Origin of the sequence: Acidovorax sp. Root219 (genome assembly GCF_001428665.1) — a bacterium.
Taxonomy (GTDB): domain Bacteria; phylum Pseudomonadota; class Gammaproteobacteria; order Burkholderiales; family Burkholderiaceae_C; genus Acidovorax.
Genome location: NZ_LMIJ01000010.1, coordinates 280,215 through 390,621, shown reverse-complemented (window position 1 = coordinate 390,621; position 110,407 = coordinate 280,215). Strand labels below are relative to the sequence as shown.

General features: G+C 67.9%; 107 protein-coding genes and 2 tRNA genes (2 of these 109 only partly in view). 43 read left to right on the top strand and 66 right to left on the bottom strand.

Translation table 11 applies throughout. The features are described 5' to 3' along the window. The 3 genes from ASE28_RS10140 to ASE28_RS10130 all read left to right on the top strand — a co-directional run. A protein-coding gene (locus tag ASE28_RS10140; RefSeq protein WP_082603992.1) for a pseudouridine synthase crosses the window boundary here: on the top strand, window positions 1-580 show its 3' portion. The gene continues 215 nt to the left of window position 1, outside the view; 580 of the gene's 795 nt are visible here — the last part of the coding sequence; its start codon lies off the left edge, out of view; it ends in the stop codon at window positions 578-580. A 204-nt stretch (window positions 581-784) separates the two neighbouring features. Continuing rightward, window positions 785-2,029, top strand: a complete 1,245-nt coding sequence (locus ASE28_RS10135; RefSeq protein ID WP_057266479.1) for a triacylglycerol lipase — start codon at window positions 785-787, stop codon at window positions 2,027-2,029. Between the two features lie 104 nt (window positions 2,030-2,133). Further along, window positions 2,134-3,069 carry a hypothetical protein gene (locus ASE28_RS10130; RefSeq protein ID WP_057199900.1) on the top strand — a complete coding sequence of 312 codons (936 nt, stop codon included), beginning with the start codon at window positions 2,134-2,136 and terminating at the stop codon, window positions 3,067-3,069. A gap of 52 nt (window positions 3,070-3,121) precedes the next feature. On the opposite strand, the gene aqpZ is transcribed toward ASE28_RS10130, so the two are convergent. Beyond that, window positions 3,122-3,817 carry an aquaporin Z gene (aqpZ, locus tag ASE28_RS10125; protein ID WP_057266478.1) on the bottom strand — a complete coding sequence of 232 codons (696 nt, stop codon included), beginning with the start codon at window positions 3,815-3,817 and terminating at the stop codon, window positions 3,122-3,124. Between the two features lie 278 nt (window positions 3,818-4,095). Between aqpZ and htpG the strand changes: the two genes are divergently transcribed. Further along, window positions 4,096-6,075 (top strand): molecular chaperone HtpG, encoded by a 1,980-nt coding sequence (gene htpG, locus ASE28_RS10120; protein WP_057266477.1) that lies wholly within the window; start codon window positions 4,096-4,098, stop codon window positions 6,073-6,075. A 73-nt stretch (window positions 6,076-6,148) separates the two neighbouring features. Here the strand turns inward: htpG and ASE28_RS10115 are convergent, their stop codons facing one another. The 8 genes from ASE28_RS10115 to ASE28_RS10080 form a co-directional block, all read right to left on the bottom strand. After that, on the bottom strand, window positions 6,149-6,454 hold the full coding sequence (locus ASE28_RS10115) for a hypothetical protein (protein ID WP_057199903.1): 306 nt from the start codon (window positions 6,452-6,454) through the stop codon (window positions 6,149-6,151). Between the two features lie 160 nt (window positions 6,455-6,614). Next, window positions 6,615-7,646: a serine/threonine protein kinase gene (locus tag ASE28_RS10110; protein WP_057266476.1), complete on the bottom strand. Its 1,032-nt coding sequence runs from the start codon at window positions 7,644-7,646 to the stop codon at window positions 6,615-6,617. A gap of 34 nt (window positions 7,647-7,680) precedes the next feature. Further along, a complete protein-coding gene (locus ASE28_RS10105) occupies window positions 7,681-8,775 on the bottom strand; it encodes a DUF2855 family protein (RefSeq protein WP_057266475.1) in 1,095 nt (364 codons plus the stop codon). A 148-nt stretch (window positions 8,776-8,923) separates the two neighbouring features. After that, the gene (locus ASE28_RS10100) at window positions 8,924-9,304 is read right to left on the bottom strand and encodes a DUF1304 domain-containing protein (RefSeq protein ID WP_082608008.1); all 381 of its coding nucleotides are present in this window, start codon (window positions 9,302-9,304) and stop codon (window positions 8,924-8,926) included. 3 nt (window positions 9,305-9,307) lie between these two features. Beyond that, on the bottom strand, window positions 9,308-9,724 hold the full coding sequence (locus ASE28_RS10095; protein ID WP_057199906.1) for an organic hydroperoxide resistance protein: 417 nt from the start codon (window positions 9,722-9,724) through the stop codon (window positions 9,308-9,310). Between the two features lie 61 nt (window positions 9,725-9,785). Further along, window positions 9,786-10,253, bottom strand: coding sequence for a MarR family winged helix-turn-helix transcriptional regulator (locus ASE28_RS10090; protein ID WP_057266474.1), 468 nt, complete (start codon window positions 10,251-10,253; stop codon window positions 9,786-9,788). Window positions 10,254-10,436: 183 nt separating this feature from the next. Then, window positions 10,437-11,255: a crotonase/enoyl-CoA hydratase family protein gene (locus tag ASE28_RS10085; protein ID WP_057266473.1), complete on the bottom strand. Its 819-nt coding sequence runs from the start codon at window positions 11,253-11,255 to the stop codon at window positions 10,437-10,439. Between the two features lie 83 nt (window positions 11,256-11,338). Continuing rightward, complete coding sequence (locus tag ASE28_RS10080) at window positions 11,339-12,187, bottom strand: 3-hydroxybutyryl-CoA dehydrogenase (protein ID WP_057266472.1); 849 nt, start codon at window positions 12,185-12,187, stop codon at window positions 11,339-11,341. Window positions 12,188-12,316: 129 nt separating this feature from the next. Between ASE28_RS10080 and ASE28_RS10075 the strand changes: the two genes are divergently transcribed. Both ASE28_RS10075 and ASE28_RS10070 read left to right on the top strand, forming a co-directional pair. Next, window positions 12,317-13,906, top strand: a complete 1,590-nt coding sequence (locus ASE28_RS10075) for a GMC family oxidoreductase (protein WP_057266581.1) — start codon at window positions 12,317-12,319, stop codon at window positions 13,904-13,906. Window positions 13,907-14,095: 189 nt separating this feature from the next. Next, window positions 14,096-14,851 (top strand): hypothetical protein, encoded by a 756-nt coding sequence (locus tag ASE28_RS10070; protein WP_057266471.1) that lies wholly within the window; start codon window positions 14,096-14,098, stop codon window positions 14,849-14,851. 19 nt (window positions 14,852-14,870) lie between these two features. On the opposite strand, the gene ASE28_RS10065 is transcribed toward ASE28_RS10070, so the two are convergent. Further along, window positions 14,871-15,626 carry a GGDEF domain-containing protein gene (locus tag ASE28_RS10065; protein WP_057266470.1) on the bottom strand — a complete coding sequence of 252 codons (756 nt, stop codon included), beginning with the start codon at window positions 15,624-15,626 and terminating at the stop codon, window positions 14,871-14,873. A 195-nt stretch (window positions 15,627-15,821) separates the two neighbouring features. Then, window positions 15,822-16,268 carry an ATP-binding protein gene (locus ASE28_RS10060; protein ID WP_057266469.1) on the bottom strand — a complete coding sequence of 149 codons (447 nt, stop codon included), beginning with the start codon at window positions 16,266-16,268 and terminating at the stop codon, window positions 15,822-15,824. A gap of 95 nt (window positions 16,269-16,363) precedes the next feature. Between ASE28_RS10060 and ASE28_RS10055 the strand changes: the two genes are divergently transcribed. The 3 genes from ASE28_RS10055 to ASE28_RS10045 are packed head-to-tail and all read left to right on the top strand — an operon-like array spanning window position 16,364 to window position 21,196. After that, window positions 16,364-17,158: a hypothetical protein gene (locus tag ASE28_RS10055; RefSeq protein ID WP_057266468.1), complete on the top strand. Its 795-nt coding sequence runs from the start codon at window positions 16,364-16,366 to the stop codon at window positions 17,156-17,158. Next, the gene (locus ASE28_RS10050; RefSeq protein WP_057266467.1) at window positions 17,155-19,122 is read left to right on the top strand and encodes a hypothetical protein; all 1,968 of its coding nucleotides are present in this window, start codon (window positions 17,155-17,157) and stop codon (window positions 19,120-19,122) included. Before ASE28_RS10055 ends, ASE28_RS10050 begins: the two co-directional genes overlap by 4 nt. Next, complete coding sequence (locus ASE28_RS10045) at window positions 19,112-21,196, top strand: PP2C family protein-serine/threonine phosphatase (RefSeq protein WP_157421926.1); 2,085 nt, start codon at window positions 19,112-19,114, stop codon at window positions 21,194-21,196. The genes ASE28_RS10050 and ASE28_RS10045 overlap by 11 nt, the downstream gene beginning before the upstream one ends. Here the strand turns inward: ASE28_RS10045 and ASE28_RS10040 are convergent. After that, window positions 21,175-21,924, bottom strand: coding sequence for a GNAT family N-acetyltransferase (locus ASE28_RS10040; protein ID WP_057199916.1), 750 nt, complete (start codon window positions 21,922-21,924; stop codon window positions 21,175-21,177). The genes ASE28_RS10045 and ASE28_RS10040 overlap by 22 nt on opposite strands. A 125-nt stretch (window positions 21,925-22,049) precedes the next feature. On the opposite strand from ASE28_RS10040, the gene ASE28_RS10035 reads away from it, so the two are divergent. The 3 genes from ASE28_RS10035 to ASE28_RS10025 all read left to right on the top strand — a co-directional run bounded on the left by ASE28_RS10035 (window position 22,050) and on the right by ASE28_RS10025 (window position 26,184). Next, window positions 22,050-24,668 (top strand): MFS transporter, encoded by a 2,619-nt coding sequence (locus tag ASE28_RS10035; protein WP_057199917.1) that lies wholly within the window; start codon window positions 22,050-22,052, stop codon window positions 24,666-24,668. A gap of 20 nt (window positions 24,669-24,688) precedes the next feature. Next, on the top strand, window positions 24,689-25,756 hold the full coding sequence (locus ASE28_RS10030) for an ABC transporter substrate-binding protein (RefSeq protein ID WP_057199918.1): 1,068 nt from the start codon (window positions 24,689-24,691) through the stop codon (window positions 25,754-25,756). Window positions 25,757-25,851: 95 nt separating this feature from the next. Next, complete coding sequence (locus tag ASE28_RS10025; RefSeq protein WP_057266465.1) at window positions 25,852-26,184, top strand: STAS domain-containing protein; 333 nt, start codon at window positions 25,852-25,854, stop codon at window positions 26,182-26,184. A gap of 19 nt (window positions 26,185-26,203) precedes the next feature. On the opposite strand, the gene ASE28_RS10020 is transcribed toward ASE28_RS10025, so the two are convergent. Then, a complete protein-coding gene (locus ASE28_RS10020; protein ID WP_057266464.1) occupies window positions 26,204-27,049 on the bottom strand; it encodes an ABC transporter permease in 846 nt (281 codons plus the stop codon). Window positions 27,050-27,103: 54 nt separating this feature from the next. On the opposite strand from ASE28_RS10020, the gene ASE28_RS10015 reads away from it, so the two are divergent. From ASE28_RS10015 to cynS, 6 genes are all read left to right on the top strand, one after another. Then, window positions 27,104-28,315 (top strand): PAS domain-containing sensor histidine kinase, encoded by a 1,212-nt coding sequence (locus ASE28_RS10015; protein WP_057266463.1) that lies wholly within the window; start codon window positions 27,104-27,106, stop codon window positions 28,313-28,315. Then, on the top strand, window positions 28,312-28,998 hold the full coding sequence (locus ASE28_RS10010; RefSeq protein ID WP_057266462.1) for a response regulator transcription factor: 687 nt from the start codon (window positions 28,312-28,314) through the stop codon (window positions 28,996-28,998). The genes ASE28_RS10015 and ASE28_RS10010 overlap by 4 nt, the downstream gene beginning before the upstream one ends. A 146-nt stretch (window positions 28,999-29,144) precedes the next feature. Further along, entirely contained in the window at window positions 29,145-30,548 is a 1,404-nt protein-coding gene (locus ASE28_RS10005) for a CmpA/NrtA family ABC transporter substrate-binding protein (RefSeq protein WP_057266461.1), read from the top strand. 191 nt (window positions 30,549-30,739) lie between these two features. Beyond that, window positions 30,740-31,609, top strand: a complete 870-nt coding sequence (gene ntrB / locus ASE28_RS10000; protein WP_057199924.1) for a nitrate ABC transporter permease — start codon at window positions 30,740-30,742, stop codon at window positions 31,607-31,609. Further along, window positions 31,599-32,474 carry an ABC transporter ATP-binding protein gene (locus ASE28_RS09995; protein ID WP_057266460.1) on the top strand — a complete coding sequence of 292 codons (876 nt, stop codon included), beginning with the start codon at window positions 31,599-31,601 and terminating at the stop codon, window positions 32,472-32,474. The genes ntrB and ASE28_RS09995 overlap by 11 nt, the downstream gene beginning before the upstream one ends. A gap of 105 nt (window positions 32,475-32,579) precedes the next feature. Further along, window positions 32,580-33,023, top strand: a complete 444-nt coding sequence (cynS, locus tag ASE28_RS09990) for a cyanase (protein ID WP_057199926.1) — start codon at window positions 32,580-32,582, stop codon at window positions 33,021-33,023. A gap of 27 nt (window positions 33,024-33,050) precedes the next feature. On the opposite strand, the gene ASE28_RS09985 is transcribed toward cynS, so the two are convergent. The 8 genes from ASE28_RS09985 to ASE28_RS09950 all read right to left on the bottom strand — a co-directional run bounded on the left by ASE28_RS09985 (window position 33,051) and on the right by ASE28_RS09950 (window position 41,125). Beyond that, complete coding sequence (locus tag ASE28_RS09985; protein WP_057266459.1) at window positions 33,051-33,803, bottom strand: anti-sigma factor domain-containing protein; 753 nt, start codon at window positions 33,801-33,803, stop codon at window positions 33,051-33,053. Then, a complete protein-coding gene (locus ASE28_RS09980; protein WP_057266458.1) occupies window positions 33,800-34,366 on the bottom strand; it encodes a sigma-70 family RNA polymerase sigma factor in 567 nt (188 codons plus the stop codon). The genes ASE28_RS09985 and ASE28_RS09980 overlap by 4 nt, the downstream gene beginning before the upstream one ends. Before the next feature lie 159 nt (window positions 34,367-34,525). Next, window positions 34,526-35,104 (bottom strand): DUF3455 domain-containing protein, encoded by a 579-nt coding sequence (locus ASE28_RS09975; protein ID WP_057266457.1) that lies wholly within the window; start codon window positions 35,102-35,104, stop codon window positions 34,526-34,528. 141 nt (window positions 35,105-35,245) lie between these two features. Then, complete coding sequence (locus ASE28_RS09970) at window positions 35,246-36,526, bottom strand: FAD-dependent oxidoreductase (protein ID WP_057266456.1); 1,281 nt, start codon at window positions 36,524-36,526, stop codon at window positions 35,246-35,248. Continuing rightward, window positions 36,523-37,677, bottom strand: a complete 1,155-nt coding sequence (locus ASE28_RS09965) for an acyl-CoA dehydrogenase family protein (RefSeq protein WP_057266455.1) — start codon at window positions 37,675-37,677, stop codon at window positions 36,523-36,525. Before ASE28_RS09965 ends, ASE28_RS09970 begins: the two co-directional genes overlap by 4 nt. A 56-nt stretch (window positions 37,678-37,733) precedes the next feature. Continuing rightward, entirely contained in the window at window positions 37,734-38,303 is a 570-nt protein-coding gene (locus ASE28_RS09960) for an OsmC family protein (protein WP_057199931.1), read from the bottom strand. 73 nt (window positions 38,304-38,376) lie between these two features. Then, the gene (locus tag ASE28_RS09955) at window positions 38,377-39,276 is read right to left on the bottom strand and encodes a sulfurtransferase (protein ID WP_057266454.1); all 900 of its coding nucleotides are present in this window, start codon (window positions 39,274-39,276) and stop codon (window positions 38,377-38,379) included. Window positions 39,277-39,511: 235 nt separating this feature from the next. Continuing rightward, window positions 39,512-41,125: a sigma 54-interacting transcriptional regulator gene (locus tag ASE28_RS09950; RefSeq protein ID WP_057266453.1), complete on the bottom strand. Its 1,614-nt coding sequence runs from the start codon at window positions 41,123-41,125 to the stop codon at window positions 39,512-39,514. A 138-nt stretch (window positions 41,126-41,263) separates the two neighbouring features. Between ASE28_RS09950 and purT the strand changes: the two genes are divergently transcribed. Beyond that, window positions 41,264-42,466: a formate-dependent phosphoribosylglycinamide formyltransferase gene (gene purT / locus ASE28_RS09945; protein ID WP_057266452.1), complete on the top strand. Its 1,203-nt coding sequence runs from the start codon at window positions 41,264-41,266 to the stop codon at window positions 42,464-42,466. A gap of 6 nt (window positions 42,467-42,472) precedes the next feature. Here the strand turns inward: purT and ASE28_RS09940 are convergent, their stop codons facing one another. The 4 genes from ASE28_RS09940 to ASE28_RS09925 all read right to left on the bottom strand — a co-directional run bounded on the left by ASE28_RS09940 (window position 42,473) and on the right by ASE28_RS09925 (window position 48,456). Continuing rightward, complete coding sequence (locus tag ASE28_RS09940; RefSeq protein WP_057266451.1) at window positions 42,473-43,414, bottom strand: ATP-binding cassette domain-containing protein; 942 nt, start codon at window positions 43,412-43,414, stop codon at window positions 42,473-42,475. Between the two features lie 200 nt (window positions 43,415-43,614). Beyond that, a complete protein-coding gene (locus ASE28_RS09935; RefSeq protein ID WP_057266450.1) occupies window positions 43,615-44,748 on the bottom strand; it encodes a GGDEF domain-containing protein in 1,134 nt (377 codons plus the stop codon). Between the two features lie 33 nt (window positions 44,749-44,781). Continuing rightward, window positions 44,782-46,263: an AMP nucleosidase gene (locus ASE28_RS09930; RefSeq protein ID WP_057266449.1), complete on the bottom strand. Its 1,482-nt coding sequence runs from the start codon at window positions 46,261-46,263 to the stop codon at window positions 44,782-44,784. 111 nt (window positions 46,264-46,374) lie between these two features. Then, entirely contained in the window at window positions 46,375-48,456 is a 2,082-nt protein-coding gene (locus tag ASE28_RS09925; protein ID WP_057266448.1) for a bifunctional diguanylate cyclase/phosphodiesterase, read from the bottom strand. A 127-nt stretch (window positions 48,457-48,583) separates the two neighbouring features. Here ASE28_RS09925 and dbpA point away from each other — a divergent pair, with 127 nt between their 5' ends. Then, complete coding sequence (dbpA, locus tag ASE28_RS09920; protein ID WP_057266447.1) at window positions 48,584-49,987, top strand: ATP-dependent RNA helicase DbpA; 1,404 nt, start codon at window positions 48,584-48,586, stop codon at window positions 49,985-49,987. On the opposite strand, the gene ASE28_RS09915 is transcribed toward dbpA, so the two are convergent. The 4 genes from ASE28_RS09915 to ASE28_RS09900 form a co-directional block, all read right to left on the bottom strand. Further along, window positions 49,977-50,699: an ankyrin repeat domain-containing protein gene (locus ASE28_RS09915; protein WP_157421925.1), complete on the bottom strand. Its 723-nt coding sequence runs from the start codon at window positions 50,697-50,699 to the stop codon at window positions 49,977-49,979. The genes dbpA and ASE28_RS09915 overlap by 11 nt on opposite strands. 28 nt (window positions 50,700-50,727) lie before the next feature. Next, entirely contained in the window at window positions 50,728-51,219 is a 492-nt protein-coding gene (locus tag ASE28_RS09910) for a heme-binding protein (protein WP_057266446.1), read from the bottom strand. 117 nt (window positions 51,220-51,336) lie between these two features. Further along, complete coding sequence (locus tag ASE28_RS09905) at window positions 51,337-51,969, bottom strand: response regulator transcription factor (protein WP_057266445.1); 633 nt, start codon at window positions 51,967-51,969, stop codon at window positions 51,337-51,339. Further along, window positions 51,966-53,510: a sensor histidine kinase gene (locus ASE28_RS09900; RefSeq protein WP_057266444.1), complete on the bottom strand. Its 1,545-nt coding sequence runs from the start codon at window positions 53,508-53,510 to the stop codon at window positions 51,966-51,968. Before ASE28_RS09900 ends, ASE28_RS09905 begins: the two co-directional genes overlap by 4 nt. A 60-nt stretch (window positions 53,511-53,570) precedes the next feature. Here ASE28_RS09900 and ASE28_RS09895 point away from each other — a divergent pair, with 60 nt between their 5' ends. Beyond that, window positions 53,571-54,506 carry a cation diffusion facilitator family transporter gene (locus tag ASE28_RS09895; protein ID WP_057266443.1) on the top strand — a complete coding sequence of 312 codons (936 nt, stop codon included), beginning with the start codon at window positions 53,571-53,573 and terminating at the stop codon, window positions 54,504-54,506. Then, complete coding sequence (gene dtd, locus ASE28_RS09890; RefSeq protein ID WP_057266442.1) at window positions 54,503-54,961, top strand: D-aminoacyl-tRNA deacylase; 459 nt, start codon at window positions 54,503-54,505, stop codon at window positions 54,959-54,961. Before ASE28_RS09895 ends, dtd begins: the two co-directional genes overlap by 4 nt. Window positions 54,962-54,970: 9 nt before the next feature. Here the strand turns inward: dtd and ASE28_RS09885 are convergent, their stop codons facing one another. The 6 genes from ASE28_RS09885 to ASE28_RS09860 all read right to left on the bottom strand — a co-directional run bounded on the left by ASE28_RS09885 (window position 54,971) and on the right by ASE28_RS09860 (window position 62,675). Further along, on the bottom strand, window positions 54,971-55,339 hold the full coding sequence (locus ASE28_RS09885; RefSeq protein WP_057266441.1) for a response regulator: 369 nt from the start codon (window positions 55,337-55,339) through the stop codon (window positions 54,971-54,973). A 22-nt stretch (window positions 55,340-55,361) separates the two neighbouring features. Beyond that, window positions 55,362-55,916, bottom strand: a complete 555-nt coding sequence (locus ASE28_RS09880) for a hypothetical protein (protein ID WP_057266440.1) — start codon at window positions 55,914-55,916, stop codon at window positions 55,362-55,364. A 10-nt stretch (window positions 55,917-55,926) separates the two neighbouring features. Next, entirely contained in the window at window positions 55,927-56,652 is a 726-nt protein-coding gene (locus tag ASE28_RS09875) for a methyl-accepting chemotaxis protein (protein WP_057266439.1), read from the bottom strand. After that, the gene (locus tag ASE28_RS09870; protein WP_057266438.1) at window positions 56,649-59,018 is read right to left on the bottom strand and encodes an ATP-binding protein; all 2,370 of its coding nucleotides are present in this window, start codon (window positions 59,016-59,018) and stop codon (window positions 56,649-56,651) included. The genes ASE28_RS09875 and ASE28_RS09870 overlap by 4 nt, the downstream gene beginning before the upstream one ends. Window positions 59,019-59,168: 150 nt before the next feature. Beyond that, the gene (locus ASE28_RS09865) at window positions 59,169-60,044 is read right to left on the bottom strand and encodes an AEC family transporter (RefSeq protein ID WP_057266437.1); all 876 of its coding nucleotides are present in this window, start codon (window positions 60,042-60,044) and stop codon (window positions 59,169-59,171) included. A gap of 78 nt (window positions 60,045-60,122) precedes the next feature. Beyond that, window positions 60,123-62,675 (bottom strand): hypothetical protein, encoded by a 2,553-nt coding sequence (locus ASE28_RS09860; RefSeq protein WP_057266436.1) that lies wholly within the window; start codon window positions 62,673-62,675, stop codon window positions 60,123-60,125. Window positions 62,676-62,886: 211 nt separating this feature from the next. On the opposite strand from ASE28_RS09860, the gene ASE28_RS09855 reads away from it, so the two are divergent. Beyond that, entirely contained in the window at window positions 62,887-63,483 is a 597-nt protein-coding gene (locus ASE28_RS09855; RefSeq protein WP_057199951.1) for a histidine phosphatase family protein, read from the top strand. Here ASE28_RS09855 and ybeY read toward each other — a convergent pair. After that, window positions 63,480-63,977 (bottom strand): rRNA maturation RNase YbeY, encoded by a 498-nt coding sequence (gene ybeY, locus ASE28_RS09850; protein WP_057199952.1) that lies wholly within the window; start codon window positions 63,975-63,977, stop codon window positions 63,480-63,482. The genes ASE28_RS09855 and ybeY overlap by 4 nt on opposite strands. A 31-nt stretch (window positions 63,978-64,008) precedes the next feature. Continuing rightward, window positions 64,009-64,965 carry a PhoH family protein gene (locus tag ASE28_RS09845; RefSeq protein WP_057266435.1) on the bottom strand — a complete coding sequence of 319 codons (957 nt, stop codon included), beginning with the start codon at window positions 64,963-64,965 and terminating at the stop codon, window positions 64,009-64,011. 82 nt (window positions 64,966-65,047) lie between these two features. On the opposite strand from ASE28_RS09845, the gene ruvA reads away from it, so the two are divergent. Next, entirely contained in the window at window positions 65,048-65,623 is a 576-nt protein-coding gene (gene ruvA, locus ASE28_RS09840; protein WP_057266434.1) for a Holliday junction branch migration protein RuvA, read from the top strand. A gap of 14 nt (window positions 65,624-65,637) precedes the next feature. Here the strand turns inward: ruvA and ASE28_RS09835 are convergent, their stop codons facing one another. Further along, on the bottom strand, window positions 65,638-66,777 hold the full coding sequence (locus ASE28_RS09835) for a carbonic anhydrase family protein (protein ID WP_057199955.1): 1,140 nt from the start codon (window positions 66,775-66,777) through the stop codon (window positions 65,638-65,640). Between the two features lie 116 nt (window positions 66,778-66,893). Here ASE28_RS09835 and ruvB point away from each other — a divergent pair, with 116 nt between their 5' ends. Beyond that, a complete protein-coding gene (ruvB, locus tag ASE28_RS09830; RefSeq protein ID WP_057266432.1) occupies window positions 66,894-67,955 on the top strand; it encodes a Holliday junction branch migration DNA helicase RuvB in 1,062 nt (353 codons plus the stop codon). Window positions 67,956-67,974: 19 nt separating this feature from the next. Continuing rightward, window positions 67,975-68,883, top strand: a complete 909-nt coding sequence (locus tag ASE28_RS09825; protein ID WP_057266431.1) for a hypothetical protein — start codon at window positions 67,975-67,977, stop codon at window positions 68,881-68,883. Here ASE28_RS09825 and ASE28_RS09820 read toward each other — a convergent pair. The 6 genes from ASE28_RS09820 to ASE28_RS09795 all read right to left on the bottom strand — a co-directional run bounded on the left by ASE28_RS09820 (window position 68,816) and on the right by ASE28_RS09795 (window position 74,726). Next, window positions 68,816-70,630, bottom strand: a complete 1,815-nt coding sequence (locus ASE28_RS09820; protein ID WP_057266430.1) for a lysoplasmalogenase family protein — start codon at window positions 70,628-70,630, stop codon at window positions 68,816-68,818. The two genes, ASE28_RS09825 and ASE28_RS09820, sit on opposite strands and share 68 nt — an antisense overlap. A 37-nt stretch (window positions 70,631-70,667) precedes the next feature. After that, window positions 70,668-71,840 carry a DSD1 family PLP-dependent enzyme gene (locus ASE28_RS09815; protein ID WP_057199958.1) on the bottom strand — a complete coding sequence of 391 codons (1,173 nt, stop codon included), beginning with the start codon at window positions 71,838-71,840 and terminating at the stop codon, window positions 70,668-70,670. Then, window positions 71,824-72,462: a histidine phosphatase family protein gene (locus ASE28_RS09810; RefSeq protein ID WP_057199959.1), complete on the bottom strand. Its 639-nt coding sequence runs from the start codon at window positions 72,460-72,462 to the stop codon at window positions 71,824-71,826. The genes ASE28_RS09815 and ASE28_RS09810 overlap by 17 nt, the downstream gene beginning before the upstream one ends. A 10-nt stretch (window positions 72,463-72,472) precedes the next feature. Next, window positions 72,473-73,096, bottom strand: coding sequence for a DUF4136 domain-containing protein (locus ASE28_RS09805; protein ID WP_057199960.1), 624 nt, complete (start codon window positions 73,094-73,096; stop codon window positions 72,473-72,475). A 56-nt stretch (window positions 73,097-73,152) separates the two neighbouring features. After that, on the bottom strand, window positions 73,153-74,139 hold the full coding sequence (gene ttcA, locus ASE28_RS09800) for a tRNA 2-thiocytidine(32) synthetase TtcA (protein ID WP_235516084.1): 987 nt from the start codon (window positions 74,137-74,139) through the stop codon (window positions 73,153-73,155). A gap of 164 nt (window positions 74,140-74,303) precedes the next feature. Continuing rightward, on the bottom strand, window positions 74,304-74,726 hold the full coding sequence (locus tag ASE28_RS09795) for a hypothetical protein (protein WP_057266429.1): 423 nt from the start codon (window positions 74,724-74,726) through the stop codon (window positions 74,304-74,306). 828 nt (window positions 74,727-75,554) lie between these two features. Here ASE28_RS09795 and ASE28_RS09790 point away from each other — a divergent pair. The 4 genes from ASE28_RS09790 to ASE28_RS09770 all read left to right on the top strand — a co-directional run bounded on the left by ASE28_RS09790 (window position 75,555) and on the right by ASE28_RS09770 (window position 76,859). After that, window positions 75,555-75,630 (top strand) — tRNA-Trp (locus tag ASE28_RS09790). A gap of 132 nt (window positions 75,631-75,762) precedes the next feature. After that, a tRNA-Gln gene (locus ASE28_RS09780) sits at window positions 75,763-75,833 on the top strand. A 59-nt stretch (window positions 75,834-75,892) separates the two neighbouring features. Then, complete coding sequence (locus ASE28_RS09775; RefSeq protein ID WP_057199962.1) at window positions 75,893-76,078, top strand: hypothetical protein; 186 nt, start codon at window positions 75,893-75,895, stop codon at window positions 76,076-76,078. A 166-nt stretch (window positions 76,079-76,244) separates the two neighbouring features. Next, complete coding sequence (locus ASE28_RS09770; RefSeq protein ID WP_057199963.1) at window positions 76,245-76,859, top strand: HNH endonuclease; 615 nt, start codon at window positions 76,245-76,247, stop codon at window positions 76,857-76,859. A 92-nt stretch (window positions 76,860-76,951) separates the two neighbouring features. Here the strand turns inward: ASE28_RS09770 and ASE28_RS09765 are convergent, their stop codons facing one another. After that, the gene (locus ASE28_RS09765; protein WP_057266428.1) at window positions 76,952-77,329 is read right to left on the bottom strand and encodes a dihydroneopterin aldolase; all 378 of its coding nucleotides are present in this window, start codon (window positions 77,327-77,329) and stop codon (window positions 76,952-76,954) included. A 28-nt stretch (window positions 77,330-77,357) separates the two neighbouring features. Continuing rightward, window positions 77,358-78,146, bottom strand: coding sequence for an SDR family oxidoreductase (locus ASE28_RS09760; RefSeq protein WP_057266427.1), 789 nt, complete (start codon window positions 78,144-78,146; stop codon window positions 77,358-77,360). 8 nt (window positions 78,147-78,154) lie between these two features. Here ASE28_RS09760 and ASE28_RS09755 point away from each other — a divergent pair, with 8 nt between their 5' ends. After that, complete coding sequence (locus tag ASE28_RS09755; RefSeq protein ID WP_057266426.1) at window positions 78,155-79,270, top strand: class I SAM-dependent methyltransferase; 1,116 nt, start codon at window positions 78,155-78,157, stop codon at window positions 79,268-79,270. A 9-nt stretch (window positions 79,271-79,279) separates the two neighbouring features. Here ASE28_RS09755 and ASE28_RS09750 read toward each other — a convergent pair whose 3' ends face one another. The 7 genes from ASE28_RS09750 to ASE28_RS09720 form a co-directional block, all read right to left on the bottom strand. Further along, complete coding sequence (locus tag ASE28_RS09750; protein WP_057266425.1) at window positions 79,280-80,353, bottom strand: ABC transporter ATP-binding protein; 1,074 nt, start codon at window positions 80,351-80,353, stop codon at window positions 79,280-79,282. Between the two features lie 5 nt (window positions 80,354-80,358). Then, window positions 80,359-81,252 carry a carbohydrate ABC transporter permease gene (locus ASE28_RS09745; protein ID WP_082608006.1) on the bottom strand — a complete coding sequence of 298 codons (894 nt, stop codon included), beginning with the start codon at window positions 81,250-81,252 and terminating at the stop codon, window positions 80,359-80,361. After that, the gene (locus ASE28_RS09740) at window positions 81,239-82,153 is read right to left on the bottom strand and encodes a carbohydrate ABC transporter permease (protein ID WP_057266424.1); all 915 of its coding nucleotides are present in this window, start codon (window positions 82,151-82,153) and stop codon (window positions 81,239-81,241) included. The genes ASE28_RS09745 and ASE28_RS09740 overlap by 14 nt, the downstream gene beginning before the upstream one ends. A gap of 10 nt (window positions 82,154-82,163) precedes the next feature. Beyond that, window positions 82,164-83,495 (bottom strand): ABC transporter substrate-binding protein, encoded by a 1,332-nt coding sequence (locus tag ASE28_RS09735; RefSeq protein WP_057266423.1) that lies wholly within the window; start codon window positions 83,493-83,495, stop codon window positions 82,164-82,166. 18 nt (window positions 83,496-83,513) lie between these two features. Further along, window positions 83,514-84,473 (bottom strand): TauD/TfdA family dioxygenase, encoded by a 960-nt coding sequence (locus ASE28_RS09730; RefSeq protein WP_057266422.1) that lies wholly within the window; start codon window positions 84,471-84,473, stop codon window positions 83,514-83,516. A 161-nt stretch (window positions 84,474-84,634) separates the two neighbouring features. Beyond that, complete coding sequence (gene eutC, locus ASE28_RS09725; protein ID WP_057266421.1) at window positions 84,635-85,450, bottom strand: ethanolamine ammonia-lyase subunit EutC; 816 nt, start codon at window positions 85,448-85,450, stop codon at window positions 84,635-84,637. Beyond that, window positions 85,447-86,841: an ethanolamine ammonia-lyase subunit EutB gene (locus tag ASE28_RS09720; protein WP_057266420.1), complete on the bottom strand. Its 1,395-nt coding sequence runs from the start codon at window positions 86,839-86,841 to the stop codon at window positions 85,447-85,449. Before ASE28_RS09720 ends, eutC begins: the two co-directional genes overlap by 4 nt. Before the next feature lie 197 nt (window positions 86,842-87,038). Between ASE28_RS09720 and ASE28_RS09715 the strand changes: the two genes are divergently transcribed. From ASE28_RS09715 to ASE28_RS09695, 5 genes are all read left to right on the top strand, one after another. Beyond that, window positions 87,039-87,968 carry a TauD/TfdA family dioxygenase gene (locus ASE28_RS09715; RefSeq protein WP_057266419.1) on the top strand — a complete coding sequence of 310 codons (930 nt, stop codon included), beginning with the start codon at window positions 87,039-87,041 and terminating at the stop codon, window positions 87,966-87,968. 147 nt (window positions 87,969-88,115) lie between these two features. Further along, window positions 88,116-89,156 carry an ABC transporter substrate-binding protein gene (locus ASE28_RS09710; protein ID WP_057266577.1) on the top strand — a complete coding sequence of 347 codons (1,041 nt, stop codon included), beginning with the start codon at window positions 88,116-88,118 and terminating at the stop codon, window positions 89,154-89,156. Window positions 89,157-89,169: 13 nt separating this feature from the next. Continuing rightward, window positions 89,170-90,192 (top strand): ABC transporter ATP-binding protein, encoded by a 1,023-nt coding sequence (locus ASE28_RS09705; protein ID WP_057266418.1) that lies wholly within the window; start codon window positions 89,170-89,172, stop codon window positions 90,190-90,192. Further along, on the top strand, window positions 90,189-91,064 hold the full coding sequence (locus tag ASE28_RS09700) for an ABC transporter permease (protein ID WP_057266417.1): 876 nt from the start codon (window positions 90,189-90,191) through the stop codon (window positions 91,062-91,064). Before ASE28_RS09705 ends, ASE28_RS09700 begins: the two co-directional genes overlap by 4 nt. A gap of 30 nt (window positions 91,065-91,094) precedes the next feature. Next, window positions 91,095-91,289: a DUF2905 domain-containing protein gene (locus tag ASE28_RS09695; protein ID WP_057199975.1), complete on the top strand. Its 195-nt coding sequence runs from the start codon at window positions 91,095-91,097 to the stop codon at window positions 91,287-91,289. Between the two features lie 6 nt (window positions 91,290-91,295). Here ASE28_RS09695 and otsA read toward each other — a convergent pair whose 3' ends face one another. The 3 genes from otsA to otsB form a co-directional block, all read right to left on the bottom strand. Continuing rightward, on the bottom strand, window positions 91,296-92,675 hold the full coding sequence (gene otsA, locus ASE28_RS09690; protein ID WP_057266416.1) for an alpha,alpha-trehalose-phosphate synthase (UDP-forming): 1,380 nt from the start codon (window positions 92,673-92,675) through the stop codon (window positions 91,296-91,298). A gap of 61 nt (window positions 92,676-92,736) precedes the next feature. Continuing rightward, window positions 92,737-94,557 carry a glycoside hydrolase family 15 protein gene (locus ASE28_RS09685; protein WP_057199977.1) on the bottom strand — a complete coding sequence of 607 codons (1,821 nt, stop codon included), beginning with the start codon at window positions 94,555-94,557 and terminating at the stop codon, window positions 92,737-92,739. Further along, window positions 94,554-95,291, bottom strand: coding sequence for a trehalose-phosphatase (otsB, locus tag ASE28_RS09680; protein ID WP_057266415.1), 738 nt, complete (start codon window positions 95,289-95,291; stop codon window positions 94,554-94,556). The genes ASE28_RS09685 and otsB overlap by 4 nt, the downstream gene beginning before the upstream one ends. 236 nt (window positions 95,292-95,527) lie before the next feature. On the opposite strand from otsB, the gene trxC reads away from it, so the two are divergent. After that, on the top strand, window positions 95,528-95,965 hold the full coding sequence (gene trxC / locus ASE28_RS09675) for a thioredoxin TrxC (protein ID WP_057266414.1): 438 nt from the start codon (window positions 95,528-95,530) through the stop codon (window positions 95,963-95,965). 26 nt (window positions 95,966-95,991) lie between these two features. On the opposite strand, the gene ASE28_RS09670 is transcribed toward trxC, so the two are convergent. Genes ASE28_RS09670 through ASE28_RS09655 form a run of 4 tightly spaced genes read right to left on the bottom strand, consistent with a single transcriptional unit; the run spans window position 95,992 to window position 98,398 of the window. Then, window positions 95,992-96,474, bottom strand: a complete 483-nt coding sequence (locus tag ASE28_RS09670; protein WP_057266413.1) for a DoxX family protein — start codon at window positions 96,472-96,474, stop codon at window positions 95,992-95,994. Beyond that, entirely contained in the window at window positions 96,471-97,253 is a 783-nt protein-coding gene (locus tag ASE28_RS09665) for a DNA-binding domain-containing protein (RefSeq protein WP_057266412.1), read from the bottom strand. The genes ASE28_RS09670 and ASE28_RS09665 overlap by 4 nt, the downstream gene beginning before the upstream one ends. Further along, entirely contained in the window at window positions 97,244-98,083 is an 840-nt protein-coding gene (locus tag ASE28_RS09660; protein WP_057266411.1) for a DUF692 domain-containing protein, read from the bottom strand. Before ASE28_RS09660 ends, ASE28_RS09665 begins: the two co-directional genes overlap by 10 nt. A gap of 27 nt (window positions 98,084-98,110) precedes the next feature. Beyond that, window positions 98,111-98,398 (bottom strand): DUF2282 domain-containing protein, encoded by a 288-nt coding sequence (locus tag ASE28_RS09655; RefSeq protein WP_057199983.1) that lies wholly within the window; start codon window positions 98,396-98,398, stop codon window positions 98,111-98,113. A gap of 205 nt (window positions 98,399-98,603) precedes the next feature. Between ASE28_RS09655 and ASE28_RS09650 the strand changes: the two genes are divergently transcribed. Further along, window positions 98,604-99,149, top strand: a complete 546-nt coding sequence (locus tag ASE28_RS09650) for a sigma-70 family RNA polymerase sigma factor (RefSeq protein ID WP_082608005.1) — start codon at window positions 98,604-98,606, stop codon at window positions 99,147-99,149. Further along, window positions 99,146-99,787 carry a DUF1109 domain-containing protein gene (locus tag ASE28_RS09645; protein WP_057199985.1) on the top strand — a complete coding sequence of 214 codons (642 nt, stop codon included), beginning with the start codon at window positions 99,146-99,148 and terminating at the stop codon, window positions 99,785-99,787. The genes ASE28_RS09650 and ASE28_RS09645 overlap by 4 nt, the downstream gene beginning before the upstream one ends. A 9-nt stretch (window positions 99,788-99,796) precedes the next feature. Here ASE28_RS09645 and ASE28_RS09640 read toward each other — a convergent pair whose 3' ends face one another. Next, window positions 99,797-101,038: a multifunctional CCA addition/repair protein gene (locus tag ASE28_RS09640; RefSeq protein WP_057266409.1), complete on the bottom strand. Its 1,242-nt coding sequence runs from the start codon at window positions 101,036-101,038 to the stop codon at window positions 99,797-99,799. Between the two features lie 85 nt (window positions 101,039-101,123). Here ASE28_RS09640 and ASE28_RS09635 point away from each other — a divergent pair, with 85 nt between their 5' ends. After that, window positions 101,124-101,579, top strand: coding sequence for a hypothetical protein (locus ASE28_RS09635; protein ID WP_057266408.1), 456 nt, complete (start codon window positions 101,124-101,126; stop codon window positions 101,577-101,579). Here the strand turns inward: ASE28_RS09635 and ASE28_RS09630 are convergent. After that, complete coding sequence (locus ASE28_RS09630; RefSeq protein ID WP_057199988.1) at window positions 101,576-101,884, bottom strand: NIPSNAP family protein; 309 nt, start codon at window positions 101,882-101,884, stop codon at window positions 101,576-101,578. The genes ASE28_RS09635 and ASE28_RS09630 overlap by 4 nt on opposite strands. 10 nt (window positions 101,885-101,894) lie before the next feature. Next, window positions 101,895-102,581 carry a glutathione S-transferase family protein gene (locus ASE28_RS09625; RefSeq protein ID WP_057266407.1) on the bottom strand — a complete coding sequence of 229 codons (687 nt, stop codon included), beginning with the start codon at window positions 102,579-102,581 and terminating at the stop codon, window positions 101,895-101,897. A gap of 270 nt (window positions 102,582-102,851) precedes the next feature. On the opposite strand from ASE28_RS09625, the gene ASE28_RS09620 reads away from it, so the two are divergent. Further along, window positions 102,852-104,576: a diguanylate cyclase gene (locus ASE28_RS09620; protein ID WP_235516083.1), complete on the top strand. Its 1,725-nt coding sequence runs from the start codon at window positions 102,852-102,854 to the stop codon at window positions 104,574-104,576. A gap of 113 nt (window positions 104,577-104,689) precedes the next feature. After that, entirely contained in the window at window positions 104,690-105,874 is a 1,185-nt protein-coding gene (locus ASE28_RS09615; RefSeq protein WP_057266405.1) for a hypothetical protein, read from the top strand. 34 nt (window positions 105,875-105,908) lie between these two features. Here the strand turns inward: ASE28_RS09615 and ASE28_RS09610 are convergent, their stop codons facing one another. Continuing rightward, window positions 105,909-106,481 (bottom strand): 5-formyltetrahydrofolate cyclo-ligase, encoded by a 573-nt coding sequence (locus ASE28_RS09610; protein WP_057266404.1) that lies wholly within the window; start codon window positions 106,479-106,481, stop codon window positions 105,909-105,911. Between the two features lie 14 nt (window positions 106,482-106,495). Between ASE28_RS09610 and ASE28_RS09605 the strand changes: the two genes are divergently transcribed. Continuing rightward, window positions 106,496-108,478 carry a lytic transglycosylase domain-containing protein gene (locus ASE28_RS09605; protein WP_057266403.1) on the top strand — a complete coding sequence of 661 codons (1,983 nt, stop codon included), beginning with the start codon at window positions 106,496-106,498 and terminating at the stop codon, window positions 108,476-108,478. Window positions 108,479-108,508: 30 nt separating this feature from the next. Here the strand turns inward: ASE28_RS09605 and ASE28_RS09600 are convergent, their stop codons facing one another. Both ASE28_RS09600 and ASE28_RS09595 read right to left on the bottom strand, forming a co-directional pair. Next, window positions 108,509-109,186: a Fe2+-dependent dioxygenase gene (locus ASE28_RS09600; protein WP_057266402.1), complete on the bottom strand. Its 678-nt coding sequence runs from the start codon at window positions 109,184-109,186 to the stop codon at window positions 108,509-108,511. A gap of 86 nt (window positions 109,187-109,272) precedes the next feature. After that, a protein-coding gene (locus tag ASE28_RS09595) for a catecholate siderophore receptor Fiu (protein ID WP_057266401.1) crosses the window boundary here: on the bottom strand, window positions 109,273-110,407 show its 3' end. 1,205 nt of this gene lie beyond the right edge of the window; only the last 1,135 of its 2,340 coding nucleotides appear in the window; its start codon lies beyond the right edge, outside the window; its stop codon occupies window positions 109,273-109,275.

The window sequence follows — 110,407 nt, the reverse complement described above, 5'->3', positions numbered from 1 at the left end:
GGAGCAGCAGGTCACCATCCTGCTGCACAAGCCCATGGGCTACGTGAGCGGGCAGGCCGAGGACGGCCACACGCCTGCCGTGGCGCTGATCAACCCCCGCACCCACTGGCGCGACGACCCGGGGCGCATGCGTTTTTCGCCGCCGCAGTTGCGCGGCCTGGCGCCGGCCGGCCGGCTGGACATCGACTCCGTGGGGCTGCTGGTGCTCACGCAGGATGGGCGCGTAGCGCGCCAGCTGATCGGCGAGGACTCCACCGTGGACAAGGAGTACCTGGTGCGCGTGCAGTACGGGGATGTGGCGCTCGACGTGCAGGCGGCGTTTCCGCCTGCACAGCTGGCGCGCCTGTGCCATGGGCTGGAGCTCGACGGCCAGCCGCTCAAGCAGGCCCGGGTGGAGTGGCAGAACCCCGAGCAGCTGCGCTTCGTGCTCACCGAGGGCAAGAAGCGCCAGATCCGCCGCATGTGCGAGCAGGTGGGCCTCAAGGTGGTGGGGCTCAAGCGCATCCGCATCGGGCGGGTGACGCTGGGCAACCTGCCCGTGGGGCAATGGCGCTACCTGTTGCCGCACGAGCAATTCTGAGAGGCTGAGAGTCTTTCATCCATGCCCGCTGTGCACGCCAAAACACCCTTGTTCGTCGTTGCAAATGCTCGCCATAGCCCGAGCTATGGCTGTGCTTTGCGCCTAGATCCAGTGCGTTTTGACGCGCCCTTCGGACACGGCTAAAAAATTCTCAGCCTCTGAGTCCCGCGCGGCTCCGCCACTTTTCATTCACCGGAGCCAGCCATGCCATCCAAACCCTCCCTCGCGCGTGCCCTGCGCCAGCTGCGTCCCTCCGACCTGCGGGGGGTGGCCCGCCTGGCCACCCAGGCCACGGCCAGCATCAGCCGCGTGGCTGAAGGGGTGCACCAATCGGTGCTGGGCACGATGGGCCTGCCGGGAGGCCCCACGCCGGGCCGCACGCGCGGCCTGACCGGCGTGGTCTATGGCAGCGTGCGGGGCATCACCAGCCTGGTGGATGCCGGCCTGCAGGCAGCCTTGGTGCGGCTGGAGCCGTTCATCATGGGCGTGCCCGAAGAGGCGCAGGCGGTGCCGCGCGAGCGCCAGGCCGTGCTGGCCGCGCTCAATGGCGTGATGGGTGACCGCCTGGCGGAGGATTGCAACCCGCTGGCCACCTCCATGGGCTTCTACCAGCAGGGCCGGCCGCTGGATCCGGTGGCCCTGGGGGCGGCGGGCACGGCATCGGGCCACCTGCTGGTGCTGGTGCATGGCCTGTGCATGAACGACCTGCAGTGGGAGCACGAGGGCCATGACCATGGCGCGCACCTGGCGCAGGAGCTGGGCTGCAGGCCTGTGTACCTGCGCTACAACACCGGGCTGCACACCTCCACCAATGGTGCCGAGCTGGCGCGCCAGTTGCAGACCCTGGTGGCGGCCTGGCCGGTGCCGGTCACGCACCTCAGCATCGTGGGCCACAGCATGGGTGGGCTGGTGGCGCGCAGCGCCTGCCAGCAGGCCGAGCAGGCGGGCCTGCCCTGGCGCGACCTGTTGCGCCACCTGGTGTGCCTGGGCACGCCGCACCATGGCGCGCCGCTGGAGCGTGCCGGCCACTGGGTGGATGCGCTGCTGGGCAGCACCCCGTACTCGCGCCCCTTCGCCCGCCTGGCCCAGCTGCGCAGCGGCGGCATCACCGACCTTCGCTATGGCCATGTGCTGGATGCCGACTGGCAGGGGCGCGATCGTTTCCGCAAGAGCCCGGATGTGCGCACCCACCTGCCATTGCCTGAGGGCGTGCTGTGCTGTACCGTGGCAGCCACCCTGGCTGCCCAGCGCAGCCCCGTGGCCGAGCGGCTGGTGGGCGACGGCCTGGTGCCGCTGCACAGCGCCCTGGGCTGGCATGATGACCCTGCGAGGCGCCTGGCGTTTGCCGCAGCGCAGCAGTGCGTGGTACACCGGGTGGGCCACCTGCAATTGCTGGGCAATGTCCGTGTGGCGCGGCAACTGGCGCTTTGGCTCGCACCGGCAGGCTGAACACCAGTGCCGGCTGTCGCCTTTATTTGTGCTCGCGCGCCAACTGGGGCGCGGGCATTGCTACCATCGTGCCATTCGCGCCGCATGTAACAAGGAGAAACGCAGTGAGCGACAAAAAATACCGCCTCGTGACCCGCAGCGACTTTGACGGCCTGGTGTGTGCCGTGCTGCTCAATGAGCTGGACCTGATCGATGACATCACCTTCGTGCACCCCAAGGACATGCAGGACGGCAAGGTACCGATCACCGAACGGGACATCACCACCAACCTGCCCTATGTGCCTGGCGCGCATCTGGTGTTCGACCACCATGAATCTGAAACCGTCCGCAACTCGGGGCGGCGCGACAGCAACCACATCATCGAGGCGCATGCGCCCTCGGCGGCACGCGTGGTCTACAACCACTATGGTGGCAAGGCGGCGTTCCCACGCATCACCGACGAGATGATGGCGGCGGTGGACCAGGCAGACTCGGCCCAGTACTCGCGCGAGGACATCCTGAACCCCGAGGGCTGGGTGCTGCTCAATTACCTCATGGATTCGCGCACCGGCCTGGGGCGCTTCCGCGAGTTCCGCATCAGCAACTACGCGCTGATGATGGACCTCATCAAGTACTGCCGCGACCACACCATCGAAGAGATCCTGGCGCTGCCCGACGTGCAGGAGCGCGTGGCGCTCTACCGCGAGCACGCGCCCAAGGCCAAGGATCAACTGCTGCGCTGCGCCATCAAGATCAGCAACCTGGTGGTGCTGGACCTGCGCGACGAGGAGACCATCTGGGCGACCAACCGCTTCATGATCTACGCGCTGTTCCCCACGGCCAACATCTCCATCCACATGATGTGGGGGCTGCAAAAGCAGAACACCGTGCTGGCCACCGGCAAATCCATCCTGGACCGCAGCAGCCAGACCCATGTGGGCAACCTCATGCTGGAGTTCGGCGGTGGCGGCCATGCCGCCGCAGGCACCTGCCAAGTGGCCAATGACAAGGCCGACAATATCCTGCAAGCGCTGATTCAGCGCATCACGCTCGACCGCTAAGGTGGCTTGGCGAGGGGAGGGGCTGAGTGCTGCCCTCCCCTGCGCCCTTCGGTCAATCTTCGCCGAAGAGAACCCGGTACAGGGCTGCGCCCAACAGGGCGCCGACCAGGGGGGCGGCCCAGAAGACCCACAGCTCCGACAGCGCATAACCCGGGCCGAACAGGGCCGGGCCGGTGCTGCGCGCCGGATTGACCGAGGTGTTGGTCACCGGGATCGAGATCAGGTGGATCAGCGTCAGGCACAGGCCAATCGCCAGCCCGCCCACGCCTTCGGCCGCCCGGCGCGAGGTGGCGCCCAGGATCACGATGAGGAACACGGCCGTGAGCACCACTTCGGTCACCACGGCGGCCATCAGGCCATAGCCGCCTGGGGAGTGCTCGCCATAGCCGTTGGTGGCAAATCCGCCAATGTCGGCCCCGGGCTTGCCGGTCGCGATCAGGTAGAGCGCGCCTGCCGCCACGATGGCGCCCAGCACCTGGGCGGCGATGTAGCTTGGCAGCTCGGCCGCCTTGAACCGGCCCCCGATGACCAGACCGACCGACACCGCCGGGTTGAAATGCCCGCCGGAGATGGGCCCCAGTGCATAGGCGCCCGTGAGCACCGTGAGGCCGAACGCCAGGGAAACGCCCAGGAAGCCGATGCCCAGCTGGGGGAACGCGGCGGCCAGCACGGCGCTGCCGCAGCCGCCGAACGTGAGCCAGAAAGTACCGAGGAACTCGGCAGACCATTTTTGCAGGGAGGTGGGCATGGGGGATTCCAAAGGCACGGCTGGCGGCACCCCGCCGCAGCACGGGTGCATCTTATGGCGGCAAAATAGGCAATACCGGCGCCAATGGCCCGCCAATTGTCAACAATGCGCGGTAAGCTCGCCGCCGGGCTGCGCTGGCCGGCGGCCATCCGCGCAGCGCCAGCCTTGAAATCGGCGGATACGCCCCGAGCTGAGCACCCGCGAACGTCCTTTGCACGCTGGCCTCTGGCGTGCCGACGGCGCTCCCCGAGACCGTTCGAAAGCAACTCCAAGACACCATGAGCAACAAACAAACCCTGTCGTTCCAGGCCGAAGTGGCCCAGCTTCTGCACCTGGTCACCCACTCGCTGTACTCCAACCAGGAAATCTTCCTGCGCGAGCTGATCTCCAACGCCTCGGACGCCTGCGACAAGCTGCGCTTCGAGGCCCTGAACAACAATGCCTTGTACGAAGACGCGCCCAACCTCGAAGTGCGGGTGTCCTTCGACCAGGCCGCCAAGACGCTGACCATCACCGACAACGGCATCGGCATGACGGCGCAGGAAGCCATCGACCACCTGGGCACCATCGCCAAGAGCGGCACCAAGGACTTCATGGGCAAGCTCTCGGGCGACCAGAAGGCCGATGCGCAGCTCATCGGCCAGTTCGGCGTGGGCTTTTACTCCGGCTTCATCGTCGCCGACAAGATCACTGTGGAGTCGCGCCGTGCCGGCGTGCCGGCCGAAGAGGGTGTGCGCTGGACCAGCGGCGGCACCGGGGACTTCGAGGTGGAGGCCATCACCCGTGCCGAGCGCGGCACCAGCATCATCCTGCACCTGCGCGACGATGCCGAGGAATACCTCAACGCCTGGAAGCTCAAGTCCGTCATCGCCAAATATTCGGACCACATCAGCCTGCCCATCCTGATGGAAAAGGAAGAGTGGAAGGACGGCGAGCTGATCAACCCTGCGGACGAGAGCGGCGGGCGCCAGCCCGGCGGCATGGCCAAGACCGGCGAGTGGGAAACCATCAACAAGGCCAGTGCCCTGTGGACGCGCCCCAAGAAGGACATCTCCGAAGAGCAGTACCAGGAGTTCTACAAGGCCATCAGCCACGACCACGAGGCCCCGCTGACCTGGGCGCACAACCGCGTGGAAGGCAACACCGAGTACACGCAGCTGCTGTACATCCCCGCCAAGGCGCCGTTCGACCTGTGGAACCGCGACAAGAAGGCCGGCGTGAAGCTGTACGTCAAGCGCGTGTTCATCATGGACGACGCCGAAGCGCTGATGCCCACCTACCTGCGCTTCGTCAAGGGCGTGATCGACTCGGCCGACCTGCCCCTGAACGTGAGCCGCGAGCTGCTGCAGGAAAGCCGCGACGTGCGCGCCATCCGCGAAGGCTCGACCAAGCGCGTGCTGTCCATGCTCGAAGACCTGGCCAAGCACGACAAGCATGAAGCCGCCGCCGCCGGTGTCGACGGTGTGACCGACGTGGTCGATGCCGACGACCAGGCCAAGGAAGGCAAGTACAGCGCGTTCTACGCCGAATTCGGCTCGGTGCTCAAGGAAGGCCTGGGCGAGGATTTTGGCAACCGCGAGCGCCTGGCCAAGCTGCTGCGCTTTGCCAGCACCACCAGCGACACCGCCAGCGTCAGCTTCGCCGACTACAAGGCACGCATGAAGGACGGCCAGGAGGCCATCTACTACATCACTGCCGACACCCTGGCCGCAGCCAAGAACAGCCCGCAGCTCGAAGTCTTCAAGAAGAAGGGCATCGAAGTGCTGCTGATGACCGACCGCGTGGACGAGTGGGCGCTGAACTACCTCAACGAGTTCGATGGCACCCCGCTGCAAAGCGTGGCCAAGGGCGCGGTGGACCTGGGTTCGCTGCAGGACGAGGCCGAGAAGAAGGCCGCCGAAGAGGCCGCCGAGGCCTTCAAGCCGCTGCTGGCCAAGCTCAAGGAGGCCCTGAAGGACAAGGCCGAGGACGTGCGCGTGACCACGCGCCTGGTCGACTCACCGGCCTGCCTGGTGGTCCAGGACGATGGCATGAGCACCCAGCTGGCCCGCATGCTCAAGCAGGCCGGCCAGCAGGCACCCGAGTCCAAGCCCGTGCTGGAGGTGAATGCCGAGCATGCCCTGGTCAAGAAGCTCGAAGGCAGCGTGCATTTCCATGACCTGGCGCACATCCTGTTCGACCAGGCCCTGCTGGCCGAGGGCGGCCTGCCTGCCGACCCAGCGGCCTACGTCAAGCGCGTGAACGCCTTGCTGGTGTGATGCCTGCTCGTGCAGCTGCCCCGGGCGGCTGCACCGACAGGAGTCCGGGGCGCCTTGGAGAGTGGCGTCGTCGTCACTCTTCCTTTGCTTTGGCCATGATGCGGGCGTGGACGGCGTCGCGCTCGGTCGGCGCCGCATCGATCAACTGCTTGAGCAGACCGTCGGGCAGCTCGGTGTACTGGCGGCGGTCGTTCTTGACCGGCACATTGCGCCAGCCCGACAGCACCATCCAGCTCCACAGGTCGCGCGAGATGGGCTCGGTGACGGTCATCTTGACGTCGCCACGGATGATGGCGATCCCCACTGCAGGCACGCTGCCCACGGGGGCCGGCTTGCGTTGCTGGCGGATCGAGAGAAGGTTGCGGAACAGGTCTTTCATGGGACTGGCCAGTGTGCAATAGCAAAGATGGCTTCAAGCATATACGAGGCCCGCTCGGGCCCCAAGCGCCAATGGTCCTTTCCCCGGCCGCAAGACTGGCTGCATTCCCAGCGCTTGCGCACGGATCTGGCCCTGCATCGCCCTGCGCGATGCGCCTTCTTCAGGCGCTCAGTGGCTCTTCGCCCATGGCTTCGCATTGCTCGATCAGCATGTCCACCTGGCCGCGCCAGTAGTCGCTGCTGCCGAACCAGGGGAAGGTGGCCGGGAAGATCGGGTCCTCCCAGCGCCGCGCCAGCCAGGCGCTGTAGTGGATCAGGCGCAGTGTGCGCAGCGGCTCGACCAGGGCCAGCTCGCGCCGGTCGAAGCTGCGGAACTGCTCGTAGCCTTCGATCAGGGCACTGAGCTGCTGCGTGCGCTGGCGCCGGTCGCCGGACAGCAGCATCCAAAGATCCTGCACGGCCGGGCCCATGCGCGCGTCGTCCAGGTCCACGAAGTGCGGACCGCCGCCGGGCAGGTCGGTCGGCGTCCAGAGGATGTTGCCGGGGTGGCAGTCACCATGCAGGCGGATGGCCTTGGCATTCTGCAGGCTGCTGGCCGCCACCAGCGCAAGCGCCTTCTCGCACTGCTCGCGCCAGGCCGATTGCATGTCCAGCGGAATCATGTCGTGGCCCAGCAGCCAGTCGCGCGATGCCGTGCCAAAGCCCTGCAGGTCCAGCGCAGGGCGGTGCGTGAAGGGCCGGGCCGAGCCCACGGTGTGGATGCGGGCCAGAAAGCGGCCGATCCACTCGAGCACCTCGAAGTCGTCGAGCTCGGGCCCGCGCCCGCCGCGCCAGGGGCTCACGGAAAAGGCAAAGCCGCCGTGGGTGTGCAGGGTGCTGCCGTTCAGTGCCATCGGGCCCACGGCCGGCACCTCGGCCGCCATCAGTTCGGCGGCAAAGGCATGCTCTTCGAGGATCTGGGCGTCCGTCCAGCGACTGGGGCGGTAGAACTTGGCCACCACGCGCTGGCCGTCTTCGAGCGAAACCTGGTAGACACGGTTCTCATAGGACGACAGGGCCATGAGCCGGCCGTCTCCGTACAGGCCCACGCTGGCCAGTGCGTCGAGCACCTGGTCCGGCGTCAGGCGCGCGTAGGGGTGCAGGTCAGAGGCGCTGGGGGCGGCGGTGGGGTCGGTCGGGGGCAGTCGGTTCATGCCCCATTGTCCCCCGCGCTGGAGCCCCCGCCGATCAGGAGGGCTGAAGGCTGGCCATGTGGCCGCGGCGGGGGTCGCCCCCGCCCGCCAGAACGGTGGCAAACAGCGCCTGTGCGGCATCGGGGCCCTGGTGCTGCTGCACCTGCAGCCAGGGGGTGGGCGGCGCCTGCACGGCTGCGGCAAAGGCCTGCCAGGCAGCCACGAGCCGCTCGTTGAGCACCTGCGCGCCCCAGTCGTCGCGGCGCTTTTTGATCTGTGCGGGGGCAAAGAACATGGTCGGGCGCGGGCCGGGCAACTGGCCGGCGCCGCCCAGGTCGTTCACATGGCTGGCGCCCACGGCGCAGCTGTAGGCCAGCGCGGAAAAGCGCTGGTGGATGGCCTCGCGCACGGCCACGCTGCCGGCAAAGTCGATGTAGATGCAGGGCGTGGCAGCCTCGATCTGCTCCAGCGCGTCGTAGGCCACCACCCGGTCGTAGCAGCCCAGGCTTGCGCAGAAGGCCACATTGCCGGGCGAGGTCAGGCCAATCACCTCCAGGCCGCCCCGCTGCGCGAGCTGGAAGGCAGTGCCGTAGGCCGTCTTGCTCGATGCGCTGGACAGCAGCAGGCGCTTGGCACCGAAGAACTGCTGGTCGGCCATGAAGTCGTCGATCAGCCAGGAGGTGATGAACAGCGGGCGCAGCAGTGCCTGGATCTCCTCGGAGTCGGGCGTGTAAAACGGATCGGTGCGGTTGCGTACGTACTGGTTGTACACCGCGTGCAGGCTGGCACGGTGGGCTGCGCCGTCGTAAAAGCCTGCCGGGGTCAGCCGTGCGGGCGTGAGCACGGCGTGGGTGGACATGGGCCAGTAGCCGTAGAGCCGCTCGCCCATAGCCACGCCAGGGTGCAGGGACTGGACCACGTCGCCGAAGCCCCACACAGGCACGATGCCCCAGCCCGTCTCGTCCGATGGAAAGAACTGCCAGTAATTGAGCATGCCGCCCAGTGCGGCATAGGTGATGTTGTTGGCCGTGAGCGCAAAGCGCTCGACGCGCACGCGCACCTGGCCATCGGCCAAAGGAACTTCCTGGGTGGTGCGCAGGGCGGTGTGGGCCAGGGCATCCTGGCGCACGAGGAGGGTGGTGGTGCTCATGGCCGCACGCTAAACGAATCTGCCAATGCGTTCAAGCAGGCGTCGGCGCATGCGCGACACACGGGTGCACCGCCCCATGGAAAAAGGCCCGCCAGCAAGGCCGGCGGGCCTTTGTTCAGGGCCGCGGCCCTGGTAGCGGTGGTGCGTCTCAGGCGTTGGCGGCCTTGGGTTTGTCCAGTGTCAGCACCAGCGCCAGGGCGATCAGCGCGGGCAGGGCCTGGGTGAAGAAGATCTTGGGCACGGCGGTGGCACCGCCGTAAACCCCGGCCACGATCACGCAGGCCAGAAAGAAGATCTTGAACACCCGGTTGTTGGTGGCGAGGCCGAAGATGAGGCCCGCCGCCAGAAACCCGTTGTACAGGCCCTGGTTGGCGGCCAGCGTCACGGTGGCGTCGGCCAGCTCCTGGGTCAGGTTGAAGGTCTTCAGCCCCAGCGGCTTGTTCCAGAAGAACATCTCCAGCACCAGGATGTACACATGCTCGATGGCCACCAGGGCCACCGCGATGCGGGGAATCAGCAGCCGGGCCACCGATTACACCAGCGTGATGGTCACGTCGATGTTGCCGCGCGTGGCGTTGGAGTAAGGGCAGACCTGGTGGGCTGCGTCCACCAGCTTCTGGGCCGTGGCGGGGTCCAGGCCAGGCAGGCTGATTTTCAGGCGGGCAGCGATGCCATAGGCGTTCGGGATCGGGCCCAGGTCGACTTCGGCGTCGATGGACACGTCCTGGGGCACGGGGATGCCGATCTTGCCGCCGACAGCCTTCATGGCGCCGATGAAGCAGGCTGCGTAGCCCGAGGCGAACAGCTGCTCGGGGTTGGTGCCGGTGCCGGACGTGCCAGGCGAGGACAGCTTGACATCCAGCCGGCCATCGTCGGTCTTGGCGGCGCCGTCACGGCCACCGGTCACGTGGGCCTTGGCGGTGTAGAGGACTTTTTCGAGTTGAGTCATGGTGTCTTCCTTTGCAGTGGATGAATGTCCTGAATGCGGACGGGGTGGGAAAGAAAAAAAGTCAGCGCGGCGGCTGGATCCGGTCGCGGAAGGTCTTGAGCTGCCCGGTCAGGGCGGTCAGCTCGGGCAGGGTGCACTGGCTGCTTTCGAGCACGCAGGGCGGAATGGCCTCGGCCTTGTCGCGCAGCGCCCGGCCCGGGGCCGTGAGGCTGATGCGCACGCGGCGCTCGTCCTGAGCATCACGGATGCGGGCGATCAGGCCCGAGGTTTCCAGGCGCTTGAGCAAAGGGGTGAGCGTGCCCGAGTCGAGGAACAGGCGCTCGCCCAGTTCGGAGACGGTCACGCCGTCCTCCTCCCACAGCACCAGCATCACCAGGTACTGGGGGTAGGTCAGGCCCACGGTTTCGAGCAGAGGCTTGTACAGCTTGGTCATTGCCAGCGAGGCGGAATACAGCGCGAAGCACACCTGGTTGTCCAGGCGCAGCAGGGCCGGGCTGGGGGTGTGGGTGGAGGGGTTGCTGCGTGCCATGGGATGAATTGTGCCGCGGAATTGAATTGCGCGCAATTGAATTGTGTAATCTTTTGTTGCTGGGTCGGTCTTGTCGCGGGGTGCAGCCCGTTTCAGTTGAAGCTGTTATTCACGCACGGCGCAGGTGCGCGCGCAAGGCCATGGTGGCAACCATCCGTGACAGGCCCATTGCCGGATTGGCCTTCAGCGACCCGAGAAGCGGGCAGGGCGCTTCTCGACGAAGGCGCGCACGCCCTCCGCCGCATCCTCGCTGTTGGCCAACTGCTTCTGCACCGGGATGAAATCGGCCACCGCGGCCGCCTGGCCCTGCTCGATGGCCTTGAGCACGTTGAGCCGGGTGGCCACCACCGCCATCGGGGCCTGGGCCTCGATGCGCCGGGCGATGGCCAGGGCTTCGTCAAGCACCTGGGCTGCTGGCACCACTTTCTGTACGAAGTTCAGGCGCAGCGCCTCGGCGCTGCCGAATTCGTCGGCGGTCAGCAGGTGCAGCAGGGCATTGCCGGTGCCGGCGCGCTCGGCCATGCGCAGCGTGGCGCCGCCCGTGGCCATGATGCCGCGCTGCACCTCCATCTGCGCAAAGCGGCAGTCATCCGCCGCAACCACGATGTCGGCGCCCAGCATGAGCTCGATGCCCACCGTGAAGCAGATGCCCTTGACCGCCACCACCATGGGCTTGGTGCGGCGCCGGTAGCCTGGCAGGCCGTAGTCGTGGGGCTCCACCATGCCTTCGGGAATGGCCTTTTCGCCGCGCTGCATGTAGGCGCTCACGGCCGGCAGGTCCAGCCCCGCCGTGAAGTGGTCGCCAAAGGCATGCAGCACACCCACGCGCAGTGCCGGGTCGTCGTCCAGCCGGGTATAGGCCTCGGCCAGCTGGCGGAACATGGGCGGTGTCCAGCCATTGCGCTTGGCCGGCCGGTTGATGCCGATCAGCAGGACATGGCCGAGCACCTGGGTATCAATGCAGCCTTCGGCTGGGGGCGTGGTGGGGGTGATGCTGGTCATGGGCGCGAATGTCTCCTTGCCCCTGATTGAAAACCCGATGGAATTGTTGCGCCGTCGCCGCGGGGACAGCGCGCCCGGGACCGTCAGTAGGTATAGACGCCCTGGCCCGTCTTGCGGCCCAGGCGGCCGGCGGCCACCATTTCCTTGAGCAGCGGGCAGGGGCGGTACTTGCTGTCGCCGAATTCGGTGAGGTAGACGTCCATCACGGCCAGGCACACGTCCAGGCCGATCATGTCCGCCAGCGCCAGCGGGCCGATGGGCTGGTTGCAGCCGAGCTTCATGCCGGCGTCGATGTCCTCGGGTGTGGCCAGGCCTTCAGCCAGCACGAAGAAGGCTTCGTTGATCATGGGCACCAAGATGCGGTTGACCACGAAGCCAGGGGCGTTCTTCACGGTGATGGGGCTCTTGCCCAGGGCCTCGGCCAGCGCCTTCACGGCGTCGTGCGTGGCGTCGCTGGTCTGCAGGCCGCGGATGATCTCCACCAGCGCCATCATGGGCACCGGGTTGAAGAAGTGCATGCCGATGAAGCGGTCCGCACGCGAGGTGGCGGCGGCCAGCTTGGTGATGGAGATCGATGAGGTGTTCGACGCGATCAGCACCTCGGGCGCCACCAGCGCATCCACCTGCTTCAAGATCTTGAGCTTGAGCTCGTAGTTCTCGGTGGCGGCCTCGATCACCAGTTGCGCTGCCTTGAGGTCCTCGTAGCTGGTGGAGACCTTGATGCGCGCCAGCGCCGCAGCCTTGTCGGCTGCCGTGATCTTGTCCTTCTTGATCAGGCGGTCAAGGCTGCCGGCCACGGTGGCCAGGCCTTTTTGCACTGCAGCATCGGAGATGTCCACCATCACCACGTCGATGCCCGAGACCGCGCAGGCCTGTGCAATGCCGTTGCCCATGGTGCCCGCGCCGATGATGCCAACCGTTTGAATCGTCATATAGAGAGCTCTCTTCAAAGTGAAACAGACGGGCAGCATGGTAAGCCGAATCGCACGCCCGTTCGGTTATGGTCTGTCGGGTCCCGGCGCGGCAAAGGCTTTGCGCAGGGCCTGGAGACAAAAAACATGTTGTTCGACTACATCGTGATCGGGGGCGGCTCCGCCGGCTCCGTGCTGGCCGGCCGGCTCACCGAAGACCCCGCCGTGCGCGTATGCCTGCTCGAAGCCGGCCCCGCCGACAAGAGCGTGCTCATCCATTGCCCGGCGGGCCTGGCGGTGATGGCCAAGTTCGAGCTCAACGGCTGGGGCCAGAACACCACCCCACAGGCCGCGCTCAATGGCCGCCAGGGATACCAGCCACGTGGCAAGGTGCTGGGCGGATCGAGTTCCATCAACGCCATGGTCTACGTCCGCGGCCAGCATGCCGACTACGACCACTGGGCGGCCCAGGGCAACCCCGGCTGGGGCTGGGAGGATGTGAAGCCCTACTTCCTCAAGGCAGAGCACAACGAGCGCGGCGCCGATGCCTGGCACGGCCAGGGTGGCCCCCTGAACGTGGCCGACCTGCGCTCGCCCAACCGCTTCAGTCACCTGTTCAACGAGGCCGGCGTGCAGGCCGGCCACCCGCACAACACCGACTTCAACGGCGCCACGCAGGAAGGCGTGGGCATGTACCAGGTGACGCACAGGAACGGCGAGCGCCACAGTGCGGCCAAGGGCTACCTCACGCCCCACCTGGCGCGCAGCAACCTGCAGGTGGTCACCGGCGCGCACGCCACGCGCATTCTGTTCGAGGGCCAGCGTGCCGTGGGTGTGGAGTACCGTCAGGCCGGGGCGCTGCACAAGGTGCGCGCCAGCCGCGAGGTACTGCTGAGCGCCGGCGCGCTGCTCTCGCCGCAGTTGCTCATGCTCTCGGGCGTGGGGCCGGGCGCGCACCTGCAGCGCCATGGCATCCCGGTGCTGCACGACCTGCCGGGCGTGGGCCAGCACCTGCACGACCACCCGGATGTGGTGCAGGTGTTCAATGCGCCAGAGCTCAAGGACCTGTTCGGCATTTCACCTGCGGGCATGTGGAGCCAGTTGCTCGGCGTGCTCGAATGGCGCCGCAGCCGCACCGGTATGCTGACCACCAACTTCGCCGAGGCCGGGGGCTTTATCAAAAGCGACCCTGCCGAGGCGGCGCCCGACCTGCAGCTGCACTTCGTGATCGGCAAGCTCGTGGACCATGGCCGCAAGACGGTGCTGGGCCATGGTTACTCGGCCCACGTGTGCCTGCTGCAGCCGCGCAGCCGGGGCACGGTGGCGCTGGCGACCAAGGACCCGATGGCCCTGCCGCTGGTGGACCCGCGCTTCCTGGAGGACGCGGACGACATGCAGCGCATGGTGCGCGGCTTTCAGCGCCTGCGCGACATCCTGGCGCAGCCGGCGCTGGCACGCTTCGGCGCGCGCGAGCTGCCGGCATCGGCCGGTGCGCAGACCCCCGCGCAGATCGAGCAGTTCATCCGCCAGTACGCCGACACCATCTACCACCCGGTGGGCACCTGCCGCATGGGGCCAGGGCCGCTCGATGTGGTGGATGCGCAGCTGCGCGTGCACGGACTGCAGGGCCTGCGCGTGGTGGACGCCTCCATCATGCCGCGCATCGTGAGCGGCAACACCAACGCGCCCACGGTGATGATCGCCGAGAAGGCCGTGGACATGCTGCGCGCTGCGGCGTGATGGATGTCACGCCCTGGATTGGCGCAGGGCGCTGAAAGCGGAAATTCTTCACAGGCGAAATCGCAGTGCTTTCCTAGACTTCTTTCATCGGCTGCGGATGCATGGTGCATCCGGCCGGACACCGCCAGAACTCTCCTGCAGGCGGTGTGGCAACGCCCCGCAAGGGCAGCATGAAAGAAGAGCAAAGCGATGAACATCGACCCCCGCGAAATCTCGGCCATGATCTCGGCCCATACCGACCCTTCGGCACAACCCGGCGCGCCGCGCATGGACATGTATGCCGGCATCCACAAGGCCCTGCGCGCCGTGATGGCCCACACCCTGCTGGCCCTGGGCCGCATGGACGTGACCGATGAGGAGGAATTCGCCAGCCACTGCGAACGTGTGATGGACCTGCTGGACCTGTGCCGCTCGCACCTGCAGCACGAAAACACCTTCGTGCACACGGCCATCGAAGCCCGTGCACCGGGCGCGGCCCGCGTGCTCGAAAGCGAGCATGTTGAGCACGAGGCCGCCATCGCCGCATTGGCTGCTGGCATCACGCAGCTGCTGGGCTGTGCGCCTGCCGCGCGGCCCGTGGCCACCCAGGCGCTGTACCGGCAGCTGGCGCTGTTCATCGCCCACAACTTCGAGCACATGCATGCCGAGGAAACCACCCACAACAGCGTGCTCTGGGCGCACTACAGCGACGCGGAACTGGTGGAGGTGCACAACGCCCTGGTCGCCTCCATCCCGCCCGAGGAGATGATGGCCATCCTGCGCTGGCTGGTGCCCTTCATGTCGCCGCCCGAGCGCACGGCCTTGCTGGCCGATATGCGTGCCCATGCTCCGGCCCCTGTGTTCACCGGCGTGCTCCACAGCGTGAAGCCCCATCTCACGCCCTACGAATGGATCAAGCTGATGCGCAGCCTGGGCATGTCCTGCGAGATCGCGCCGCCGTACTGAGCCCTGCGGTGCGGGGCGGTCAGTCCGCTGCGGCTTCGGTCGGCGCGTAGCACCAGCGGTTGCGGCCGTTGCGCTTGGCCTCGTACAGGCCGGCGTCGGCGTGGGCGATCAGCTCATCCACGCCGCGCCCGTGGTCAGGGAAATGCGACAGGCCGATGCTGGTGCCGATGTCCGCGCCGCCGACGGCGAGCTGAAAGCGGTCGGTCAGCGCCGCCACCATGCGGTTTGCCACGCTCTGTGCGTCTTCGGCGCTGGCGCCGGGCAAGACGCACAGGAACTCGTCGCCGCCCAGGCGTGCCAGGGTGTCGCCTTCGCGCAGGCAGCCGCGCAGGCGCTGCGTCACCAGGCACAGCAGTTCGTCGCCCGCTGCATGGCCCATGGTGTCGTTGACATGCTTGAACTTGTCCAGGTCAAGGAACAGCACCGTGAGCAGCCCCTGGCGCGTGTTGGCATCGGTCAGCGCCTGGCGCAGCCGGTCGCGCGCAATCATGCGGTTGGGCAGGCCGGTCAGCGGGTCCAGATTGGCGGCCTCCAACTCGCGGCGGGTCTCGTCCAGGTCGGAGATGCGGCATTCAAGTTCGAACTCGCGCGCCTCCAGCTTGACCACCATATGGGCGAAGGCCTCGGTCAGTCGGGCCTGAACGCTTTCCTCGGGGCGCTCGCCGGTCATGTCCATGAGCGGCCCGATGGCGCGCAGGTCCCCCTGCTGGGCGATGCGCTGCATGATGTCGCACAGGCGTTGCAGGAAGGCGTCGTCGGTCTCGGCAGGGGTCACAGGGTGTTCTCCTCGTGGCGGCAGGCAGCATGTGCGTGGCTGCTGCAGGCGCGTGCCAGCGCAAAAAATCACAGCAACAACGGCATGTTTGGGTGTTACAAAAAGCGCAAAGCGAGGCGCACAAACGACAGCCCCGCGACGGACACGATGATACGCTCGTACACTTGTTAACAATCTAGGGCCTGTCAGCAGGCCCTACCGTGACTGCGCCGCCCCAGCGGCCGGCAGGCAACGCGATACCGTGATCTCGTTGACCTCACCGTCGCGCCGATACTCGAAACGATCTGCCAACCTCTGCACGAAATGCACGCCCAGGCCACCTATGTCCCGATCATCGAGCGAGGCCCCCACGTCGGGCGCCGCCAAGGTGGTGGGATCGAATGCCCGCCCATGGTCGCGCAACACGGCCTGCAGCCGGGCCGGCGCATCAAAGCGCACATGCACCTCCACCAGGCCGCCCTGTCCCGCATAGCCATGCATGGCCACATTGGTCAGCAATTCGTCGAGCATCAGTCCAAAGGACGAAGCCAGGGGCATCGGCACCCCATTGTCATCCGCCCAGGCCTCCAGCCGCTCGAAGAAAAAGGGAAGCTCGGCAACGGTGCCGTGCAGGGTCTGCTGCCATTCGAGCGGTGGATTCATAGATGTCTGCGCGCTGAAACCTTGGGCTGCTCCTGCGGGCGCTGTCTGCGCCGCAGTCCGGTGGGTCGCCGAAGCATTGTGGCATGAGCCGGACCATGCAAACGCTTTCGTCGCCCTCAGCACCCCAGGTCGCCAGCACCGCCGTCGCGGCAAGGCCCACACTCGCTGCGCTGTGGGAACTCGCCGGACTGTGGCTGCTCATCGTGCTGGCCGGCATCGCACTGATCACCAGCCTGCTGCTGGACGTGCGCGCGCAAGAAGAAGCGCAGATAGAGCGCTCGCGCCTGTCGCTGACGCTGGTGGAACTGCAGGAGGCCATCGAGGGCGACCTCGGGCTGGGCTTTGATCTGCCCGACCACCGCGGCATCCAGCCCCGGCTGGAGCGTGCCTTGGCCAGTGACACCCAGCTTTACGCCATCGATGTGGTGGACCGCGTGGGCATCGCCCTCTTCAGCACCGACCGGGGCGCCATCGGCGAGGCGCTGCAGCCCCGTGCGGCACGCGCGGCCGAGGCCGGCGCGCGCCAGGACCGGATCTGGAGCGCAGCGCTCCCGGGAGAGGCCATCATGGGCCTTCCCCTGCACAACGCCTTCGGCGAGGTTGTGGGCCACATCAGCGCCACGTATGCGACCCAGCCCGTGCGCTTTCGGCTCGCGGTGTGGCAGCCTGATGGACAAACCCTCACGCTGGGCGCCATGGCGGTGCTGGTGCTGGCCATCGCCGGCCTGCTGGGCTGGCTGGCCACGCTCTGGGCCCTGCAACCGCAGTCGGCCCGGTTGCGCATCGAATGCCAGCGCTCGCAGACGCGGGCACTGGGGCGCAGTGCCCAGGTTCGCCAGCGCATGGACGAATGCCTGGTGCGCCTGGACGAAAGCGAGCGCTCCGAATGACCGCGCGCCGCGCTTTCGACCCCGCGACCCGCCTGGGCATCGCGGCCTTGGTGCTGCTGCTGCTGGCTGCCTGCGTCCTGTCCATCTACACCTATGACCAGTTGCGCGACCTGCGGGCCGCAAGCGACCGAACGCGTTCGCAGCTGATGGCCCAGTCGCTGAGCGTGCGCATCAGCCACGCCGTCGAATCCGGCATCCCGCTGCGCGGCCTGGTGGGCGTAGAGGCGCTGTTCCAGCAGCGCATGGCGTCGCAGCCCGACATCCATGCCGTGGCACTGGTGCTGCCCGACGGCAAGGTACTCTGGGAGGTCACGCGCGACGCAGCCGCGGCAGGTGCCACGGCCGAGGCGCCTGTGCAGGTCCGTGGCGCTTCCGTGGCCACCCTGCGCCTGGCTTTGCGCGACAGCGGTGCCGCCGCCTTCGCCCGTGCCACGGCCGCCCTGCTGCTGCCTGCCATCGGGGTGCTGGCACTGCTGGCCTATCTGGCCGCGCGCTTTTCGCAGGCCCAGGGCATCGAGTTGCGCAACCATGCCGCCTGGCGCGCGCGCCGCGCCATCGCCCAGGGTCGCTACGACAACACCGTGGTGCTGCCGCAACGGCGCGGGTTCGACCTGCGGGTGCAGCAATTGGGCCATGCGGTGCGCGAGGTGCACGAAGGGCTGGTGCGCGTGCGCCGCCTCATCGCCTCGCTGCGCCAGACCGAACCCCAGCACGCGCGGCGCGAACGCCTGGACCAGTTGCTGGCCAAGGCCGAGGCCCATGACCGCTTCGCCGAACACGGTATTGCCCAGGTGCGGGTGGTCGCAGCAGAAGCGCAGGCGTTCTGGATCGCCCTGCTCGTGGCCTTGAGCGCGCTGGCGCTGCAGACCCTGTGGCTGCGCAGCCTGCACCTGCAAGGCGAAACACCCTGGCAGTGGCAGGGCCTGGCACCGGCCACTGCCGCCAGCCTGGCCGCCTTCTTCGTGGCGGGCACGGCGGCCTGGTCCGTGACACGCTGGCGCCGCTGGCCAGCGCCCACCGTGGTGCTGCCCGCCTGCATCGCCCTGTTGGCCACAGCCATGGCCTGCGCCAGCGGCCTGCCAGCGAGCCTGCCCTGGACCTTCGCCATGGCGGCGGGTGCCTGGCATGGCCTGGTGGTGGGCGCCGTGCTGGCCGCCTGCCAGGCCGTCGAACACGTGCCACGCACCCGGCCCGAATACGCGCACGCCCGACCCCGCTGGCGCGCCGCGACCTGGAGCGCCTGGACCGTCGCTGCCGTCTGGCTGGGCCCGGCGCTGGGCAGCCTGGCGCTGGACGCCTTGGGCATGCTGCAGGGAGCCTATGCGTTGCTGCTGCCCGCCGTGTGCGCGGGCTTTTTTGTGGTGCGCTGGAACGGACCGCGCAGCCCCTGGCGCAGCCGCACGGGGGTGCACGGCAACGCCCTGCCCGCAGCGGCCCGGCCCGCGGCCGACCGCACCAGGGCATTGGGCCAGTCCGGTGCCGCCGGCTTGCTGCTGGGCCTGGCGCTGGCCGCACATGCGCTGGGGCAGCCCCCCATTTGGGCACCCCTGCTGGGGCTGGGCGTGGCGGCCGGGCTGTTCCTGCGCGGGCGCATGCCGTCCCCGAGCATCCTGACCGCCGTGGCCGCCGTAGCCACCCTGCTGGCCTTGGCCATCGCCTCGGGTTGGCTGCCCACGGGCTGGTATCTGCAGGATGCGGCGCTGGTGCTGGCCGCCCTGCTGACCGGCGTCGCGCTGGGCCGGCTGGCGCGCACAGCCGAGGGCCAGGGCCGGCTGCCCGAGCTGTCGGCGGCCCAATGGGCCGCGATGGGCCTCGGCGCCGTGGTTGCCAGTGGCGCTCTGGGCGCCCACCTGCACGGCGGCTGGCCCTTGCTAGCGGCCGCGTTGCTGCTGCTGGTTTGCAGCAGGCACGCTCAGCGCGCCGCTGGGAGTGCGGTCCGCGCCGGGGGGCACCATGCACCTTAAGCACCGGCTTATCGCCATCCTGCTGGCCGCCATGGCCCTGTTGGTCGCAGCCTTCGCCACGATGGGCTGGCTCAGCGACCAGCGCTGGTCGCAGCGTTACGACGAAGTGCTGCTGCAGAACCAGCGCATCGCCTGGGACAAGCTGCAGAACGAAAACCTTGACCGCCAGGACGTGCTGGCCCAGCAGCTGCTGGAGGATGCGGCTATCCGCGACCTTGCAGCGCACGGTGCCGGGGCCCGCATCGACGCGCTGCTGGCGGCCGCGACTCGGCGCGCACCGGGCTTGCGCATCGATGTCTTCGACCGCCAGGGCACGCTGGTGGCCACCACCGAGCCCGGGATCGATCCGCAGGCGATGGCCGAAGTCCGTTGGGTGGCCACGGCCAGTGGTCAGAGCGGCGCCGTGCGCGGGCTCAGCCAGGTGGCGGTGCGCCAGTACCAGTGGGTGGTGGTGCGCGGCTTCGACGGCGGCGCGCTGGCCGTAGGCCAGGACGTCGCCCCCAAGCTGTCCGAGCTGGCCACCTACCTGGGAGGTGACATCTTCCTGGCCAACATGCGCGGCGCGGAATCCGTGGGCACCCGCGCGGGCGTGCTGGCTGCCACCGAAACGCCGATCCCCGTGCGCTCCAACCAGGCCGTCACCGTGCAGCTGGAAGACCACAACCGTGAACCACGCGCCCTGCGCATCGTCAGCCAGCCCGTGCGCAACCCCGATGCGCGCATCGTTGGCGCTCTGGTCTGGATGCAGGACGTGAGCGACAGGCACTACGCCGACCAGCTGTTCTCGCGCACCGCGCTGGCGGCGGCGCTGGCCTTCGCCGCGATGCTGGCGGCAGGCCTCGTGGTCTACCTGCGCCACGCGATGGAGCCGCTGGCGCGCTCGGTCGGCGTGCTCAACGCGCTGGCGCGCGGCGCCACCGATGCCTCGCTGGACCAGGGCGAGGAAGACGCCGAGGACGAGTCCGGAGAGATCGCGCGCGGCGTGGTGGCCATCCGCTCGGAACTGCTGAACCTCGAAACCCTGCGCCAGGAGCGCATCCGCACCCGCCAGCAACAGGAACGCCTGATCCGCGACCAACTGCGCACCCTGGCCGACAGCCTGGACCTGGCCTCGCGCGAGGAGATCCTCGCGGCGCTCGGTTCGAGCGCCGAAACGCCGGTCAGCCACGCCCCGGCCGACGCCAGCGCCGCGCCGACCAACCATTTGGCCGAACTCGCGGGGATCCTGGGCCGCATGTCCGGGCTGGTCACCAACCAGCAAAGCCGCCTGCTCAAGCTGCTGCGCGAGCTGCAGGCGGCGGTGGTGACCCAGGCCACCCTGGCCAGCCTGCAACAGGAGCTGGAGATCGCCCGCCAGATGCAGCTGTCCATCCTGCCGCGCTCGGCGCCCGACGTGGGGGAGGTCGACATCGCGGCCACCATGATCCCGGCCAAGGAAGTAGGGGGCGACTTCTACGACTATTTCCCGATCGACGACGAGCACCTGGCCGTGGTCGTGGCCGACGTATCGGGCAAGGGCGTGCCGGCCGCATTCTTCATGGCGATCTCGCGCACCCTGCTCAAGAGCAACGCACTGTTCCTGCGCGAACCCGGTGCCACCATCCGGGCCCTCAACGACCAGCTGTGCGCCGAGAACGACCAGATGATGTTCGTCACCGTGTTCTACGGCGTGCTGCACTTGCCTACCGGGCGGCTGGTTTACGTGAATGCGGGCCACAACCCGCCGGTGCGCCTGACCGGCACCAGCGCCGCGCTGTTCCCGCGCGGCAGGAACATGGCGCTGGCCGTGATGGAAGAGCAGGAATACACCGAGGGCGAGGTCACGCTGGCCCCCGGCGAAACCGTCGTGCTCTATACCGACGGCGTGACCGAAGCGACCAATGCGGACAATGCGCTTTTTGGGGACGCCGCCCTGCTTGCGGCCATGAAAGCCATTGTCAGCGACCCCCGAGAGGTGGTCACGGCGCGCATTCCCGAGCAGCTCGTGAGTGCCGTGCGCGGCTTCGAGAACGGCGCCGCGCAAGCCGACGACATCACGGTGGTGGCAATGACCTACCGGGGGCGGCGGTTGTGACCGAGATGGCGCGCGTAGCGCAACGACACCGCACCGTCGGGTGTGCGCACCTCGCCCACGCAGGCGTAGCCGGCCAGCGCCGCCGCGCGCAGGGCCTCGTAGTCCAGGCTGGGCAGCAGCAACTCCCCCTCGGCCGCAAAGTCCATGCCCTGCTCAAGATCGATCATGGCCACGTGGCGGTGCAGGCCGTCGATCATGCCGGTCCAGACGACACGCAGGCCCTGGCGCAGCATGTTGTGGCGGCTGCGGTGGTTGAGCAGGGAGACCAGGGCCATGCACAAGGGACGTCCGCAGGCCTGTGCCAGGCCCAGGCGCGCCGACAGCAGCGTGCGCTGCAACTGGCGACCACGCCACTGCGGCAGCACCATGCAGCTCGACAGATGCGCCACCATGCCCTGCTGTGCCGGCTCCAGGCCGATCACGTGGCCCAGGTTATGGGCCTCCTGTTCGCCCGGCAGTTCGATCATGGCGTAGGCGATCAGGGCGTCGTCCACAAACACCCCGATGACTTCGCCGCTCGGAGACAGGTGGGCCTGGAAGAAGTTCTCCTCGTGGTCCTCGCGCACATAGAGGTCAGGGTCGGGCAGCGTGGCCAGCACGGTGTTGCGCAAGGCCACCCACGCCTCGAAATCTTGCGACTCCAACAAGCGGGTGTGCGCCTGGGGCAGTTGGCCCAGTCCCACTTCAGGCAGCAGGACGCGCGGTATGGGGGACAGGGAGCTGAGCACGGTGGACGGGGTGGCGCAAACAGCGCGCAACGGGTCGAAAGGGTTGAAAGGGTTCGTAACGACGCCCCGACTATAGAACAGCTCCATGACATTCGACGAAACCGGCATACCAAGGAAGCACTTCCATGACCGACACGACCAACCCCACGCCCGGCACCGAAATCGATGTGGCCGCACTGCAGCGACGCCTGCGGCGCGAATCCCTGGTATTCGCTGCGATCTTTGCGCTGGTGCTGTTTGGCCTGTCCCTGGTGCTGATCGCCTGGCGGACCGAGCAGTTGCTGACCCAGCTCACGCAGGACCGTACCGTGCGCCTGCTGCGCCAGGTGGCCGACGAGACCGAGTCCGGGCTGCGCTTCGGCGTTTCCGTGGCCGACCAGACCGTGCTGTCCGAGCGGGTCGCGCGCCTGGGCGCAGCGGGCAGCCCGCTGCGCGGGGTGTTCATCGACACCGATAGGGGCGAGGCCGTTTTGCGCTCGGGCGACCCTGAGCTGCATGCCACCATCGCGCCGCGCTGGAGGCAGGCGGTGATCGACGCCGGGCCGGGCCATGCCCCGGCGGTACGCAACACGGGCCGCTATGCGTGGGTTGGCGCGGCCATTTTCGATTCCACCGGCGTCCCAGCGGCCACCCTGTGGGGGGCGCTCGACCTGGCCGAGGTGCGCGCCCAGGCGCGGGGCGTCGCGCTGGACATGGTGCTGCGCGCCCTGCCGCTGATGCTGCTGGCCCTGTTGATCACCTGGTGGCTGCTGCTGCGCTGGAGCAGCCGCGTCATCACCTCCATGCGCGGCATCGGCAGTGGCGTCGGCGCACGGGCCATCCAGGGCTCCGCCAAACAACTCTGGCTGGCCGTGGTCTTCAGCGCGGTGGTGGCGCCCGCCGCGATGCTGTGGATCGCGCGCGAGGCAGCACGTCCTGCCGTCACGGCGCAGATCCAGGAAAACGCCGACGCTGTGGGCCGCGCGCTGTCGGGCCAGGTCGCGCGCGCGCTGTCGCTCGGCGTGCCCTGGAGCGCGATGAATGGGGTGGACGAACTGTTTCGGCAGCAGCTTGTCGAAGCGCCCGAGCTGAACTACCTGGCACTGCAGCCCCCCAGCGGCCCGGCGCAAAATGCCACCTGGAGCGGCGACGCGCCTGCGCAGGCACGCGAAGATGCGTCCGACTTCCCGCGGCGCAAGCTCACGGCCGGCGATGGCGCTGTGGTCGTCGGCTACCCGGCCGACTTCGTGGACCGCCAGCTCGCGGGCATGTTGATCGACCTGGTGCTGGCCCTGGTGATCGCCGCCGTGCTGGTGCGCGAACTCGCGCGCGGCCTGTGGCGCCGCTCGCTGCTGTTCCCGCTGGCCGCCTATGTGCAGGCCCGGTTGTGGCAAGGGCTGCAGCGGCGCTGGCAAAAAAACCACACCATCGACCAGGAAAGCGCCCAGGCCCATGAGCGCGACGCCGCCGAATGCCGGGCACAGCTGATTCGCGCTGCGCGCAGTGGCAGCGCCACGGCCGAAACGCCCCAGGTCGGCGCCCAGCTCACCTTGCTGCGCCTGACCGTGTTCCTGGTGGCCCTGTCCGAAGAGCTGCTGCGCCCCTTCTTTACCGTGTTCGCCAGCGAGGTGCGGCCCATTGATGCCGCCCTGTCGCCCACCATGGTGGCCGGATTGCCCGTCGCCGCCTTCATGGCCACGCTGGCCCTGGCCCAGCCCGCCGGCCCGGCACTGGCGCGGCGCTTCGACCTGCGCTGGAGCCTGATGCTGGCGGCCCTGGTCGGCACCCTCGCGCTGACCGCCACCGCCTGGGCGACCGACGCGTGGACCCTGATCGGCCTGCGCGCCCTGGGTGGTGCGGCCTACGGCCTGGCGCTGATCCTGGTGCAGACGGCCATCGTGCGCATCACGCCGCCGCAACAGCGCGCGCGAGGTCTGGCCGAAGTGGCTGCGGCCATTGTGGCGGCAGGCATCGTCGGCCCGCCCTTCGGCGGCATGATCGCCGCCCGCGCTGGCGACGGCATCGGTTTCCTGGCCTGCGCGCTGTGCATGGTCGGCGCCCTGCTGGCCGCCCTGCGCCTGTCGCTGCCGGTGCCCGAGGGCAGCGCCGCAGCCCAGCGCGGCCTAGCCACCTCCGGCGGCTGGCGCGGCTACATGGCGGTGCTGCGCGAGCCACGCGCCATCTGGGTGATCCTGGGTGCGGCCCTGCCGGGCCGCCTGGTGGCCGTGACCATTCTCTCGGTGGTGGTGCCCCTGTACATGAACGAGCTGCAGCAGCCGCCTGCGGTCGCGGGCCGGGTGCTGCTGCTGTACTTCCTGTGCTTTGCGCTCACCGCCTCGCTGGCGGCGCACTGGTCGGACCTGCTCGGGCAGCGCAAGCCCTTCATCGTGGCGGGCGGCGTGCTCAGCGTGCTGGCCTGCCTGTCGCTGCCGGCCCTGGGCGGCGTCTGGGGCATGGCCGCCTGCTGCGCCCTGCTGGGCTTTGGCCAGGCGATGCAGTCGTCACCGCAGATCGCGCTGACGACCGAGGCCTTCGAGGGCGTGGATGCGAGCCGCGCGAGCGCCACACCCGAGCAGGCGCTGGCCGCGTTCCGGCTGATCGAGCGTGGCGGCAGCATCGTTGCGCCCTTTGTCACGGCGGTCGCCGTGACCGCCTTCGGCTATGCCGGCGCAGTGGTGGCCGTGGGCCTGCTGCTGTCGGTGTCGACCTTGAGCCTGGCCGCCGGCCTGCGCAACCCCCGCACCCAGGCCGCTGCGGCGGCCTGATGACCCTCTGGAGAATTACGATGAACCTGCGCCGCATCCTCATCGCCGCCGGGGCCGCCTGCGCCCTGCTGGGCAGCTCGGCTGCCATGGCCCAGAGCGCCGCCAACGCGGCGGCCTCTGGCGTGGCGGCCGCCACCAAGCGCTTCACCATCGCCATGGTGCTACCGCGCGACGACCAGAACATCGAGGCGGGCTTCACCGGCTACCTGCAGCGCCAGGACGTGCCCGTGCAGTACGTGAGCATCCGCTTCTCGGGCCGCAGTGAGGACATTCCCGAGCTGCGCGCCAAGGTGCGCGCGGCACGCCCGGACCTGATCTATGCCTGGGGCACACCCACCACCCTCGCCCTGGCGGGCCGGGATGACCAGGCAGGCAAGGACGATGCGATTCGCGACCTGCCCATCGTCTTCACCGAAGTGACCGACCCGGTGGGCGCCGGTCTGCTGCGCACGCTGGAGGGCCACGGCCGCAACGTCACGGGCGTGAGCCACGTGGCACCGCTGCCGGTGCAACTCAACGCCATCCGTGCCTACCGCCCTTTCACGCGCCTGGGCTACCTGCACAACCCGGCCGAGCCCAACTCCGGCCTGATCCGCGACCGGCTCAAGGAGCTGGCGCGCACGCAGAATTTCGAGGTGGTCGAGGCCAGCCTGCCCCTGCTGCCACAAGGCGGACCCGACCCCACGCAGATCGCCCCGCAGATCCAGACCCTGGCCGAGCGCAAGGTCGACTTCCTCTATGTCGGCCCCATCACCTTCCTGGCCTTCACGCACCGGGATGCCGTCACCACCGCCGCGCTCCAGAACAAGCTGCCGACCTTCTGCGCAACCGAAAGCATCGTGCGCCAGTCAGGCTGCCTGTTCGGGCTGTTCTCCAATGGCGCCAACATCGGCCGCTATGCCGGCTCCATGGCGCGCCAGATCCTGGTCGAGAAAAAACCGCCCCAGGCCATCGCGGCCTCTACCCTTCAGCGCTTCTCGCTGCTGGTCAACATGCGCACGGTGCAGGCGCTGGACCTGTATCCGCCCATGCTGCTGCTGAACGTGGCCGAAGTGATCAACGTGCCCAAGCAGGCCGCCGCCAACTGAAGCGCCGGCCGCGAACTGCGGTGCGGCCCCTACAATGGGCCGAACCGGAGTTCCAGGACTCCTTTTCTACAGCCACGATTCCAAGGATTGCGCCCATGAACCTCGAACAGGAGCGCCGCGACGACATCTTGATCCTGCGCCCACGCGGCCGCCTCGACAGCAACAGCTCGCCCGAACTCGAGCGCGTGGTCGCCGAGCAGCTCGAAGCGGGCACGCAGCGAGTGGTGTTTGACCTCTCTGCTCTGGACTACATCAGTTCCGCCGGCCTGCGCGTGGTGCTGCTCGCGGGCAAGAAGCTGCGTGCCAGCAAGGGCAAGCTGGTGCTGGTCGGCCTGAGCGACATGGTGCGCGAGGTGTTTGACATGAGCGGCTTCCTGACCCTGTTCGCTGTGACCCATACCCTGGACGAAGGACTGGCCAAAGTCTGAGTGGTCCACCGCCCTGGGTTTAGCTGCGAAAGCGCCGCCGCGTCAGCGCCAATGCCACCCAGAAGGCCGCCACCGTGGTCACCACCAGCACCAGGCCATGGCGCCAGGGGTGGGCGGGCCACTGGTCCATGAACAGTGGGCGCACCAGCTCGACGGCGTTCGTCAGCGGCAACCAGTCGGAGATGGCGCGCACGATGGGCGGCAACTGCTCGCGCGGGAAGAACACGCCCGACAGGAACATCATCGGCGTGAGCACCAGTGTGAAATAGTAGGTGAAGAAGTCGTAGCCCTTGGCCAGCGCGTTGAAGATCAGCGCGATGCTCGAGAACATGATGCCCACGCCCAGCAGCACGGGCCAGGCCACGAGCAGCTTGGGGCTGTGGCTGATGCCCAATGCCAGCATCACCCCGAGGATGGCCGTCACGGTGAACAGGGCTTTGAAGGCGGCCCAGAGCATCTCGGCCAGCACCACGTCGTCCAGGCGCACGGGCGCGTTCATGATGCCGTCCCAGGTCTTTTGCACGTGCATGCGCGAGAAGGCCGAGTACAACGCCTCGAAACTCGCCGCATTCATGGCGCTCATGCAGATCGATCCGCTGGCCAGGAACAGGATGTAGGGCACCTTGGTCATGCCACCCTCTGCGGCCACGTTCACCTGGCCCACCAGCGCGCCCATGCCGTAGCCGAAGGCCACCAGCCACATCAGCGGTTCGGCGATGTTGCCCACCAGGCTGGGGATGGCCAGCTTGCGCCAGACCAGCAGGTTGCGCAGGAACACGGGCCACCAGCGCGAGGACAGCGAAGGCGGCATCCATACGGACGGGGTGGGTGGCGGCGCCTGGAGCGAAGGGGGAGCGGTTTGCATGGCCCTATTGTGCTGCGGCTTGCCCGGGCATGGCCATTGCTTGCGCCCTGGCGCATGTCCGCCAGCGCACTGCACCTGCCCCCCAACGCCTCCGCCCTCTGGCGCGAGCGGCTGGGCCTGTTGCTCGAATCCACGGGCGAGGGCGTGTTCGGCATCGATCTGGCGGGCGATTGCGTCTTCATCAACCGGGCCGGCGCGCGCATGCTGGGGCTGGCCACCGGGGAGGTGATGGGGCGCAACATGCATGCGCTGACCCACCACTCCCACCCCGACGGCAGCCCCTATGCCGACAGCGACTGCCCGATCTTCAATGCCTTCCGCTCGGGCCTGCCTTGCCGAGTGGACAGCGAGGTCTTCTGGCGCGCGGACGGCACGGCCTTTGCCGTGGAGTATTCGAGCCACCCCATCGTCGAGGCCGGCCAGGTGCAGGGCGCGGTGGTCACCTTCGTGGACATCACCGAGCGCCGGCGCGCGGCCGGCGAACTGCAGCGCGCGCACGACGAACTGGCCCGCGCCAACGACGAACTGGAGCGCCGGGTGGCCGCGCGCACACAGGAGCTTTCACAGGCGCTGGGCCAGTTGCGCGAACTCTCGGCGTATTCCGAGCAGGTGCGCGAGGACGAGCGCACGCGCATCGCGCGCGAGGTGCACGACGAGCTGGGCAGCCTGCTCGTGGCTTTGAAGATGGACGTCAACTGGCTGCACAAGCGCCTGGGCGAGCAGGGCGAGCGCGCCCCCGAGGCGGCCATAGACATGCGCCAGCAGATGCGCTGCAAGTGCCAGAACATGAGCCGCCTGATCGAGAATGCGGTGGACAATGTGGGCCGCATCATCACCGACCTGCGCCCGAGCATCCTGGACCACCAGGGCCTGTGGGCGGCGCTGGAGTGGCAGGCGCAGGAGTTCGTGCAGTCGGCAGAATTGCAGCTCCACTGGCAGATGGAGGTGACCGAGGCGCTGCACCTGCCCGAGCCAGCCGCCATCGCGGTGTTCCGCATCTTCCAGGAGATGCTGAGCAACGTCGGGCGGCATGCACAGGCCAGCGCTATTCGCATCCACATCGACATCGAGGACGATCACTTGCAGTTGCGTGTGCAGGACAACGGGGTGGGCGCCACCCGCCAGGCGCTTGAGGCGCCCACGGCCTATGGCGTCATGGGCATGCGCGAGCGTGCGCGGCAACTGGGTGGCCACCTGCACATCAGCAGCGAGCCCGGCGATGGCTCGTGCCTGAAGTTGCGCATCCCGCTGGAGGCTGCGCCATGAGCGCTCCGGTGCGCGTGCTCATTGGCGACGACCACCGCATCGTGCGCGAGGGCCTCAAACAGGTGCTGGGCGACCCGGCCAACGGCCTGCCCGACATCGTGGTGGCAGGCGAGGCCACCCATGGTCAGGAGGTGCTCGACCAGGTGGCGGCGCTCTCCGGTCCGGCCGGCATCGACCTGGTGCTGCTCGATATCGCCATGCCGGGCATGGATGGCCTGGAGGTGCTGCAGGCCCTGCGCAAGGCCTGGCCGGTGCTGCCGGTGCTGATGCTCAGCACCTACCCCGAGCGGCAGTACGCGGTGCGCTGCATCCAGATGGGCGCGGCCGGCTACCTGCACAAGAGCGCCGACCCCGACGACATGGTGGCTGCCGTGCGCAAGGTGGCTGCCGGTGGCCGCTACCTCACGGAGGCCACGGCCCAGGCGCTGGCGGGCGCGGTAGAGCGCACCGGGGTGGTGCGGGTGACCCAGCAGGGCATGCCAGCCGGGGTGGACGCGCTATCGTACCGGGAGCACCAGGTGTTCCGATTGCTCACGGCGGGGCAGAGCGTGGGCGAAATTGGTGCGCAGCTCAAGCTTGCGCCCAATACGGTGAGTACCTACCGCGCGCGCATCCTCGAAAAAACCGGCGCGCGCAACGACGTGGAGCTGGCGCTGCTGGCACGCGGCACGCCGGCGGAGTGATTTCCGGGCACTACCGCCCGGATTTGTAGTGCTGCCCCTACATGCTGTAGACATCGCCCCCACGAATTCATGGCGGCGGGGCGGGTGAGGGTGCAACTGGCCCGCGCTTTGCGTAGTGCATGGCATCAACTTCTCCGAGGTGTGCCATGTCCGAATTCTTCTCGCCTTTCGATGCCGACCGCCCGTTGATGCTCAAGTGCAGCTGCGGCCGCGACCATACGGCCGCAGACCACCATGCCGAGGTGTCGGCCGACGCTGCCGCCGCCACCCTGCGCCAGCGCAGCCTCACCAGCGAGTTCGAGGCCTACAGCAACGAATTCATCGAAGCCACCCTGGTCAAGGCGCTGTTCCCGCAGGACGCGGTGCGCCGGCGCTTCATCAAGGCGGTGGGCAAGGGGACGGCCATGGCGGCCATTGCCAGTGTGCTGCCAGTGGCCAGCATGCAGGCCATGGCACAGGAGAAAGGCGCGCTGGAGAAGACCAATCTCAAGATCGGCTTCATTCCGATCACCTGCGCCACACCGCTGATCATGGCCCACCCGCTGGGCTTCTACAGCAAGCAGGGCCTGACCGTGGAGGTCACCAAGACGGCCGGCTGGGCGCTGATCCGCGACAAGATGATCAACAAGGAGTACGACGCCACGCACTTCCTGTCGCCCATGCCGCTGGCGATCTCGATGGGCCTCGGCTCCAACGCCACGCCGATGAATGTGGCCACCATCCAGAACGTGAACGGCCAGGCCATCACGCTGGCCCTGAAGCACAAGGACAACCGCGACCCGAAGAACTGGAAGGGATTCAAGTTCGCGATCCCCTTCGAGTACAGCATGCACAACTTCCTGCTGCGCTACTACCTGGCCGAGGCAGGGCTGAACCCCGACACCGACGTGCAGCTGCGCGTGGTCCCGCCGGCCGAGATGGTGGCCAACCTGCGCGCCGGCAATATCGACGGCTTCCTGGGCCCCGACCCGTTCAACCAGCGTGCCGTGTTCGAGGAAGTGGGCTTCATCCACCTGCTCACCAAGGACCTGTGGAACGGCCACCCCTGCTGCGCCTTCGGCACCAGCACCGAGTTCATCCAGAAGAACCCCAACACCTTCGCCGCGCTGTACCGCGCCGTGCTCACCTCGGCCGCCATGGCGCGCGACCCGGCCAACCGCGAGCTCATCGCCAAGGTGATCGCGCCCCAGGCCTACCTGAACCAGCCCGAAGCCGTGATCAACCAGGTGCTCACCGGCAAGTTCGCCGACGGCCTGGGCAAGATCCAGAACGTGCCCGACCGCGCCGACTTCGACCCCATGCCCTGGCAGAGCATGGCCGTGTGGATGCTCACGCAGATGCAGCGCTGGGGCTATGTCAAGGGCGACGTGGACTACAAGCAGATCGCCGAGAAGGTCTTCCTGATCACCGACGCCAAGAAGCAGATGAAAGCGCTGGACCAGAAGGTGCCCGAGGGCGCCTACCCCAAGTTCAAGATCATGGGCCGCGAGTTCGATGCCGCCAAGGCCGCCGAGTACGCGAAAAGTTTCCCGATCCGCAAGGTGACATGAAATGAAGCACCCCCTGAGTCGCTTCGCGCCTTCACCCCTCTCTCGCATTGCTGCGCAGTGCGGGAGGGGGACGCCCCCAGCGCACGCCAGCGAAGCGCCGCCTACGCGGGGTGGCGGCCCTTGCACGGGGGCGCTGGCTTCGGCCCTGCCCGTTTCGCGGCTGGTGGATTTGTGAAGCACGGAGATTTGACATGACAAGTTCCAAGAGTCTGAACCTGCGCGCGGGCCTGTTGTCCGTGCTGATCTTCCTGGCCATTCTGGGCATCTGGTATGCGGCCACGGCGTCGTCGGGCCCCGCCAACAGCACGGCGGGCATGACGGCGGAGCAGATCGAATACGCCAAGATGATGGGCAAGGACCCGGGTGCCAGCACCAAGAGCAGCGGTTTCCCCTCGCTGGGCGAAATGGGCGCCACGGTGTGGAGCCATGTGTCCAACCCGTTCTACGACAACGGGCCCAACGACAAGGGCATCGCCATCCAGCTGGCGCATTCGCTGGGCCGCGTGGCGCTGGGTTTTGGCCTGGCCTGCCTGGTGGCGATACCGCTGGGCTTCATCATCGGCATGTCGCCATTGCTGCGCCGTGCGTTCGATCCGTTCATTCAGGTGCTCAAGCCCATCAGCCCGCTGGCGTGGATGCCGCTGGCGCTCTACACCATCAAGGATTCGTCGATCTCGGGCATCTTCGTGATCTTCATCTGCTCGGTCTGGCCGATGCTGGTGAACACGGCCTTCGGCGTGGCCTCGGTCAAGCGGGAGTGGCTCAACGTCTCGGCCACGCTGCAGGTCAACCCGCTGCGCAAGGCCTTCCTGGTGATCCTGCCAGCGGCGGCGCCCACCATCCTCACGGGCATGCGCATCAGCATGGGCATCGCCTGGCTGGTGATCGTGGCCGCCGAGATGCTGGTGGGCGGCACGGGCATCGGCTACTTCGTGTGGAACGAGTGGAACAACCTGTCGCTCACCAACGTGATCTTCGCCATCCTGGTGATCGGCGTGGTCGGCATGCTGCTTGACCTGGCCTTCGGCCAACTGCAGAAGGTGGTGACCTATGTGGAGTGATGTCGCCCAGCGCCCCGCCGCTACCCAGACCATCGCCACCGATACCCCGCAACGAAAGGCCTCCCCCGTGACCTCCGGCTTCCTCCAGATCGACCAGCTCAGCAAGGCCTATGTGGCCGCCAAGCCGGTGTTCGCCGACGTGTCGTTCGTGCTCGACAAGGGCGAGTTCGTCTGCATCATCGGTCACTCGGGCTGTGGCAAGACCACCATCCTCAACGTGCTGGCGGGCCTGGACACCGCCACCTCGGGCACCGTCATCATGGACGGCCGCGAAGTCGCCGGCCCCAGCCTGGACCGGGGCGTGGTGTTCCAGAGCCACGCGCTGATGCCCTGGCTCACGGTGCGCCAAAACATCGCCTTTGCCGTCAAATCGCGCTGGCCCGACTGGAAGAGGCCCCAAGTCGACGCGCATGTGGAGAAGTTTGTCGCGCTGGTGGGCCTGTCGCCCGCCATCGACAAGAAGCCCTCGCAGCTGTCGGGCGGCATGAAGCAGCGCGTGGGCATTGCGCGCGCCTTCTCCATCCAGCCCAAGATGCTGCTGCTCGACGAGCCCTTCGGCGCGCTCGATGCGCTCACGCGCGGCACCATCCAGGACGAGCTGATGGCCATCGTGCGCCAGACGCAGCAGACGGTGTTCATGATCACCCACGACGTGGACGAGGCCATCCTGCTGGCCGACCGCATTCTGCTCATGAGCAACGGCAACGAGTCACCCGCGGGCTACCACCCGGGCGGCATCGCCGAGGTGGTGGTGAACCCGCTGCCGCGCGAACGCACGCGCAGCAGCCTGCACCACCTGGACGGCTACTACGCGCTGCGCAACCACATCGTGGACTTTCTCGTGACCCGGGCCAAGGCCCACTGACCTCGCCAGAGACCACCCCGCCGGGTCGCCTGCATGGGTGGCCGGGGAGATCTGCACCCTGAATTTTTGCCCCCTGTTCCAACGTCCAAACCCAAAGGAGCCAACATGAACCGCAACGACGTCACCGAAAAGATCATCAGCACCAAAGTCTCGAAGGGCCTGCAATGGGATGCCATTGCCAAGAAGGTCGGCCAGTCCAAGGAGTGGACCACCGCCCTGTGCCTGGGGCAGATGACCGCATCGCCCGAGCAGGCCAAGGTGCTGGGCAAGATCTTCGGCCTCACGGCCGAAGAGCAGAAGTGGCTGCAGGTCGTGCCCTACAAGGGTTCGCTGCCTACACCCGTGCCCACCGACCCGCTGATCTACCGCTGGTACGAGATCGTGAGCGTCTACGGCACGACCATCAAGGAGCTGATCCACGAGGAGTTCGGTGACGGCATCATGAGCGCCATTGACTTCAGTATGGACATCACGCGTGAAGCCGACCCCAAGGGCGACCGCGTCAATGTGGTTCTCTCGGGCAAGTTCCTTCCCTATAAGCAGTACTGAGTCTGCTCGCTTCGCCGGCAGCAGCGCTCAGAGTACCTGGACGGCCCGGCCGATGAACTGGATAGGCCCTGTGGGCTTGCCAATGGGCGAGCCCGTGGGTGGCTCCAGCGTCAGCTCGAAGAGCTGGTTGGGCTGCAGTGGCGGCAGCTTGTCGAGGGCCAGTTGCAGCGGCTGGCCGGGCTTGACCAGGCCCAGCGAGACGGGGCCGTTCCAGCCATCGGCCTTGGTCCAGAACTCGAGCGCCTTGTCGGCCGGCACTTCGGCCACGCCCAGCGGTATCAGGCTGATCTGCCGGGTCGAGTTGGCCTGCACCACCCAGCCGGGCGCCTTGTCCTGCGGCGCCACCAGCACGACCATGAATTTCGGTGGTGCTGCCACCGGTGCCGTGCGGGTGACCAGCACCGCAGCCATCACGGCCGCCATGGCAAAGCCCGACCCCGCGAGCGCGCGCCACAGGCCCAGGTGGTTCCACCATCTGCCGGAGGTGCTGCGCGGGGGCATTGCCGCAGGTGCGCTCTGCGCCCTGGCCTGCTGGCGCAGGCCTCGCAGCGATGCCTCGATGCGCGAAGCCAAGTGCGTGGGCAGTGGCACGGGTTCGGCCAGATGGGTCAGCGGCAGCAGCCGCTCTTCCCAGTCGTTCACGGCCTGCTGCAGCGCAGGCTCGGTGGCCAGGCGCTGCGACACGGCCAGGCGCTCCGCGGCCGGCAAGGTGCCCAGCACGTATTCACCGGCCAGCAGCTGCAGGTCGTCGGGGTCCAGTCCGGGTGTGGGCGTGCTCATGCCATGCACTCCCGCAGCGAGGTCAGGCTGCGCCGTATCCAGGCCTTCACGGTGCCCAGCGGCGCGCCCAGGCGCTCGGCGATTTCGCCGTGCGAGCAGCCTTCGACATAGGCGTGCAGCACGCAGTTGCGGCGAGCGGGGTCCAGTGCCTCCAGGCAGTGCTGCAGGCGGCCCAGGCTGGTGTTCAGCTCGAAGCTGCTAGCGGCGTCATGGAAGGCCTGCACGGACATGTCGGCCTCCAGGGTGTGGGTGGTTTCTTCGTCGATATCGACATGGCGACGCGCGTTGCGTACGGCGTTCAGCGCCAGGTGGCGCACCACGCTGTAGATCCAGCCGCGCGCACTGCCGCGCGCCGCGTCGTAGCCCGTGGCCCGGCTCCAAATGTTCACGCAGGCGTCGTGCACGATGTCCTCGGCCAGTGCCCGCTGGCGCACGATGCGCAGCGCCACGCCCAGCATGCGTGGGCCCTCGTGCTCGTACAGCCGGCGCATGGCCTGGCGGTCGCCGGCAGCGCAGCCGGCCAGGGCCGCTTCGTAGTCAAAATCGCCAGGGGTGTCAGGCACGGGTTGCGAGGGGCTTGGCACGGTCGGTTCGGTGGCTGGGCACCGCGCAGCGCGCGGGCCCAGAGCGTGGATGCATCGTAGCCGAGAAGCTGCTGAATCCACGCGCAATCCCCTGTGTCCCGGGGGATTGCGTACACGCCTGCAATGGCAGGCGGCGTCTTACGCTGCCTTCCAGAAGATGTAGTCGGCCTGGTACTTCACGATCTGGCGCTCGCCCTTGTTGGCTGCGCTGCAGGCGGCAGCGGGGGCCGCGCCACCCTTCAAGGCCACGCGCTGGATGTAGGTCACGCCCGTCATGGCGCCCGAACCCATGGCCGGGTTGGCCTTGACCAGCTGGTAGGGGATGTTGCCGGCACCGGCCGGGGCCACTGCCACCTGCGTGGCGGTCAGCTTGGAGCCGTCCTTCGACTCCCAGGTGGCGGGTGGGCCGTAGTAGGTGCCCACTTGCTTGCCGGCGCGGTCGTTGAGCACGGCCTTGGGGCCCACGAAGAACCATTCGGTCTGGCCGGGCGCGTTGGCCTTGTCGCGGCATTCGTAGGTGATCTCGCCCACGCCCACGGTTTCCATGGCAACCTTGTTGCCGCCGGGCACTTTCACGGTGTCGGGCAGGCTGTCCTGCGAGAACATGGGCCCGCTGCCGGAGCCCATCATCGAGCCGCAGGCCGTCAGCAGGGCTGCGGCGGCGATGGCGCCGGCCAGGGGGATGATGCGGGAGATCGTTGGCTGGGTGGTCGTCATGGCGTTCCTCTTCTTCAAATGGGTTGAATGGACAGCAGCAAAAAAATGGGCTGCTGCAGGTACTACCCACGAGGACGCCGTTTGGATGCAGGCCCGCAGAAAAATAGTTGAAATATTTTTTGCGTGCCCGGGCTTCACCGATCAGAGGCTCATGGGCCAGGAGCTGGTCTTGACCCGGATGGAGGCGGGCCGGGGCTCATACGGCACATCGCCCGCCCCGGCAATCGCCGCCGCGATGGTGCGCGCCTGCCGGGCGATGGGCTCGATGAAGCGGCTGGCCTGCCCGCCGATGGTGATGCAGTCGCCCAGGGCGTGGATGCCCTGGACGCTGGTCTGCAATTGCGCGGGTGTCACGGCAATGCCGCCATCCCAGGCCAGGCCGGCACTCTGGGCCAGGCGCGGCGGGGTCTGCAGGCCGGCGGCCACGATCACCTGGTCGGCCGTGAACTGCCGGCCGTCGGTGGTGGTCAGCTGCAGGGCTCCATCCGGACTGGGCACTGCGAGGGGATCAAGCGAAGCCACGCGCACGCTACCCACGAACGCGATGGGCAGCTGCCCCCATGCCGCCAGCAGTTCACTGGCGCGGGCTTCGCCAGCGCAGCGCGCCAGCGGCAGGGGCTCGGTATCGAGCAGGGTGATGCTGTGGCCGCCCAGCGCCAGGTCGTTGGCCAGTTCGCAGCCGATCAGACCGGCGCCCACGATGAGCACCCGGCGTGGCGTGTGGCCCAGGGCCGCGCGCAGGCGCTGGTAGGCCTGCAGGTGGTTGATGCGCCAGCACAGCGCTGCCGGCAGCCCCGGGGGCAGGGCAGCGCGCGCGCCATGGGCCAGCACCAGGTGCTGGTAGCGCAGCGGGCCGCGCGTGGTGCGCAACGTGCCGCCGTTCGCAGATGTGTCGATGCGCACGGCATGCGTGTGTGCCAGCAGCCGCAGGTTCAGACGCGCCGCCGCGGCGGTGCCGGTTTCGCGCACCAGGCGCTCGGCGGGCAGGTGCTTGGCCATGGCGATGGACAGCTGCGGCTTGTCGTACAGATCGCCGCTGCAGTCCGTCACCAGGGTGATGGGGCGCTGCGCGTTCAGGGCGCGCAGGGCTTCGGCGACCAGCCAGCCGGCCCGGCCCGCGCCAACTATGACCACGCCAGGGGCCGCATGGCGGCTGACCGCGGGGGCGCTGGCCGTGCGGCTGCGGGCCTGGGCCTGGAGCGCCTCCAGGCTGGGTGCCAGGTAGGGCTCGAAATTGCCCTTGGTCACGCCGCACAGCGGGCAGGCCCAGTCCTCGGGGATGTCGGCAAACCGTGTACCGGGCGGCAGGCCGCCGTCGGGGTCGCCCTGTGCCTCATCGTAGATGTAGCCGCAGGCGTGGCAGATGTACTGCAGCCAGGGGTCGTCGGCCAGCGTGGAGTGGGTGATGGCGGCAGCGCTCATGCCGGCATCTCCTCGGTGGACAGGCGCGCGATCTCCTTGCGCAAGTGCTTGATGGCCGGGGTGACGATGGCCACGAAGTGCGATTCGCGCACCCGGCGCTGCACGTCCGAGCCCATGAGATAGCCGCGCGCGCCCTGGTGCATCAGGGCCGACTGGGCTGCGCGCAGGCACAGCTCGGCGCCATGGGCGCGGGCGTCCAGCACGTCGATGAAGAAATCGGTGCGGGTGTCGAAGGGCGTCTCGGCCAGCCGCATCACGCGCGCGGTCAGCGCGTCGAGTTCGGCCTGCAGGGCGTCGGGCCGGTCTTCGAGGAACTGGTTGACGTGGCCGAGCTGGGCCTCCACCGCCCACATCGAGTCGATGGCCCCCTGCGTGATGCCCACGGCCATGCCGCATTGCAGCATGACGAAGGCGGCGCGGATGCGCGCGATGGTTGGCCGTGTAGGGTCGGCAATGGTGTTGTCGGCGCCGACGAAATGGTCCTTGAGGCGCAGCGCGTAGGTGCCCGTGCCCTCCATGCCCGAAAAGCTCGGGCACTCGCGCATCTCCACGCCCGGCGCACCGCAGCGCAGCAAAAACATCAGCTCGCGCGGCGCGCTTCCTTCGGGCTGGGCGATGGCGGCCACGGCCCCGCAGTAGTGGTCGGGCCCCAGGTTGCTGACCCAGGGCAGGGTGCCATTCACCAGGTAGCCGCCGTCCACCGGCGTGGCCTTGAGCAGCAGGGCCTCGATCTGGGCATAGCTCTTCATGGGGTTGGACAGGGCCGTGCCGCCCAGGCCGACCCCGCTGGCATGGCGCTGCAGCACCTCGCCCATCAGCGCGGGGTTGCCCGACTGCTGCAGGTACAGCCCGCACACTGCCTGGCACCACAGCATGAAGCCAGTGGCGCCGCACACGCGCGAGACCTCGGCCATGGCGCGGATGGCCAGGCCGTAGTCTGCTGGGCCGGCCGTGCTGTCCAGGTGCACCCCCATCGCGCCCACGGCGCCCAGTTGCTGCAGCTCGGCGCGCGGGTAGTAGCCCACGCGGTCGATGGCCTCGGCCTGCGCGGCCAGCGGGCCCTGGGCGATGGCGCGCACGGCGGCGATCAGTGCGTCGCCCTGCAGGGCGCCGTCCAGGTGGAGTTGGGGAGGGAGGTCGGCGGGTTTCATGGGGGCAGGGTCCTTGGGTGTGCGCGGCAGGGCAAAGACGGGGACGGGAGGGTAGCTCAGTCGGCCAGGCTGATCTCGAACGGGATCGGGTTGCGCATGCTGTTGGCCACGGGCGAGTAGAAATTGGCGTGCTGCACGATCTCGTCGAGCACTTCGCGCGGTGCGTCGCCCTCGATCAGCACCTTCACGCGGATGGCCTGGAAGCCCATCTCAGGGGGCAGCTTCTGCAGCGCGCCCCCGGCGCCCCAGGCAGCGGGGTTGCCGATGTCGCCTTCCATGAAGATCTCGATCTTGCTGAGTTGGACCTGCTTCCAGGTGGCCACGGCGGTGATGCCCACGGCCAGGCAGCCGCCCAGGCCCGAGAGCACGATCTCGCCCGGGGCGGGTGCCGTGTCCTGGCCGAACAGGTGCAGTGGCTCGTCCACCACCACCGGCGTGTGCTGGCCCACGGTGCTCAGCGAGCGGTACTGCCCCTCCATCACCGTGTGGACCTTGTTGGTGCCGCGGCTGGCGGGGTTGTTGCGGCCTTTTTCGGCAAAGGCCATCAGGCCATCGCGGTCGATGGGACGCAACGCGGTGTGGACGGTGGTGACGGGGGCGGTGGGTTCCAGCAGGTCGGTGGACATGGGTTTCCTTGGAGGCAGTGATGAATGAAAGAAGCAGAAAGGGATGGGTGGGGCAGCCTGCCCCAGCCCGTGGTCAGGCCGCCAGGGCCAGCGCGGGTTTACGCGCCGTGCGCAGCACGGGCAAGCCGCTCTCGATGGGCAGCTTGTCGTCACGCGACCATTCGTTCCACGAGCCGAAGTACATGCGCACGTCGGCAAAGCCGGCCTGCTTCAGGGCCAGGAAGGTGTTGGACGCACGCGCGCCCTTGAAGCAGTACAGGTACACCGTGTCGCTCGGGGCAATGCCTGCGGTGGCGCACTCGGCGCGCACCTCGTCCGGCGATTTGAAGACCGGGCCTTGCGCTGAGGGCTTCGTGAAGCGGTACCACTCCACCCACTTGGCGCCCGGCAGGCGGCCCTTGCGCGGCGCGAAGTCCTTGCCGTAGGGGCTGGAGCTTTCGCCGATCCACTCGTCCACGTCGCGCACGTCCAGCAGCACGGTGTCGGTGCCCAGGGCCTCGGCGACGTCGTCCTTGGTCAGCATCACATCGGCGGTGGCCAGGCTGGTCGGGAAGATCGCGGGCGTGGGTACCACGGTTTCGGTGGAGACGGGCAGCTCGGCCGCCTTCCAGGCCGAGTAGCCGCCATTGAGCACCTTGACCTTGGGGTAGCCCAGCCAGGTCAGCAGGTAGTAGCCGCGGCAGGACTGGCCGTAGCCGCTGTTCAGGGCGTCTTCGTAGAACACCGCAGTCTCGGCGCCCGACAGGCCGATGGCCCCCAGGTGCGCGGCAAAGGTGTCCTTGAGTTCCTGCAGGCCTTCGGGGCTGGAGGTGGCCAGGAAGGTGAAGGTCTCGCGCAGGTTCACCGCACCCGGGATGTGGCCCAGGGCATAGGTGTCGGCGTCGCGGGTGTCGATCAGGACGACGGGCTCTGCGGCCTGCAGGGCCTGCAATTGGGTGGGCGAGATCAGGACGGCGTCGGAATCGGTGCTCATGGGAAACCTTTCGATGCGGTGGTGGGCAGGATGGCCTGCTTCCCTTACTGCAACAGGTGTGCCAGCGCGGCCGATTCAGCGTGAAATCCCATGAAATCGTTTCCCATGCTATTTCGGGTGCTACTCAATGGATAGCAAAAATGGGCTTCATGGCCTCGATTGCAGGGACTGTTGGCGACTGCCCTGAACACTGTGTCGACAAATTGTCGACACAGTGGCGGGCCTGCCACCAGCCTCAGCGCAGACCCGCCTTGCGCAGGCGGTAGCTGAACTGGCGCAACGTGAGCCCCAGGCTTTGCGCCGCGCGCGACTGGTTGCCGTGGTGCTCGGCCAGGGCCGCCTGCAGGGTGTGGGCGCTGTGGGAATGCGCCGGGGCGTAGTCGCGCACCAGGGGCGCCTCGGCTGGCGCCTGCGCCGGGGGGGCTGCCACGGGGGCCGGCTGGGTGGCCATGGCGCCAGGAAGGAAGCGGTCCAGCTCCGCACCGGTCACCAGCGTGCCTTCGGCCAGCAGCACCATCCGTTCGATCAGGTTGCCCAGTTCGCGGATGTTGCCGGGCCAGGGGTGGGCCTCCAGCCGCGCCAGGGCATCTGCCGCCAGGTTCACGTTGCGCTGGTGGGCCTGGTTGGCGCGGCTCACAAAGTGCAGCGCCAGTGCGCGGATGTCCTCGCGCCGCTCGGCCAGCGAGGGCAGGCGGATCGGGATCACGTTGAGCCGGTAGTACAGGTCCTGGCGGAACTGCCCGGCCTCCACTTCGCGCGCCAGGTCGCGGTTGGTGGCGGCCACCAGGCGCACGTTGACCTTCACCTCGCGCTGCCCGCCCAGGCGCACCAGCGTGCCCTCCTGCAAGGTGCGCAGCAGCTTCGATTGCATGGCCAGCGGCAACTCGCCGATCTCGTCGAGGAAGATGGTGCCGCTGTCGGCCTGCTCGAACCAGCCCGCGCGCGCGGTGCTGGCGCCCGTGAAGGCGCCCCGCTCGTAGCCGAACAGCTCCGACTCGAACAGCGCATCCGGTATGGCCGAGCAGTTGACCTTGATGAAGGGCCGGTCGCGCCGGCCGCTGGCCAGGTGCACGGCGCGCGCGAACAGTTCCTTGCCCGTGCCCGACTCGCCCAGCAGCAGCACCGTGGCCTGGGTCTGCGAGACGCGTTCGAGCTCGCCCAGCGCCTGCAGCAGCGGCGGCGAGTTGCCGATCAGCCCGTAGCGCGCGCTCTTGGTGTTGAGCGCGTTGGCCAGCACGGCGTTGCGTGCCTCCAACTGGCGCGTTTGCTCGGCCACCAAGGCCTCGAGCTGCAGCAACTGGCCTACCAGCGTGGCCAGCACGCGCAGCACGGCCAAGTCGTCGTTCAGGTGGCGCTGGCGGCTGCGGATGCGGTGGCAGGCCAGCACGCCGATGGGCGCGTGGTTGAGTTCGATGGGCAGGGCGATGAAGGCTACCGTCTCGGGCGGCAGGTGGCTGCGCTCCACCGCACGCGCCAGGAACAGCGGCTCGGCATCGATGTCCTGCACGATGGCCGGCTGCCCTGTAGACAGCACACGCCCGGTGATGCCCTCGCCCCAGGCGTAGCGCCCGCGCTCCACCTCGGCCTGCGTGAGGCCATAGGCGTGCTGGATGGAGGAGGTGCGCGCAGCAGCAGCGGTCGCGCCCGCCGGTGCATCCACCAGCACGATCCGCCCGCGGTTCAGGCCCAGCAGTTCGCTCATCAGGTGCAGCATCTCGCGCAGTACCAGGCCCGGCGCCAGGCTGCGGCCAATCAGGCGCATCACCTCGCGCATCAGCAGCAACTCTTGCGCATGCCAGTCGGGCGTGTCCTGAGCACGGGGCTTGCCGGGGGATGGCGGGGCGGTCATGTGGATGCTTCTTGCAAGTTTTGCGCCCGCCGCGATGGGTGTCCGGGCGGTCCGGTGCATTAAAGTCGCTACCCGGAGCGGGCAGCCGCCTGCCCGATTCCTTTTCTCCACCCCTCCCATCCTGTCGAAAGCACCGCCATGACCACCTTCGGAACCCCCCTGTCCCCCCATGCCACCAAAGTCATGCTGTTGGGCTCGGGCGAGCTCGGCAAGGAGGTGCTGATCGCGCTGCAGCGTCTGGGCGTGGAAACCATTGCCGTCGACCGCTACGAGAACGCACCCGGCCAGCAGGTGGCCCACCACCGCCGCACCATCACCATGAGCGATCCGGCCCAGCTCAAGGCGCTGATCGAGGCCGAGCGCCCGCACCTGGTGGTGCCCGAGATCGAGGCCATCGCCACCCCCATGCTCGAAGAGCTGGAAGCCGCCGGTACCGTGCGCGTGATCCCCACCGCACGCGCCGCGCGCCTGACCATGGACCGCGAAGGCATCCGCGTGCTGGCCGCCGAGACCCTGGCCCTGCCCACCAGCCCCTACCAATTCTGTAACTCGCTGGAAGAACTGCAGGCTGCCATCGATGGCGGCATCGGCTACCCCTGCATCGTCAAGCCGGTGATGAGCAGCTCGGGCAAGGGCCAGAGCAAGATCGACGGCCCCGGCGACGTGAAGACCGCCTGGGACTACGCCATGGCTGGCGGGCGGGTGAGCCACGGCCGCGTCATCGTCGAGGGCTTCATCGACTTCGACTACGAGATCACCCAGCTCACCGTGCGCGCCGTGGGCGCCGATGGCCAGATCGAGACCCATTTCTGCGACCCCATCGGCCACGTGCAGGTCAGCGGTGACTACGTGGAAAGCTGGCAGCCCCACCCCATGCACCCGGCAGCGCTCGAAAAATCGCGCCAGATCGCCAAAGCCGTGACCGACAACCTGGGCGGCCAGGGCCTGTTCGGGGTGGAGCTGTTCGTCAAGGGCCAGGACGTCTGGTTCAGCGAAGTGAGCCCCCGCCCGCACGACACCGGCCTGGTCACCCTGTGCACCCAGAACCAGAGCGAGTTCGAGCTGCACGCCCGCGCCATCCTGGGCCTGCCGGTGGACACCAGCCTGCGCAACCCCGGCGCGAGCGCCGTGATCTACGGCGGCGTGGACGCCGTGGGCATCGTCTTCGATGGTGTGGAGGACGCCCTGCGCGTTCCTGACACCGACCTGCGCCTCTTCGGCAAGCCAGAGAGCTTCACCAAGCGCCGCATGGGCGTGGCCCTGGCCCGCGCTGCGGACGTGCACACCGCGCGCGACAACGCCAAGCTGGCCGCCAGCAAGGTGAAACCGCGCAAGGCCTGATTCTGTTCAACCGTCCTCGCGGATCTGGCGCCCTGTGAGCTTGAGGAACAGGTCCTCCAGATTGGCAGGCCGGTGCAGTGTGCGCAGGTGTGGGTGTGCGCCCAGCGCGTGCAGCAGGGGCTGGGCGTTCTGGGTGTAGAAGAACACCGTTTCGCCGCTGACCTCCACGCGCGCCGCCAGGGGGCGCAGCGCGGCATCTTCGGCCAGGGCCACGGCGCCCACGCCGAAGACTTCCACCACGTCTGGCTCCAGGTGCTGGGCGATGAGTTCGCGCGGGCGGCCTTCGGCGATCTTCTTGCCATGGTCGAGCACCAGCAGGCGCGAGCACAGGCGCTCGGCCTCGTCCATGAAGTGGGTGGTGAGCAGGATGGACTTGCCCTGCTGGAGCAGCAGTTGCAGCCGCTCCCACATCAGGTGGCGGGCCTGGGGGTCGAGGCCCGTGGTGGGTTCGTCCAGCAGCAGCAGGCGCGGGTCATTGACCAGGGCGCGCGCCAGGCTCAGCCGCCGCTTCATGCCGCCCGACAATTCACCGGGTTTGGCGTTCGCCTTGTGCGTGAGGGCCGCGAATTCGAGCAGTTTGGGCACGCGCTCGTCCATGGCCGGGCCCTTGATGCCGAAGTAGCGGCCGAACACGCGCAGATTTTCGTAGCAGGTGAAGTCCGGGTCCAGCGTGTCGAACTGCGTCACCACCCCGATCTGCGCCTTGATGGTCAGGGCGTCGTGCGGCATGTGCAGGGGCGCAGCGCCAGCGCTGGGGTAAAAGCGCACGCTGCCGCTGTCGGGGTTGGCCAGGCCCAGACACATGCGGATGGTAGTGGTCTTGCCCGCGCCGTTGGGGCCGATCACACCCAGGCATTCGCCGGGGGCAATGGCAAACGAGACATCGTTGACCACCGTGGTCTCGCCATAGCTTTTGCGCAGATCGCGCACTTCGAATAGATCCTTCATGCACCGATTGTGTGCGATACCGGAATCCGGGGTGCGCTCATAGGCTGGGAGTTTTTTGGCCGTGTCCGAGGGGCGCGCCAGAACGCCCTGGATCTAGGCGCAAAGCACAGCCATAGCTCGTGCTATGGCGAGCATTTGCTTTCGACGAGCCGGGGTGTTTTGGCGTGCAAGGCGGGCATGGACGAAAGACTCTCAGCCTCTCAGGCTTCGACCATGCGGCCGCGGCCTTGGGCCTTGGCCAGGTAGAGCGCGGCATCGGCCCGGGCCATCAGGTCGGGCAGGCGCGTTTCCGCAGGCAGCAGCACGGCCATGCCGGCGCTGTAGTCAAGCGTGAAACCCAGTTCGGCGGCGCTGGCGTCGTGCAGGCGCGTGCGCAGGCGGCGGTCGAAGGCAAGTCCCGCAGGCGCGCTGTTGTGCAGCAGCAGCACACCGAATTCCTCGCCGCCGAGCCGCCCGACCAGGTCGCCGGTGCGGCAGGTTTCCTCGAGCAGGCGGGCAAACAGCTTCAGCGCCCGGTCGCCCCTCTCATGGCCGTGGGTGTCGTTGATCTGCTTGAAATAGTCCAGGTCCAGCACCAGTGCTGTGAGCGGCAGGTGGTGGCGCCAGGCGTGCGAGAGCATGTTCTCGGCCTGCTTGGTGAAGCCGCGCCGGTTGAGCACGCCGGTGAGCCCATCGGTCATGGCCAGCGCGCGCAGCTTCTGCTCGGCCTCGGCACGCCAGGCCACCAGCAGGGCCACGGTGCCCAGCACCAGGCAGACATTGGTGGCCACGGCCGCCGCCAGGTTCACGGGGTGGGGGGTGCGAAAGCTCGGGTACTGGTCGGTGAAGGCGCCCAGCATGCCGCGCGCCAGGGTGAACGCCGCCGAGGTGACCAGGCAGGCCATCAGCAGGCGCCGCCAGCGCGGGTCGGCATAGCGTGCAGGGTAGAGCGTGGCGCGTGCCACGATGAGCAGGATGGCGGCCATCAGCAGGTTGGCCCAGCCCACGCGCCAGGCATAGTCGTCAAAGGCGAGCGTGTAGCCCAGCGGGGTGATCACCACCAGCACCCGCAGCAGGGACTTCAAGGGCCGCTCGCCCAGCCATTCGCCCAGGGCGCGGTACAGCATCCACTGCGCCAGCGCGTTGCAGGCCACCGACAGGGTGGACAGGGCCTGGTCCCACCAGTAGCCAGCCGCGATGATGGCGGCCCAGGCCGTGGCCTGCAGCAGCATGCTGGCCTGCACGCAGCGGGCCGCCGGGCTCACCCCGGGGCCCATGATCAGCGGCAGGGCGGCCGAGATCATGAACAGGTTGGCGGCCATCACCGCCATCAGTGTCAGAAAGTCCAGTGGCATGGATGGGTGCGCCGCCGTGTGGCGGGGATGGTATTACTGGAATGCCACCTCGGCAAAGCTGCGCAGCTTGCGGCTGTGCAGGCGGTGAATGCCGCCCTCGCGCAGGATCTCGATGGCGCGCATGCCGATGCGCAGGTGCTGGTCCACCCGCTCGCGGTAGAAGTGGTTGGCCATGCCGGGCAGCTTGATCTCGCCGTGCAGCGGCTTGTCGCTCACGCACAGCAGGGTGCCGTAGGGCACGCGAAAGCGGAAACCGTTGGCCGCGATGGTGGCGCTTTCCATGTCCAGCGCCACGGCGCGGCTCTGGCTGAAGCGGCGCTGGGGCATGTTGTCGGGCAAGAGCTCCCAGTTGCGGTTGTCGGTGCTGGCCACGGTGCCGGTGCGCATGATGCGCTTGAGGTCGGCTTCGGCGATCTGGGTCACGTCGGCCACGGCCTGCTCCAGCGCCACCTGGATCTCGGCCAGCGCCGGGATCGGCACCCACAGCGGCAACTCCTCGTCGAGCACGTGGTCTTCGCGCACGTAGGCATGCGCCAGCACATAGTCGCCCAGTTGCTGGCTGTTGCGCAGGCCAGCGCAGTGGCCCAGCATCATCCAGGCATGCGGGCGCAGCACGGCGATGTGGTCGGTGATGGTCTTGGCATTGGCCGGGCCCACGCCGATGTTGACCATGGTGATGCCGCTGCGGTCCTGGCGCACCAGGTGGTAGGCGGGCATCTGCGGCAGGCGCGGCGGGGCCACGCCCAGGGCGTCGGCCTCCGCCGCCGGCAGGCCGACGCGGCGCGTGATCACGTTGCCCGGCTCGATGAAGGCCACGTACTCGCTGTCGGGTTTGGCCATCTCGGCATGGCCCAGGCGCACGAACTCGTCGATGTAGAACTGGTAGTTGGTGAACAGCACGAAGTTCTGGAACCACTCGGGTGCCGTGCCCGTGTAGTGGCGCAGGCGGTGCAGCGAGTAGTCCACACGTGGCGCGGTGAACAGCGACAGCGGCTGTGCCTCGCCCTGGCGCGGCGCCCAGGTGCCGTTGGCGATGCCATCGTCCATGGCGGCCAGATCGGGCAGGTCGAACACGTCGCGCATCAGCATGCGGCGCTCCTGCGTCAGTGTGCCTTCAATGTGGTCGTGCTCGGCGAACGAGAAGTGGATCGGAATGGGTTGTGCGCTGGTGCCCACTTCCAGTTCCACGTTGTGGCTCTTTCGCAGCAGGCGGAACTGCTCGGCATAGTACCGTGCAAACAGGTCCGGGCGGGTCAGCGTGGTCTCGTAGCGGCCGGGGCCTTCCACGAAGCCATAGGCCAGCTTGGTGTCCGCCCGTGCCACCGTGGTGGTGTGGATGCGCACGAAGGGGTAGAAGGCGCGTACATGCCCCGCCGGCGTATCGCCGGACACGAACTGGTGCATGGCCTCGCGCAGGTGGCCTATCTGCTGCTGGTAGATGCGCTGCACCTGGGCCAGGGCCTCGGCCGGGTCGGTGTGGCGGGTGGGGGCGATGAAGTCGGGAATCAGGGGCATGGCCCTATTGTCCACATGCGGCGGGGTGGTGGGGGTGACAGCCACCTGCCCTGCACCAGAAATTCGCGGGAAACCGCCCTGTCGGACCCTCTCCCGGGGCCGGTGTGGCGTTCAGGCCGCAGTTTGCGCGCCCTGGCCCAGCAGCCACTGGCGGATGGCAGGGGCGTCCAGGGGCACGGAGATCAGGTGTCCCTGGATCAGGTCGCAGCCCAGGCTGCGCAGCAGGGCCATCTGCTCGGCCGTCTCTACCCCCTCGGCCACGGTCTTGAGCTGCAGGCTGCGTCCCATCTGCACGATGGCGGTGACGATGGCCACGTCGTCGGCGCTGCCCGGGGTGTCCATCACGAAGGAGCGGTCGATCTTGAGCTTGTCGATGGGGTAGCGCTTGAGGTAGGCCAGCGATGAGTAGCCGGTGCCGAAATCATCGATGGAGATGCCCACGCCCAGGTCCTTGAGCGCTTGCAGCGTACCGAGCACCTGGCCGGTCTGGTGCATCAGCACCGATTCGGTCAGCTCGATTTCCAGGTACTGCGGTGCCAGGCCCGTGGCCGTGAGGGCCGCGGCAATCTCGCCGGCTACATCGCGCTGGCGAAACTCCAGGGCCGACAAATTCACGGCCACCGGCACCAGGGCCAGCCCCTCGTCCTGCCAGGCCTTGAGCTGGCGGCAGGCCTCGTGCAGCACCCAGCGGCCAATCGGCGTGATGAGCCCGCGCGACTCGGCGAAGGCGATGAAATCGATGGGGCCCACCAGGCCGCGCACCGGGTGGCGCCAGCGCACCAGGGCCTCGAAGCCCCGGAGCGTGCCGTCCTTCAGGCAGATCTGCGGCTGGTAGTGCAGCACGAAGGCACTGTCCGCGATGGCCTCGCGCAGCAGGCGCTCCTGCTGCAGCACCTCCATGGCGCGCAGGTCCATGCCGGGCTGGTAGAACTGGCGGTTGCCGCGGCCGCTGTCCTTGGCCTGCTGCATGGCCGCGTCGGCGCAGCGCAGCAGCGCGTCGCCGGTGGCTCCATCGTCCGGGAACAGGCTGATGCCGATGGACGGCGACATGGTCAGCGGCAGGTGGCCTACCGTGAAGACAGTGCGCATGGCCTGCAGCACGGCGTCGGCCACCCGGGCCGCATCCTCGGGCGCGTGGATGCTGGTGAGCACCAGCACGAACTCGTCGCTGCCCAGGCGGGCCACCACGTCGGCTTCGCCCACAGCGTGGCGCAGCCGGTCGGCCACTTCGCGCAGCAACTGGTCGCCGGCGTGGTGGCCGAGCGAATCGTTCACGGTCTTGAAATGGTCCAGGTTCACGAACAGCACCGCCATCTGGCCCTGGCGGCGGGCCAGCGCCTTGGCCAACTGGTCCATCAGGTGGCGGCGGTTGGGCAACTGTGTGAGCGAGTCGTGCAGGGCGTTGAAGGCTTCGCGCTCCTGCGCCTGCTTGCGCGCCGTGATGTCGCGCACCACCACGATGCGGTAGTCCGCATGGTGGAACGGCATGGTCTTGCCCACCACCTCCACCGGGATGGCATGGCCATCCTTGTGGCGTATGGTGACCTCGTAGGGGTCTTCGCGGCCGCTGCGCGTGTAGTCGAGCGCCACGGCGCGCCATTCGGGGCTGATGAAGTTGAAGATGGACAGGCCCACCACTTCGTGCAGCGCATAGCCTGTGAGCCGGTAGAGTGCCTCGTTGCCGTCGGAGATCAGGCCGTCGCGGTGGAACACGATGGCCTCGTCCGTGGCTTCGGTGAACTTGCGCATGCGCTCTTCGCTCTCGCGCACGGAGCGCTCGGCACGCCAGCGCTCGGTGATGTCGGTGATCAGCACGAAGGAGCCCAGTTGCCGGTCCTTCTGCGCGCCTTCGAAGTGCGGGATGAGATTCACTTCGATCATGCGCACTTCGCCATTGGGCAGGGTCTGCTCGCGCGCGTACTTGACGTGCTCGCCCCGGGTGGAGCGCTCCACATGGGGCTGTATGGCCTGCCAGGCCTTGTCGCCGATGGCCTGCTGCACCGTGAGGCCGAGGATGGATTCGGTGGAATGGCCGTTGTAGGCCGCATAGCCCTGGTTGGCGAACAGGCAGTGCAGGCCGGGCAGGTCGAAATAGGCCATCAGCGCGGGCACGGAGTCCGCGATCAGGCGCAGCAGCAGGTCGCTGGAGCGGCCCTGCTCGGCGGTGCTGGCTGCGTTGATCGTTTCTGGCATGTACCACCCGGTTCCTGCGCTGTATTCCGTTATAGCCGATTCACCTGACGCCGGCGTAAGGTAGTTCTCCCTATGCACGTGGCAGGGCAAATAGGTCTTTTCCGGCGCGCCCCGGATAATCGGGGCCATGACCTCCAAAGAAAACCAAGCCGGCACTGACTTCAGCACGCTGGCCCTGAGCCCCGCCACGCTGGCCAATCTGCAGCAGCTGGGCTACACGCAGATGACCCCTATCCAGGCCGCCAGCCTGCCGCCCGCCCTGCTGGGCAAGGACCTGATCGCCCAGGCCAGCACCGGTAGCGGCAAGACGGCGGCCTTCGCCCTGGCCCTGCTGGCCAACCTCAACCCGCGCCGCTTTGCCGTGCAGGCGCTGGTGCTGTGCCCCACGCGCGAGCTGGCCGACCAGGTGACCACCGAGATCCGCCGCCTGGCGCGGGCCGAGGAGAACATCAAGGTCGTCACCCTGTGCGGCGGCGTGCCGCTGCGCGGCCAGACGGTGAGCCTGGAGCACGGCGCCCACATCGTGGTCGGCACGCCCGGCCGCGTGATGGACCACCTGGAGCGCCAGCACCTGTCGCTGGAAGCGCTCAACACCCTGGTGCTCGACGAGGCCGACCGCATGCTGGACATGGGTTTCTTCGACGACATCGCCACCGTGGCGCGCCAGTGCCCCAAGGAACGACAGACCCTGCTGTTCTCGGCCACCTACCCCGAGGGCATCGCCAAGCTGAGCCAGCAGTTCATGAAGGCGCCCGAGCAGATCACGGTGCAGGCCCAGCATGCCGAGGGCAAGATCGAGCAGCGCTGGTACGAGGTGAAGAATTCCGAGCGCCTGCACGCCGTGTCGCAGATCCTGGACCACTTCCGGCCCGAGTCCTCGCTGGCCTTTTGCAACACCAAGCAGCAGTGCCGCGACCTGGTGGCCGTGCTGCAGGCCCAGGGCTTCAGCGCCCTGGCGCTGTATGGTGAGCTGGAGCAGCGCGAGCGCGACCAGGTGCTGGTGCAGTTCGCCAACCGCAGCTGCTCGGTGCTGGTGGCCACCGACGTGGCCGCGCGCGGTCTCGATATCGCCAACCTGGCAGCGGTGGTCAACGTGGACGTGACGCCCGACGCCGAGGTGCACATCCACCGCATCGGCCGCACCGGCCGGGGCGACGCCGAGGGCCTGGCGCTCAACCTGTCCAGCATGGACGAGATGGGCAGCGTGGGCAAGATCGAGCAGCTGCAGGGCCGCGAATCGCGTTTTTACCCATTGGCCGAACTCACGCCCACCGGCGACGGGCCGCTGGTGCCGCCCATGGCCACCATCCAGATCATCGGGGGCCGCAAAGAGAAGATCCGCGCCGGCGACGTGCTGGGTGCGCTCACCGGCGAGATGGGCTTCACGCGCGAGCAGATCGGCAAGATCAACGTCAACGAGTTCTCCACCTACGTGGCGGTGGACCGCACCGTGGGCCGCCAGGTGGCCGACCGCCTCAACAGCGGCAAGGTCAAAGGCAAGTCCGTGAAGGCCCGCCTGGTCACCGACTGACCAGCATCTGCACCATGGCATCGTAGCCCCGCTGCTTTGCCAGTTGCAGCGGCGTGTTGCCCAGCCGGTCGGTCAGTGCCTGGCTGGCCCCCGCCTTGACGAGGGCCTTGAGCGTGGCCTGGTGGCGTGGCCCGCCGTTGCCCAGCACGATGGACTCGATCAGCGCTGTCCAGTGCAGGTTGTTCACATGGTCCAGCGGTGCGCCGGCCGCGATCAGCTGGCGCACTACGCCGTCATGCCCCAGGTGGGCGGCGGCGATCAGGGCCGTGCCGTCGTAGCGGCTGGTCACCTGCTTCGCGCTGGCACCCAGCGAGAGCAGCAGGGCCAGGGTGTCCTCGTCGTCGGCCACGGCGGCAATCGTCACCGCGTCGTAGCGGTCGTTTTCCAGCAGATCCAGCCCAGCACCGGCCCTGGCCAGCAAGCGGATGGCCTCGCGCTGGCGCGCGAAGGCGGCCACGTGCAGGGGCGTGCGGCCGTGGGCGTCGCGGGCATTGAGCTGTGCTGCGGCACTCGGGCCTGCGAGCAGGCGCTGCAGGGCGGCAGTGTCGCCCTGTGCCGCAGCGGCATGCACGCCCTGGTAGGCCGCCAGTTCCGCCGGGTTGGGCGGAACCTGGGCCTGGGCCGGCTGCAGGGCAGCGAAGGCCAGGGTGGCGGCAATGGCGCACAGCGCACGCGCCGTGCTCGAAAAAGAAGGGGCGGTGCGGTGGGCCATGGCTCTTTCCTGGTCGGTCAGGTGTGGCTTACTTGAGCAGGTCCTGCACCTTGGCGATGCCGGCCACAGCGCACTGCTCGTCCAGGTGGCCGCCGGGCGCACCGCCCACGCCCACGGCGCCGATCACTTCGTTGCCCACCTTCACGGGCACGCCGCCGCCCAGCAGCAGGTAGCCGGGGATGTTGACCAGATTGGCGGCAGCGGGGTTCTTCTGGGCGCCTTCCATCATGGCCAGCGTGGTGTTCTTGGCCGATGCCGAGGTGTAGGCCTTCAGGCGGCTGGCTTCCAGTGTGTGCGGGCCGGCGTTGTCGGCGCGGTGCACGGCGCGCACGGTGCCGGCGCGGTCCACCACGGTGGCGGTCACGGCATAGCCGTTGGCGGTGCAGGTGGCCACGGTCTGGGCGGCGATCTGTGTGGCCAGGTCCAGCGAGATGTTCTTTTCGGTGCGCACGCCTTCGGCGCTGGCAGCGGTGGCGACGAAAGCGAGGGCGATGGCGGCGGTCTTGAAGTGGCGTTGCATGGTGTGTTCTCCGGTGGTTTGGAAGGCCGGCCTGGCAGGTCGTCAGGCCGTGGGAGAACTGTAAAAAATGCAGGCCGCCGGCGCCATTCGTGCGGCTACGCGCGGGCCTCCGTAGAACTACGGAGCGCCGTCCACCAGCGCGGCGTAGCGCCTTATCAACTGGGCCAGCGACTCGGCCCCGAGCTTGGCGAACAGGTTGGCGCGGTGGGTTTCCACGGTGCGCGGCGAGAGCTCCAGCGCACGGCCGATCTCCTTGTTGGTCAGGCCTTCGACGATCAGGCCCAGCACCTCGCGCTCGCGCGCCGAGAGCTGGGCATGGCGCTCGCGTGCCTGCTGGTCGGCCTGGTGGCGCTCGCGCGAGCGCACGTGCTGGCGCACCGCGTTCTGCAGCGCTTCGAGCAGCACCTCGTCGTCCACCGGTTTTTCGAGGAACTCGGCGGCCCCGGCCTTGAAGGCGCGGCGGCACATGTCCACCGTGCCATGGCCGGTGAGCATGATCACCGGCTGGTCCACGCCCTGCTTGAGCAGTTGCTCCAGCAGGGCCAGGCCGCTGGTTCCCGGCATGCGCATGTCGAGCACGATGGCACCGATGCTGGCGCGGTCAAAGCCTGCGGCAAAGGCCAGCGGGTCGGCCCAGGCCTGCACGCGCAGGCCCACGGTGCCGATCAGCAGGGAGAGGCCCTCACGCACGGCGGCATCGTCGTCCACCAGGTGGATCAGCGGGGACAGGGGCGTGGCGTGGTCGGTCATGGAAGCACCGGGGTGTGGAGGGGGGCTGTCGGGTGGGCTGCAGCGGGGGCCTGCGCCGTGACCGGCAGCACCAGCACGAAGGCCGCGCCCCGGCCTGCAGCGGGTGCCAGCCACAGCTGCGCACCCATGGCCTGGGCCAGGCTTTCGCACAGCGTGAGCCCCAGGCCCAGGCCGCCTTCGCGCGTGGTGTAGAAGGGCTCGAACAGGCGCTCGCGCGCCTCGGCCGGTATGCCCGGGCCATGGTCGCGCACCGTCAGTGCCACCTGGCCCGTGTCCTGCCGGGCCAGGTGCAGCTCCAGCCGGCGCTCGGCGGCCGGCACCTGCTCCATGGCCTGCAGGGCATTCATCACCAGGTTGTGCACGATCTGCTGCAGGGCCACGGGTTCGGCCAGCACCGCAGGCAGGTCGGGTTCCGCCTCCAGGACCAGTGCCACGCCGCGCTGCTGCAGTTCGGGCTCCACCAGGTGCAGTACGTCCTGCACGGCGGCGGGCAGGGCCAGCGGATGGGCCTGCCCGGCCAGGTCGGGGCGCTCGACCAGGCGGCGCAGCCGGCCCACCACGGCCGATGCGCGACGCGCCTGCTCCACGGCGCGGCCCATGGCGTCGAAGGCGGTGTCCAGGTCGGGTGGCGATTCGCCCAGCAGGCGCTTGGCGGCCTGGGTGCTGGCCAGCAAGGCCGTGAGGGGTTGGTTGAGCTCGTGCGCCATGCCGGCTGCCAGCTCGCCCAGGGTATTGAGCCGGGCCACCTGGCCCAGGCGCAGCAGCTCTTCGGCCCGCTGGCGTGCCACGCGCTGGCGCCACCAGGCCAGCGCGCCGGCCCAGAGCGCTGCCGTGAGCACGCACCAGCCCAGCATGGCCCACCAGGGCAGTTCGGCCGGGGTCACGGTGCGCTCGGCCACTACGTCCAGGGGCTGGCTCGGCGATGCCAGCAGCTTGCGCACGCTGAAGTGCCAGCCCATGCGGTCCAGCCGGCGCCCTGGCTGCACGACGAAGGACTGGCCGGCCCGCTCCAGCGCCACGCGCACCGGGCTGGTCACCGGGTTCATGGGCCATTCGTCCAGCGGCACGGTGGCCGCCAGGTCGATCTGCAGCGCATAGCTGGCCGGTGTGCCGGCCAGCACCAGGTGGTAGCGGCCGGCGGCCAGGTCTGCCAGGGCCATCTCGGCGCGGCTGGAGCGGCGCGAGGCCGCCTCGGCTGCATCCAGCGCGGCCTTCTGCGCAGCGGGCCAGGCACCCGCAGCCGGGCGCTGCAGCACGGCCAGGATCTGGGGGTAGACGGACGGCAGGCGTGGCAGGGTCGACGCCGCCGCCGTGTCGGCCACAGCGCCCGGCACCGGGGGCTGCAGCAGCGCCAGCGTGGCCATCACCGCATCGTGCTGCACCACGCGCTGGCTCAGCAGCCGGTGCACGATGCGCGCATCCGTATCGAAGGCCGCGCGCAGCTGTTCCACGCGCGCGTGCGCCAGCCAGCCGGCACCGGCAGCCGCCACGAGGGCCCACAACAGCAATCCTGCGAGGCGATGGCGCCATGCCTTGGTCATGGGGCGGATTCTGGCACGGCCGGGTCTGTTGTAATCCTGTCCGAACGCCTCCACCCGCCCATGCCCCCCACTGCCTCCACCCTGCACCCCTGGTTCACGCCGCGCAACCTGCTGTGGGCGTCCGTGGCCGTGGCGCTGGTCACCATCGTTCTCAAGACGCTGGCCTGGTACGTGACCGGCTCGGTGGGGCTGCTGTCGGACGCCCTGGAGTCCTTCGTCAACCTGGCCAGCGCCATTTTTGCCCTGGCCATGGTCACCGTGGCGCAACGCCCGGCGGACGACAACCACCCGTACGGCCACCACAAGGCCGAGTATTTTTCATCCGGCTTCGAAGGCATCCTGATCGTTGGCGTGTCGTTGGGCATCTTCTGGGCGGCCGGGCATCGGCTGTTCGACCCGCAACCCCTGGAGCAGGTGGGTTGGGGCCTGGTGCTCTCGGCGGTGAGTTCCGGCCTCAACGGCCTGCTGGCCTGGTTCATGTTCCGGTCCGCCCGTGCGTACCGCTCGGTTGCGCTGGAAGCCGATGCCCGCCACCTTGTCACCGACGTGTGGACTTCGGCCGGGGTGCTGGTCGGCATTGCCGGTGCCGCGCTCACTGGCTGGCTCTGGCTCGATGCCGTGGCCGCCATCGCCGTGGCGATCAACATCCTCAAGGAAGGCGTGTCGCTGGTCTGGCGCTCATCCCAGGGGTTGATGGACGAGGCCGCCCCGCCCGCGGTGCAGGCCCGCATTGAAGCCACCCTGCAGCAGTTCGTGCAAGGGCAGGCACCGGGGGGGCTGCGCTTTGACCATGTGTCCACACGCCGGGCCGGCCAGCGCCAATTCGTCGATCTGCATCTGCATGTGCCAGCCATTTGGACCCTGGGCCAGGCCGCCGAGTTGCGTGGCCAGGTGGAGCGGGCGCTGATGGCCGCCGTGCCTGGCCTGCGTGCGACCATCGAACTGCTGCCCACCGATGTGGAAGCCCATTTTGACGACCCCAAGGACGTGACGTGATCAGTGTCTTGCAACGCGTGCGCGAAGCCCGCGTGGATGTGGATGGAACCACCGTGGGCGCTATCGGCGCCGGCCTGCTGGTGCTGGTGTGCGCCGAGCGCGGCGATACCGAGGCCGAGGCCGACAAACTGCTGGCCAAGCTGCTCAAGCTGCGCATCTTTGCCGACGACGCCGGCAAGATGAACCGCAGCCTGCAGGACGTGGCCGGCGGGCTGCTGCTGGTGAGCCAGTTCACGCTGGCCGCCGACACGACGGGCGGCAACCGCCCGAGCTTTACCCAGGCGGCAGCACCCGACGATGGGCGGCGCCTGTTCGACTACGTGGTGCAGCAGGCGCGTGCGCTGCACCCGGTGGTGGCCACCGGCCGCTTCGCCACCGAGATGCAGGTGCACCTGGTCAACGATGGGCCGATCACCATACCGCTGCGCATTGCGCCGGCCGCACCGACGCCATAGCGCAGGCGTTCAGGCACCGACCAGTTTCTGGAACGAGCCAAGCACGGCCGGGCCGTTGAACGGCTTGACGATCCAGCCGCGGATGCCGGCGGCCTTGCCGCGCTCCTTCATCGCGGGCGAGTTCTCGGTGGTCAGCATCACGATGTTGACCCCGGTGTTCCTGAGTTCGCTGCGCACTTTTTCGGCCATGGTCAGGCCGTCCATGTGGGGCATGTTCACGTCGCAGACCACGAGCTTGATGCGCGGGTCCTGCTGCAGCTGGGTCAGGCCGTCGCGGCCGTCCACTGCGAAAGCGACGTCGAAACCGTTCTTGCCCAGGAAGCCGCCGACTTCGTTGCGCACGGTGCTGGAGTCGTCGACGACGAGGATGTTGGCCATGGTGCGAGTCCTTCAAAAGTGGTCAGAAAAATTCCAGTTCGCCCGCGACCTGTTCTACCTCGGGCGGCTTCCAGTGGAAGTCCATGGGGGTGTAGGCACGGGCGCACAGGGTGGCATGCAGCGGCAGGGCGCCGGGCAGGTCAATGCGGAAATGCTGAAGATGGTCGGTGCCGATCTGCGCCATGTGCGGCAGGCTGCGGATATCCAGGATCTGCGGGGTCGACAGCCCTAGGCAGTCGTAGAAGGCGCCCAACTCGCGGTTCATCGCGCCGCAACACATGTTGCCGATCTCGCAGATGGCGTCGATGAATGGCTGCGGGCCCATCTCGCGCTCGTCCTGCCCGACCACGCCCGCAATCCATGCACGCGTGCGCGCATCGTGCGCAAAGTGCAGTGCCGCGATGACGCGAAACGAATAGGAGGCGATCGACAGCACCGCCATGTGGGTGAGCGAGTCCTGCTCCACCGCAGGCACGGTGCGGATCTGCATCTTCGAATGCTGCGGCCCCATGCCCTGGCGCAGGCCTGCGATCATCATGCTGTCCAGGCTGTCCCTGGCGCGTTGGCTCAACGTCATGGCGGCTGGCTCAGGCAGACAGGGCGGCCTGGATCTTGCGATTGGTCAGCGCGAGCCCCATGGACGCATTGATGATCATCTTGCCGCCGGCCTGCATGTCCTGGAAGGTGGTGGTGGCGATCAGGTCGTTCTTGTAGAGGTTGTCCCGGTAGTGCTTGGACAGGGCCTCGGCATTCACCGACAGTGTGCGCATCTCGTTGGCCACCACGGCGAAGCCGCGGCCCGCGCCGCCCGCGCGGGCTGCCTCGATCGATGCGTTGAGCGCCACGATCACCATTTGGCGCACGATGCGTGCGAACTCGTCGTTCTTCTCGTGCATGTCCTTGTTGTGGGTCACGAGCTTGCTCATGTCGGCATGCCAGCGCTCGAAGGTCTTGCTGATGCCCTGCAGATCGGCCAGTGCCTTGGCCAGCGTCTGGCTGTGGCCCATGGCACCCTGCACCACGGCCCGCACCACGGCTTGCGTCTGCTGGCCGGCACTGTGCTCGATCTGGCGCTGTTCCTGCTCCCACTGCCCAATGGCGTTCTGCATGCTGGCCTGTGCCTGCTGCAGCGAGCTGTGCAAGTGATCGACCTGGGATTGGAGCCGGGCATTCTCGTTCTCCACTTCCCATTGCGCATCCTTGCCGACGTCCTCGGTCTGCAAGGCTGCGTTGCGCAGCGTGCGGCCGCACAGCCACCAGCCGACCACGGCGCCCAGCGCGCAGCCGCACAGCAGAATCAGCACTTCCATCATTGCGCTTCCTTCTCGGCATGTTCCGCCGGGGCGCGGCGTGCCACGCCGTACTGGGCGGGCAGGTGGATCACGGTGTGGAACGGTGCTTGGCCTGCTTGCCCATCGGCCGGCTGGAGTTCCAGCGCGATGCTGCCGCCCACGGATTCGATGAAGGCCTTCACCGCGTCCATGCCCACCCCGCGTCCCGAGATGGCGGTCACTTCGCTGGCCGTGGAAAAACCGGGTGCAAAGATCAACTGCGCGGTCTCTGCCGGAGCCAAAGCGCTGTCTTCCTGCACGAGGCCCGATGCAATGGCTTTTGCGCGGATGCGGTCCAGGTCCAGGCCCCGGCCGTCATCGGAAAGCCGCAGCGTGATCTGGCCATCCGCCTGGCCCATGGCGATCTCGATCCGGCCCTGTGGCGCCTTGCCTTGCGCGGCCCGGCCCGGCGGGGCTTCGATCCCGTGGTCGAGCGCGTTGCGCAGCAGGTGCATGAAGGCGTTGCGCAGCACGTCGGTCACCTGGGTGCGCAGCACGATGCCGCCATCGGCGATGACGACCCTGGGCACCTGCTTGCCCAGTTCCAGCGCCAGGTCGGGCAGCGAGTCCACCACCGTCTCCAGCACGTCGTGCAGCGTGTGGGTGCCCAGCAGCTGCAAGGCGTGCTGTACCTGTTCCAGCATGGCACGCGTGGCATGCAGGTCCTTGCTGCCGTGCAGGGCACTGCCCGCCGCGTGCAGCAGTTCGTCGATGCGTTCGCGCGGCACCATCAGGTACTTCTCCACGCTGCCGCGGCGCCCGGGGCCCTTGCGGCCCAGCTTGGTATCGTTGATGTGCGCGTAGCTGTCCAGCGATGCGCGCACCGCCTGCAGCTCGGCATCCAGTGCCGCGCTGTCCCAGCCAGAGAGGTCCTGGCGCAGCGCGTCGTAGCGCTGCTCGGCCGCGTGCGCCAAGTCGGCCAGCTGCAGCAGGCCGTAGGTGCGGGCATTGCCCTTGATGGTGTGCATGTTGCGAAACAGCTCTGCCACGGCGGCCGCGCGGGCTGCCGCATCGGTGGCCGAGCCATCCAGCAGGCGCTGGTTGTGCAGCACGAAGGAGGCCGAGCTGTCCACGAAGTCGTGGAACTTTTCCTGTTGCACGGCGAGCACCTCGCCGATCATTGCCAGCTCCTGCTTTTGCGCCTGCGCGGAGCGTGCCAGCTCGCGCAGTTCGGTCACGTCGCGCACGCACAGCATCAGGCGCTCGGTGCTGCCGTCGCCCGAGGCGATGGGCGACCAGGTGAGGTCCAGCACCTTGGTCTTGCCATCCGCGAAGCGCACGCTCACCTCGCCCGGCAGCAGGTGGGCATTGAAATCGAAGTTCATGGCGTCTTCGCCGATGCAGGCATCGATGGCCGTCGTCGCTTGCGACAGTGCATCCGCGCCCAGGTCGGTATGGGCCAGCAGCACATCGGTCACACTGCGCCCCGCGAGATCGCTGGTTTCCACGATGCTGGCCAGGTGGTCCGAGTATTCGGGGTGGATCACGCCGCCGGCCTGCAGGGTCATGATGCCCTGCGGGATGGTGTGCAGCATGACCTGGATGTCGGCCGTCTTCTGGCGCACGAGTTCCGTGCTTTCCTGGATCTTCTCCACCATCAGGTTGAAGGCCGTGAGCGAGCGCCCGATCTCGTCCATTCGGGTGACCGGCACTCGGTGCGAGAAGTCCTGGCTGGTGGCGATCTCGGTCATCTTGTGCTCCATCTCGCCGATGGGGCGCACGATCTGGCGGTACAGCATGAAGCCGATGCCCGCCATGCCCAGCACGGCGATGACCGTGATCGTGGTGAGCGTCGTCGTGGTCTGGGTCAGGTTGGCGTTCAGCGAGGCGATGGCCTGGTCCTTGCCGCGGCGCTTCTCGACCTGCACGGCCTCGATCATCTGGCCCTGCTCGCGCAGGTACTGGTCCACGGTGGCGGCCATGGTGGCCTCCGCGGCCTCCTGCTGGCCGGCGAGCTTGAATTGGGCCGTGTCGTCGATGGCCTGGAAGTAGTTCTCCAAGCTCATCTCTGCCTCCTTGATCAGGCCGCGCTGCGCATCGCTGTCGGCCTGGCGCATCTGCGAAGCCAGGGCTGCCTTGAGTTCGCTTTTGCGCGAGCTCAGCGCCTCGTAGGTGGTCTTGGCGCTCTCCCCGTCGGGTGCCGACACCATGGCCATGGTGGCTATGTGCACGTCCTTGAGCTGCCCCATCATTTCCACCGACTGGATGGTGCTGGGCACCACCCCCTCGGTCACGGCCTTGACTTGCTGCGCACCGCGGGACGACTGGTAGAGCGCGAAGCCACCGATGGCGCACAGCGCCAGGAAGGTGAGGGTGATGAGCAGGATGATGCGCAGGCGAACGGTCATGGGAGGGACTGGCTGCTGAACCAATGTAACAATTTGATTCAACTGTCGGCGACGTCCGTGGCGCCTTCATGACATTTCCCCCGGGCCTTCGAGGGGCAAGGCGGCGCAGGCCTGCGCGGTCTGCGCTTTTCGTGGCGCGGTCGGCTGCGGCTATTGCAGCGTCAGCGCCAGTGCGATGGGCAGGAACACCAGGGCTGCCAGGTTGCCGATCAGCACCATCGAGGCCACCTTCTCGGGTTCCTGCCGGTAGCGCTCGGCAAAGATGAAGTTGATCACCGCCGGGGGCAGGGCGCCGAACACCAGCAGCAGGCCCTGCTCGCGCGGTGCCAGGCCCACGCCCCAGGCCACGGCCCAGGCAATGGCCATGCCCGCCACGGGGCGCAGCACGGCGCCGAAGAGGCCAAAGCCGATGGACTGGATGCGCGAATCCGCCAGGCGTGCGCCCAGAGCGAACAGCATCAGCGGAATGGACACATCGCCCACCATGCGGATGGCGGTGAGCAGCGGCGGCCACAGCGCCAGGTCCGCCATGCCCACCACCAGCCCCGCGATGGCTGCCAGGATGGAAGGCGAGGTCCACACCGTGCGCAGCCGGGCCTGGTGGTCCAGCAGCCAGATGCCGAACGAGAACTGCAGCGCGTTGGACACCACGAACATGGCGATGGCCGGTGCCAGTGCCTCCTGGCCAAAGGCGAGCACCGCCAGCGGCAGGCCCAGGTTGCCGCAGTTGTTGAACATCATCGGCGGCACCAGCGTCTTGGGCTGCATGCCCAGCGCGCGCGCCACGAGCCAGCCCACCACGCCTGTGCCGGCGATCAGCAGCAACGTGGCCAGCAGCAGCGGCAGGTGGTCCTGCACGCGGAAATCCTTGCCCGCCATGGCACCGAACACCAGCGCGGGCACGAACACTGCCAGGTTGAGCTGGTTCGCGGTCGATAGATCGGGCTTCATGCGCCGCCCGACGGCATAGCCCAGGGCTGCAATGGCAAAAAGGGGAAACAGGATGGAGAGGATGCGCAGCAGCATGGTGGGGCGTGAAGGACGACCCCGCCGAGCTTAAGGCACTGCCGGCGTCGACCCTGGCGGGGGCCGGCCGCCGTGGCCTCAGTCGTCGGCCATCACCAGCACTTCGCGCAAGCGGCCTGCGCCGAGCATCTCGTAGGCGTCGATGCCATAGCCCACGTACACGCGCGAGTTCTGCAGGCCCTGCGCCGGGAAGTTGCGGAAGATGTCGAGCGGCACGGACAGGTTGGCGCTGCCCAGGTCGGCCTTGATGGCGTAGGCGGGCATGGGCCACTGCACGGGGCTCCATTGGCCCTTGTCGTCGCGCTGGAACCAGGTGGTGGGGGGGCCGTCGGGGCCGTCGCTGGCGATGGCCACCACATAGACGTTGTACTTGCCGTCCGGCGCGCTGGCGCTGGTCGGGCTGCCGAACACCGCGCCAGACAGCGTCAACTGGCCCAGGCCGCCTGAGTAAGTGGCCTGCACCCGGAAGGGTGGCCGCATGGCTGGGGCAACGGCCGTAGGGGTGTCAGGGTCCAGGTCGAGGTCCGCCGTGCCGGCAGGAGCGTTGACGGGTGTCGGTTCCAGCACGCTGCCGTAGGTTCCCACGCCAAGCTGGCCCTTGTGGCCTTCACCGTAGGCCCACACAGTGCCGTCTGCCAGCCTGAAGTGCACGTTGCCGGGTTGCTGCGACGGACTGCCCTTGCTCAGCGCGGCTTCCTTGATCGCAGCATGCAGGCGGAAGATTTTGCCCGCAGAGCCTCCCAGCTTGCTGCCATGGCACTGCGCAGAGCCGTCGGCCAGTACGGCACAGAAATGCCCATCACCGCCATGGATGGAGGTTGCAGTCTGTCCCACCAAGATGCGCTTGGGCGCAGTGTATTGACCGGTGGACGTGTTGTCCCACAGCGAGCCTGCGGGATCGGTTCCCCAGGCCCATACGGTGCCTGAGTTGTCCAGCGCCAGCGAGGCTGTGCCGAGCGCGACGACCTGCTGGGCGGGGGGCAGGCTGGGCTGCTGGAAGGGCTGGGTGTACTTGACCAGTCCGCTGGATGTACTGAACGTGCCCAGGCCCCAGATGTTGCCGTCGGCGTCCAGGATGAGTGCGTTGTCTTTCGAGATGGACGAAGTCTTGGCCTCGGCGTTACCGAGCGCAATCTTGGTAGCCGGGCGGAAATCAGCGTCCGATAGTGTGTTGACACCTACTGGGGTGCCCCAATGCCAGGTGGTGCCGTCGCTGCCGATGACCAGCATGGTGAAGCCGTGCATCCCGATCGAGCGTACGGGCAGTGGGATGGGAAGAGGCTTGGGCTGCCGGGTGGCCTCGAGTGTGTAGATACCGGGATTCCAGATAGGCGCCCAGCCCCAGGCGTAGACCTTGCCATCCTGCGTGAGGGCCAGGGCGGTGTCGCCCGTCGCCTGGATGCTGGTGATCGAGGACAGGCCAACCACTCTCGCCGGGCTGGAGCGCGCAGAAGAGTCTGTGGCCAGACCCAACTGCAGATCGAAGTCGCTTCCCAGCGCAAGGAGTTGCCCATCCGTGGTGGAATACAGCACGCTTTGTCCGCCGGTGCTGCTATAGGTCGACATGCTGGCCACGCCCGATGCGACCTTCCGGAGCAAGCTGCCGGAGCCATCGTCGGCCTGGGATTCTGACGCTCTTTGCCATTGCCAGAGATCGCCACCTGCCGTCAAAGCATAGCCATAGATCTCCCCGATGGACAAATCCCGCGCTGGCGGAAGACTGGCCAGCAGACGAGGCTGCAGGGGGGCTGGTGCATCGCTGTTGATGTCATATTGGTTGACCACGCCACCGGCTTGCGTGAGTGCATAACCGGGGGCAAACGGCTTGATCGCCAGCCCCTTGCGCGGCTGGCAGATGGGTAAGGTGTTGTTGAGCGATCCCCAGGTCCAGGAAACGCCTGTGGTGTCAACTGCTGTCACCGTGCCGATACCATTGAACATGGGAAATACCACGTAAGGCCGGCCCAGTTGCAGATCGCGAATGGGTGGCAGTCCCTGGATCTTGACGGGAAGGCTTGTGCTGTTGGGACGCGCTACCTCTGAAAATACACAAGGGCCGCCCTGGCCTTGACCCCAAACACCGCCGCCTTCATCGATGGCGATGACGTTGTATCCCTGTCGAAATGCCTTGACGATGCGCACCGGGTATTCCACGATTACCTTGGGTGCGTCAGAGCTGAACATCAGTCCCCATGACCACACCTTTCCTTGGGAATCCACCGCCAGGGGCTCGCTTTGGTCGGCATCGGGGAAGTGGACGACATTGCGCAGCACGATGCGTGGTTCGCTGCGATCCGTTCGCGTCCCATCGCCGAGCTGGCCATAGGTATTGCGGCCCCAGCTCCACAGATTGCCGTAGGTGTCCAGTGCAAATACGTCTCTGGCAGAAGCGCGAACGCTCACGATGCGTGCGGGCAGCGGGATGGTGATGGCGGTAGCACCGGACCGAATGGGCCCCAGTCCCAACTGCCCATCCCGGTTGTCACCCCAGGCCAGCACGCTGCCATCCTTTGTCAAGGCCAGCACGTGGCGGTTGCCGCTGCTGATGGATTGGGCCTGTGCGCTGCTGGCGCAGACCAGGGCCAGCAGCAGTGCGCTGGCGGTGAATCGTTGGAATATGGGGCGCGTCATGTCTGGTTTCTCCTCTCTGTGCATTTATGCGTTCCATTGTGGGGAACGCACGTGCCGGACAGCGTGACGCGGATCACCCCGGCGTGTGTCGTGTGGCGCGATGTTGTAAGAGGATGCGTCAGCCTTCGCGCCGGATCAAAGGCGTTTTGCGTTAAAACAGCGACAGCGAGGCCCCTGCCCGCGCTGCCCTGTCCACACCCGCACGGAGCCCATGCGCACCACCTACTTCATCAGCCACCCCGACGTGGTGATCAGCCCCCTTGTCCCGATCACGCGCTGGCCCTTGTCCGAGCGGGGGCGTGTGCGCATGGCGGCGGCCCTGTCGCAGCCCTGGGTGCCAGAGATCACGGCTGTCTACTGCAGCACCGAGCAAAAGGCCATCGATGGTGCGCAGATACTGGCGGAGCGCCGGGGATTGGCGCCTACGCAGGTGGCAGCGCTCGGCGAGAACGACCGCTCGGCCACCGGCTACCTGCCACTGGCGGAGTTCGAGACCGTGGCCGACGCCTTCTTTGCGAAACCGGAGCAGTCCGTGCGCGGGTGGGAGACGGCCGCGCACGCCCAGGCGCGCATCGTGGAGGCCGTGGCATCCATCGCCGCAGCCGATACCTCTGCCGGGGCACTGGCCATCGTGTCGCATGGGGCGGTGGGTACGCTGCTGTACTGCCACCTCACCGGGCAACCCATCTCGCGGCAATGGGACCAGCCCGCCAATGGCGGTGGCAACTACTTCAGCATCCAGTGGGGGCCAGAGCCCCGCGCGTTGTCGTGGTGGCTGCCGGTCGATGGAGTCGGGCCCTCTCCCTAACGTTTGCGTGCCCTGGCGGGCTTCGGTGCCACCGGCTTGGCGTCGTACGGATCGGCAAAGCCCAGCTCCTGCAGGATGGCGGTCTCGTAGGCCTCCATCTCGTCGGCATCGGCCGCGCTGGTCTCGTGGTCCCAGCCCTGGGCATGCAGGGCACCGTGCACCAGCATGTGGGCGTAGTGTTCCTCCAGGCTCTTGTTCTGCTCCTTCGCTTCGCGCTCGATCACTGGGGCGCACAGCACCAGGTCGGCCGTGACCAGGGGTTCCTGCGTGTAGTCGAAGGTCAGCACGTTGGTCGCATAGTCCTTGCGGCGGTAGTCGTTGTTGAGCTGCCGGCCTTCCTCGGCGTCCACGATGCGCACGGTTATCTCGGCGTCGGTGGCCAGGGCGTGGCGTATCCAGCGCGTGACCTTGTGGCGCTGCAGCACGGCGCGGTGCGCAGCAGCGCCGTCGAAACGGCCGAACTGCAGCGACAGGGAAAGTTGGTTCAAGGGCATGGGTGGGGTGTCTTGTCAGAGGACTGTCCGCTCACGCGCGGGTGCGCGTGGCTACCGCACGGCGGGGTGCGTCGTAGGCGTCCACGATGCGCGCCACCAACGGGTGGCGCACCACGTCGGCGCTGGTGAAGTGGGTGACGGCGATGCCCTTGACGCGCTTGAGAACGCGCTCGGCATCGACCAGGCCGCTCATGGCACCCTTGGGCAGGTCGACCTGGCTCACGTCACCCGTGACCACGGCGCGAGCGCCGAAGCCGATGCGGGTGAGGAACATCTTCATCTGCTCGGGCGTGGTGTTCTGCGCTTCATCGAGGATTACGAAGGCATTGTTCAGCGTGCGCCCGCGCATGAAGGCCAGCGGCGCGATCTCGATGGCGTTGCGCTCGAAGGCCTTCTGCACCTTGTCGTTGCCCATCAGTTCGTACAGCGCGTCGTACAGAGGGCGCAGGTAGGGGTCGACCTTCTGCGCCAGGTCGCCGGGGAGGAAGCCCAGGCGCTCGCCGGCCTCCACCGCCGGGCGCGTCAGCACGATGCGCTGCACGTTGCTGCGCTCCAGGGCATCCACCGCACAGGCAACGGCCAGGTAGGTCTTGCCGGTGCCGGCCGGGCCGATGCCGAAGGTGATGTCGTGCGTGGCGATGTTCTGCAGGTACAGGTTCTGCGTGGGCGTGCGCCCACGCAGGTCCGGGCGGCGCGTGCTGAGCACGATGGCGTCGTCGGGTGCCTCCAGCAGCTCGCTGTCGCCCGCCAGCATGAGCTGGATGTGGTCCTCGGGGATCGGGCGCTCGGCCATCTCGTACAGGGCCTGCAGCAGCTCCATGGCCTGGGTGGCCTTGGCCTTGGGGCCGTCCACCTTGAACTGTTCGTGCCGGTGCGCGATGCTCACCTGCAGCGCCACCTCGATGGTGCGCAGGTGCGCATCGGCCGGGCCGCACAGATGCGTGAGCCGGGTGTTGTTGTGGGGAGTGAAGGTGTGGCGCAGGATCACGCTGATAATTCCCGTCAGGCAATGGAAAAGAACGCAAGAGCGACGGCGCTGCTTGTCACGCCAGCGACGGCAAAGGACATCAATGATAGGCAAATTGACCGGCACCCTGCTGGAGAAGAATCCCCCCGAGGTGCTTTTGGACTGCCACGGGGTGGGCTACGAGGTGAATGTGCCCATGAGCACCTTCTACAACCTGCCCTCCGTGGGGGAGCGCGTGAGCCTGCTTACGCAGTTCATTGTGCGCGAGGATGCGCAGCTGCTCTACGGCTTTGGCACGGCCGAGGAGCGCCAGGCCTTTCGCGAGCTGATCAAGATCTCGGGCGTGGGCCCGCGCACGGCGCTGTCCATCCTGAGCGGTATGGGCGTGGGCGACCTGGCACAGGCCATCACGCTGCAGGAGGCGGGGCGCCTGGTCAAGGTGCCCGGCATCGGCAAGAAGACCGCCGAGCGCCTGCTGCTGGAGCTCAAGGGCAAGCTGGGCGCCGACATGGGGGGGGCGCGCAGCCACGCCACCAGTGATGCACAGGCCGACATCCTGCAGGCCCTGCTGGCCCTGGGCTACAACGACAAGGAAGCGGCCGCTGCCCTCAAGGCCCTGCCGGCCGACGTGGGCGTGAGCGACGGCATCAAGCTCGCGCTCAAGTCGCTGGCCAGGTAGGTCCGAACGGGCGCCTACTGGGCCTCGCGCACCAGGCGGCCATTGGTCGGCTGCACCGGCCGCGCATTGGGCGGCGAGATGCGCGCCAGCAGGCGCAGCTGCTCCAGGCCCACGCTCACCGGGGTCTTCATCACGATGCGCAGCACGCCCTCGGTGCAGGGCGGCGAGGTCAGCGAGCCCGCGTACTGGTAGTAGTGCCGGTCCTGCGGCAGCAGCTCGCCCACCGAGAGCACCGGCTGCGGCAGGCGCACGCGGTCCTGTGCGTCCAGGGGCATGTGCGTCCAGAGGCGGGTGATGAAGGCATTGGGGCTGCCCAGTTGCATGGGCACGCTGACCACGGCCATCTGGCCGCTCGGGCCCTGGTACACCAGCTCGGTGGCCATGGGGTAGCTCTGCAGGTGCACGCGCTCCTCTGCGGGGTGGCGGAACTGCAGGCGCATGAGCCGCCAGGGGGCTCCGCGCAGGGGCAGGATGCTGGTGCCTTCCACCTCCAGCGCGAGGCCATGCCCCGTGTTCCACACCGTGCCGCCGAAGAACTGGTTGCCGAACGGCAAGGGGTCGGCCGGGCCGAGCGCCACGTCCTGCGTGGTGATGTGGATGGGCGACTGGCGCGTGCCCTGGCTGCAGGCCGAAAAATCCGGGTGCAGGCTGCCCCAGGCCTCGGGTCCCTTGTCGCCGCTGGCATGGTCCCAGCGCACCGTGCGCGGGTCGGCTGGCGGTGGTAGGGGTGCAGGCGGTGCTGCGGCGGCCAGTTCGGCTGCACGCGACTGGATGTAGCGGCGGCTGGCCTCAGGGTCCCGCACGGTCTGCCGGGGCGGTGCCGGCGGGAGGGCTTCAGCCTGGGCCGGCTTGCGCGGGCGGTCGGGTGGCACGCGCACTTCCACGCTGGGGATAGGGCCGGCGTTCTTGCGCGCACCGGGTTTGGCCGGCGTGGCGTTCTTGTCCTTGGCGCGCTGGATGGCCTCGTCGATCCGGGTGGCCAGGGTGGCCTTGTCCTGCGGGTTCTCGATGCGGATGGCGCCGCTGGCGGTGCGGGCGGGCGGGGGCGCGGTCTGGGCAGTCGCGGTCAGGGCGGCTGCGCCACTGGCGGCCAGTGCGGCCAGCAATTGCAGCGGCCGTGGCAGGCGGGTGGGCGCGGGCAGCATCTGTTTCATGGTGTGCTTCATGTATCGGCACAGTACCCACTTACTTTACCCCCTGGGGGGTCGCCCGGGCTATATAGTTCCAGTCGGCCCGCCCGCGCGGGTATTCGACCCCGGACAGAACCACCGTGACCATCCAGACCGACGACTTCGCCCCCATACCGCCCAAGCGCGTGGTGTCCGCCGCGCCCGCCTCGCCGCAGGAGGAGGCCATCGAGCGCGCCCTGCGCCCCAAGCTGCTGCAGGAGTACGTGGGCCAGGCCAAGGCACGTGAGCAGTTGGAGATCTTCATCGGCGCGGCGCGCAAGCGCGGCGAGGCGCTGGACCACGTGCTGCTGTTCGGCCCGCCCGGACTGGGCAAGACCACGCTGAGCCACATCATCGCGGCCGAGCTCGGGGTGAACCTGCGCCAGACCAGCGGCCCCGTGCTCGAAAAGCCCAAGGACCTGGCCGCATTGCTGACCAACCTGGAAAAGAACGACGTCCTCTTCATCGACGAGATCCACCGCCTCTCGCCCGTGGTCGAGGAAATCCTGTACCCGGCGCTCGAGGACTACCAGATCGACATCATGATCGGCGAGGGGCCGGCGGCGCGCAGCATCAAGCTCGACCTGCAGCCCTTCACCCTGGTGGGGGCGACCACGCGTGCCGGCATGCTCACCAATCCGCTGCGCGACCGCTTTGGCATCGTCGCGCGGCTGGAGTTCTACACCGCGCAGGAGCTCGCGCGCATCGTGCAGCGCAGTGCGGGGCTGCTCAATGCGCCCATGGACGAGGCCGGCGGCTTCGAGATCGCGCGCCGCTCGCGCGGAACGCCGCGCATTGCCAACCGCCTGCTGCGCCGGGTGCGCGACTATGCCGATGTCAAGGGCGATGGCCGCATCAACCTTGATATCGCCAACCGCGCCCTGGCCATGCTCGACGTGGACCCGCAGGGCTTCGACGTGATGGACCGCAAGCTGCTGGAGGCCGTGATCCACCGCTTCGATGGCGGCCCCGTGGGCCTGGACAACATCGCCGCCAGCATCGGCGAGGAGGCGGGCACCATCGAGGACGTGATCGAGCCCTACCTGATCCAGCAGGGCTTTTTGCAGCGCACCACCCGTGGCCGGGTGGCCACGCTGGCCGCTTACCGGCACCTGGGCGTGACCCCGCCCCAGACCGGCGGGCAGGGCCTGTTCGAAGCCTGAACCGCAAGGGAGCCATCCCATGGCACGCTCCAGCCGCCGCAAGAAGAACCCGCGCGAGAGCGCCACCAAGGCGGCGCCCGTGCGGCGGAGCCCTGGAGTGAACTGGCCGCCGGCCTTGCGGGCCCAATGGGATGCCCTCGCGCCCGAGCGGCGGTTCTTGGGTTCCTGCGGCCAGGCCCTGGTCGTGGGCACCATGCTGCTGCACGGACTGGGCGGGGTGGTCTATGGCCAGCTCACGGTGTTCATGTTCGAGGGCTTCGAGGACCTGCCCGGCTGGGTGGCTGTGTGTGGCGCGGCCAGCGTGTGGTGCCTGGCGGCAGGGTGGGCCGCCTACCTGGTGGCGCGCCACTGGCCTGCCATGGGGTCCGATCGTTGTGAACGCTGGCGGTTGCGGGCCTACGCGGCTACGGCCGTGCTGGCGGCTATCACCTTGCTGCTGTGGCTGCTGAGCGCGCCGGGCATGTGGGGCGCCCTGGGTGCCTGGCCCGGGCTTGCGCCGCAATCAGAGTGGCTGCTGGCCCCGCTGCCCTGGGCGTGGGAATGGGTGCTGCCCGCCGCACGCGATGACCTGCAGCTGTGGTGGCTGTGCGGGGCGGTGGTGGTGGGCGGCCTGTCGGCATGGTTGCTTTTCGTGGGCCGGCGGCCGCGTGCCGGGCTGGCCTGCATGGCCCTGGCGCTGATTGCCATCGGCCTGTGGGCGCTGGGCGGCGCGGCCTACCACTATGTGGCAAGCCGGGGGCTCGCCGGGGTCGTCGAGGAGGTGGCAGCGCTGAACCTGCAGTCCCACCCGGGCCAACGCAATGCCGATACCTTCCTGCAGCTGCTGTGCGCCTGGTTCCTGCTCGCCCTGGGGGGCCTGCTCATGGCTGGGGCGTTGCATACCCCGCTGGCGGAGCTGCTGCGTTCGCGGCAGAAACTTCGCCCATGACCGGAGTGCGGCGCTGGCTGCGGGCACCGTCCAGCATGCCCGCCACGATCAGCACTTGCGCGATGTAGTAGGTGGCCAGCACCCACAACTGCGCCAGCGGCAGCGGCTGCACAAAGCGGTTGGTGGCCAGCGTGGCATCGCTGAGCATGAAGAAACCGGCCCCGATGGCCACCAGCCAGGCGCCGCGCCCGCCCAGCACCGCAGCGCGGCCAATCGCCTGGGCCGCCATGAGTGCGATCACCAGCACATAGGCCGCCACCGGCCCGCGCAGGGCGGCCGGCAGCCCGCCCTGCCACAGGAAGGCATACATGCCCACGCCGACGGCCAGCGTGGCCAGCAGCGCGCCGCGCCGGGCAAACCACGGCACGCCGATGCGAAACAGTGCGATGAAGCACAGGTGGGCCAGCAGAAAGCTCACCAGGCCGGGGATGAAGAAGCCGTTGAACATCAGGAACACATCGCCCGCGAGCGAGCCGGCCAGCGCCGCCATCAGCCAGCGGCCCTGGCGCGTGCCGAGGCGGGACTCCGGTGCCGCCGCACGCAGATGCCCCGCGACCACCGCCATGGCGATCACCATGGTCAGCGGCTTGAAGAGCCAGTGCCACTCCTGCAGACCGAGCGCGCTGGTCGCCGTGGCCAGCGCCGCCGACTCGATCAAGAGCGCCATGCCCATGCCGATGCGCCCCTGCACCGCCGCGCCCAGCGCCCACTGCGCGGCCAGCAGCGTGGTGAACCAGATGGCGTTGTGGGCCAGCGGCGCGGCATCGGCCTGCCACAGAAAGGCCGCCACCCCGGCCAGCATCAGCGCAAACTGCACGCCGGCAAACCACTGCAGCGCGCGCGACATGGGCGGGTGGTACAGCGGCATCCGGGCAATGTCGAAGGCCGGCTTGGGAAAGCGCTCGGCCACGTCGGCCGGCCGCCAGCCCGGGGGCTTGATCCAGACCCGTAGCTTGTCTGCCCAATTGCGTGCATGCCAGCTGTCGTGCGCCAGGCCGGCATACACCTGGGCATTGGCCCACAGCGGGTCCCAACTGTTGAGCAAGCCACGCGTGCCGTAGACGCACTTTTCCTGGTCGTCCTCGTCCTTGAAGGTGCCGAACATCCGGTCCCACAGGATCAGGATGCCGCCGTAGTTCTTGTCCAGGTAGACGTCATTCACCGCGTGGTGCACGCGGTGGTTGCTGGGGCTGCAGAACCAGCGGTCGAACCAGCCCAGGCGCCCCACTTGCTCGGTGTGCACCCAGAACTGGTAGAGCAGGTCCACCAGCGCCACGATGGCGAACACCAGCGGCGGCACGCCGGCCAGCGCCATGGGCACGTAGAACACCCAGCCCAGCAGTGCGCCGGAGCTGGTCTGGCGCAGCGCGGTCGAGAGGTTGTAGTCCTGGCTCTGGTGGTGCACCGCGTGCGCGGCCCAGAGCACGGCCGATTCGTGGCCCATGCGGTGCAGCCAGTAGTAGCAAAAATCGTAGAACACCAGCGCCAGCAGCCAGCCCGGCACGCTGAGCCAGAAGGCGTCATTGCGCCACAGCGCCAAGTGCTCGAACACGGCGGTGTAGATGCCCACGCGCAAGAGCCGGGTGAACACCGCGCTGGTCTGGCTCAGCATCCCGAGGCTGATGCTGCTGATGGCATCGGCCATGCGGTAGGTCACGCGCTGGCGCTTGTAGCCCACCGCCAGTTCGATGGCGATCAGCAAAAAGAAGACGGGTGTGGCAAGGACGATGATCTGGCTGGGGCTCATTGGGGCGAATGCAGTGTTTCGCCGATTCTTGCCCCAATCAGGTCAGCGCGCCTCTGGCATCAACCCTGATGATGCGCTCCACCGTGCCCAGCGCCAGCCCGCCGCGCACGCCGATCAGGTGGTCGTGCAGGTTCACCGTGGGGTCGCAGTGGCCGGGAATCAGCCACAGCATGCGGCCCAGGGCGGGCAGCCGGGCCTTGGGGCTCTCGGTGTACAGCAGGCCGTGTTCATCGCCGCCATTGCCGTAGCGCAGCGCGCGCTCGGGCGGCAGCATGGCCACCAGGGGCAGGCCCGAGTCGATGGCATGGCTCTTGTGGCCGGCATCGCACACTGCATGGGTGTCGCGCACGGAGATCACCTGCGTCTTGATGAACAGGGAGTGCTCGAACGTGGGTTGCGCCGGCTCGCGCTCGTTGCGCGCGTAGTCGGCATCCATGAACAGAAAGGAGCCGGCCTGCAGCTCGCCGTAGACGCCGCTGGCCGCTTCGTGCACCAGGGTGCCCGTGCCTGAACCCGTGATCAGGGGCACCGGAATGCCTGCGGCCTCGATGCAGTGGCGGGTGTAGGCCGCTGCGCGCACCACGCCAGCAATGGTCTCGCGCCGCTCGGCCGTGCCCGTCAGGTGCTGGGCGCGGCCGTGGTAGGCCTGCAGCCCGGCAAAGCGCAGGCGCTGGGCGTGGCGCACGATGGCCTGGGCCAGCGGCACCGCATCTTCGCCCGGGGGCACGCCGCAGCGGCCCTGGCCCACGTCGATCTCCACGAACACGTCGATGCCGGCATCGCTGCCGGCCAGCGCCATGGCCTCGGCCAGGCGTTCGATGCCTTCGGGGTGGTCCACCGCCAGCGCCAGGCGCCCGCCGCGCGCGGCCAACTGAGCCGCCAGCCGCGCCACGCGCAGCAGCTTGGGGCCGGCCACGACCTGGTTGCTGATGTAGATGTCGGTCACGCCGCCGGCGGCCAGGGCCTCGGCCTCGGCCACCTTCTGCACGCACACGCCCTGGGCGCCGGCCTGCTGCATCAGGAGTGCCAGCTCGGCGCTCTTGTGCAGCTTGGCATGGGGGCGCCAGCGCACCCGGTGCTTGCGGGCGAAGTCGGCCATGCGCTGGATGTTGCGTTCCATGGCATCGAGGTCCACCACCAGCGCGGGCGTGTCGATCAGGTCCACCCGCGCGCCGATGCTGGCGCGCAGGGCTTCAGGTAAGGGTTTCATCGCGGGCCGCGTTGTCCAGGTGTTGGGTATCGGCCCAGCCGACCAGCGTGAGGCCGTCGGGTGTCCACAGCAGGCGGTTGATGGCCGCGTTGGACAGCTGCCAGGTGCGCGGTGCCTGGATCTCCTGGCGCGTGGCCATGCGGTACAGCACGTCGAGCACGCCGCCGTGGGCCACCATCAGCACCTGCTCGCCGGGGTGCTTTTCGGCCAGCGCGAACACCGTGCGTTCGATGCGCTCACGCAGCATGACCAGCGATTCGCCGCCCTCGGGCACGTACTCGGGGTCACGCTTGCGCCAGCGCCGCGCGTCCTCGGGCATCTCGGCCTCGATCTCGGCAAAGGTGCGTCCCTGGAAATGGCCGAAGCTGCGCTCGCGCAGGCCGGTTTCGGGCGTGATGGGTGCGCCCGTGGCATCGGCCACGGCCTGGGCCGTGGCATAGGCGCGTTGCAGGTCGCTGGCGTAGATGGCGTCGATGGGCTCGTCGGCCAGCGCCTGCGCCAACTGCTGCGCCTGCCACTGGCCGGTCTCGTTCAGGGGAATGTCCAGGTGGCCCTGGATGCGGGTGTCTACGTTCCAGGCGGTTTCGCCATGGCGTACGGCAATGATTCGGGTGGCTTGCATTCAGGTGGGATCAGGGTGGGGGCGCGAAGGGAATGCGCACCTGGCGTGGGCCGCCGGAGGGCTTGGGGAAGCCGGTAAGTGCCGCATCGAACAGGATGCCGAACACGGCGGGGTCGGCCACCCACACGTCCTCGTGCACGGCCGAGGTTTCGTAGACGCTGGCCTGCGTGGCCGCATCGCGCATCACTAGGCTCACCGCGCGGCGGTGCAGTGGTGTGGGCTCGCCCATGCGCCACAGACCGCCCCCGCCCCAACCACCATGCCAGCTGCGGCCATACCAGCCGCCGTAGGCGCGGTAAGGGCCGTAGAAACCATGGGGGCCATAGGGCCAGTAGGGGTCATAGCGCGGCACCGTGCCGGCCTGTACGCCGATCTGCACCAGCAGCTTCGGCGCGGCATCGTCGCGCTGCAGGCCAATGCGGCCCAGCGACTGCTCGGCCAGCGCGGCAATGGCGTCGAACGCCGGGGTCTGCTGCGAGGGCAGGCGGTCGATGCGGTAGGTCGCCGGGCTGGGCACGGCGGCCAGGGTGGAGAAGCTCTGCACCTGGCCTTCCACCACGCGGGTGGTGCTGCAGCCGGCCAGGGTGGCCACTGCTGCGCACAGCAGCAGGGCGGGAATCCAGCGACGGGTCATGGTTGTCTCCAGGGATGGGGTCAATCCACCTTGGAGTGTGCTCCTGCCGCCGAGGTTCACGACAGCTGCACCACCTGCACACCTGGTAACGACGGGCTTGGGGCTGAAAACTCTTCCTTGTCGAAGGCCTTGTCGCCGTCTTCGCTGGCCACGCCGGTGGCGCGCGCGTTCTTGAAATCGTACTGGCTGCCGTCCAGCAGGTGCGATGGCACCACGTTCTGCAGCGCGTTGAACATGTTCTCCACGCGGCCGGGGAATTTCTTCTCCCACTCGCGCAGCATCTCGCCCACCTGCTTGCGCTGCAGGTTCTCCTGGCTGCCGCACAGGTTGCAGGGGATGATGGGGAAATTGCGCTGCGCGGCCCAGCGCGTGGTGTCCTTCTCGGTCACGTAGGCCAGCGGGCGGATCACCACGTGGCGGCCATCGTCGCTGACCAGCTTCGGGGGCATGCTCTTCATCTTTCCGCCGAAGAACATGTTGAGCAGCAGCGTCTGCAAAATGTCGTCGCGGTGGTGGCCCAGCGCGATCTTGGTGCAGCCCAGCTCGTCGGCCACGCGGTACAGGATGCCCCGGCGCAGACGGCTGCACAGGCTGCAGGTGGTCTTGCCCTCGGGGATCAGGCGCTTGACGATGCTGTAGGTGTCTTCGTTCTCGATGTGGAAGGGCACGCCTGTGCTGGCCAGGTACTCGGGCAGCACATGCTCGGGAAAGCCGGGCTGCTTCTGGTCCAGGTTCACGGCCACCAGGTCGAAATGGATGGGCGCGCGCGCCTTGAGCTTCTGCAGAATGTCCAGCAGGGCATAGCTGTCCTTGCCGCCGGACATGCAGACCATGACCTTGTCGCCCTCTTCGATCATGTTGAAGTCGACGATGGCCTTGCCGACCTCGCGGCACAGGCGCTTTTCGAGCTTGTGCGCCTCGCGTTCGATCTTCAGGCGCGCAGTGCCCGATGCAGCCGCGGCCGCATCGGCGCCGGTGTCTGCCACTTCGGGGGGCTCGGCGGTCCAGCCGGCCCGTTGGGTTTCGTTCATCACTGCGCTCATGGAAGGGGCTCTGGGGTCTGGTGAAAGCGGGGCCCACCGGGCGCCCGGACAGGGTGCGCTCGCGCTGGGGCCAAAAAGACGGAGATATCCCCCAATTGTCGGTGAAACCGCCCGCCCATGGACTGGAGCGGGCTCTCCAGTGGGGGCGATGCCCGCCCAAAGTGCTATTTTTCCGTTTCTGGGGGCTCGCCGCCAGGGGCCGCAACGGCTTGCTGCAGGGGGGCGGCCCGCTCTGCAGCCCACAGCCGCATGTCGCGCTTGCCCTTGGCATTGGCCCGGCGCCAGGCCTCGCGTGCCAGCGCCAGGAAGCGCTCCTCGGCGGGGTCGGGGTGCTGCGTGGCGTGCTCGGCGTCGAGCCAGCCGACGTCCACGCGCGCATGGCGCTCAATCTGGCGCGCCAGCGTGTCGCCGATGGGGCGCGAGCTTTTGATCTGGCTCCACATGCTGGGCGATATCTCCAGCGAGGCGGCAAAGGCCTGGTCCAGCCCCTTGGCCGGCTTGCCGGCAGCGATCTCTTTTTCGAGGAACAGGCGGTGCAGCGCCAGCACGTTGGTGCGGCGGATGACGGTGAGGGGAGGCGGAGTCACAGAAGAAAAACAACAAACGCAGAAAAAAGATTGTGCAGGGTGTTGACGGGTAAGTAAAGACTATTTACAGTCCATTTTCATCAGGACTGCCTGTCCTCCCTGAATTCACCACCGAACCGACCTACCGCCGAAAGACCACCGTGAACGCCTGCCGCACCGCCATCCTCCACCGCTCCCGCCAGGGTGCCGTGGCCGTGCGCGGGGCGTTGATTGCGCGCACGTTGTCGTCCATGCCATCCCATGCAAAGCGACTGCCATCGCAGCAGCGCACAGCGTATTTGCAGGGCAATGGCAGCCAGCCGCAGTGGCTGGGCAATGGTTTCGAGGATACCGCTCCACCACCGGGCGGAGGTTGCAGCGCAGGGCGGTAGCCCACAGGCGCTCTCCCTCCCGATCTCTTGATCAAGAGGCCCGGCAACCAGGTGGTTCCGGGCCTTTTTCATTGCCGGCTGTTTTTCTCAATTCCCCTTCTTTTCCCGCAGCGCCAGCCGCTGCCCCCGCAGGCATCGACCCGCCGGGGACCTCGGTTCTTTAACAGTTTGCTGCAGGCGGCTTGGCTCCACGGGAGCAATGGCCGGCCTGCTTATCGAAATCAGAGGGAAGGGGCGCACCGCGCCCCACCCAACCCCTCTCCATTTCGGGTGTGCCTTTGCTTTTCACCGCCGGAACCGGCCGCATGCGCGGCCCGGCGGGATGTGCTGGGATTGATCACCCAGTGCAGCGACGTGCATGCGCGGTTTCATCGGAACCGCGGTCGCGTGAAGACACAACCGAAATGGAGATGCGCTCCGGCAGGAGTGCCCGATATTTCGCTTTTTTTTGCTTTCTACGCGTGTAGCTCAACTGGCAGAGCACCGGCCTCCAAATCCGACGCTTGAGGGTTCGACTCCTTACGCGCGTGCCAATCTTTTTCCTGGCCATGGCCAGGCATGCCGTAGCAGCCCTGTCGGATTGGGGCGCCTGGTCTTCGTGCCGGGGATTGCAGGTTCGACTCCTGTCTGCGGCTCCTTCCCTTTTCCCCCTTTTCCCTTTTGTTGACCGGTCGCCAAGTGGTAAGGCAGCGGATTTTGATTCCGCCATTCGGAGGTTCGATCCCTCCCCGGTCTGCCCAATTTTTCAACCCACCCACCTCGTCCATTTATCCAATCACCCTTCAGGAGACCACTGTGGCCATTCAGCAATCCTTCTTTCTTGGCGCCCAGCGGCGCCGTTCCGGCTTCGCCGGCTGGCTGGCCCGCCTGGTATCCGTGCGCGCCCGCCTGCCCCGTACGGCCGTCCGCGCTGCTCCTGCCGCCCGCAGGCTTGAGCACTTGGACCTCGACCAGCGCGTGCGCGAGGTCGGCGAGTGGTAGCGGCGTGTGCGTTCGTGCGCCCGCTGCCAGCCTCACCGCATCCACCAGGGCCTCCATCGATTGCCGATGGATGCCCGCTTTTGCCATTGACTGACTGTTGTTGAAACGGGGCGTGCGCTTGGCTGGGCGGCTGCGCCCTCCATTGCCAAGCAAGAAAGGACGCCCCATGCCCCGCACCGAACCCGAAACCCTCTACCGAAAGCGCCTGGCACCCACGCCCACGCCCCGCGTGCTGCAGTTGGATCTGCACGGCACGCCCCAATCCTGGATGCCGCTGGAGCAAGCCGCCGTGCACTACGCCAGCGGTGCCGTCGCCTGGGATGCCGGCCTCGATGCCCTGGCCACATTGCGTGGCGGGCACAACGCAGCGACCGGCCGGCAGTCTGTGCTTCAGATCGCGCCCATCATCGCCCTGCGCGGTGTGTCCCGGATCAACCTCTTTGACGTGGTGCCTGGGCTCACCAAGCGCCGTCTGCTGCGCCGTGACCGCCACACCTGTGCCTACTGCGGCGGCGTCTTCGGCGAAGAGCTGCTGCAGTGCGAGCACATCGTGCCGCAGTCGCGCGGTGGTGCCACCTCGTGGACCAACCTCGTGGCGGCCTGCGCCGGTTGCAACGGCTACAAGGCCGACCGCCTGCCCGAGGAGGCCGGCATGCGCCTCTTGTACCTGCCCTACGTGCCCAGCCGCTACGAGTCCTTCCTGCTGGACGGGCGCAACGTGCGCGCGGATGTGCACGAGTGGCTGGCCAAGAGGCTGCCCAAGGGCTCCAGGCTTCATTGAGAACGCCTGGGGTTTGCAAACCGAATGTGAAAGGGCCGTGGTCAGTGACCACGGCCCTTTTTTCTTCCCCGGTTTTCAGCGGTGGCAGGCGCTCACCACTGCCCGGTTTCGATGCGGATCGCCACTTCGCAGTCGTCGAAGATCTCCAGCTTGGCGATCTTGACGCGCACGCCCAGCACGCCGGGCAATTGCATCAGCCGGTTGGCGAGCTTGCCGATCAGGCTTTCGAGCAGGTTCACGTGCTCGGCGCGGCACTCGTCGATGATGATCTGGCGCACTTTGCGGTAGTCCAGCACGTGCAGGATGTCGTCGTCGCGCGGCGACAGCGGCTGGGCGCCCAGGCTCAGTTCGGCGTCCACCTGGATGGGCTGGGGGTCGGTCTTCTCGTGCGAGAGGATGCCCAGGTTGGCGTCGAAGCGCAAACCGCTGAGCGTGAGGATCTGGGTGCCTGTGGCGTGGGTGGTCGTCATGGTGTTTCCTGTGTGAGCGGGTGGGTGCTCACATCAACGAGAAATCGCGCTCGAATTTCATCAGGTGCTGGCCGCCGTCCACCATCAGCGTGGTGCCGGTGATGGAGCGGTTCTCCAGCGCAAAGCGCACGGTGGCGGCCACGTCCTCGGGGGTGGAAGAGCGGCCCAGCGGGCTCAGGGCGTGCAACTGGGAGAATTTCTCGTCGCTGAGCATGTGGCTCGTGAGCGTGAGGCCCGGGGCCACGCCCACCACCCGCACCCGTGGCGCCAGCGCCAGCGCCAGCATGGTGCCGGCGGCTTCCAGCGCCGCCTTGGACAGCGTGTAGCTCATGAAGTCGGGGTTCTGGTTCCACAGCTTCTGGTCGAGCAGGTTGACCACGGCGCCCTGCGCATCGGCATCGCCGGCCGCCGCGCGGGCCTGCAGGTGCTCGTGCAGGGCCTGGGCCAGCAGCACCGGGGCGCCTGCATTGCTGCGAAGATGCTTCTCCAGGCTGGCAAAGCCCAGCGTGGCGGCGTTGTCGTGCTCGAACAGCGAGGCGTTGTTGACCACGGCATCGAGCGCGCCGAAGCGCTCGACCACGCTCGGCACCAAGGCGCGCACGGCGGCCTCATCATCGAAGTCGCCATCGAAATGCGCGCTCTGGCCCGAGGACAGGCGTGCGCACTCGGCCGCCGTGTCGATCGCCTCCTGCTCGGAGCTGCGGTAGTGCACGGCCACCTGCCAGCCGCCGGCCGCCAGCGCCAGCGCAATGCTGCGGCCCAGGCGCCTGGCGGCGCCGGTGACGAGCACGGTACGTGGGCGGGGTGAAGAAGGCATGAGGGACAATGCGGGCCGTGAAGAAAACACCCGACAGTTTAACGACCGCCCTCACGGCGCACATTGCCGATGCCATTGCCGCCGCTGGCGGCTGGATCGGCTTCGACCAATTCATGGCGCTGGCCCTCTACACGCCCGGCCTCGGCTACTACGCCAACGACTCCGCCAAGTTCGGCCTGCTGCCCGAATCAGGCAGCGACTTCGTGACCGCGCCCGAGCTCACGCCCCTGTTCGGTCAGACCCTGGCCGTGCAGGTGGGCGAGGCCTTCGAGCGCACCGGCACCAGCCAGGTCTGGGAGTTCGGGGCCGGCTCGGGTGCGCTGGCGCTGCAGCTGCTTGATGCCCTTGGCGAGCGGGTGCAGCGCTACACCATCGTCGATCTTTCGGGCAGCCTGCGTGCGCGCCAGCAGACCTTGCTGGCAGCACACGCGCACAAGGTGCAGTGGGTCGATGCGCTGCCCGACCGCTTTGAGGGCGTGGTGGTGGGCAACGAGGTGCTTGACGCCATGCCCGTCAAGCTTCTGGCCCGCCATGGCGGCCAGCATGGGGGCGTGTGGCACGAGCGCGGCGTGGCGCTGCACGACGGCGCCTTCACCTGGGCCGACCAGGCCACCGACCTGCGCCCGCCGGTGGAGGTGGAGGGCCCGCAGGACTACCTGACCGAGATCCACCCCCAGGGCGAGGGATTCATCCGCATGCTGGCCGACCGCCTGCAGCGCGGCGCGGCCTTCCTGCTGGACTATGGTTTTGGCGAGAGTGAGTACTACCACCCGCAGCGCCACATGGGCACCGTGATGTGCCACCAGGGCCATCTGTCCGACAGCGACCCGCTGGTGGAGGTCGGCCGCAAGGACATCACCGCCCACGTCAACTTCACCGCCATGGCGCTGGCCGCGCAGGAGGCCGGCCTGCAGGTGCTGGGCTACACCACGCAGGCGCACTTCCTCATCAACTGCGGGCTGGCCCAGCGCATGGTGGAGTTGCCCCCGCTGGAGCGCGCCACCGCCGCCAAGCTCATCATGGAGCATGAGATGGGCGAGCTGTTCAAGGTCATCGCCCTGGGTGCTGGCGAGGCCTGGGAGCCTGTGGGCTTCTCACACGGGGACCGTTCACACCGTCTCTGAGAAGGCGGCTCAGTTCAGGCGCGCACCACTTGTGGCATCGAACAGATGCGCCTGCGCCGCCACGGGCCGCAGCCACAGCGCATCGCCTGGCCGCACGTCGATGCGGTCGCGGAAGGCCGCCAGGATGTCGTGCCCGCCTTCCAGCCGCACGGCGACCTGCGTCTCCGATCCCGTAGGCTCCACCACCCTGACCTGGGCGGGAAGTCCATCGCCACGGGCCTCCAGTGCGAAATGCTCGGGGCGCGCGCCGTAGAGCACGCTGTCGCCGTGGCGTCCCTGGGGGGCCTGGGCCAGCGGCAGGTGCAGGCCATCGTCGGTCACCACACGTGCCATGCCGTCCAGGTGCAGCCGGCCGGGGATGAAGTTCATCGCCGGAGAGCCGATGAAACCCGCCACGAAGGCATTGGCGGGCCGGTCGTACAGCTCCAGTGGCGCACCCACCTGCTCCACCACCCCGTCCTTGAGCACCACGATGCGGTCGGCCAGCGTCATGGCCTCCACCTGGTCGTGCGTGACGTAGACGGTGGTGGTGCCCAGGCGCTGGTGCAGCGCCTTGATCTCGGTGCGTACCTGCGCGCGCAGCTTGGCGTCGAGGTTGGACAGCGGCTCGTCGAACAAAAAGGCATCGGGCTGGCGCACGATGGCGCGGCCCATGGCCACGCGCTGGCGCTGCCCGCCCGAGAGCTGGCGCGGCGTGCGGTCCAGCAGTTTTTCAAGGCCCAGGATGGCCGCCACTTCATCCACCCGGCGCTGAATCTGGGCCTTGTCCTCGCCCTGCAGCTTGAGCGAGAAGCCCAGATTCTGCGCCACCGTCATGTGTGGGTAGAGCGCGTAGTTCTGGAACACCATGGCGATGTTGCGGTCCTTGGGCGCCACGTCGTTGATCAGGCGCCCGCCCAGGCGGATCTCGCCGCTGCTGATGGCTTCGAGCCCCGCGATGGCGCGCAGCAGCGTGGACTTGCCGCAGCCCGAGGGGCCGACCAGGGCGACGAATTCGCCGTCCTGGATGGCTATGTCCACACCGTGGATCACCGGCGTGGCGCCGTAGTGCTTGACGATCTGGTGAAGGGATAGTGCTGCCATGTCAGTCAGTCTTTCACGCCGCCGGCCGTGAGGCCGCGGACGAGGTAGGTGCGCACCAGCACCGTGAAGATCACCACCGGAAACATCACCAGCGTGCCGCTGGCGGCGATCTTGGTCCACTCCCAGCCTTCGTACTGCAGGAAGTTGACGATGGCCACGGGTGCGGTGATGGCGTTGGTGCGCGTGAGGATGAGGGCGTAGAAGAAATCGTTCCACGAGAAGATGAAGCACAGCACGGCCGTGGCCGCCAACCCGGGCGACGCCAGCGGCAGCGTGATGCGCCAGAACGCCTGCCATACGCCGCAGCCGTCGATGTAGGCCGCCTCTTCGAGGGCCGTGGGCACGGCCTCGAAGAAGGTCTGCATGAGCCAGATCACGATGGCCAGGTTGAACGTGAGGTAGACGATGGCCAGGCCGGCAATCGTGTCCTGCAGGCCCAGCCAGCGGTAGGCCAGGAAGAACGGGATGGTGAAGGCGATCGGCGGCGCCATGCGTGTCACCAGGATCCACAGCGCCACATGGCGCCGCCCCCTGAACTGCCAGCGCGTGAGTGCATAGGCCGCCGGCACCCCGATCAGCAGCGACAGCGCGGTGGACAGGGTGCTCACCGCCAGGCTGTTCCAGAACGACTTGAGGAAATTGCCCTGCAGCAGGCTGCGAAAGCCTTCCAGCGTGGGCACGAAGAGCAGGCTGTCCTCGAAGATCTCCGCTCCGGGCTTGAAGGCCAGCTGCACCAGCCACAGGAAGGGAAACATCACCACCAGCAGCAAGGCGATGGCCACCAGGCCCCGGGCATGGCGGCGCAGCCAGCCGGCGCGGCGCGCACTAGGTACGGGCAGTGCAGCGGCGGGCGCGTTGAGCGATGCCGGCAGGGTCAGGGTGGCGTCAGCGCTTGTCATGGTCGTTCCATCCGAGTCGGCCCACCAGCCAACTGAGCGCGAACACGCCCGCCAGCATCACCATCGCAATGGCGCTGGCATAGCCCCAGTAGGAGAAATTGAAGGCCTGGATGAAGCCGTAGTAGTTGGTCACTTCGGTCACCGTGCCCGGGCCGCCGTCGGTGAGCACGTAGATCAGCGGAAAGGCCTTGAAGCTGTCGATCAGCCTGAACAGCCCACACACCACCAGCACCGGCCGGATGTAGGGAAAGACGATGTAGCGGAACAGCTGCCAGCGGTTGGCACCGTCCAGGCTGGCAGCTTCCAGCGGGTCGTCGGGCACCATCTGCAGCGTGGCCAGCACCATCAGCATGGTGAAGGGAAACCACTGCCAGGTGTCGGCGATGGAAACAGCCCACAAGGCGGTATCGGGGTTGGCGATGAGCGAGCGCACCGGCAGGCCCACGGCCTCCAGCGCGCGGTGCAGCGGGCTCACGTCGGGCGTGTACATGATCTTCCAGATCAGCGCCACCACAATGGGCGGCAGCACCATGGGGATCAGGAACACCGTGCGCGTGGCGCCCAGCAACTTCGAGCGCCCGTTGAGCAGCAGTGCCAAACCCAGGCCCACCGCCAGCTGCAGCGCCACGCTGGATGCCGACAGCTTGAGCTGCGTGGCGATGGAGCGCAAAAAGCGCTCGTCCTCCAGCAAGTGGCGGTAGTTGACCAGCGGGTCCTTGAAGTGGAAGGTGGCGGCCGCGTCGGTCAGGCTCAGCGGCGTGAAGCTGGCCACCAGCAGTGCCAGTGCGGGCACCAGCGTGATGACCAGCAGCACCGCCAGCGAGGGCAGCAGGCCCCAGAGGAAGGCGCGCCTGCGCGCAGCCTCCCAGCCCAGGCCCGATTGCGCGGTCAGGGTGCTCACGGCAGGCCCGTCACAGGTTCTGCCCTGCGCGCTTGAGCTCGGTGATCGACTGCGCCTGGGCCTGCTGCAGCGCCTGCTTGGCGCTCGCCTGGCCCGAGGCGATCAGGGCGATCGCCTTGTTGAGTTGCTGGTCCACCTGTGGGTAGACCGACACCGTGCGGTACTTCATGTGCCCGGTCTTGGAGGCCAGCTCGATCGAGTCCAGTGCCAGCTGGGCCAGGTCGTTGCCATTGATGACCTGCTTGGAACGGAACTCCTTGGAGTCGATGTCCGAGCGGCGGGCCGGCGAGCCGTAGCCGGCTGCGACGGCCTTGCGCGTGGTCTGCTTGGACAGCGCCCACTGGATGAAGGCCCAGGCGGCTTCCTTGTTCTTCGAACCTGTCGGAATGCCCAGGCCATGCACGGCCGTGCCCGGGAAGCGCCCGGCAGGCCCCTTGGGCACCTGGCCGAACTTCAGCGTCTTGATGGTCTTGCTGGTGGCCGCATCGCCGAGCTGCGCCAGGTGCAACTGGCCCGCGTCGGTGAAGTTCACGCGGCCGAGCTTGAGCGCCTGGGTCACCTGGTCGGGCGTGTAGGTGATGGCACCGTCGGGTCCGAACTCGCGCAGCAGGCTGGCGTAGTACTCGGCTGCGGCAATCGCCTCGGGCGTGTCGAGCGTGGGGTACAGGTCGTCGGGTGCCTTGCGAAACACGTCGCCGCCAAAGGCATGCAGGTAGGGCACGAAGGTCCAGCCGTAGTGGCTGTCGGAGACGAAGCCCGCCACGCGCTCCTTTTTGTTCACGGCGCGCAGCACCTTCACCAGGTCGTCCGTGGTGTCGGGGTAGGCCAGGCCCGCCTGCTGCACCAGGTCGAAGCGCGACGATGCGGACAGCAGCGCCTCCGCCGTCCATGGAATGCCGTAGAGCTTGCCGTCCTTGCCGGTCTCGGGCGCACGGGCGCCGGGCAGGAAGTCGTTCACATCCCAGTCGGCGGGCGTGAGGTTGGGGTTCTTGATGAAGTCATCGAGTGGCGTGAGCCAGCCCGAGTTGATCCAGCGACTCGAGTAGATGAAGGTCACGTTGACCACGTCGTAGGCCGAGCCCTTGGTGGACAGCTCCAGGTCGGCACGCTGGTTGTAGACCGGGAACGAGGGCGCGTCGAAATTCACCTTGGCGCCCGTGAGCGCCTCGAACTCGGGCAGGTACTGCTGCAGCAGCTTGGGGTAGGCCGCGCTGAAGGTCGACACGTTCAGGGTCACGCCCTGGAACTTCTTGGCGCCGCTCTGGGCATGGGCAAAGCCGGGCAGCAGGGCGGTGGCGCCCAGGGCCGATGCGGCCTGGAGCAATTGGCGTCGTTGGGTCATGGCAATGGCTTCGTGGCGTCAGGCCGTGGTGGTGATGACGCTGTCGATCTGCGCGTCGTTGGTGGCTTCGGGGCGAGTGCGGGTGCGGCTCCTGCGGCCGTCCACGGCCACGGCCGGCTCGCCGTGCACGGTGACCCGGCGCACCAGTCGCGCCTGGTTGCCGTAATCGTTGATGGCGAAATGCTGCGTGGCGCGGTTGTCCCAGATCGCCACGTCGTCCTGCTGCCATTGCCAACGCACCGTGTTCTCCAGGCGGACCACGCGGTTCTGCAGAATCTCGAAGATGCGCGCCGATTCAGTGCTCGAAAACCCTGCGATCTTCTTGACGAAGTGCCCCAGCAGCAGAGCGCGCTCGCCCGACACCGGGTGCACGTGCACCACGGGGTGCTCGGCCTCGTACACGGCCGACACGAAGACCTTGCGGTGGTGGTTCAGGCGCTCCTCCTCGACCACCACGCGCTCGGCGCCGTAGTCGTAGTCGTTGCTGTGCACGGCCCACAGGCCGTCGGCCAGGCGCTTGAGGTCGTCGGGCAGGCGGGCATAGGCGGCGGCCGTGTTGGCCCACACTGTGTCGCCACCATAGGCCGGGATCGTCACGCCGCGCAGGATGCCGTACTTGGGGAAGGCATCGAGAAAAGTCACGTCGGTGTGCCACGAGTCGGCCCGCCCGCCACCCTTGGAGGCGTCGAGCTCGAAGATGCGCGTGCCCGTGGGCGAGGGTACCGTGGGGTGGGCCACGGTCTTGCCCAAGCGAGCGCCAAAGGCCTGGTGGCTGGCGTCGTCCAGGTGCGCCTGGCCGCGAAAGAACAGCACCTTGTGGCGCACCAGCGCGGCCGTGAGGTCGGCGACGGTCGCGTCGTCCAGCTCGCCCGACAGCTTGAGGCCGAGGACTTCACCGCCCAGGGTGCCCGCTACGCGGCGGATGCGCAGGTTTCCGAAGGAGGTATCGATATTCGATGGGGACGGCGTTTCGCTCACGGGCAGGCTCCAACTGTGGGGGGAGCGCTGGATTCTGCGGATGCGGGCCGTGCCTGCGAAGCAAGGAAAACCGATATCCAAGCTACCGGAACAATCGGCAATATCGAAAGCGGCAAAAGTTGGAAGGCGCCTGCCTCAGCGCAAGGCCCCTGGGCGGGTCGTCAGTCCGTGGCAAGCGTGCCCTTTGCCGTCCCGGCCTGCAAGGTGACCGCATCGCTGCGGTCCTTGAGCCCGATGCCCGTCAGCCCCAGGCGCCTCGCCTCGGCGCACAGCCACCACAGGCGGGCCGCCGCAGCGGCTGGCGCCAGGCCCTCGGGGCGCACGTTGGAGATGCAGTTGCGCTCGGCATCGCTGCGGCCTGCTTGCGGGTGCCAGGTGAGGTAGATGCCCAGGCTGTCGGGCGAGCTCAGGCCCGGGCGTTCGCCGATCAGCACCGCCACCATGCGCGCACCCAGCAGCGCGCCCACCTCGTCGCCCAGCGCCACGCGCGCCTGTGTGGCGATCACCACCGGGCCGATGCGCCAGCCCGGCGGTGCCGTGCGCACGATGGCTTGTACCAGCGGCACGGCATTGCGCTCGGTGGCCAGGGCCGAAAGGCCGTCGGCCACCACCAGCAGCAGGTCGCAGCCTGCTTCTGGCGCGTCGCCATCCGCTTGGCCGCGCAGCCGCTGCGCATCGGCACCGCCCAGGCGCCGGCCCAGGTCGGGGCGCAGCAGGTAGGTGGCACGGTCGGGCGCGGCGCTGGCCACCCGCAGCGTGGTGCAGCCCAGCCCGGTGAGCTGTACCGCCAGCGCGTCGGCGTCGAGCGGCAGGTGCACGGCATCGCGCGCCTGGGCATGGGCCAGGCCGAAGTCGAGCAGTTCGCGCGTGGGGATGGCCGTGCCAGCGCGACCCAAGGCGAGCCGCGCGGCAGTGTGGGCGCGCAGGTCGCTCCAGGGGTCGGGCGGCGGGCCGGTGAAGGGCGTTGGGTCGCTCATGCCCGCATACCGATCTGCCGCAGCTGCGCGATGGCGGCCTGCTGTTGTGCGGCGGGCAGCAGCCGCCCCGCGCCGTCGGCCAGTTGCATGCGCTGCAGCCAGGCCTCGAACTCGGGTGCGCGCTGGAGGCCCAGCACCTCGCGCAGGTACAGCGCGTCGTGGAACGAGGTGCTCTGGTAGTTGAGCATGATGTCGTCGGCGCCGGGTACGCCCATGATGAAGGTCAGGCCCGCCACGCCGAGCAGCGTCATCAGCGTGTCCATGTCGTCCGAATCGGCCTCGGCATGGTTGGTGTAGCAGACGTCGCAGCCCAGCGGCACCCCGAGCAGCTTGCCGCAGAAATGGTCTTCCAGGCCGGCGCGGATGATCTGCTTGCCGTCGTACAGGTACTCCGGCCCGATGAAGCCGACCACCGTGTTGGTGAGAAGCGGCGAGAAAGCGCGCGCCACGCCGTAGGCCCGCGCCTCGCAGGTCTGCTGGTCCACGCCGTGGTGGGCGTTGGCCGACAGGGCGCTGCCCTGGCCGGTCTCGAAATACATCACGTTGTCGCCCAGCGTGCCGCGCTTGAGGGACAGGGCCGCCTCGCGTGCCTCGCGCAGCAGCGCCAAGTTGATGCCGAAGCCGGCATTGGCCTTTTCAGTGCCGGCGATGGACTGGAACACCAGGTCCACCGGCGCGCCCTGCTCGATCATCTGCACGGTGTTGGTCACGTGGGTCAGCACGCACGATTGCGTGGGGATCTGCAGCCTGGTGATGACTTCGTCCAGCATATGCACCAGGCCGGTGAGGGCGGAGATGCTGTCCGTGGCGGGGTTGATGCCGATCACCGCGTCCCCCGCACCGTAGAGCAAGCCGTCCACCATCGACGCCGCGATGCCGCGCAAGTCGTCGGTCGGGTGGTTGGGCTGCAGGCGCACGGCCAGGTGGCCCGGCAGGCCGATGGTGTTGCGAAAGCGTGTGACCACCCGGCAGTTGCGCGCAACGGCCACCAGGTCCTGGTTGCGCATGAGCTTGCTCACGGCGGCCGCCATTTCGGGGGTGAGGCCAGGGGCCACGGCGACAAGCGCTGCCGTGTCGGCCGCCAGCAGCCACTCGCGCAGCCCGCCCACGGTGAGGTGGGCAATGGGGGCAAAGGCCGCAGCATGGTGTGTGTCGATGATCAGGCGGGTGACCTCGTCGCTTTCGTAGGGCACCAGCGTTTCGTTCAGGAAGCGTGTCAGCGGCAGATCCGCCAGGCACATGCGCGCGGCCATGCGCTCCACCGCCGAGCCGGCCGCGATGCCGGCCAGCGTGTCTCCGGATCGCGCAGGCGTGGCCTTGGCCATCACTTCGCGCAGATCGTCGAACAGCCAGCGGTGGCCATGGATGGTGTGGTGGTAGGTCGCCGACATCGGTAAGGAGGTGGATGGGCCGTGGGCAATGATGGCATGCCCTTGCAAGCGATGTGCCACCCGTGAAAAGTGAAAAACACGGTCTTAGCTGTTTTTGTTGTTAATAACTGAGAAAACATTCGTTCCCAGAATAAGCCGCGCAACCTAGAGTGAAGGCATCAGGGCACATGGCCCCAAAAGATTCCCACGAGGTCCCTATGTCGGCTGTTCTGTCACCTGCTTCCATTCCCCCGTCCGCACTAGCCTCTGGCGACGCACCGCCGCAAGGCCTGGTGATCCGCCCCGTGGCAGGCGCCGCCGGCCCGCTGGGCGCTGAGGTGCTGGGCCTGGACCTGTCGCGCCCGCTGGGCCATGAGGACTTCGCACGCATCCACCGCGCGCACCTCGACCACCACGTGCTGGTGTTCCGCGACCAGCGCATCACGCCGCAGCAGCATGTCGAGTTCAGCCGCCGCTTCGGGCCGCTGCAGATCCACGTGCTCAAGAATTTTCAGCTGGTGGGCCATCCCGAAATCCTGATCGTCTCCAACATCAAGGACGCCGCTGGCCAGCCCATCGGTCTGGGCGATGCAGGCCACTACTGGCACTCGGACCTGTCGTACAAGGACAAGCCCAGCCTGGGCTCGCTGCTGCACGCGCAGGAACTGCCGGGCGAAGGCGGCGACACCCTGTTCGCCGATCAGCACGCCGCCTACGACGCCCTGCCCGAGACGCTCAAGGCGCGTATCGCGCCGCTCAAGGCCGAGCACAGCTACCTGGCCAAGTACGAAGAGCTGCGCGCCCGCAGCCCCTGGCGTCCCCAACTCACCCAGGCGCAGATCGACGAGGTGGCGCCCTCCATCCACCCCGTCGTGCGCACCCACCCCGAGACCGGGCGCAAGGCACTGTTCGTGAGCGAGCACTTCACCACGCGCATCGTCGGCCTGCCCGAGGACGAGGGCCAGGCCCTGCTGGCCGAGTTGTTCGCCGCCAGCGTGCGCCCCGAGTTCACCTTGCGCCACCAGTGGCAGCCGCACGACATGGTGTTCTGGGACAACCGTTCGGTCACCCATCTGGCTGCCGGGACGCCCGATACCGAGCGCCGAAAGCTGTACCGCACCACCATCGAAGGCGACCTGCCTTTTTGATGGCGGGCGACTCAAAAAGCGTTTCAAAAAGCGTTTCTGGCGCCGTTGCTGCGTCTTGCCGTACTGAACAGAACCGCTTCGCAGAGCTTTTTGAGCCGCCTTGGCGCTTTTTCATTCTTCACTTTTGACTGCACAGGACCCATGACCATGTTCCAGACCACCCGCCGCCGCATCGTGCGCAAGACCATCGCCGCCCTGGCCACCGCTGGGCTGCTGGCTGGAGGGTTGGGCTTGACCACCAGGGTGCACGCGGCCGAAGGCCAGTTGCGCATTGCGCAGCAGTTCGGCATCGTCTACCTGCTGCTCAACGTGGCGCAGGAGAACAAGCTCATTGAAAAGCACGGCAAGGCCGCGGGCGTGGACATCAAGGTCGAGTTCCTGCAGCTGTCGGGCGGCTCGGCCGTCAACGACGCGCTGCTGTCGGGCAACATCGATATCGCCGGTGCCGGCGTGGGCCCGCTGTTCACGCTGTGGGACCGGACCAAGGGCCGCCAGAACGTCAAGGGCGTGGCATCGCTGGGCAACTTCCCGTACTACCTGGTGAGCAACAACCCTTCGGTGAAGACCATTGCCGACTTCACCGACAAGGACCGCATTGCGCTTCCTGCCGTCGGTGTGTCGGTGCAGTCGCGCGTGCTGCAGATGGCGTCGGCCAAGCTCTGGGGCGAGAAGGAGTTCAACCGCCTGGACAAGAACCAGGTGGCATTGCCGCACCCTGACGCGGCGGCGGCCATCATCAAGGGCGGCACCGAGATCACGGGCCACTTCGGCAACCCGCCCTTCCAGGAGCAGGAACTGGCCGGCAACCCCAAGGCGAAGATCGTGCTGAACTCGTACGACGTGCTCGGCGGCCCGGCATCGGCCACCGTGCTCTACGCCACCGAGAAATTCCGTGCCGAGAGCCCCAAGACCTACAAGGCCTTCGTCGACGCGCTCGACGAAGCCGCCAGGTTCGTCGCGGCCAACCCCGAGAAGGCGGCCGACATCTACCTCAAGGTATCGGGCGGCAACACCGACCGCGGCCTGCTGCTCAAGATCATCCAGAACCCCGAGGTGCAGTTCAAGGTGCGCCCCGAGAACACACTGGGCATGGGCCAGTTCCTGCACCGCGTCGGAGCCATCAAGAACCAGCCGACTGCGCTCAAGGACTATTTCTTCGAAGACGCGCACACGGCGTCGGGCAACTGAGCGAGTTCCGGGCATGAGCGAGCACACCATCCGCATGGGGCCCTTCTCGCCGCCGCTGCAAAGCGAGCGTGCGGCGCTGCAGGACGACGAGGCGCGAGCCCCGGGCCATCCGGCGGCGGGTGTTGATGCCCGCGTGGTGCCCGGCCCTGCACCCGCCGCCCTGCTGCAGGTGCAGGGCGTCAGCATCGACTACCGCACGCGCGAGCGCGTGGTGCGCGCCACGCACCGCGTGGGCTTCGACGTGCATGCGGGCGACCGCTTCGTGCTGCTCGGTGCCTCGGGTTGCGGCAAATCCACGCTGCTCAAGTCGATTGCCGGCTTCATCGCGCCCAGTGAGGGACAAATCCTGCTGGGCGGACGCGCCGTCACGCGGCCCGGGCCCGACCGGGTGGTGGTGTTCCAGGAGTTCGACCAGTTGCCGCCCTGGAAGACCGTGCGCGACAACGTGATGTTCCCTTTGCTGGCCTCGCGCAGCGTGGGCCGCAAGGAAGCGGCCGAACGCGCCGCGCTCTACATCGACAAGGTGGGGCTGTCGAAGTTTGCCGACGTGCACCCGCACCAGCTGTCGGGCGGCATGAAGCAGCGCGTGGCCATTGCGCGCGCGCTGGCCATGCAGCCCCAGGTGCTGCTGATGGACGAGCCCTTTGCCGCGCTCGACGCCCTCACGCGCCGGCGCATGCAGGAGGAACTGCTCTCGCTGTGGGACGAGTTTCGCTTCACGCTGATCTTCGTCACCCATTCCATCGAAGAGGCGCTGGTGGTGGGCAACCGCATCGCCATCCTCTCGCCGCATCCGGGGCGGCTGCGCGCCGAGCTCAACAGCCACCAGTTCGGGCTGCACAGCCTGGGCAGTGCTGAGTTCCAGGCCACGGCGCAGCGCATCCACCGCCTGCTGTTCGACGAACCCGCTGCCGGCGCCGTGCCGGGATCGGTGCAGGCCGATGCCGAGGCCCTGGCACCCGGCCGCCGTGGTGGGGTGGCGCTCATCCCCCCACAGCGGGCCGTGGGTTCGCTGCCTTTCCAGATTTCCGTATGAGCGCCTCCCTGCTGACCCCTCCCGTGCGCCCCGAGTTTGAGCGCAGCCTGGAGCCGCTGGGCGGCATCGCACCCGTGCAACCCTTGCCGCTGGCCGCGCGCATCTGGCAACAGGCATGGGTGCGCAAGCTGGCGATCCTGGCGGTGCTGGCCGCGCTGTGGGAGGTGGTGGCCCGCTGGCAGGACAACGACCTGCTGCTGCCCACCTTTTTGCAGACCGCCAAGGCGCTGGTGGAAGGCCTGGCCTCGGGTGAGCTGGTCGCCAAGACGGCGATCTCGCTGTCGGTGCTGCTCAAGGGCTACCTCGCAGGCATCTTCGGGGCCTTCGTGCTCACCACGCTGGCCGTGTCCACCCAGTTCGGGCGCGACCTGCTGTCCACGCTGACCTCCATGTTCAACCCGCTGCCGGCCATCGCATTGCTGCCGCTGGCGCTGCTGTGGTTCGGCCTGGGACAGGGCAGCCTGGTGTTCGTGCTGATCCACTCGGTGCTGTGGCCGCTGGCGCTCAACACCTACGCGGGCTTTCAGTCCGTGCCCGAGACGCTGCGCATGGCCGGGCGCAACTATGGCCTCACGGGCATCCGCTACGTGCTGCAGATCCTGGTGCCCGCCGCGTTGCCGTCCATCCTGTCGGGCCTGAAGATCGGCTGGGCCTTTGCCTGGCGCACGCTGATCGCGGCCGAGCTGGTGTTCGGCGCGTCGTCGGGCAAGGGAGGGCTGGGCTGGTACATCTTCCAGAACCGCAACGAGCTCTATACCGACAAGGTGTTTGCGGGCCTGGTGCTGGTGATCCTGATCGGCCTGGCGGTGGAGAGCCTGGGCTTTCATACGCTCGAACGCCTGACCGTGCGCCGCTGGGGTGTACAGCGCTGAAGTTAGCGCCGGCCACCCTACACTCGGGGCATGCTCCGCTGGTTCCTCGTCGTCTTTCTCGCGCTGATGTGCATCAGCTGGCTGTCGCCCATGCTGCGGCGCATCGGCTTCGGCAGGCTGCCGGGCGACCTGCGCTTCACATGGCGGGGACGGGAGTGGGACATACCTCTTGCGTCGACCCTGCTGCTGAGCTTCATCGTCAGCCTGATCGCCAAATTCATCTGATTGCCCTCAGTCCCCTGCCTCCTGCAGGGCTTGAAGGAAGGCCTTGCGCCACCAATGCACGTCATGCTCGCGGATGCGCGCCATGAGCTTCTGGTGCCGTGCCTGCCGTTCGGGCAGCGGCATCTGCAGGGCATGCTGGATGCTGTCGGCCGTGCCCTGGGTGTCGTAGGGGTTCACCAGCAGCGCTTCCTTGAGCTGCTCGGCCGCGCCGGCAAAGCGCGAGAGCACCAGCACGCCGGGGTCCTCGGGGTCCTGCGCCACCACATATTCCTTGGCCACCAGGTTCATGCCATCGCGCAGCGGGGTCACCAGGCCCACGGCGGCGGCGCGGCACAGGCCGGGCACGCGCTTGCGTGCCACGGTGCGGTGGATGTAGCGCACCGGCATCCAGTCGAGCTCGCCGTAGTCGCCGTTGACCGAGCCGCACAGCCCTTCGAGCTCCTGGCGCAAATCCGAATAGGCATGCACGTCATCGCGCGAGGGCGAGGCGATCATGATCATCGTGGCGCTGTTGCGGTTTTCGGGATAGCGGTCCAGCAGTTCGCGGTAGGCGCGCACGCGGTGCGGTATGCCCTTGGAGTAGTCGAGCCGGTCGATGCCCAGAAGCAGGCGGCGGCGCGAATACTCGTCGCGGATGTTCTCGTAGGTTTCCACGGCGTCGGGGGCCTGCGCGAGGCGCGTGAACTCGTCCACGTCGATGCCGATGGGGAAGGCCTGCACCTGCACCGTGGCGCCAAACGCACGAAGTCGCTGGGCGCCCACTTCCTCGGCACTGCCCTCGTTGCGTACATAGCGCGTGAAATGCGCCACATCGGCCTCACTCTGCAGCCCCACCAGGTCATAGGCGAACAGCGAACGCATCAGCCACTCGTGCTGCGGTATCGCCGCCATGATCAGCGGAGGCGGCATGGGAATGTGCAGGAAGAAGCCGATGCGCTGGCAGCAACCCATGGCGCGCAGCTCTGCGGCCAGCGGGATCAGGTGGTAGTCATGCACCCAGATAACGTCGTCGTCGCGCAAGAGCGGCAGCAGCTTGCGCGCGAACATCTGGTTCACGCGGCGGTAGCCGGCGATGTAGCTGGCGTTGAAGTCGGCCAGGTCCAGCCGGTAGTGGAACACCGGCCACAGCACGCTGTTGCTGTAGCCCTGGTAGTAGGCATCGTGGTCTTCGCGGCACAGATCCACGGTGGCCAGGGTCACGGCACCGGCGCTGCGGGTGTGCATCTCGCCCTCGCCAGGCGTGCCCCCCTCGACCACGGTGCCGCTCCAGCCGAACCAGAGCCCTCCGGTCTGGTTCAGGGCTTCGCCCAGGGCGACCGCGAGGCCTCCGGCGGCGGGTTTGCGGGGATCGGCAAGGCGGTTGGAAATGACAACAAGACGGCTCATCACCCGATGATCCGTGCAGATCGCCGGCGGGCCGTGTCGGACAGGGCCGCGAACTGGTGCGTCAAATCACGCTGTCCCATGGGGCCGACAGGCGCACGGCGGCGTTGATCACGCCCACCATCGAGTAGGTCTGCGGGAAGTTGCCCCACATCTCCTGGGTCTCGGGGTGGGTGTCTTCCGAGAGCAGGCCCAGCGGGTTGCGCGCTGCCAGCATGGTCTCGAAGATGGCGCGCGCCTCGTCCTTGCGGCCGATGCGCGCGAGCGCATCGATGCGCCAGAAGGTGCAGATGTTGAAGGCCGTTTCGGGCTTGCCGAAGTCGTCGGCCGCTTCGTAGCGGCGCATGTAGGGACCATCGCACAGGCTCTTTTCCATGGCCTCCACCGTGCTCACGAAGCGCGGGTCCCTGGGGTCGATCAGGCCCACCTCGGCCATCAGCAGCACGCTGGCGTCGAGCTCGTTGCCGCCAAAGCTCTCGGCAAAGGCCTGGCGCGATTCGCTCCAGGACTTGGCGAGGATCTCCTCGCGCATGCGTTGGGCATGGCCGTGCCAGTAGGCGGCCCGGTCGGGCAGGCTGAGGGCGGTGGCGATCTTGGCCAGGCGGTCGCAGGCGGCCCAGCTCATGAGGGCCGAGGAGGTGTGCACCCGCGCCCGCGTGCGCAGCTCCCACATGCCCGCATCGGGCTGGCCGTAGACGCGCACCGCGTTCTCGCCCACCTGTTCAAGCCGGGTGAACTCGCCCAGGCCTGCGCGGTGCAGCAGCCGGTGGTCGTGGAAGGCCTGGGCCGCACCCAGCACGATGTTGCCGTACACGTCGTGCTGGAAATGCTCGGCCGCCTGGTTGCCCACGCGCACCGGGCCCATGCCGCGGTAGCCCGCCAGCTGCGGCATCATCGATTCGGGCAGCTCGCGCTCCAGGCCGATGCCGTACAGCGGCTGGATGTGGCCGCTGCCCGCATCCACCACCACGTTGCTCAGCCAGCGCAGGTAGTCCTCCATGGTGCCCACTTCGGAGATGCTGTTGAGCGCGCGCACCACGAAGAAGGCATCGCGCAGCCAGCAGTAGCGGTAGTCCCAGTTGCGCCCGCTGTGGGCCGATTCGGGGATGCTGGTGGTCATGGCCGCCACAATGGCGCCCGTGTCTTCGTACAGCGAAAGCTTGAGGGTGATGGCAGCGCGGATCACCGCGTCCTGCCACTCCAGCGGCACGGCCAGGGCCCGGCTCCAGCCGCGCCAGTAGGCGGTGGTCTCCTGCTCGAACAGGCGCGCCGTGTCGGCAATGCCGTCGAGCAGGCTCTCGTCGGCTCCCAGGATGAAGTTGTGCTCGCGCGTGAGCACGAAGGGCTGGCCCGAGAGCACATGCGACACCGGTGCGTCGGTGGACAGGCGCAGCGCCATGCTGCCGCCCACGTAGCGGATGTGGTTGCTGCCGCGCGTGATGTGGGGCTCGGTCTGGCCCCAGTCGTACTTCACCTTCACGGCCACGCGGATGCGCGGCGAGCCCTGGATGGGGCGCACCCGGCGCACCAGCGTCATGGGCCTGAAGTAGCGCGAGCGGCTGTAAAAACGCGGGGCGAAGTCGGTGATCTCGACCCCATGCCCGGCCTTGTCGAACAGCTGCGTGCGCAGGATGGCGGTGTTGGGTTCGTACCACTGGTGGGCCGAGGCCATGTCCTCGATCTCGATGGCGAAGTGGCTGCCTTCGTCCCCCGGCTGCAGCAGGGCGTTGAAGACCGGGTCGCCGTCAAAGCGCGGCAGGCAGCACCACACCATGCGCGCATGGTTGTCGATGAGGGCGCTGATGGCGCAATTGCCGATCATGCCCAGGTTGAGCGAGCCCTGTTGCGGGTCCACGGCGGAGGTGTTGGGGTGTTCGGTGGTCATCGTGCGCGTTCCCAGGAGGTTCGTGCCGCCGACAGCCAGCCACGCAATGCGGCCGGTGTCATGCAGCGGTGTTGTGCCAGCGTCGGGCCCTCGCCCACCTTGATGCCCCAGCCGCCCAGGGCGGTCACGGCGGCAAAGCCGGATTCGTCGGTCACGTCGTCGCCGGCGAATACCGGGATCCGCCCTGCGAACGGCGGCAGCGTCATGAAATCGGTGATGGCCTGGCCCTTGTGCACGCCGCGCGGTTTGACCTCGAGCACGAACTTGCCGTCCATCATCTCCACGCCGTGCACCTGCTGCATGGCGGCCAGCAAGGTGCCGCGGCACAGGTCCTCCAGATGCGGTGCCAGGCGATAGTGCAGTGCCACGCTGGCGCGCTTGGGCTCCACCAGCAGGCCGGCGTGCTGCACGGCCAGTTGGGTGGCCGCCTGCAGCACGGGCGCCAGGTCCGGCGGCACCACGGCAGGGCGCGAGCCGTCGGCCAGACGGTACTGAGAGCCATGCTCGGAGGCCAGGGGCAGCACCAGAGGGTCGAGAAAGTGGTCGATGTCGGTCTCGCGCCGCCCCGTCACGATGGCCAATGCGCCATCCAGGTGGGTGCTCAGGGAAGCGAGGGTGGGAACCAGCCCCGCAGAGATGCGCACGGCCTCGGGCCGGGGTGCCATCTCGGTGAGCGTGCCATCGAAATCCAGAAAGAGCGCATGGGCCGTTGTCAAAAAGGGAAGCAGCTGCATGTGGCGGCACCTTAGCAGACAGCTGGGTGGCCTGCCAGCGCGTGGGGGTGGCGTGTGCAGGGACCTGATGGCCTGGGAGAGTGCCCGAAAACCCGCGCCAGCATTGGGGTGTTCAGCTGCCAGGGGCTTGAAATGAGAGCTTTCGGGCCCCATTGTCACAAGATGAAAAGGGTGTTTGTCTTACAAGCAAGTGCCCCGTTGCCAGCGCACGCTGAGCGTACCCATGGAGATTTTGCGTGACCGAAGAAGCCCCCCACATCGTCTGCCCCCACTGCCACACCACCAACCGCGTCCTGCGCGCAGACCTTGGCAGTGCCCCCGATTGCGGCAGCTGCCACCAGCCCCTCTTCGCCGGAGCGCCCGTGGCGCTGGATGCGGCTTCGTTCGACAGGCATGTGGGCCGCAGCCACCTGCCCGTGGTGGTGGATTTCTGGGCCCCCTGGTGCGGCCCTTGCCTGCAGATGGCGCCGGCCTTCGCCCAGGCAGCACGTGACCTGGAGCCCCAGGTGCAACTGGCCAAGCTCGACACCGAGGTCCACCAGGCGATTGCGGGCCGCTTCGGCATCCGCAGCATTCCCACCATGATAGTGTTCAAGGAGGGCCGCGAGGCGGCACGCATTTCCGGCGCGATGAACGCCAGCGACATTGCGCGTTGGGTGCGCAGCGTCAGCTGACCCTGCCCTGCCGGGGGGGCGCGACATCAGCGGATGCCGAGCACCCGGTCCAGCGAGATGTTGCCCGCGCCGCGCCCTGCGATGTACAGCAGCAGCCCCGCCCACGACAGGTGGGTAGGCCAGGCATCGGGATAGACAAAGACCTGGATCACCAGTGTCATGCCCAGCAGCGCAAGGGCCGACAGCCGTGTGCACAGCCCCAGCACCAGCAGCACCGGGAACACATGTTCGGCCACCGTGGCCATCTGTGCCGCCAGCTCGGGCGGCAGCAGGGGCAGCTTGTACTCCTCGCGGAACAGCAGGTAGGCGCTGTCCGAAATGGTGAACCAGCCCTCCACCTTGGTGCGTGCCGACATCCAGAAGATCGCTGCGATGCCCACCCGGTTCACCAGGGCCAGCAGGCTGTGGGGCGTGAGCCAGGCCAGCGCATCGGCCAGCCGGCCCAGCCAGTGGCGCGGCCCGGTCGCGGATACGGTGGGCGTGACCTGGGGGAAGGGGGTGGTGTTCATGGGGTGTCCTCGTCAAGGTGGGGTGGGGCGCACAGCGCGCCGGCCTGCAGCAACTGCGCCATCAGCGCGCCCAGGTCGGCGCCGGGTTCTGCCTGCTGGGCATGGGCTGCAGCCAGCTCCAGGGGCAGTGCCGCAGCGCAGGCGTCCAGGAAGGCGATGCCCGCGCGTGCCAGTGGCATCCACTGCACGCCCCCCTCGGGGCGGGTGAGCAGGGCGCCGTCGCCCTGCCACGGCAGTTCGGCATCCAGGGGTGTGCCCTCGCGCTGGCGCTGCCACAGGGTGCTGGCCGGGTGCTCCTCGCTCCAGGCCCAGCGCGCGGCGGGATGTGGGGCCAGGCACAGGCCGGACAGGGCTTCGGGGGACTGCCGGGCCAGCCAGGCGGCGTCCAGCAGGGGGGCATCGGCCGCCAGGTGGCTTTCGGTCCAGCAGCGGTCCAGCCGTGCCACGGCAGGCAGGTAGGGCAGGCCGGCGGCCGCTTCGAAGCCTTGCAGAAAGTGTGCAAAGCCTTCGCCATAGGCCATGAGCCGGCCATCCGTCGGCGGCCGGGCCTGAACGAACAGGCCTGCGGCCGCGCGGAACCATTCTTCGCCCACCAGCGCGCAGACGGTGGGGTAGTTGGCCTGCAGCGCATCGATGCAGGCCTTGTGCACGGTATTGCGGTACACGGCGAAGCCGGGCTGGGACCGCAGGGCGGACAGCCAGGGTGCGGTGTCCGCTGGGTGGGCGCCCTGGGGCATCAGTGCGGCGGCCAGGCCATCCTGGAAGGTGCTCAGCTGCATGGCAGGGCCTCGGTGAGCGCCGCGTGGGCGCGGCCGCGCTCGGCGAGCAGCACCTCGAGCGCTGGCAATTGGTCGTCGCGCTCGATCAGGGTGGGCAGCGGGCCGGTGGCGGCAATCACGCGCTGGTACAGGGCCCACACGGCATCGGCCACCGGGGCATCGTGGCTGTCGATCAACAGGGCCTCGCCCAACTCGGGGTCGGCATGGTGGCCCGCCAGGTGGATCTCGGCCACGGCGTGCAGGGGAAAGGCGCCGAGGTAATCCTCGGCACGGGTGCCCAGGTTGTGGGCGCTGATGTAGACGTTGTTCACGTCCAGCAGCAACTGGCAGCCGGTGCGCTGCACCAGCTCGGCCAGAAAGTCGGTCTCGGCCCAGTCATGGCCATCGATGTGCAGGTAGTGCGTGGGGTTCTCGACGGCGATGGGGCGCTGCAGCACGTCCTGCGTGCGGGCGATGTTGGCGGCAATGCGCGCCAGCGCCGCATGGGTGCGCGGAAAGGGCAGCAGGTCGGGCAGGTAGTGCCCGCGCCATGCGGACCAGGCCAGGTGCTCGGAGACGATGGCCGGCTCGATGCGCCTTGCCAGCGCCGCCAGCCGTGCCAGGTGCGATTCGTCGGGCGGCGCATCGGCTGCCAGCGACAGCGATACCCCGTGCAGCGCCACCGGGTGCCGCGCACGGATGGCTTCGAGCCAGGCCAGGCGCGGTCCGCCGTCGGCCAGGTAGTTCTCGGGGTGCACCTCCCACCACAGCCCCGGGTCCGTGCACTGCACGGCCTGCGCGTAGTGCTGGGGCTTGAGCCCCAGGCCGGCGGTGAGGTGTGCGGCTGCCATGGCGGCGGGTCTGGTGGTGAACGAAGATCAGCTCTTCATGGGCGTCAGCGTGCCCATGCCCTTGGGCGTCTTGATCGAGGCGCAGGTGCCGGCGGGCACGAACTTCCAGGCATTGGCCTGGTAGTCCACCTTGGAGGTGCCAGCACAGGTGGTGCCGGCGCCGGCGGCGCAATCGTTCTTGCCGGCCATGGACACGCCATAGCACTTCTCCATGGCGGGCTTGGCCGCTTCTGCGGGCTTGGTCTGTGCAATGGCTGCGCCGGATGCGAGTGCGGCAAGGGCCAGGGCGCCAAGGCTGAGGGTGCGTGAGGTCATGTCGGAATCTCCGTAAAGCTGAAGGGTTTGTGGAACAGACCGGATGGATCGCCGGGTGCGGATGCGCCGTGGCTACCGATCTGCGTTGTAATTCGCGCTGTCTGGCGGCCGGGTTACACCAACTGCATCAGAAATCAAAAAAAGTTTTTTTGCACCCGCTGTAACCCGTAGGTCTGGCATTGCGAATACCTGTGAGGGAGAAAACATGGAGATCGAAGAGAGGCTGCGTGGGTTGCTGCTGCTGGGCCTGGATGCCGACGCGGTCGCCTACCAGCGATTTTTGAAAGAGCTGAGCGCGCACCTGCGGGCTTTTCTGCGCAGGCGGCTGTCGCAGCGGCCCGACGAGGTGGAAGACCTAGTGCAAGAGACCTTGCTGGCCGTGCACAACCAGCGCCATACCTACCGGCCCGACATGCCGGTAACGGCCTGGGCGCATGCGATCGCGCGCTACAAGCTCATCGACTGGCTGCGCTCGCACCGGGTGAAGGGTGCGTTGAATGACACGCTGGACGAGGAGGCGGGCGAACTCTTCTCCACCAGCGACAGCGAGGCGGCCGAAGCCCGGCGCGACCTGGGGAAACTGCTGGAGACGCTGCCCGACCGCCAGCGCCTGCCCATCCTGCACGTGAAGCTGGAGGGCCTGTCGGTGGTGGAGACCGCACAACTCACGGGGCTGTCGGAGTCGGCAGTCAAAATCGGCGTACACCGGGGACTCAAGGCCCTGGCCGCCAAGATCAGGGGAATGGCATGAGAACCGAAGAATTGATCCAGTTGCTGGCCACGGATGCCGGCCCTGTGCCTGCACGGGACATAGAGCAGCGCTTTGCGCTGGCGTCGCTGGCCGGCATCGCAGGGGCCGGCGTGCTGATGGCTGCGGTGTTCGGCGTGCGCCACGATTTGGTGCAGACCATGGGCCTGCCCATGTTCTGGGGCAAGCTGGTGTTTGCCGCCGCGCTGGCGGCCGCCGGCATGGCGCTGCTGCGGCGCATGGCGCGGCCGGGCATGGCGGTGGGCCATGCGGCCGCGTTGCTGGCCGTACCGCCGTTGGTGCTGTGGGCCATGGCGGCGGGCACCCTATCGCAGGCCGAGCCGGCCGAGCGCATGGCGCTGATCCTGGGCAGCACCTGGCGCAGTTGCCCGTTCAACATCGCACTGCTGTCGGTGCCGGCTTTCATCGCCAGCTTCTGGGCCCTGAAAGGGGCGGCCCCCACGCGCCTGGCCTGGGCCGGTGCGGGGGCCGGCCTGCTGTCCGGGGCGCTCGGGGCGCTGGTCTATGCATTGCACTGCCCCGAGATGGCCAGCCCCTTCCTCGCCGTGTGGTACCTGGCCGGCATGGCCCTGCCCACGGCGCTGGGCGCCGTGCTCGGCCCCCGCCTGCTGCGCTGGTAGCGCAAGCCCTCAGGCGGGGTTGGCGGCCAGCCACTGCGCCACGGCTTGTACCCGGGCCTGGTGGATCAGGTCGCCGACCTGCGGGCCGGCAAGGCCCTTCGCTGCGGCTTTCGCTGCAATGTCGCGCGTGACCACCGATTGGGCTGCGGCCAGCACCGCCAGCAGGCGCGGGCGCTGGGGATAGGGGTTTTCTTCCATGCCCAGCCGGCCGCGCGCGTCGCATTCGCAGGCCTGCAAAATGTCGGGCAGCCGGCCCGGCTTGCGCAGCGCGTCGCAGCGCTCCAGCAGGCGCACCAGCGGGGCGGCGGTCAGCTCGCCGCTGCGGTGGATGTTGCCGTGCTCGCGCGCCACCACGTCGGCGATCTCGCGGCAGTCCACGGGCACGCGCAGGCGCTCGGCCACGTCGTGCAACAGCTCGGCGCTGCGCCGCTCATGGTCGATGTGGCGCGGCAGCATGTCGGCCGGCGTCGTGCCCTTGCCCAGGTCGTGCGCCAGGCAGGCAAAGCGCACGGTGAGAGGGGCATCGAGCCGCGCCGCCATGTCCAGCACCATCATCAGGTGGATGCCGGTGTCCACCTCGGGATGGTGCTCGGCGCGCTGGGGCACGCCCCACAGGCGCGCGACCTCGGGCAGCAGCACCTGCAAGGCGCCGCAGTCGCGCAGCACCTCGAACATGCGCGAGGGTTTTTCCTCCATCAGCCCGCGCGCGAGCTCCTGCCACACGCGCTCGGGCACTAGGTGGTCCACCTCGCCGTCTGCCACCATCTGGCGCATCAGCTCCAGGGTCTCGGGCGCCACTGTGAAGTCGGTAAAGCGCGCCGCAAAACGCGCCAGCCGCAGGATACGCACCGGGTCTTCGCGAAAGGCCTCGGTCACATGGCGCAGCAGGCGCGCCTGCAGGTCCTTGCGTCCGCCGTACGGGTCGATCAGCGTGTGCGGATCTTCGGGGCTCTGGGCGATGGCATTGATGGTCAGGTCGCGGCGCGAGAGGTCTTCCTCCAGCGTCACCTCGGGCGAGCTTTCCACCACGAAGCCACGGTAGCCGCGCCCGCTCTTGCGCTCGGTGCGCGCCAGCGCATACTCCTCGCGCGTCGTGGGGTGCAGGAAGACCGGGAAATCCCGCCCCACGGCCAGGTAGCCTTCGGCCAGCATCTGTTCGGGCGTGGCGCCCACCACCACCCAGTCGTGGTCGTTCACGGAGCGTCCGAGCAAGGCATCGCGCACGGCGCCGCCCACCATATAGATTTGCATGCGCCGGAGTTTAGCGGGGCCCGGCATTGTGAAGACGGCGCGCCACGCCGTATAGTGCGCCCCTCACCCGCCCGGCGCCCGCACCATGTCCATCTCCTCCTCCCTCTCCATCGCCCAGCTCAATCCCGACGGCAGCGTGCCGGTGCCCACGCCGCCCGACGCGGCAGCCAATGCGGCCGCAGAGGCCTTGCAGCGCGAGGCGCAGTTCGAGGCCCTGCAGACCCAGGTGGAGGAGTTGCAGGAAATCCTGGCCAAGCCGCTCACCGAAATCCTGGCCGACCGCGAGAAGTTCAAGGACGCCGCTGCCGCCTGGGACTCCTTCGGCGCCATGTGGATGCTGTCCCAGCGCGCCATGAAGCGCGTGGCGCTGGACCTGGCTGCACAGCAGGGCGTGAGCGAGGAGGAGGTGGTGGCCCGCGCCATGCGCCATGCCACCGACGTGCTCAATGGCGATGGCGAGAACCTGGGCGGCACCATCGCCGAGGCCCAGTTGGCGCATATTGCGCGGCACCGGGCCCTGTTGCGCAAGCAGTTCCGCTAGGAAAACACCGGCCGGAAAAAGCTGCGCTCGTAGCTCATGATGCAGCCCGTTTCCTCGGCATAGCGGAAGGCTGCCTGGCATTCGGCATCCTCCATGGACCGCTGGCGATAGACCTCGTAGGAGGCCAGGCTGTCGAAGGTGAACAACGCCAGCGCGATGTTGTTCGCGCCCTCGCTGGGCATGAAGTAGCCGTGGTGCTGTCCGCCGAACTTCTCGACCAGCGGGATCCACAGCTTGCCGTAGTGCTCGAATTCCTTGAGCTTGCGGGTGTCGAGCACGTAGCGCAGGTAGATGGTGACGGCCATGCGCTGCTCCTCAAACGTGGCGCAGGCGGTAGGGCTCCTCGAAATCGAGGAAATCCTTCTCGGCCAGGGCGTCGTCGATCCAGGCCTTGACGCCGGGCAGGGCGCGCACGCGCTGCACATAGGCGGCGATCTGCGGGGGCAGTGGAAGGGCGTAGCTGTGCAGGCGCATGCACACCGGGGCAAAGTAGGCGTCGGCAATGGTGAACTCGCCGAAAAGCAGCGGGCCGCCATGCTCCTGCAGCAGCGCGCTCCACATGTCCATCAGGCGCTGCACGTCGGCACGCACGCCGGCCTTGTCGCGCCAGATCAGGGCCCCGGTCTCGGCCAGATCGGCCTCGATGTTCATGGGGCAGTTGCCGCGCAGGGCAGTGAAGCCGCTGTGCATCTCGGCGCACACGCTGCGCGCGCGGGCACGCGCCTTCGCATCCGTGGGCCAGAGCTTTTTGTCGGGATGGGTTTCGGCCACGTACTCGGCAATGGCCAGGGTGTCCCAGATGAGCAGGTCGCCGTCCACCAGCACCGGCACCTTGCCCGTGGGGCTCACGGCGCCGATGGCCCGCTTGAACTCCGAATCGGCGTCGAAACTGTCGAAGCGCACGCGGATTTCTTCGAAGTCGATGCCGGCCTGGCGCAGCAGCACCCAGGGGCGCATTGACCACGAGGAGTAATTCTTGTTACCGATGTAGAGCTTGGGCATGGTGGCCTCAGGTGGTGGCAATAGGGGCAAGACTTCCATGCTAACCCTGCGCAGGCGCCCGCATCAATGACTGATACAGGGGCTTTTGATGCGATTCGTGCATCAAAGCCAGTCTTGCCCCTCTTTTTTGTGCATATAGCAACGGGGGGGGCGGCACAATTAGCCGCTTTGCGGGCAGTTTTCTCTTTCGATCCATCCGGATCGGCGCGGGTGATGCGGTCGTCGTCTTTTTTGTACTTTTTCTTCAGGGCCCTGTGCCTGTTGACTCTGGTGGCTACGCTGCCCCTGGCCGCCCATGCTGCGGCAGAGCGCGATGTGCCGGCCCTCGTTTCGTCGAAGGCCGGGGGCATGCTGATCGTGCCATTCATGGGCATGTTCGAGGACAAAGGCCGTGTGCTGGACATCGAGCAGGTGCGCACCCCGGAGAACGAGGCCCGTTTCGCCTACCCCGACAACCCGCTGAAGGGCGCCGAGTCGGACCGCGTGCTGTGGTTTCGGGTGCGCCTGCAACTGGCCGACCCGGCGGATGCCCTGCGCGAGTTTTTGCTGCTGGTGCCGACCGTCTCCACCCACGAGCTGCGCTTTTACGGCCCCTACAACGCCCAGGGCGGCGCGCTGGCTGCCCCTGTGGTCACAGGCATGCGCCACCCCTGGGCCACGCGACCCGCGGACTCGGAGCAGATGGCCTGGCGCTTCAGCCTGCCTGACGACCAGATCTACACGGTGTACTTCCGTGTCGAATCGACTTTTGCGCGCTTCTACGCGGCCCGTGTCTGGGACCTGGCCGACTACCTGCAGGACACCCAGGACAAGCGCATGTTCGACGGCGTGTGCTACGGGCTGCTCATGGGCCTGGCGATCTTCAGCACAGTGATGCTGATGGTGTTTCGCGAGAGTATCTACGCCTGGTACCTGGTGTCGTGCATCGGTGCGCTGCTGGCGCTCGCGGGCTTCAACGGGCACACGCTGCGCTACCCCTTTGCCCACTGGCCGGCCGCAGCGGGCTTCTTCTACAGCCTGGCGCCACCGCTGTGGGCCATCTCCAAGCTGATGTTCGGCCGCAGCCTGCTGCGCCTCGCGGACTATGCGCCCCGGGTGGACAAGGTGGTGCTGGCGATGGTGGCGGCGCTCGCGCTGGCTGCGGTCTACGGCCTTCTGGGCTCGCATCCGCTGTGGCTGTTCCGCATGGTGCAGGGCTCGGTAGTGGCTTCCACCGTGGTGCTCACGGTCGGTGCCGTGATGGCGATGCGGCGGCGCTACTGGCCGGCGGTGCTGTACAGCGCGGGGGTGACCATCTTGCTGCTGGGCATCTGCGCCATCGTCGTGGCCAGTTGGGGCTGGGTGGCCTGGACGCCCCAGCAGATGGACATGACGCAGACCGTGCTGGTGGCCGAATCCATCGTCTTTGCTGCGGCCATGGCCTCCCGGGTTCGCCTGCTGCGCCGATCCGAGGAGGCGCTGACCGTGCGCACCCAGGAATTGGTCGAGGCGCTGGGCACCGATGCGCTCACTGGCGCCGCCAACCGTGCGGGTCTCACCAGCCATGGCGAAGCCGCCGTGCGCGGCGGCCAGCCGTTCGCGCTGCTACTGCTCGACCTGGACGGCTTCAAGGGCGTCAACGACACCTATGGCCACGCCGCAGGCGATGCCGTGCTGGTGGCCATGGTGCGCCGCCTGCGCACCCAACTGCGCACGGGTGACCTGGTGGCACGGCTCGGTGGCGACGAATTCGCCGTGCTGATCGCAGGCAGCCCGTCGCGCGACATGCTGGCCGCCATGGCCCGGCGCATGGCGGCCAGCGCCGCCGAGCCACTGGTCTTCGAGGGCCGCTCGCTCGTGGTCGGCATGAGCCTGGGCATTGCCTGCCACCCGGCGGATGGCCGCACCCTGGCTGAGCTGTTGCGCGCCGCCGACAGCGCCATGTACACCTGCAAGCGCCGTGCAGCCGGGGGAGACTGCTACGCTTTTGCGTCGGAGCTTGCGGGTAGTCCATGACCTGCGGCACCTGCCCCGGGGCACGGTGTGCTGCAGGGCCGTTAAACTAATGCACCGCCTGCCCATGGCATTTTCGGGCAGGCGCTGTCCTTGTCTTTTTGAATGGAATGCGAATGAACCCCGCTCCCGAATTCGATCTGTTCGGTGAAGTCCCGATCGCCCCGGCTTGCGCGCCAGCGAAAACCAGCCCGGCGAGCCTGAAGGTCAAGAAGACAGCCAAGGGAACGCTCAGCCCGGCGCAGCAGCGGTTCAACAAGTTGCTGGCAAGGGTGGACAACCTGGGACGGCAGATCCTAGATCTGGAACAAGTCGCTGGCCGGCTGCGGGGGCCCCATCTGGAGGAAATGTCGAAGCTCGAACATGGCATGGCGCTGACGCAGTCCGCCATGCTGCTGTTCCTGCATGAGCGCCTTCAGCGCAAGGGTTTGACGGTGCCGCAGCAAAAATCCGCGCGTGCCATCGTGCAGAGCCTGTTGCCGCAAGTGCGAGGGGAGATGGACGCCGGACAGTGGGACACACTGTTTGCGGAATACTTTCCGCCCGAGATGCAAGCACAACAGGCGCAGCAGCTGCAGGAGGCCAGGGACGACGTTCTGGATGCAGTGGAGGATTTTCTGGGGCGCCCCCTGGACCGGGAAACCTTTGACCACGCGGATTCTCCGCAGGAGTTGCTGGAGGCCGTGATGCGCCGTATGCAGTCCGAGCAGGAGCCGCCGCGCCCTCGGCCGGGGCAGCAGGCCCGGCAGCGCAAGGTGGACCAGCAGATGCAGGATGCCAAGGCCGCGATGCGCAGCATCTATCGTCAACTGGCCAGTGCCTTGCACCCCGACCGGGAGCCGGACGCGGCGGAACGCGAGCGCAAGACGGTGTTGATGGGCCAGGCCAATGCTGCGTATGAACGTGGGGACCTGACCACCTTGCTGCGCCTGCAGTTGCAGGCCAATCGGATGGATGAGGACAGTATTTCCCGCCTGGCCGACGAAAAGCTGGCCGAACTGACCTTGCTCCTGAAGGAGCAGGTGGCGTCGCTGGAGCAGGAGCTGGCCATCGCGGAGCAGCGCCTGGGCGATGAGCTGGGCGTTGCGGTTTCCGCCAGGATGAATGAACCCTTGCTGCAGCTGCGGCTGAAGCTGTTGCAGAACGATCTGGCCGACACCCTGCTGGTCATGCAGCACGATCTGGAGCGGGTGCGCGATGAGGCCGAACTCAAGCGCTGGCTGCGCGAGCAGGCAGCGCTGGCCCGCAAGCAGGAACGCGACGATGCGTCCCTGCTGATGCAGTTCGGCGGCTTTTACTGAGCCATTTTTCGACGGCTCAGTGTTTCCGCGGTGGTCAAATCGGCCAGACCACCCCGTTGTCATTCAGGATCGCATCCAGCGGCAGGTCGTACGACTCCGGCTCGAAATCGTCCAGGTAGCCATTGGTGAAGCCCAGCCCCACGGTGAAGGGCTTGGGCTGCAGCGTGGCCAGGGTGCGGTCATAGAAGCCCCCGCCATAGCCCAGCCGATAGCCGCCGGGCGCATAGCCTACGCAGGGCACGAACAGCAGGGTGGGCACGATGACCTCGGTGTCCTTGGGCTTGGGGATGCCGTAGGCGTCCTCCTCCATGGGGCAGCCGGGGTACCAGGCGTGGAAGGTCAGGGTCTTGTGCTGCTTGTTGACCACCGGCAGGCCGATGCGGCGCAACTGGGGCTCGTCCAGCAGCTCGCCGTCTTCCTTCCAGCGGTGCAGGGCAGGAAGCGGGTCGAACTCACCCTTGATGGGCCAGTAGGCGCCTATCACCGTGTCGGGCCGGTTCACGAGCCAGATGCGCATCACCTGTTGTAACAGGTCGGCCCGTTGTAGGCGATCGGGCAGGTTCAGGCGTTCTTCTATCAATGCGCGCCGCAGGGCTGCTTTGTCCATCAGATAATTCCCCCATGCAATTGCTTCAGATTTTGACACCGCTGCTGGTCAGCGCCGTGCTGGCCACCGCCGCGCCCCTGGTCCAGGCGGAAACCAAGGCCGACGATACCCTGTTGGAGATGCAGCAGGCGTTCAAGCGGGGCGACCGCAAGAAATTAGAGCAATTGTTGCCCGCCGCGCGCGGCCACGTGCTGGAACCCTGGGCCGCCTACTGGGAGCTCAGGCTGCGCCTGGCCGAGGCCTCGCCCTCGGAAATCCAGTCCTTCATGCAGCGCTATGCCGGCAGCTACCAGGAAGACCGCATGCGCAACGACTGGCTGCTGCTGCTGGGACAGCGGCGCGACTGGGCCCAGTTTGCCGAGCAGCACCCCAGCTACCGCATGTCCGACGACCGCGAGGTGCGCTGCTACGCCCTCTTGATCGACGACATCAAGGGCAGCGCGCCGGCGGCTGCGGCCGAAGACGTCAAGCGCAACTGGTATGCCCTGCGCGATAACGACGACGGCTGCACCCACGCTGCCAGCCAGCTGTACGCCAACAAGAAGCTCAGCGCGCTCGACGTCTGGCGCAAGGCCCGCTTCGCGGTGGATGCCAACCGGCCGCGCGTGGTGCGCAATGCCGTGGAGATCGTCGCACCCGATGCCGTGGCCCAGGTCAAGGAGCTGATGGACGCGCCCACCAAGTACCTCACGGGCCGCGCCACGGCCCGGGGCCAGGTGCGCCAGGAGCTGGTGACGCTAGCCCTCGTCAAGCTCGCCTCGGGCGATCCGGACAACGCTGCCGCCCAGCTCGACAGCAAATGGAGCGTGCACCTCTCGCCCGAGGAGCGCAACTGGGTCTGGGGCGTGATCGGCAAGCAGTTGGCCCAGAAGCTGTCGTCCGACGCCAATGGCCACTTCGCCAAGATCACCCGGGACGCCGATCTCAACGACGACCTGCTCGGCTGGAAGGTGCGCGCGGCCCTGCGTGCCGGCCAGTGGAAGGTGGTGCGCAAGGCCATCGACGCCATGAGCGAGGAAGGCCGCCAGGACAGCACCTGGGTGTACTGGAAGGCCCGCTCCCTGCTGGCCGGCAAGCCCAGCGAGGCCGAGCGCGCCGAAGCCCGCCAGCTGCTCGAAGGCATTGCCAGCACGCGCGGCTTCTACGAGCAACTGGCCACCGAAGAACTGGGCCAGCGCATCACCATGCCGCCAGCACCTGCGCCGCTCACGGCCGAGGAAAAGGCGGCTGCGCGCGCCAACCCCGGGCTCAACCGGGGGCTGTATGCCATCTTCATGGGGCTGCGCACCGAGGGCGTGCGCGAGTGGAACTACGCCACCAACCTGCACATCCCCGGCGGCATGCCGGACCGCGAGCTGCTGGCCGCCGCCGATTTCGCCTGCGCCCGCGAGGTCTGGGACCGCTGCATCAACACCAGCGAGCGCACGCGCAGCCTGATCGAGACCAGCCAGCGCTTTCCCACGCCGTTTCGCAACGCCGTGGTGGAGCGCGCCAATGGCATCGGCCTGGACCCGGCCTATGTGTACGGCCTGATCCGCCAGGAGAGCCGCTTCATCATGGACGCGCGCTCGCACGTGGGCGCTTCGGGCCTGATGCAGGTGATGCCCGCCACTGCGCGCTGGACGGCCAAGAAGATCGGCATGAACAATTTCACCGCCGAGCAGATCAACGACCGCGATACCAACATCGCCATCGGCACGGCCTACCTCAAGCTGGCCCTCGACGATTTCGCGGGCTCCATGCCCATGGCCGCTGCGGCCTACAACGCCGGCCCCGGCCGCCCGCGCAGCTGGCGCAACGGCCCCGTGCTCGATGCCGCCATCTGGGCCGAAAACGTGCCCTTCGGCGAAACCCGTGACTACGTGAAGAAGGTGCTGGCCAACACCACCAACTACGCCGCCATGCTCACCGGCCAGCCGCAGTCGCTCAAGAGCCGGCTGGGCACCATCGGCCCGCGCGATGCGGCGGCCCCCGAGGTGAACAAGGACCTGCCCTGACCGAAACAGCCCTGAAGGGGCTGTTTCACTTCATACCTCCGACCACATGCGCAGGAGGTTGTGGTATTGCCCGGTGAGGGACACGGTCTCTTCGGTCTCGCCCAGGCGCGCACGCAGCTTCTGGATGGTCTGGTCCATCTCGAACAGCATGGCGCGGCGTGCATCGTCGCGCACCAGGCTCTGCACCCAGAAGAACGAACACACGCGCTCGCCGCGCGTGACCGGCTCCACGCGGTGCAGGCTGGTGGACGGGTAGAGGACCATGTCGCCCGCAGGCAGCTTGACCTCGTGCGTGCCATAGGTGTCCACCACCACCAGCTCGCCGTCCTCGTAGTCCGCGGGTTCGCACAGGAACAGCGTGCACGACAGATCGGTGCGCAGCGCCGCCCCGTGGGGCAGGGGGCGCACGGCGCCATCGACGTGCAGGCCATAGGTCTCTCCGCCCGCGTAGCGGTTGAACAGCGGCGGCACGGTGCGCAGCGGCAGCGCCGCGCTGAAGTACATCGGATGCGCGGCCAGCGCCTGCAGCACGGTGCGCCCCTGCTCCAGCGCAACGGGGGAGTTTTCGGACAACTGCCGGTTGTTCTTGACCTGCGCCCCTTGCGCGCCCACGGTGGCCCGGCCGTCCACCCAGTCGGCGGCATCGATGGCCGCGCGCATGGCGCGCACCTGCTCGGGCGTGAGGACGTTGGGGATGTGCAGCATCATCGCGATAGGTCTCCAAAAATGGGAAGGCCCCGGGGTTGCCGGGGCCTTGATGGTAGACAGAACTCAGCCTGTCACCTTGCGCTGGGTCAGAACGTGAAGTTGGCCGTCAGGCGCGCCGAGCGGGGGATGCCCGGCGTGTAGCGGTAGCCACTCTTGTTGATGGCCGCCACGTAGTCCTTGTCGTCCAGGTTGTACACATTGAGCTGGATGTCCAGGTTCTTGTTGATGCGGTAGGAGGCCATGGCATCGAACACCCAGTAGGCCTCGGTGTAGGCGGGTGTGCCCACGGCGCCGTCGGTGCCGCGCAGCAGCTTGCCGGCATAGCGCGCGCCGCCGCCCACCGTCAGGCCGAAGGGCAGGCGGTAGGTGGACCACAGCGTGAAGGCGTTCTTGGGCGTGTAGGCCAGTGCCGTGCTGCCATCGGCCGTCTTGGGCACACCGCTGAGCACCTTGGTGTCCAAGGTGGTGTAGCCCGCGCTCAGCGACCAGTCGTTGGTGATCGCGCCGATGGCGGTCAGCTCGATGCCCTGCACGCGCTTCTTGCCAGTCTGCACGAAGTTGGCAGCGTTGGTGGGGTCCGTTTCGATGTCGTTGGTGACATCGGTGCGGTACAGCGCGCCGGCCAGGGCCAGGCGGTTGCCCAGCACCTCCCACTTGGTGCCGACCTCGATGGTCTTGGCCTTCTGCGGGTCGAACTTGGGGTTGGCTGCATTGTTGACGGCCACGCTCAGCTGGTTGTTGGCGCCGCCCGGGGGCTGTGCCGACGTGGCGTACAGGGCGTACACGCTGCCGTTGCTGGCGGGCTTGTAGACCACGCCGACCTTGGCTCCGATGAGGGTGTCGGACAGGCTGACCGCCGACGGCGTGAGCACGCCGGCCGGCAGCGCACCTTGCGTCACGGCATCGAAGTCGGTCTTGAACCGGTCCACGCGCAGGCCGCCCGTGATCTGCCACTCTGGCGACAGCTTGGCCGTGTCGAACAGGTAGGCCGCCACGGTGTTGGTCACGCCCTTGGACCACGCGCCGTTGGCGATGCGGTTGAAGCCGGTTACGTTCGGATTGGGGTTGTACAGGTTGGCCGCGGGCATGGAGCCTGCGCGCGCGTACGTGGTGCCTACACTGGCAAAGCCCTGGCCGTAGTAGCCCAGGTTGCTCTGCTCTTCACGCGACAGCTCCAGGCCTGCTGCGAGATCGTGCTGCACCGAACCGGTGTTGACCGTG

What these genes read in the sequence shown, in the direction of transcription:
- ASE28_RS10135 (WP_057266479.1), top strand. Translation starts at nt 785, where the DNA reads ATGCCATCCAAACCCTCCCTCGCGCGTGCCCTGCGCCAGCTGCGTCCC.
- aqpZ (WP_057266478.1), bottom strand. Translation starts at nt 3,817, where the DNA reads ATGCCCACCTCCCTGCAAAAATGGTCTGCCGAGTTCCTCGGTACTTTC.
- htpG (WP_057266477.1), top strand. Translation starts at nt 4,096, where the DNA reads ATGAGCAACAAACAAACCCTGTCGTTCCAGGCCGAAGTGGCCCAGCTT.
- ASE28_RS10115 (WP_057199903.1), bottom strand. Translation starts at nt 6,454, where the DNA reads ATGAAAGACCTGTTCCGCAACCTTCTCTCGATCCGCCAGCAACGCAAG.
- ASE28_RS10110 (WP_057266476.1), bottom strand. Translation starts at nt 7,646, where the DNA reads ATGAACCGACTGCCCCCGACCGACCCCACCGCCGCCCCCAGCGCCTCT.
- ASE28_RS10105 (WP_057266475.1), bottom strand. Translation starts at nt 8,775, where the DNA reads ATGAGCACCACCACCCTCCTCGTGCGCCAGGATGCCCTGGCCCACACC.
- ASE28_RS10095 (WP_057199906.1), bottom strand. Translation starts at nt 9,724, where the DNA reads ATGACTCAACTCGAAAAAGTCCTCTACACCGCCAAGGCCCACGTGACC.
- ASE28_RS10090 (WP_057266474.1), bottom strand. Translation starts at nt 10,253, where the DNA reads ATGGCACGCAGCAACCCCTCCACCCACACCCCCAGCCCGGCCCTGCTG.
- ASE28_RS10085 (WP_057266473.1), bottom strand. Translation starts at nt 11,255, where the DNA reads ATGACCAGCATCACCCCCACCACGCCCCCAGCCGAAGGCTGCATTGAT.
- ASE28_RS10080 (WP_057266472.1), bottom strand. Translation starts at nt 12,187, where the DNA reads ATGACGATTCAAACGGTTGGCATCATCGGCGCGGGCACCATGGGCAAC.
- ASE28_RS10070 (WP_057266471.1), top strand. Translation starts at nt 14,096, where the DNA reads ATGAACATCGACCCCCGCGAAATCTCGGCCATGATCTCGGCCCATACC.
- ASE28_RS10060 (WP_057266469.1), bottom strand. Translation starts at nt 16,268, where the DNA reads ATGAATCCACCGCTCGAATGGCAGCAGACCCTGCACGGCACCGTTGCC.
- ASE28_RS10055 (WP_057266468.1), top strand. Translation starts at nt 16,364, where the DNA reads ATGCAAACGCTTTCGTCGCCCTCAGCACCCCAGGTCGCCAGCACCGCC.
- ASE28_RS10050 (WP_057266467.1), top strand. Translation starts at nt 17,155, where the DNA reads ATGACCGCGCGCCGCGCTTTCGACCCCGCGACCCGCCTGGGCATCGCG.
- ASE28_RS10045 (WP_157421926.1), top strand. Translation starts at nt 19,112, where the DNA reads ATGCACCTTAAGCACCGGCTTATCGCCATCCTGCTGGCCGCCATGGCC.
- ASE28_RS10035 (WP_057199917.1), top strand. Translation starts at nt 22,050, where the DNA reads ATGACCGACACGACCAACCCCACGCCCGGCACCGAAATCGATGTGGCC.
- ASE28_RS10030 (WP_057199918.1), top strand. Translation starts at nt 24,689, where the DNA reads ATGAACCTGCGCCGCATCCTCATCGCCGCCGGGGCCGCCTGCGCCCTG.
- ASE28_RS10025 (WP_057266465.1), top strand. Translation starts at nt 25,852, where the DNA reads ATGAACCTCGAACAGGAGCGCCGCGACGACATCTTGATCCTGCGCCCA.
- ASE28_RS10020 (WP_057266464.1), bottom strand. Translation starts at nt 27,049, where the DNA reads ATGCAAACCGCTCCCCCTTCGCTCCAGGCGCCGCCACCCACCCCGTCC.
- ASE28_RS10015 (WP_057266463.1), top strand. Translation starts at nt 27,104, where the DNA reads ATGTCCGCCAGCGCACTGCACCTGCCCCCCAACGCCTCCGCCCTCTGG.
- ASE28_RS10010 (WP_057266462.1), top strand. Translation starts at nt 28,312, where the DNA reads ATGAGCGCTCCGGTGCGCGTGCTCATTGGCGACGACCACCGCATCGTG.
- ASE28_RS10005 (WP_057266461.1), top strand. Translation starts at nt 29,145, where the DNA reads ATGTCCGAATTCTTCTCGCCTTTCGATGCCGACCGCCCGTTGATGCTC.
- ntrB (WP_057199924.1), top strand. Translation starts at nt 30,740, where the DNA reads ATGACAAGTTCCAAGAGTCTGAACCTGCGCGCGGGCCTGTTGTCCGTG.
- ASE28_RS09995 (WP_057266460.1), top strand. Translation starts at nt 31,599, where the DNA reads ATGTGGAGTGATGTCGCCCAGCGCCCCGCCGCTACCCAGACCATCGCC.
- cynS (WP_057199926.1), top strand. Translation starts at nt 32,580, where the DNA reads ATGAACCGCAACGACGTCACCGAAAAGATCATCAGCACCAAAGTCTCG.
- ASE28_RS09985 (WP_057266459.1), bottom strand. Translation starts at nt 33,803, where the DNA reads ATGAGCACGCCCACACCCGGACTGGACCCCGACGACCTGCAGCTGCTG.
- ASE28_RS09975 (WP_057266457.1), bottom strand. Translation starts at nt 35,104, where the DNA reads ATGACGACCACCCAGCCAACGATCTCCCGCATCATCCCCCTGGCCGGC.
- ASE28_RS09970 (WP_057266456.1), bottom strand. Translation starts at nt 36,526, where the DNA reads ATGAGCGCTGCCGCCATCACCCACTCCACGCTGGCCGACGACCCCTGG.
- ASE28_RS09965 (WP_057266455.1), bottom strand. Translation starts at nt 37,677, where the DNA reads ATGAAACCCGCCGACCTCCCTCCCCAACTCCACCTGGACGGCGCCCTG.
- ASE28_RS09960 (WP_057199931.1), bottom strand. Translation starts at nt 38,303, where the DNA reads ATGTCCACCGACCTGCTGGAACCCACCGCCCCCGTCACCACCGTCCAC.
- ASE28_RS09955 (WP_057266454.1), bottom strand. Translation starts at nt 39,276, where the DNA reads ATGAGCACCGATTCCGACGCCGTCCTGATCTCGCCCACCCAATTGCAG.
- ASE28_RS09950 (WP_057266453.1), bottom strand. Translation starts at nt 41,125, where the DNA reads ATGACCGCCCCGCCATCCCCCGGCAAGCCCCGTGCTCAGGACACGCCC.
- purT (WP_057266452.1), top strand. Translation starts at nt 41,264, where the DNA reads ATGACCACCTTCGGAACCCCCCTGTCCCCCCATGCCACCAAAGTCATG.
- ASE28_RS09940 (WP_057266451.1), bottom strand. Translation starts at nt 43,414, where the DNA reads ATGAAGGATCTATTCGAAGTGCGCGATCTGCGCAAAAGCTATGGCGAG.
- ASE28_RS09935 (WP_057266450.1), bottom strand. Translation starts at nt 44,748, where the DNA reads ATGCCACTGGACTTTCTGACACTGATGGCGGTGATGGCCGCCAACCTG.
- ASE28_RS09930 (WP_057266449.1), bottom strand. Translation starts at nt 46,263, where the DNA reads ATGCCCCTGATTCCCGACTTCATCGCCCCCACCCGCCACACCGACCCG.
- ASE28_RS09925 (WP_057266448.1), bottom strand. Translation starts at nt 48,456, where the DNA reads ATGCCAGAAACGATCAACGCAGCCAGCACCGCCGAGCAGGGCCGCTCC.
- dbpA (WP_057266447.1), top strand. Translation starts at nt 48,584, where the DNA reads ATGACCTCCAAAGAAAACCAAGCCGGCACTGACTTCAGCACGCTGGCC.
- ASE28_RS09915 (WP_157421925.1), bottom strand. Translation starts at nt 50,699, where the DNA reads ATGGCCCACCGCACCGCCCCTTCTTTTTCGAGCACGGCGCGTGCGCTG.
- ASE28_RS09910 (WP_057266446.1), bottom strand. Translation starts at nt 51,219, where the DNA reads ATGCAACGCCACTTCAAGACCGCCGCCATCGCCCTCGCTTTCGTCGCC.
- ASE28_RS09905 (WP_057266445.1), bottom strand. Translation starts at nt 51,969, where the DNA reads ATGACCGACCACGCCACGCCCCTGTCCCCGCTGATCCACCTGGTGGAC.
- ASE28_RS09900 (WP_057266444.1), bottom strand. Translation starts at nt 53,510, where the DNA reads ATGACCAAGGCATGGCGCCATCGCCTCGCAGGATTGCTGTTGTGGGCC.
- ASE28_RS09895 (WP_057266443.1), top strand. Translation starts at nt 53,571, where the DNA reads ATGCCCCCCACTGCCTCCACCCTGCACCCCTGGTTCACGCCGCGCAAC.
- ASE28_RS09885 (WP_057266441.1), bottom strand. Translation starts at nt 55,339, where the DNA reads ATGGCCAACATCCTCGTCGTCGACGACTCCAGCACCGTGCGCAACGAA.
- ASE28_RS09880 (WP_057266440.1), bottom strand. Translation starts at nt 55,916, where the DNA reads ATGACGTTGAGCCAACGCGCCAGGGACAGCCTGGACAGCATGATGATC.
- ASE28_RS09875 (WP_057266439.1), bottom strand. Translation starts at nt 56,652, where the DNA reads ATGATGGAAGTGCTGATTCTGCTGTGCGGCTGCGCGCTGGGCGCCGTG.
- ASE28_RS09870 (WP_057266438.1), bottom strand. Translation starts at nt 59,018, where the DNA reads ATGACCGTTCGCCTGCGCATCATCCTGCTCATCACCCTCACCTTCCTG.
- ASE28_RS09865 (WP_057266437.1), bottom strand. Translation starts at nt 60,044, where the DNA reads ATGCTGCTGCGCATCCTCTCCATCCTGTTTCCCCTTTTTGCCATTGCA.
- ASE28_RS09860 (WP_057266436.1), bottom strand. Translation starts at nt 62,675, where the DNA reads ATGACGCGCCCCATATTCCAACGATTCACCGCCAGCGCACTGCTGCTG.
- ASE28_RS09855 (WP_057199951.1), top strand. Translation starts at nt 62,887, where the DNA reads ATGCGCACCACCTACTTCATCAGCCACCCCGACGTGGTGATCAGCCCC.
- ybeY (WP_057199952.1), bottom strand. Translation starts at nt 63,977, where the DNA reads ATGCCCTTGAACCAACTTTCCCTGTCGCTGCAGTTCGGCCGTTTCGAC.
- ruvA (WP_057266434.1), top strand. Translation starts at nt 65,048, where the DNA reads ATGATAGGCAAATTGACCGGCACCCTGCTGGAGAAGAATCCCCCCGAG.
- ASE28_RS09835 (WP_057199955.1), bottom strand. Translation starts at nt 66,777, where the DNA reads ATGAAACAGATGCTGCCCGCGCCCACCCGCCTGCCACGGCCGCTGCAA.
- ASE28_RS09825 (WP_057266431.1), top strand. Translation starts at nt 67,975, where the DNA reads ATGGCACGCTCCAGCCGCCGCAAGAAGAACCCGCGCGAGAGCGCCACC.
- ASE28_RS09820 (WP_057266430.1), bottom strand. Translation starts at nt 70,630, where the DNA reads ATGAGCCCCAGCCAGATCATCGTCCTTGCCACACCCGTCTTCTTTTTG.
- ASE28_RS09815 (WP_057199958.1), bottom strand. Translation starts at nt 71,840, where the DNA reads ATGAAACCCTTACCTGAAGCCCTGCGCGCCAGCATCGGCGCGCGGGTG.
- ASE28_RS09810 (WP_057199959.1), bottom strand. Translation starts at nt 72,462, where the DNA reads ATGCAAGCCACCCGAATCATTGCCGTACGCCATGGCGAAACCGCCTGG.
- ASE28_RS09805 (WP_057199960.1), bottom strand. Translation starts at nt 73,096, where the DNA reads ATGACCCGTCGCTGGATTCCCGCCCTGCTGCTGTGCGCAGCAGTGGCC.
- ttcA (WP_235516084.1), bottom strand. Translation starts at nt 74,139, where the DNA reads ATGAGCGCAGTGATGAACGAAACCCAACGGGCCGGCTGGACCGCCGAG.
- ASE28_RS09770 (WP_057199963.1), top strand. Translation starts at nt 76,245, where the DNA reads ATGCCCCGCACCGAACCCGAAACCCTCTACCGAAAGCGCCTGGCACCC.
- ASE28_RS09765 (WP_057266428.1), bottom strand. Translation starts at nt 77,329, where the DNA reads ATGACGACCACCCACGCCACAGGCACCCAGATCCTCACGCTCAGCGGT.
- ASE28_RS09760 (WP_057266427.1), bottom strand. Translation starts at nt 78,146, where the DNA reads ATGCCTTCTTCACCCCGCCCACGTACCGTGCTCGTCACCGGCGCCGCC.
- ASE28_RS09755 (WP_057266426.1), top strand. Translation starts at nt 78,155, where the DNA reads ATGCGGGCCGTGAAGAAAACACCCGACAGTTTAACGACCGCCCTCACG.
- ASE28_RS09750 (WP_057266425.1), bottom strand. Translation starts at nt 80,353, where the DNA reads ATGGCAGCACTATCCCTTCACCAGATCGTCAAGCACTACGGCGCCACG.
- ASE28_RS09745 (WP_082608006.1), bottom strand. Translation starts at nt 81,252, where the DNA reads ATGACAAGCGCTGACGCCACCCTGACCCTGCCGGCATCGCTCAACGCG.
- ASE28_RS09735 (WP_057266423.1), bottom strand. Translation starts at nt 83,495, where the DNA reads ATGACCCAACGACGCCAATTGCTCCAGGCCGCATCGGCCCTGGGCGCC.
- eutC (WP_057266421.1), bottom strand. Translation starts at nt 85,450, where the DNA reads ATGAGCGACCCAACGCCCTTCACCGGCCCGCCGCCCGACCCCTGGAGC.
- ASE28_RS09720 (WP_057266420.1), bottom strand. Translation starts at nt 86,841, where the DNA reads ATGTCGGCGACCTACCACCACACCATCCATGGCCACCGCTGGCTGTTC.
- ASE28_RS09715 (WP_057266419.1), top strand. Translation starts at nt 87,039, where the DNA reads ATGTCGGCTGTTCTGTCACCTGCTTCCATTCCCCCGTCCGCACTAGCC.
- ASE28_RS09710 (WP_057266577.1), top strand. Translation starts at nt 88,116, where the DNA reads ATGTTCCAGACCACCCGCCGCCGCATCGTGCGCAAGACCATCGCCGCC.
- ASE28_RS09705 (WP_057266418.1), top strand. Translation starts at nt 89,170, where the DNA reads ATGAGCGAGCACACCATCCGCATGGGGCCCTTCTCGCCGCCGCTGCAA.
- ASE28_RS09700 (WP_057266417.1), top strand. Translation starts at nt 90,189, where the DNA reads ATGAGCGCCTCCCTGCTGACCCCTCCCGTGCGCCCCGAGTTTGAGCGC.
- ASE28_RS09695 (WP_057199975.1), top strand. Translation starts at nt 91,095, where the DNA reads ATGCTCCGCTGGTTCCTCGTCGTCTTTCTCGCGCTGATGTGCATCAGC.
- otsA (WP_057266416.1), bottom strand. Translation starts at nt 92,675, where the DNA reads ATGAGCCGTCTTGTTGTCATTTCCAACCGCCTTGCCGATCCCCGCAAA.
- ASE28_RS09685 (WP_057199977.1), bottom strand. Translation starts at nt 94,557, where the DNA reads ATGACCACCGAACACCCCAACACCTCCGCCGTGGACCCGCAACAGGGC.
- otsB (WP_057266415.1), bottom strand. Translation starts at nt 95,291, where the DNA reads ATGCAGCTGCTTCCCTTTTTGACAACGGCCCATGCGCTCTTTCTGGAT.
- ASE28_RS09670 (WP_057266413.1), bottom strand. Translation starts at nt 96,474, where the DNA reads ATGAACACCACCCCCTTCCCCCAGGTCACGCCCACCGTATCCGCGACC.
- ASE28_RS09665 (WP_057266412.1), bottom strand. Translation starts at nt 97,253, where the DNA reads ATGCAGCTGAGCACCTTCCAGGATGGCCTGGCCGCCGCACTGATGCCC.
- ASE28_RS09660 (WP_057266411.1), bottom strand. Translation starts at nt 98,083, where the DNA reads ATGGCAGCCGCACACCTCACCGCCGGCCTGGGGCTCAAGCCCCAGCAC.
- ASE28_RS09655 (WP_057199983.1), bottom strand. Translation starts at nt 98,398, where the DNA reads ATGACCTCACGCACCCTCAGCCTTGGCGCCCTGGCCCTTGCCGCACTC.
- ASE28_RS09650 (WP_082608005.1), top strand. Translation starts at nt 98,604, where the DNA reads ATGGAGATCGAAGAGAGGCTGCGTGGGTTGCTGCTGCTGGGCCTGGAT.
- ASE28_RS09645 (WP_057199985.1), top strand. Translation starts at nt 99,146, where the DNA reads ATGAGAACCGAAGAATTGATCCAGTTGCTGGCCACGGATGCCGGCCCT.
- ASE28_RS09640 (WP_057266409.1), bottom strand. Translation starts at nt 101,038, where the DNA reads ATGCAAATCTATATGGTGGGCGGCGCCGTGCGCGATGCCTTGCTCGGA.
- ASE28_RS09635 (WP_057266408.1), top strand. Translation starts at nt 101,124, where the DNA reads ATGTCCATCTCCTCCTCCCTCTCCATCGCCCAGCTCAATCCCGACGGC.
- ASE28_RS09630 (WP_057199988.1), bottom strand. Translation starts at nt 101,884, where the DNA reads ATGGCCGTCACCATCTACCTGCGCTACGTGCTCGACACCCGCAAGCTC.
- ASE28_RS09625 (WP_057266407.1), bottom strand. Translation starts at nt 102,581, where the DNA reads ATGCCCAAGCTCTACATCGGTAACAAGAATTACTCCTCGTGGTCAATG.
- ASE28_RS09615 (WP_057266405.1), top strand. Translation starts at nt 104,690, where the DNA reads ATGAACCCCGCTCCCGAATTCGATCTGTTCGGTGAAGTCCCGATCGCC.
- ASE28_RS09610 (WP_057266404.1), bottom strand. Translation starts at nt 106,481, where the DNA reads ATGGACAAAGCAGCCCTGCGGCGCGCATTGATAGAAGAACGCCTGAAC.
- ASE28_RS09605 (WP_057266403.1), top strand. Translation starts at nt 106,496, where the DNA reads ATGCAATTGCTTCAGATTTTGACACCGCTGCTGGTCAGCGCCGTGCTG.
- ASE28_RS09600 (WP_057266402.1), bottom strand. Translation starts at nt 109,186, where the DNA reads ATGATGCTGCACATCCCCAACGTCCTCACGCCCGAGCAGGTGCGCGCC.